Below are 111843 nucleotides of genomic sequence, written 5' to 3' on the forward strand. Positions count from 1 at the left end.
GCCGGCCGGAAGTCCTTCCAGCGTCGCGACGAGTGCGGGTCCGTGGGACTCCCCCGCGGTCAGCCAGCGCAACCTGCTCAACGGTGCTCCTCCTGCTCGCGCCAGTGATTCGGCGACGGCGCGCCCAGGTCCTGGCCAGGCCCGCCCTGCCCCGATCCTCCCATGCCGGGGCTCACGCCCTGCCCACCGGTCCACCGGTCGGACACGGCGTCCCACAGGAGGAGACCGCGCGGGCGGACGTCAGCGGGCGGCGAGCGCGCGTTCCCCGGCCTCGCGCATGGCGGCCAGCGGGCCCGGGGCGCGGCCCGTCATCTGCTCGACCTGGAGGACCGCCTGGTGGACCAGGAGGTCCAGGCCGCCGACGACCGGGCCGCCGGCCGCGGACCAGCGGGCGGCCAGCGCGGTGGGCCACGGCTCGTAAAGGACGTCGAAGAGGGTGCCGGGACGGGCAGGGACGGCCTCGGCGAGGGCGTCGGTGCTGCCGGCGGGGGTCGTGGCGATCACCAGCGGGGCGTGCAGCGCCTCGGCGGCGGCGTCCCAGGGGGCGATGCGGACGTCCGCCTTCAGGCGGGCGCCCCACTCGCGCATCTCGGCGGCACGGGCCTCGCTGCGGACGTACACCGTGATCCCGCCGTCGCAGATCCGGGTCAGCGCGGCCAGCGCGGAGGAGGCGGTGGCGCCGGCACCGAGGACGGCGGCCGTCTCCACCTTCTCGACGCCGCGCTCGCGCAGGGCGGCGACCATCCCCGGGATGTCGGTGTTGTCGCCGACGCGGCGGCCGTCCTCGGTGAACACGACCGTGTTGACCGCCTCCACGGAGGCGGCGGTCTCGGTCACCGAGTCGAGCAGCGGGATGACCGCCCGCTTGAGCGGCATGGTCAGCGAGAGCCCGGCCCACTCCGGGCCCAGGCCCTCCACGAAGCCGGGCAGGGCGGCCTCGTCGATCTCGAACCGGTCGTACGTCCAGCCGTCCAGGCCGAGGGCCGCGTAGGCGGCCCGGTGCAGCTCGGGCGAGAGGGAGTGGGCGATGGGCGAGCCGAGCACGGCGGCGCGGCGACCGTTACTGCTTCTGGCTCTCATTGAACTTTTCCTTCAGGACCAGGAAGTCGTCGTGGTTCTTGGCGAACTCGGTGTTGTTCATGCCGTCGGTGGCGACGAAGTAGATCCAGCCGTCACTGGTGGGCTTGAGCGCCGCGTCGAGCGCCTCCTGACCGGGGTTACCGATCGGCCCCGGCGGCAGGAACTTGTTCGTGTACGTGTTGTACGGGTCCCGGTTCGTCTGGATGTCCTGCTCGCTGATCTGGATCTGGCTCTGACCCATGGCGTAGTTGAACGTCGAGTCGAACTGCAGGTAGTTGTTCGTCTCGGTGTTGTCCGGGGCCAGCCGGTTGTAGACGACCTCGGCCATCTTCCGGAAGTCGTCGTGGGTCTTGCCCTCGGCCTGGACCAGGCTGGCCACCGTCAGGACGTCCATGGGGTTCTCAAGGTCCAGCTTCTTGGCGGCCGCCTCGAGATCCTGCTTCTCGTACATCTCGACGGCCTTGGACACCATCTCCTTGAGGAGATCCTCGGGCTTGGTGTCCTCCGAGGCGGGGTACGTCGCCGGGAACAGGAAGCCCTCGAGGGGATCCTTTATGTCCTCGTTGTCGTTGGCCCACTCGGGCAGGCCGAGCTTGTCGTGCTTGGCCTTGGCGATCTTCCGCGTGGTACCGGCGGCGAGCTTCAGCTTCTTGTCGATCGCCTTGTAGACGGCGACGTTCCGCATGCCCTCGGTGACGACGACGCCCTTCGCCCCGCTCTTCTTCGGGTCGAGGAGCCACTCCACGGCGGACTCGGCGGACATCTCCTCCTCCAGCTGGTACGCACCGGCCTGGAGGTCGCCGCCGTTCTCGGTGAGGGCGGCGACGAAGCCGTCGACGCTCTTGACGACGCCCTTCTTCTTGAGGATCTGTCCGACCTGGGCGCCGGAGGAGCCGGGCGGGATGGTGACGGACACGACCTGCCCGTTGCCGTCGCCCGAGAAGTCCGGGGCGGCGGCGAAACGTTCCTGGTAGAGGTAGTAGCCCCCGCCGGCGACCAGCGCGCCGACCACCACCAGGGCGATCAGGCAGCCGCCGCGGCCTCTGCGGCCCTCCTCGCGGTCGCCGCCGCGCCCGCGCCGCTCGGACCGGCCGCCACGCCCGCGGCCCTCACGGCGGTCGCGCGGGGCCTCGTAGTCGTCCTCGTCGTCACGGCCGGTGAAGAAGGGGTGCTGCTCCTCCTGCGGCTCGGCGTCCCACTCGGTGCGGCCCTGGTCGTGCCCCGGGCCCTGCTGCTGGGGCTGCTGAGACTGCGGAGGCTGCTGGGGGTAGCCGCTCTGCGCGTAGCCGTCGTCGTACTGCTGCTGGTGCTGCTGGTGCGCCTGCGGCTGGTGGTGCTGCTGTTGCTGCTGCTGCGCGTAGGGGTCGTGGCCCTGGCCGTACTGCTGCTGGCCGGTGCCCCAGTCGCCGCCGTACTGCTGCTGGTGCTGCTGCTGCCCGTAACCGTCGCCGTGCTGCTGCCCGTAACCGTCGCCGTACTGCTGCTCGTGCTGCTGCTGCCCGTACGGATCGTGCTGCGACTGGCCGTCGTAGGGGGCCTGCTGCCCCTGGGCGTGCTGCTGCCCCTGGGGGTACTGGCCCTCCCATCCGCCGTCCCCGTAGTACGGGTCACCCGGATGCCACGGTTCGGAGCCTTGGCCCCGGCCATACTCAGTCATCGATCCCCTAGAGCCGCGAAGCGGTGTCTCTGCCGGCGCCGGTCGGGCACGGAGCCGCGCCGCCTCTCGTCGTGCGACGGCATTCGAACGTGCGCCGCATCGCGCGGAACGTTACCGTACCGCGATCAGCCCGCCACCTCGACTGCTTCCCCTGGAGCAGCGCCGGACACCCGTTCGGACTCCAGCGCCTGCTGGAGGATGATCACGGCCGCGGCCTGGTCGATCACGGAGCGTCCCTTCTTGGACCGCACGCCCGAGGCGCGCAGCCCCTGGCTCGCCGTGACCGTGGTCATCCGCTCGTCGACCAGCCGCACCGGGACGGGGGCGATCCGCGCGGCGAACTCCTGCGTGAAGCCGCGCACCTTGACGGCCGCGGGGCCCTCCCCGCCCTTGAGGGAGCGGGGAAGGCCGACCACGACCTCGATCGGCTCGTACTCCTCGACGAGCTGCGCGAGGCGCCGCTGCGCCGCCGGGACGTCCCGTCCGGGCACGGTCTCCACCGGTGTGGCGAGAATCCCGTCGGGGTCGCACGAGGCGACCCCGATCCGGGCGTCCCCGACGTCGACGGCCAGCCGGCGTCCTCTGCGCATGTGATCGATTCCCTCTTCGGAGTTACTTGGCCGTGTCGGCCACGAGGCGCTCGACGGCGTCCACGGCCTCGCCGATGGCGGCCGGGTTCTGGCCGCCGCCCTGGGCGACGTCCGGCTTGCCGCCACCGCCGCCGCCGAGGGTCTTGGCGGCGACCCGGACCAGGTCACCGGCCTTGAGACCGCGGTCGCGGGCGGCGTCGTTGGTGGCGATCACCGTGAGCGGCTTGCCGTTCACCGTGGTGAACAGGGCCACCACGGCGGCCCGGCCGCCCTGGATGCGGCCGCGCACGTCGAGGACCAGCTTGCGCAGGTCGTCGGCTGTGGTGCCGTCGGGCACCTGGCCGGTGACCAGGGCCACGCCGCGGACGTCCTTGGCGGACTCGGCGAGACCGGCGGCGGCCTGGAGCACCTTCTCGGCGCGGAACTTCTCGATCTCCTTCTCGGCGTCCTTCAGCTTGCCGAGCATGGCGGCGACCTTCTCCGGCAGCTCCTCCGAGCGGCCCTTGAGCAGCTCGGTGAGCTGGTTGACCACCGTGTGCTCGCGGGCCAGGAAGTTGTACGCGTCGACGCCGACCAGGGCCTCGATGCGGCGCACGCCGGAGCCGATGGACGACTCGCCGAGCAGCTTCACCAGACCGAGCTGGGCGGTGCTGTGGACGTGGGTGCCGCCGCACAGCTCCTTGGAGAAGTCGCCGATGGTGACCACGCGGACCCGCTCGCCGTACTTCTCGCCGAACTCGGCGATGGCGCCCTGCTTCTTGGCCTCGTCGATGCTCATGACGTCGGCGCGCACGTCGAGGTCGCGGGAGAGCACCTCGTTGATCTTCTGCTCGACGTCGGTCATCACGGCCGACGGGACGGCGGCCGGGGAGCCGAAGTCGAAGCGGAAGCGGCCCGGCTGGTTCTCCGAGCCGGCCTGGGCGGCCGTCGGGCCGAGGGCGTCGCGCAGGGCCTGGTGGGTCAGGTGGGTGGCCGAGTGGGCGCGGGCGATGGCGGTGCGGCGGCGGTGGTCGATGGAGGCCTCGGCCTTGGAGCCGAGGGTCACCTCGCCGACCTGGACGACGCCCTTGTGGACGTAGACGCCCGGCACCGGCTTCTGGCAGTCGCGGATCTCGATCACGGCGCCGGAGTCGGCCTTGATCCGGCCGGTGTCGCCGATCTGGCCGCCGCCCTCGGCGTAGAACGGGGTGCGGTCCAGGACGATCTCGACCTCGTCGCCCTCGCGGGCGGCCGGGGAGGAGACGCCGTCGACCAGGATGCCGACGACGGTGGACTCGCCCTCGGTGTGGGAGTAGCCGATGAACTCGGTCTCGCCGGCGGTGTCGGCGATCTCGCGGTAGGCGCCGAGCGAGGCGTGGCCGGTCTTCTTGGCCTGGGCGTCGGCCTTGGCGCGCTCCCGCTGCTCCTTCATCAGGCGGCGGAAGCCGTCCTCGTCCACCGACAGGCCCTGTTCGGCGGCCATTTCGAGGGTGAGGTCGATCGGGAAGCCCCAGGTGTCGTGGAGCAGGAACGCCTTGTCGCCGGCGAGGATCTTGCCGCCGGCGGCCTTGGTCTCGGTGACGGCGGTGTCGAGGATGTTGGTGCCGGCCTTCAGCGTCTTGAGGAAGGCGTTCTCCTCGGCGACGGCGACCTTCTCGATGCGCTCGCGGTCGGTGACCAGCTCGGGGTACTGCTGCCCCATCATGGCGATGACGACGTCGATGAGGTCCTTGACCACCGGGCCGGTGGAACCCATCAGCCGCATGTTGCGGATGGCGCGGCGCATGATGCGGCGCAGCACGTAGCCGCGGCCCTCGTTGCCGGGGGTGACGCCGTCGCCGATGAGCATCACCGAGGTGCGCATGTGGTCGGTGACCACGCGCAGCGAGACGTCGGAGGAGGCGGCGTCGCCGTAGCGGACGCCGGTCAGCTCGGTGGCCTTCTCGATGACGGCCATCGAGGTGTCGATCTCGTACATGTTCTGCACGCCCTGCAGAATCATGGCGAGCCGCTCGAGGCCGAGACCGGTGTCGATGTTCTTGCTCGGCAGGTCCCCGAGGATCTCGAAGTCGTCCTTGCCGGTGCCCTCGCCCCGCTCGAACTGCATGAAGACCAGGTTCCAGATCTCCACGTAGCGCTCGTCGTTGACGGCGGGGCCGCCCTCGACGCCGAACTCGGGGCCGCGGTCGTAGTTGATCTCGGAGCACGGGCCGCAGGGGCCGGGGACGCCCATGGACCAGAAGTTGTCCTTCTTGCCCAGGCGCTGGATCCGCTCGGCGGGCACACCGACGACGTCGCGCCAGATCTGCTCGGCCTCGTCGTCGTCCTGGTAGACGGTGATCCAGAGCTTCTCGGGCTCCAGGCCGTAACCGCCCTTGTCCTGGGGGCTGGTGAGCAGCTCCCAGGCGAGCTTGATGGCGCCTTCCTTGAAGTAGTCGCCGAAGGAGAAGTTGCCGCACATCTGGAAGAACGTGCCGTGCCGGGTGGTCTTGCCGACCTCCTCGATGTCCGGCGTGCGCACGCACTTCTGCACGCTGGTGGCGCGCGGGTACGGCGGCTTGACCTCGCCCAGGAAGTAGGGCTTGAAGGGCACCATGCCGGCCGGGACGAGCAGCAGAGTCGGGTCGTCCGCGATGAGCGACGCCGAAGGGACGACGGTGTGCCCGCGCTCCTCGAAGAAGCTCAGCCAGCGGCGGCGGATCTCGGCCGACTCCATCAGTGGTCCTCATTCCGGTTGTACGAGTACGTGTCGACGTACTTCTCGTTGCTGCGGTGGGTGGTGCCGTGGCGGTGGTCCGCGGCGGCGATCGGCCGCGCGGTGGCGCGCCCCGGCTCCAGGGCGGCCGGGCGGGACCCGTCGTCGGCGGCGCGCAGTCCGAGCGCCTCGCCGAGTTCGGCCTCGCGCAGGGCCATGTTGTCGCGCACGTCGAGTGCGAAGTCCTTCAGCCGGTGGCCCGCCTCGAGTGCCTTGTTCGCCGCCTGCGCGGCGAGGCTCTCCGGGGTGAGCTGTTTCAGCTTGCGGTTGACCTTGGTGGTGGCCCACACGCCGGCGGCTGCGCCGGCGGAGAACCAGAAGGCTCGACGGAACATCGGTGGTTCAGTCCCTCTTCCGCTTCGTCCGGCTGGCCCGGCCCTCGGCCGGGAGGGTTCGGCCCACGATCACGGTGCGCCGGGGTTCGCGCGACGCCCCGGGTGCGGCGTCGCCCCGGCCGAGCGCGCGACGCACGCCGTAGCCGAACGCCGCGACCTTCACCAGAGGGCCGCCGAAGGTGGAGGCGACGGTCGTCGACAGCGCGGACGCGTTCGACGTGACCTCCTGGACGTCCGATGCGATGGCGTCGACCCGGTCGATCTGGGTCTGCGCGGAGCGGACGGCGTCGGAGGCGTCGGCGAGCAGCGGGACGGCCTGTTCGGTCACGTCCGCCACCAGCTTGGTCGTCGCCCTGAGCGTCTGGGCCAGTCTCGCCAGTGCGACGGCGAGGAAGGACACCAGGATGGCCCAGAAGACGGCCACCAGGATTCCGGCCACCTCTCCACCGGACACTGCGCACCCGCTCCCTGACATCGGAAAAGTCGTGCCCCGAGCCTATCGCGCCACGGGCCGCGCCCTGTACCGGATTCCTCGCGTCACGGCGGGGGCGGGGCCGGGCCCGCGCGGGCGGCCGCCCCCGGGTACGGCGACGGCCCGCCGGTCGTGCCGGGGAACGGCACGACCGGCGGGCCGAGGCGCGCGGTGTTGCTACGTCTGCCGAAGGATCAGCGGGCGTAGTACTCGACGACGAGCTGCTCGTCGCAGATCACCGGGATCTCCTTGCGGTTCGGCTCGCGGTCCAGGCGGAACGCCAGGGCCTTGAGGTTCACCTGCAGGTAACGCGGGGTCTCGCCGTCGGGGGCGAAGCCACCCTCGCGGGCGACCTGGAACAGCGTCTTGTCCTTGGAGCGGTCGCGGACCTGCACGACGTCGTCCGGACGGACACGGAAGGACGGCTTGTCGACCTTCTGGCCGTTGACCTGGATGTGGCCGTGGACGACCATCTGGCGGGCCTGGTAGATCGTGCGGGCGATGCCCGAACGCAGGACCAGCGCGTCGAGACGGCGCTCGAGCTCGATGATCAGGGCCTCACCGGTCTTGCCCTGCACCTTGGAGGCACGCTCGTAGGCGCGGACGAGCTGGCGCTCGGACACGTCGTACTGCGCGCGCAGACGCTGCTTCTCGAGCAGACGGACCTTGTAGTCCGAGTTCTGCTTGCGGCCGCGACCGTGCTCACCCGGCGGGTAGGGGCGGGCCTCGAAGTACTTGACGGCCTTCGGGGTCAGCGCGATGCCGAGGGCACGCGACTTCTTGACCTTGGGGCGGGACTGGTTCGCCATGAACCAAACACCTCATATTTCTGTGTGAATACGGCTCACCAGGGTTAGGGGAGGTCGCATCCGCAGCCCGGGAAACCCGTCCGGTTCCGAGGAACCCGGCGGGCAGCCGCTCCCAGGTCTGGGCACATACGTGCAGCACGCGCGTGGCCCACCGGCCGGTGACCCCGGGCGCGTGGACCGGGGGCGGTGGTGGGCTGCCCGCGACACCTTCGACGGTGCGCGACGCTCCTGGATCCCCGGGCCTCGCGGCTCGGGGTTCCGGCTGGATGTCCCGCCTGGTGCGGTCCGCCGGGGCGGACTACGGGACGCAGCACTTCGGGCAATAGTACAGCCATCGACAGGCCCGGATACCGCGGCTCAGGACCGCCGGCGGCCGAGGTTCTTGCGGGTCCACTCCACGGCGTCGGCGTACCGCGCCTCGGAGCCGTGCCGGGTGGGCGTGTAGTACTCGCGGTCCTTGATGGCGTCCGGCGCGTACTGCTGGGCGGCGATGCCCTCGGGCAGGTCGTGCGGGTAGACGTACCCCTTGGCGTGCCCCAGCTTGGCGGCGCCCTGGTAGTGCCCGTCCCGCAGGTGCGTGGGCACCGGGCCGGCCAGGCCCTTGCGGACGTCCTCCAGCGCGGCCCCGATCGCGGTCGTGGCGGCGTTGGACTTGGGGGCCAGGGCCAGCGCGATGGTGGCGTGGCTCAGGGTGAGGGCCGCCTCGGGGAAGCCGATCATGGCGACCGCCTGCGCGGCGGCGACCGCTACGGACAGGGCGTTGGGGTCGGCGAGGCCGATGTCCTCGCTGGCGGAGATCATCAGGCGGCGGGCGATGAAGCGGGGGTCCTCCCCCGCGTCGATCATGCGGGCCAGGTAGTGCAGCGCGGCGTCGACGTCGGAGCCGCGGATGGACTTGATCAGCGCGCTGGCCACGTCGTAGTGCTGGTCGCCGTCCTTGTCGTAGCGGACGGCGGCGCGGGCGACGGAGTCCTCGAGGGTCTCCAGCGTGATGGCGTCCTCGCCCTTGGCCAGCGCGGAGCCGGCGCCCGCCTCCAGGGCGGTCAGCGCGCGGCGGGCGTCGCCGCCGGCGATCCGCAGCAGGTGCTCCTCGGAGTCCTCCGGCAGTTCCACCGAGCCGCCGAGCCCGCGTTCGTCGCTCACCGCGCGGCGCAGCAGCCCGCGCAGGTCGTCGTCGGTGAGCGGCTCCAGGGTGAGCAGCAGGGAGCGCGAGAGCAGGGGCGAGATCACCGAGAAGTAGGGGTTCTCGGTGGTCGCGGCGATCAGGGTGACCCAGCGGTTCTCCACCGCGGGGAGCAGGGAGTCCTGCTGGGCCTTGCTGAAGCGGTGGATCTCGTCGAGGAAGAGGACGGTCTCCTTGCCGAAGCCTCCGGTGGCGCGGCGGGCGCCGTCGATGACCGCCCGGACCTCCTTGACGCCGGCGGTGATGGCGGAGAGCTCCACGAACCGCTTGTCGGTGGCCTTGGAGATGACGTAGGCCAGGGTGGTCTTGCCGGTGCCGGGCGGTCCCCAGAGGATCACCGAGGAGGGCCCGGCCGGCCCGGAGGCTCCCTCGCCGACGAGGCGGCGCAACGGGGAGCCGGGCTTCAGCAGATGCCGCTGGCCGAACACCTCGTCGACGGTACGCGGACGCATCCGCACCGCCAGCGGGCTGGCGGCCGGGTCCTTCTCCTGGCGTTCTTCGGCTGCGGCGGTGAACAGGTCGGGCTCCACACAAAAACCCTAAGCCACCGCTCGGACAGCGCGGGGCCCGGAGTCCGGGCCCAGGGCGTCAGGCCCAGAGGCTGGAGCCCCAGCGGGTGAGGATCAGGATCGCGATGAGGCCGAGGTGCACCACCGGAAGAGGCCAGGTGAACTCGGTCAGGAAGTTCCGCAGGGCCTTGGGGGCGGGCAGGAAGCCCTGCCGGACGTTGAACGAGGTCACGTACCAGAACATGAGGATCGTCACGGTCCAGGCGAGCATGCACCACAGGCAGAGCTTGTTGATCTCGTACAGCGACTGGATCATCAGCCAGGTGCAGAAGCCCACCCCGAAGAGGGTGCCGGCGTTGAAGGTGAGCCAGTACCAGCGGGGGAAGCGGGCGCCGGAGAGCACGCTCACGCCCACACAGACGACGATGCCGTAGGTGACCAGCCCCAGCAGCGGGTTGGGGAAGCCGAACGCCGCCGCCTGGTCGCTCGCCATGATGCTCTTGCAGGAGAAGATCGGGTTGATGCCACAGGCCGGCTCGTAGCCCGGGTCCTCGAGGATGCGGAACTTGTCCATCGTGATGATCCCGGAGGCGAAGACGCCGAGCAGACCGGTGATCACCAGCAGCAGCCCGAAGCCCCGGCTGCCGCCCTCGCGGCGCGGGCCGTCGTCGCCGGTCCTGGGCGCCGGTACGTCCACTCTCGTCATGCTGCTCATCACACCGATCCCTTGTTGTGGCAGGGGTTGAAGAAGAGGCTGGGGCACGGCCAATTGTGCCGCAGTCTGCCGCCTCCACCGTTCGACGGACATAAAAAGGTCCGCCCGGTGGTACCGACGGGCCCCCGGCACACGGGACGCTCGACCCATGAACGCACATATGGACGAACCCGCGGTCGAGGTGCGCGGGTTGCTCAAGCGTTACGGGGAGAACACGGCGGTCGACGGTCTGGACCTGATGGTCCGGCGGGGGGAGGTCTGCGGACTGCTGGGGCCCAACGGAGCCGGCAAGACCACCACGGTGGAGATCCTTCAGGGCTACCGCGACCGCGACGCGGGCGAGGTGCGGGTCCTCGGCGAGGATCCCGCCCGCGCCCCGCGGTCCTGGCGGGCGAAGGTGGGGATCGTCTGGCAGGACGAATCCGCTCCCGCGGAGTTGACGGTGCGCGAGACCGTGCGCCACTTCGCCCACTACTACCCGCGCCCCGCCGATCCGGACGAGGTGATGGAGCTGGTGGGCCTCGCGGGAAAGGCCGGCGCCCGGGTCAAGTCGCTCTCCGGCGGCCAGCGGCGCCGGCTGGACGTCGCCCTGGGCATCGTCGGCGGGCCGGAGCTGCTGCTGCTGGACGAGCCCACCACCGGTTTCGACCCGGCCGCCCGGCGGCAGTTCTGGGACATGATCCGCGCCCTGGCCGCCACCGGCACGACCATCCTGCTGACCACGCACTACATGGAGGAGGCCGAGGCGCTGGCCGACCGCCTCGCGGTGGTGCACTCCGGCCAGGTCGTCGCCGCGGGCACCCCCGAGGGGCTGCGCGCCGAGTACGGCTCCCAGGCCCTCGTCTCCTGGACCGACCCCGACGGCACGCCGCGCTCCGAACGCACCGACACGCCGACCCGTACCGTCGCCGCCCTGCTGCCGCGCTTCGACGACGAGATACCCGGCCTGACGATCACCCGCCCCACCCTCGAGGACGTCTACCTGCGGCTGACCGGACAGGAGCACGCGCGATGACCACGACCACGACCGCCCGCGCCGCGCGGGACGCCGTGAAGGCGGCCACGCCGCTGCCGGGAGCCTGGCGCGTCGGCCTGTCCCGGGGCGGCCTGGAGATCAAGCAGTTCTTCCGCGACCGGACGCAGGTGGCCTTCACCCTCGCCTTCCCGGTCGTCTTCCTGATCCTGCTGTCGTCGATCTTCGGGGAGGAGATCGAGGAGGCGAACATCAGCGTCGCCCAGCTGTTCGTGCCGTCGATGATGGGCTCGGGCCTGCTGGCCTCCAGCTTCCAGTCGCTGGGGACGTCCATCGCGCACGAACGGGAGAACCGGTCGCTGCGGCGGCTGCGCGGCACGCCGATGCCGCCGGCCGCGTACTTCCTCGGCAAGGTGTGGCTGGTGCTGGTCACCGGCGTGGTGGAGACCGCGCTGCTGCTCGTGGTGGGCGTCGTGGGCTACGAGCTGGAGATCCCCACCGATCCGGTGCGGCTGTTCCACCTGCTGTGGATCATGCTGCTCGGGATGAGCGCGGGCGCGCTGCTGGGTGTGGCCATCAGTTCCGTGCCGCGGACCGGGGCGGGCGCGAGCGCCGTCGTCATCCTGCCGTTCACGATCCTTCAGTTCGTCTCGGGCGTCTACATCCCGATCAGCTCGCTGCCCGACTGGATGATCCAGGTGGGCTCCCTCTTCCCGCTGAAATGGATGTGCCAGGGGCTGCGCGGGGTGTTCCTGCCCGACGCCGCCAAGGTCCTGGAGCCCGCGGGCGACTGGGAGTTCGGGCGGGTGGTCCTGGTCCTGACCGCCTGGTGCGTGGGCGGACTGCTGCTCTGCCTGACCACCTTCCGGTGGAAGTCCAGGACCGACGGGTGAGCGACGCGCTGCCGGCGGTACGGGGCGGCGTGCCCTGGGTGGGCAGCTCCCGCTTCTGGCGGGTCTACCACGCGGTGGTGTGGGCGGTCACGCTCGCCCTGGTGCTGGTCGGCGGTCCGCTGACCGGGGTGGCCCGGCCGCTCGCGGCCGGGCTGCTGGCCCTCGCCCTGCCCTGGTACCTGCTGCTGGGCCACCGGGTGCTGGAGGACGAGGGCGCCGACCGGCGGCGGTCCCTGGTCTACTTCGTCGGCCTGCTGGCGCTGTTCCTGCCGGCCGCCACCCTCAACGGCGAGGCGCGCACCCTGGCCTTCGCGCTGATCCCGCAGTGCTTCACCGCCCTGCCGCTGCCCCGGGCGGCGGTGGCGGCGGCCGTGATCAGCCTGGTGCCGGTGACGGGCTGGGCGCTGGCCTCCCGGCCCACCCCGTCCACGCTCTACCACAGCGGCGGGGCCGCCCTGGCGACCCTGGTCTTCTCGATCACGTTCGGGGCGTGGATCGTGCGGATCGTCACGCAGAGCAGGGAGCGGGCCGAGCTGATCGCGGAGCTGGAGGCGAGCCGGAGCGAGGCGGCCCGGCTGTCCGCCGCGCACGGGGCCCTCGCGGAGCGGGAACGTTTCGCCCGGGAGATCCACGACACCCTCGCCCAGGGCTTCACCAGCCTGCTGATGCTCACCCAGGCGGTGGAGGCGGAACTGGAGGACGACCCGGCCCAGGCCCGCCGCCACCTGGAGCTGATGGCCCGCACCGCGCGGGAGAACCTGGCCGAGGCCCGGGCGCTGGTCGCCGGGGGCACGCCGGCCGGACTGGACGGGGCCTCCCTGGCGGACGCGCTGCGCAGGCTCGCGGAGCGGCACGGCGCGGTGCTCGAACTCTCCGGCGCGGTGCGCGCGCTGCCCGCCGGTGTCGAGGTGGTGGCGCTGCGGGCCTGCCAGGAGGCGCTGGCCAACGCGGCCAAGCACGGCGGAGAGGGCACGCGGTGCTCGGTCACCGTCGACTACCGGGACAAGGAGGTCGTCCTGCGGGTCACCGACGACGGCCGGGGCTTCGACCCGCGGGAGCCCACCACCGGGTACGGTCTGGCCGGCATGCGGGCGCGGGCCGCGGAGGTGGGCGGGACCGTGCGGGTCGTCAGCGGCACCGGGCGGGGCACGGACGTCACGGTCCTGCTGCCCGCGCCCGACGAGGAAGGGGAGGACTGCCGGTGATCCGGATACTGCTCGCCGACGACCACCCGGTGGTCCGCGAGGGGCTGCGCGCCATGCTGAACGCGGAGCCGGGCCTGGAGGTGGTGGGCGACGCCTCCAGCGGTCCCCGGGCCGAGGCGCTGGCCGCGGAACTGTCGCCGGACATCGTGCTGATGGACCTGCGGATGCCCGGCGGGGACGGCGTGGAGTCCATCGAGCGGATGGCGGCCGCGGGGCTGTCGTGCCGGGTGGTGGTGCTCACTACCTACGAGACGGACCGGGACATCCTGCGGGCGGTGGAGGCGGGCGCGGCCGGCTACCTCCTCAAGGACCTCCCCCGCGGGGAGCTGGCCGAGGCGATCCGCCGGGCGGCGCGCGGGGAGACGGTGCTCGCGCCCTCGGTCGCGGCGCGGCTGGTGGACCGGCTGCGCGGTCAGCCGGCCCGGCCCCGGCTGTCCGCCCGCGAGACGGCGGTGCTGGCGCTGGTGGCCGAGGGGTGCACCAACGCGGAGATCGGGCGGCGGCTGCACATCGGCGAGTCCACGGTGAAGACGCATCTGCTGCGGGCCTTCGCCAAGCTCGAGGTGGACGACCGCACGGCGGCGGTCACCACGGCCCGGCGGTGGGGTCTCCTCCCGGACTGACGCCGCGCCCGCCCGGTACCGGCCGGGGGCGGACACGGAACCGGGGGCCCGCACACGTCCGTGCGGGCCCCCGGTCTCCGTCGACGCGGTCCGTGCCGGGTCAGCCGAGCCGCGACTGGAGCTCGGCGATGATCTCGCCGACGCCGACCGCGGTCTGCTCGCCGGACTCCATGTCCTTCAGCTGGACGACGCCCTCGGCGAGGTCCCGCTCGCCGGCGACGATCGTGAAGCGCGCGCCGGAGCGGTGGGCGCTCTTCATGGCGCTCTTGAGCCCCTTGCCGCCGAAGCAGAAGTCCGCCGCGACGCCCACCTTGCGCAGCTCGGTGACCTTGGCGAACAGCAGGCGCCGGGCCTCCTCGCCCATCGGCACGGCGAAGACGCTGGTGGTGGCGGGCAGGTCCAGCTCCACGCCCTCGGCCTCCAGGGCGAGCACCGTGCGGTCGACGCCGAGCGCCCAGCCCACGGACGGCAGCGCCGGGCCGCCGATCATCTCGGAGAGGCCGTCGTAGCGGCCGCCGCCGCCCACTGCGGACTGCGAGCCGAGGCCGTCGTGGACGAACTCGAAGGTGGTGCGGGTGTAGTAGTCCAGGCCGCGCACCAGCTTGGGGTCGTCCTCGAAGACGACGCCCGCGGCGGTGATCAGCTCGCGGACCTCCTCGTGGTAGGCCTTGCAGGCCTCGCACAGGTGGTCCTTGAGCAGCGGCGCGTCGACGAGCTGCTTCTGCACGTCGGCCCGCTTGTCGTCCAGGACGCGCAGCGGGTTGATCTCGGCGCGGCGCAGCGTCTCCTCGTCGAGGTCCAGGCCGCGCAGGAAGTCCTGGAGGGCGGCCCGGTAGGCGGGGCGGCACTCCTTGTCGCCGAGGCTGTTGAGCAGGATGCGGAAGTTCCGCAGGCCCAGCGAGCGGTACGCCTGGTCGGCGAGGATGATCAGCTCGGCGTCCAGCGCGGGGTCCTCCGCGCCGATCGCCTCGGCGCCGACCTGCGAGAAGTGGCGGTAGCGGCCCTTCTGGGGGCGCTCGTAGCGGTAGTAGGAACCCGAGTACCAGAGCTTCACCGGGAGGTTGCCGGCCTTGTGGAGGTTGGCCTCCAGCGCGGCGCGCAGCACCGAGGCGGTGCCCTCGGGGCGCAGCGCGAGCTCGCTGCCGCCCTTGGTGGTGAGGGTGTACATCTCCTTGGTGACGATGTCGGTGGACTCGCCGACGCCGCGGGCGAACAGTTCGACGTCCTCGAAGCCGGGCGTCTCGATGTAGCCGTAGCCGGAGTTGCGCAGCGGGGCGGAGATCGCGTCGCGGACCGCCAGGAAGCGGGCGGAGTTCGGCGGGATCAGGTCGTAGGTGCCCTTGGGGGCCTTGAAAGTGCTCACGGGTGTTCTCTCGTCACATTCCTCGTCGGGGGGCCTGGAGGCCCTCCGGGCCGGCGGCCACCTGCCGCAGGTAGGGGTTGGTGGCGCGCTCCTGGCCGATGGTCGTCTGGGGGCCGTGGCCGGACAGGACGACGGTGGTGTCGTCCAGCGGCAGGCACACGCGGGCCAGCGACGCGAGCATGTCGTCCATGTCGCCGCCCGGCAGGTCGGTCCGTCCGACGGAGCCGGCGAACAGCAGATCCCCGGAGAAGAACACGGACGGCACGTCCGCGCTCTCGGGCATCCGGAAGGTCACCGACCCCTTGGTATGGCCGGGTGCGTGCGCGACGGAGAACTCGAGGCCGGCGAGTTCCAGCGCGGAGCCGTCGGTCAGTTCCTTGACGTCGTCGGGCTCCCCGACGGTCAGCTCACCCATGAGCGGCATGCCGATGGACCGGCCGAGCGCCTTCTCGGGGTCGCTCAGCATGTACCGGTCCGCCGGATGGATCCAGGCGGGCACGTCGTGCGCGCCGCACACCGGGACGACCGAGGCGACGTGGTCGATGTGTCCATGGGTGAGGACGACCGCGACGGGCTTGAGCCGATGCTTCCTGAGCGTCTCCTCGACTCCCTGGGCGGCCTGGTGGCCGGGGTCGATGATCACGCATTCCTCGCCGGCTCCGGGGGCGACGAGATAACAGTTCGTCCCCCAGGCACCGGCCGGGAACCCGGCAATGAGCACGATCGTCCCTCGTTGTGTCGATACGGGCGGCGGCTATCCGGCCAACCCTGGCACCGGCAGCCTACCGGCGCTGCCGAATCATCGGCGAACCCATATACGGTACGGGGCACACGTACGCGGTCGGCTCAGGAGGCTCACGCGGCCCGGTCGACGCACGATTCGCACGAGGAGTGAGACCCGGTGGTCAGCCAGGAACAGCGGCGGCGTCAGCTCGCCCGGGAGAAGTTCTTGCGCCAGCAGCAGCGGCGCACCGAGACCCGCCGCAAGGCGCGCATTCGGAACGCGGTGGTCGCGTCGGTCCTCGGCGTGGTCCTGGTCGGCAGCGTCGCGCTGTACACCACGGGCACCCTGCGCGAGGACGGCGAGAACACGGCGGCGAGCGCGGACGCCTCGCCGAGCGCCGAGCCGAGCAAGGCACCCGACCCCTGCGAGAAGCCCGCGGCGGGCAAGGTCGAGGAGATGACCTTCAAGGAGGAGCCGAAGCTCGACCTCGACAAGTCGGCGAAGTACACGATGACGCTGGACACCACGTGCGGCGACATCCCGGTCGCGCTGGACGCCGCGGGCGCGCCGCACACCGTGAACTCCTTCAAGTTCCTGGCCGGCAAGGGCTACTTCGACCACACGAAGTGCCACCGCCTGACGACCCAGGGCATCTACGTGCTGCAGTGCGGCGACCCGACGGCCTCCGGCTCCGGCGGCCCGGGCTACGAACTCAAGGACGAGAACCTGAAGTCGGACGCCCTGAAGAAGAACACGTACCCGACGGGCACGGTCGCCATGGCCAACGCCGGTCCCAACACCAACGGCAGCCAGTTCTTCCTGGTCTACAAGGACAGCCCGCTGCCGCCGAACTACACCCCCTTCGGCAAGCTCGACGCGAAGGGCCTGGCCGTCCTGGACAAGATCGCCAAGGCCGGTGAGAGCACCGGTGCGGGGGACGGCGCCCCCAACGCGACGGTGGTCATCGAGAAGGCGACCGTCACCGCGTCCTGATGTCAGCGGCCTGTCTGCCGTGACCGCCTTGACCACCGCGTGGGCCGATATTCGGTCGCGCGGAATGCGGACAGGCCACCCGCCGGTCGCCTATGTTGACCGGTGACGAAACTGTGGAGGATGCCCGGGGCCATGAAACACCCCGCGGCATCATGTGGAGGAGGCGCTGTGAGCAGCGACCCGTGGGGCCGCGTCGACGAGACGGGGACCGTGTACGTGCGTACGGCCGACGGCGAGAAGGTGGTCGGCTCCTGGCAGGCCGGCTCTCCCGACGAGGCGTTGGCCTACTTCGAGCGCAAGTACGAGGGCCTGGTTGTCGAGATCGGCCTCCTCGAGCGGAGGGTGAGGACCACCGACCTCGCCGCGAAGGACGCCCTGGCCGCCGTGGAGCACCTGCGCGAGCAGGTCGACGCCCATCACGCGGTGGGCGACCTGGACGCGCTGCGGGCGCGTCTGGACAAGCTCGTGGCGACGGTCGACTCGCGTCGGGAGGAGCGCAAGGCTCAGCGGGCCAAGCAGTCCGAGGAGGCGCGTCAGGCCAAGGAGGCGCTGGTCGCCGAGGCCGAGGAGCTGGCGCAGTCCGAGCAGTGGCGGTCGGCCGGCGAGCGGCTGCGCGCGCTGGTGGACACCTGGAAGGGGCTGCCGCGGCTGGACCGCAAGTCCGACGACGAGCTGTGGCACCGCTTCTCGCACGCCCGCAGCGCGTTCTCCAAGCGCCGCAAGGCCCACTTCGCGCAGCTGGACGCGCAGCGTGAGGACGCCCGCAAGGTCAAGGAGCGCCTGGTCGCCGAGGCCGAGTCGCTGTCCGGTTCGACCGACTGGGGTCCGACGGCGGCGCGTTACCGCGAGCTGATGACCGAGTGGAAGGCCGCGGGCCGCGCCCAGCGCGAGCACGAGGACGAGCTGTGGAACCGCTTCCGCGGCGCCCAGGACGTCTTCTTCGCCGCCCGCGGCTCGGTCTTCGCCGAGCGGGACGCCGAGCAGGCGGAGAACCTGAAGCTGAAGGAGGAGCTGGCCGAGGAGGCCGAGCGGATCCTCCCGGTCACCGACCTCAAGTCGGCGCGTGCCGCCTTCCGTTCGGTCAACGAGCGGTGGGAGGCCATCGGTCACGTCCCGCGGGACGCCCGGCCGAAGGTCGAGGGCCGGATGCACGCGGTGGAGCGGGCGATCCAGGAGGCCGAGGAGGCCGAGTGGCGCCGCACCAACCCGGAGGCGCGGGCGCGTGCCGCGGGTCTGACCGGTCAGCTGCAGGCCGCCGTGGACAAGCTGGAGGGCCAGATCGAGCAGGCGCGCGCGCAGGGCAACACCGCGCGGGCGGAGAAGCTCGAGCGTGAGCTGGAGGGCCGTCGGGCCCTGCTGGACCAGGCCCTGAAGGGTCTCCAGGAGTTCGGCGGCTGACCGTCGTCCGAGTACTCCGAAGCCCCCGGCCGCCGAGCGGCCGGGGGCTTCGTCGTGCGGGCCCTCGGAGGAGGGCCCGCGGTGGGGTCAGCGGGTCTGCCGAGCCGAGGTGACGCGGTAGACGTCGTAGACGCCCTCCACGCCCCGTACGGCCTTCAGGACGTGGCCCAGGTGCTTGGGGTCGCCCATCTCAAAGGTGAACCGCGAGGTGGCCACCCGGTCGCGCGAGGTCTGCACCGCGGCCGACAGGATGTTGACGTGCTGGTCGGACAGGACGCGGGTCACGTCGGACAGGAGCCGGGAGCGGTCCAGTGCCTCGACCTGGATGGCGACCAGGAACACCGAGGACTGGGTGGGCGCCCACTCCACCTCGAGCATCCGCTCGGGCTCGCGGGAGAGCGAGTCGACGTTGACGCAGTCGGTGCGGTGCACCGAGACCCCGCTGCCACGGGTCACGAAGCCGATGATCGGGTCGCCGGGCACCGGCGTGCAGCACCGGGCCAGCTTGACCCACACGTCGTCGACGCCCTTGACGACCACGCCCGGGTCGGCGCTGGAGCGCCGCTTGCGGGTACGGGCCGGCGGGATGCTCTCGTCGACCTCCTCGCTGGCCGCCTCCTCGCCGCCCATCGCCTGGACCAGCTTCTGCACGACGTTCTGCGCGGCCACGTGGCCCTCGCCGATCGCGGCGTACAGCGAGGAGATGTCCGGGTAGCGCATCTCGTGCGCGATGGTGACCAGGGAGTCGCCGGTGAGGATCCGCTGGATCGGCAGGTTCTGCTTGCGCATGGCCCGCGCGATGGCGTCCTTGCCGTGCTCGATCGCCTCGTCGCGGCGCTCCTTGGAGAACCAGGCGCGGATCTTGTTGCGGGCGCGCGGCGACTTGACGAAGCCGAGCCAGTCCCGGGAGGGGCCGGCGTTGTCGGCCTTGGAGGTGAAGACCTCCACCGTGTCGCCGTTGTCCAGGGTCGACTCCAGCGGCACCAGGCGGCCGTTGACGCGGGCGCCGATGGTACGGTCGCCGACCTCGGTGTGGACGGCGTAGGCGAAGTCGACCGGCGTCGCGCCGGCGGGCAGCGCTATCACGTCGCCCTTGGGGGTGAAGACGAAGACCTCGTTGCGGGAGAGGTCGAAGCGCAGCGAGTCGAGGAACTCGCCGGGGTCCTCGGTCTCCTTCTGCCAGTCGAGGAGCTGGCGCAGCCACGCCATGTCGTTGACCGCGTCCTTGTCCTTGCCGGACCCGCCGGAGCGCGGGGCGTCGGTGCGGACCTTGGAGGCGCCGGCCACGGCCTCCTGCTTGTACTTCCAGTGCGCGGCGATGCCGTACTCGGCGCGGCGGTGCATGTCGAAGGTGCGGATCTGCAGCTCGACCGGCTTGCCGCCGGGGCCGATGACCGTCGTGTGCAGCGACTGGTACATGTTGAACTTGGGCATCGCGATGTAGTCCTTGAACCGGCCGGGGACCGGGTTCCATCGCGCGTGCACCGTGCCGAGGGCCGCGTAGCAGTCGCGGACCGTGTCCACCAGGACGCGGATGCCCACCAGGTCGTAGATCTCCGCGAAGTCACGGCCGCGGACGATCATCTTCTGGTAGACGCTGTAGTAGTGCTTGGGGCGCCCGGTGACGGTCGCCTTGATGCGGGCGGCCCGCAGGTCGGCCTGGACCTCGTCGATGACCGTGGCGAGGTACTCGTCGCGCTTGGGGGCGCGCTCGGCGACCAGGCGGACGATCTCGTCGTACATCTTGGGGTAGAGGATCGCGAAGGCGAGGTCCTCCAGCTCCCACTTGATGGTGTTCATGCCCAGCCGGTGGGCCAGCGGTGCGTAGATCTCGAGGGTCTCGCGGGCCTTCTTCTCCTGCTTCTCCCGCTTGAGGTAGCGCATGGTGCGCATGTTGTGCAGGCGGTCCGCGAGCTTGATCACCAGGACCCGGGGGTCCTTGGCCATCGCGACGACCATCTTGCGCACCGTCTCGGCCTGCGCCGCCTCGCCGAACTTGACCTTGTCCAGCTTGGTCACGCCGTCGACCAGCAGGGCCACGGTGTCGCCGAAGTCCTGGCGCAGCTGCTCCAGCCCGTACTCGGTGTCCTCGACGGTGTCGTGGAGCAGCCCGGCCATCAGCGTCGCCGGGTCCATGCCGAGCTCGGCGAGGATGGTGGTGACCGCGAGCGGGTGGGTGATGTACGGGTCGCCGCTCTTGCGCTTCTGGCCGCGGTGCCAGCGCTCGGCGACCTGGTAGGCCTTCTCGATCTGGCGGAGCGTGGACGACTCGATCTTCGGGTCGTTGCCGCGCACTATCCGCAGCAGGGGCTCCAGGACCGGGTTGTACGCGCTGGAGCGCTGCACGCCGAGGCGGGCGAGGCGGGCCCGGACGCGGCTGGAGGAGCCGGACCGCGCGGCGGCACCGCTCGCAACAGCGCCGGCCGGTCCGGTGGTGCGGGTCGAGGGCCGGGGGCGCGCCTCCTCGGCCGGCGCGGCGGCCGTCCGTTCCTGGGCTCGGGCGGGCACCGCCGGGGCGGCGGGCTCCTCGCGGATGTCCTGCGCGTCCGTGTCCGGCGCTGGGGTCGCCGCGTCGTCCTTCGCCCGCTCGGGCTGGGCGGCGGTCAGTGACTGGGCCTCGTCTGGCAAGAGGACTCCTCGGGCGCGGTCCGGGTCACCCGGTCGGGCCCCGGAGATCCCATGGTAGCGAGCGTTCCCCCTCCGACGCCCGTCAGCCTGCCCGGCGGCCGGTTTCCCGGGCCGGGGCGGCTCCGGGGAGGGGAAGAGCCGGACCCCGGGCACGAGGGCCCGGGGTCCGGCTGTGTGGAGCTGTGTGGAGCTGTATGACCGGCTGGAGGCCGAGAGGTCAGACGACGAGCAGCGCCGCGAGCGGAGCGCCGTCCAGGGCCGGCTCCACGCGGGCACGCCCGCGCAGGAAGGCGAGCTCCATGAGGACCGCGAGACCCGCGACCTCGGCTCCCGCCCTGCGGACCAGCTGAAGGGATGCCTCCGCCGTACCGCCCGTGGCGAGCACGTCGTCGACGACCAGCACCCGGTCCTCGGGGGCCAGGTCCTCGGCGTGCACCTCGATCTCCGCCGATCCGTACTCCAGGTCGTACGCCTGGCTCAGCGTCGCGCCGGGCAGCTTGCCGGCCTTGCGGACCGGGATGAACCCGATCCCGGCCCGCACCGCCGCCGGCGCGCCGAGGATGAAGCCGCGGGCCTCCAGGCCCACGATCTTCGTCGCCCCGGTGCGCACCGCGATGTCCGCCAGCGCGTCGGTGAGCGCGCCGAAGGCGGCGGGGTCCGCGAGCAGCGGCGTGATGTCCTTGAACCTCACGCCGGGCTCGGGGTAGTCCTCGACCTCGCGGATGCGGCTGAGCAGCAGCGCCTGGATGTCGGTCACGGCGTCATCGCCTCCTTCCGGAGGCCCGGCCGCTGCGGCCGGCCCGCGGGCCCACCACGGCGGGGCCGGAGCCCTCCGGGTCGTCCGTGGTCCCGGCGCCCACGCCGGTCACCGCGGTGGCGCCCTCGCCGGCCTGCGCCCGCTTGGCGAGCACCCGGCGGCGCAGCGCCTTCATCTGCGGCTCGGTCTCCTTGAGGTCGGCGACCAGCGGCGTGGCGATGAAGATCGACGAGTAGGCGCCGGCCGCGAGACCGACGAAGAGCGACAGCGAGATGTCGTTCAGCATGCCGGCGCCCAGGACGCCGCCACCGATGAACAGCAGGCCCGCCACCGGCAGCAGCGCCACCACGGTGGTGTTGATGGAGCGGACCAGGGTGCCGTTGATCGAGCGGTTGGCCACGTCCCGGTACGTCCAGCGGGTCTGCTTGGTGAGGTCCTTGGTCTGCTCCTTGAGGCTGTCGAAGACGACGACCGTGTCGTAGAGCGAGTAACCGAGGATGGTCAGCAGACCGATCACGGTGCCCGGGGTGACCTCGAAGCCCACCAGGGCGTAGACGCCGACCGTGATGGTGATGTCGTGGATCAGGGCCACCAGCGCGGCCACCGCCATCCGCCACTCGAAGGCGATGGCGAGGTAGATGACCACCAGGACCATGAAGATCGCCAGGCCCTGCCAGGCCTTGGCGGCGATCTGCTCACCCCAGCTGGGGCCGACCAGCTCGGCGTTGATCTGCTCGGGGTCGACCTTCAGCTTGTCGGCGAGCTCGGTCTTGATGGCGTCGGACTTCTGGGTGTCGATGCCCGCGACCTGGATGCGCATGCCGCCGGTGCCCAGACCCTGGACGATCGCGTCGTGGCCGGAGGCGTCCTCGGCGTACGACTCGGCCTGGGAGACCGAGACGCTCGTCTTCGGGGTCGTGAAGACGGCGCCGCCCTGGAATTCGATGCCCATGTGCAGACCGGGCTTGAACAGGCCGAAGACGGCGAGGACGGTGATCAGGATCGAGACGCCGTACCAGATCTTGCGCTTGCCGACGAAGTCGTAGCCGACCTCGCCGCGGTGGAGCCGGGCGCCGAGGGTGCCGAGTTTCGACATCTCAGGCCTCCTTGGGTTCGACGAGGGCGGAGGAGGAGGGACGGCGCGTGCGGCGCAGCGGGGGCTGCACGCCCAGGCGCTTCGGGTCCAGGCCGGACCAGCTGTTGCCGCTGGAGAAGAACTTGGTGCGGGCGAGCAGCGTCATCAGCGGCTTGGTGAAGAGGAACACCACGACCACGTCGAGCAGGGTGGTCAGACCGAGGGTGAACGCGAAGCCCTGGACCTTGCCGACGGTGACCACGAAGAGGACCGCGGCGGCGAGGAACGACACGAAGTCGGAGACCAGGATGGTGCGCCGGGCGCGCGGCCAGGCGCGCTCCACGGCCGGGCGCAGCGTGCGTCCGTCGCGGATCTCGTCGCGGATGCGCTCGAAGTACACGATGAACGAGTCCGCGGTGATGCCGATGGCCACGATGGCGCCGCAGACGGCCGGCAGGTTCAGCGCGAAGCCGATGCCGGGGCCGAGCAGCGACATGATCGAGTAGGTCAGCGCGGCCGAGACCAGCAGGGAGACGATCGCGATCAGCGACAGGCCGCGGTAGTAGACCAGCAGGTAGATCACGACCAGGGCGAGGCCGATGGCGCCGGCGATCAGACCGGCATCCAGCTGCTCGCCGCCGAGGGCCGGGGTCACCGTGGTGACGCTGTCCTCCTCGAAGGTCAGCGGGAGGGCGCCGTAGGACAGCATGTTCGCCAGCGCCTGGGCCTCCTCCTGGCCGAAGCTGCCGGAGATCTCGGCGTTGCCGCCGGTCAGCGCCTCGCTGACGCGCGGGTCGGAGACGACCTCGCCGTCGAGCACGATGGCGAACTGGTTCATCGGCGGGGCCTGGGTGGCGAGCTGGCCGGTGATGTCGCCGAACTTCTTGCGGCCCTCGGAGGTGAACTCCATGGTGACGGTCCAGCCGGCGCCGGTCTGGGTGTTCAGGACGGCCTGGGCGTCGTCGACGTCGGTGCCGTCGACCTCGGCGGGGCCGAGGATGTACTTCTGCCAGGGGCCGTCGCCGTTGCGGCCGCAGGCGACCGTGGAGTCCTCGGGCTTGCTGTCCTTGCCGGCGGTGGCGCGCTGCTTGGGGTCGCTGCAGTCGAGCTTGGCGTAGGCGGCCTGCACCTTCGGGTCGACCGGAGCGGTGGTCTGCGCGGGCGCGGGGGTCTCCGCCGGGGCCTCGGTGGCGCCGGTGGCGTCCGGGGAGGGGGTGGCGGTGGCGGCCTTGAGGCCCTCGGTCAGCGCACGGCCCTGGGGCGAGGCGGAGGCCTTCGCGGACGGGTCGGACGCCTCGGGGGCGGAGGGCGACGCGCTCTTCTTGCCCGCGGGGTCGGGCGACGGGGAGGCCCCGTCGACGGCGCCCGGCGTCGGGACCGCGGCCTCGCCGCCGGAGACGTCGAGCTGCACCACGGGACGGAAGTACAGCTTGGCGGTGGTGCCGACCTGGTCCCGGGCCTGCTGCGAGTTGGTGCCCTTGGGGACGTTGACGATGATGTTCTTGTCGCCCTGGGTCTGGACCTCGGCCTCGGAGACGCCCAGGCCGTTGACCCGGCGCTCCATGATGTCGACCGCCGTGGCCATGTTCGTCGGGTTGATCGCCGATTCCTGGCCCTTCTCGGCGACCGCGCGCAGCGTGATGCTGGTGCCGCCGGCCAGGTCGATGCCGAGACGCGGGGTGGTGTGGCCGGAGACGAACATGCCTCCGGTGAGCGCCACCAGGGCGATCAGGATCAGGGCGAGGGCGCGTCCCGGCTTGCCCGGCGCGTTCGCGCTGCGGCCCTTCTTAGGTGCTGCCACCTTCTCGTACTCCCTCTCGGGCCGCCGCGCGCACCTGTGCGGTCGGCGGACGGCCATGACAAGTTCGGACCCCGTACGGAACGCTGGTGTTCCCCCCCGGGGTGCGCGGGGTGCGACCGGTCACCCCCCACGCCGGTGCGTGCCTACTTGGCGTCGGACTGGCCGTCGGTCTTCTTCGGCTCGTCCTCGTCCTTCTTGCCCAGGTCCACGACCTGGTCGTCGGCGACGGCACGGGTGTCCGCGTCGGCGTCCTCGTCGGTGAGGGAGGAGGCGTCGTCGGGGACGACGTCGTCCTTCAGCTCGGCCTCGATGCCGTGCACGATGCGGTTGTACTCCTCATCGGTCAGGACGGCGCCGATGGAGTTCTTCGCGAAGAGCAGCTCCACGCCGGGACCCGCGTCGAGCAGGACCGTCTCGTCGCTGACCTCCTTGACCGTGGCGTACATGCCCCCGATCGTCCGGACGCCGGTACCGGGCTGCATCTGATTCCGCATGTCGGCGGCCTGCTGCTGCTTCTTCTTGGCCGAGCGGGTCATCAGGAACATGGCCCCGATAAGAATGATGAACGGGAAAAGGGTCAAGATATCCACGGGACGGAGATTTCCTTCGCACGACCGCGATCGTGAGCGGCCTGTTGACGGGGGTGGGGTGGGCGCCGCCCACAGGGGCGGCATCGGCGGAGTCTAAGCGAGCCCGCGCGCATGGAACAACGCCCAGCATGTCACCGGGGTTCCTTCCGTAGCGAGCTTTACCTCCCGTCACACAGCCCTCACGCCCCGAACAGGTCGCCTTGTCCGTTCCCTGCCGACCTGCCGGCGGCGCCGGGCGCGGAGACGCCCGGCGGGGTGAGCCCCAGGTGGGCCCAGGCCGCGGGGGTGGCGATCCGGCCGCGGGGCGTGCGGGCCAGCAGGCCCTCCCGCACCAGGAACGGCTCGGCGACCTCCTCGACCGTCTCCCGCTCCTCCCCCACCGCGACGGCCAGCGTCGACAGGCCCACCGGGCCGCCGCCGAACAGCTTGAGCAGCGCCTCGAGGACGCCCCGGTCCAGCCGGTCCAGGCCGCGGGTGTCCACCTCGTACACCTGGAGCGCCGCGGAAGCCACCTCACGGGTGATGACGCCGTCCGCCTTGACCTGTGCGTAGTCCCGCACCCGGCGCAGCAGCCGGTTGGCGATGCGGGGGGTGCCGCGGGAGCGGCCGGCGATCTCGGCGGCGCCCTCGGCGTCGATCTCCACGTCGAGCAGCCGGGCCGAGCGGTGGATCACGCGCTCCAGCTCGTCGGGGGCGTAGAACTCCATGTGCGCGGTGAAGCCGAAGCGGTCCCGCAGCGGCGGGGGCAGCAGACCGGCCCGGGTGGTGGCCCCGACCAGGGTGAACGGGGGCAGCTCCAGCGGGATGGCGGTGGCGCCGGGGCCCTTGCCGACGACCACGTCGACCCGGAAGTCCTCCATGGCCATGTACAGCATCTCCTCGGCGGGCCGCGACATGCGGTGGATCTCGTCGAGGAAGAGGACCTCGCCCTCCTGGAGCGAGGAGAGGATCGCGGCGAGGTCGCCCGCGTGCTGGATGGCCGGGCCGCTGGTGATGCGGATCGGGGCGCCCATCTCGGCCGCGATGATCATGGAGAGGGTGGTCTTGCCCAGGCCGGGCGCGCCGGAGAGCAGCACGTGGTCGGCGGTGGCGCCGCGGGCCCGGGCGGCCCGCAGCACCAGATCGAGCTGCTCGCGGACCTTCTCCTGGCCGATGAACTCGCCCAGGTCCTTGGGGCGCAGCGCGGCCTCGACGGCCTGGTCCTCGCCGTCCGCGGAGGCGCCGACCAGCCGCTCGGGGGCGGTGAGGTCGTCGGTGGTGTCGTCCCAGTTCACCCAGGTCTCCTAGCGGGCTCGGTTGAGGGTCTGCAGCGCGGCCTTCAGCAGGCGCCCGACCTGCGGGTCGGTCTCCGCCTCGGCCTGCGGGGCGACGGCCTCGACGGCCTCGTCCGCCTCGCGGGCCGCGTAGCCGAGGCCGACCAGGGCGGCGTGCAGCTGGTCGCGCCAGCCGGCCGGGCCGGGGGCGAGGCCGGCGGCGGGGCGGGCGGGCGAGCCGACGGGCGCGCCGAGCCGGTCCTTCAGCTCGAGGAGGAGCTTCTGGGCTCCCTTCTTGCCGATGCCGGGGACCGCGGTCAGCGCCTTCTCGTCGCCCGAGGCCACCGCGCGCCGCAGCGCGTCGGGGCTGTGCACGGCGAGCATCGCCTGGGCGAGCCGGGGGCCGACGCCGCTGGCGGTCTGCAGCAGCTCGAAGACCTGCCGCTCGTCGTCGTCGGCGAAGCCGTAGAGCGTCAGGGAGTCCTCACGCACCACCAGCGAGGTCGCCAGGCGGGCGTTCTCGCCCTGGCGGAGCCGGGAGAGGGTGTCGGGGGTGCACTGCACGGCGATGCCGATGCCGCCCACCTCGACCACGGCGGAGTCCGGGGCGAGGGCGGCGACCGGGCCGCTCACGAAGGCGATCATGACGGGCGGCGGCCTTTCGGTTGCGGGGCGTCGGCCCGTGAGGGGTCGACCGGGGAGGACGTGCGGGCGGGACGGGCGGGTGCAGGCGCTGCCTCGCCGCCCGGCGAGGACCCGGCGCTGGGGGAAGGCTCCGGACCGGATGAGGTCTCGGGACCGGCCGAGGCCCCGGGCCCGGGTGAGGCCTCGGGGGGCCGGGCCCTGGCCGGGCGGGGGCGGCCGAGGGTGCGGGTGGTGTGCTGGTTGCGCAGCGCCTGGCGGTCCACCGCCATCTGGAGGCGGTTCTGCGCCGGGGCCCGCCAGATGTGGCAGATGGCCAGCGCCAGCGCGTCCGCCGCGTCGGCCGGCTTGGGCGGCGCGTCCAGCCGCAGCAGGCGCGTGACCATGGCCCCGACCTGCGCCTTGTCCGCGCGGCCACTGCCGGTGACGGCGGCCTTGACCTCGCTGGGGGTGTGCAGCGCGACGGGGATGCCCCGCCGGGCCGCGCAGACCATGGCGACGGCGCTGGCCTGGGCGGTGCCCATCACCGTGCTCACGTTGTGCTGGGCGAAGACCCGCTCCACGGCGACGAACTCGGGCCGGTACTCGTCCAGCCACCGCTCGAGCCCCTGCTCCAGGGCGACCAGCCGGAGCGCGGGCTCGGCGTCCACGGGCGTGCGGACCACGCCGACGCCGCGCATGGTCAGCGGCCGCCCGGCGACCCCTTCGACCACGCCGACGCCGCACCGGGTCAGTCCCGGGTCCACCCCCAGTACCCGCACAGCGTTCGCCTCCTGGCTCGTTCCCGCGTTCGTTCACCTGTTCCCGCAGGCAGGAAGGCTATCGCGCCGCACCGACAGGAGGGCCGAAGCGAACGGCGGGCCGGGGGAACGTGTCCGTCCCGCCGGCCCGCCGCAGCGCCGTGCACCGGTGACGCCTCTCAGGCGTCGACCTTCTCCATGACCTCGTCGGAGACGTCGAAGTTGGCGTAGACGTTCTGCACGTCGTCGCTGTCCTCGAGCGCGTCGATCAGCTTGAAGATCTTGCGCGCGCCGTCCTCGTCCAGCTCGACCTGCATGGTCGGGACGAAGTTGGCGTCGGCCGAGTCGTAGTCGATGCCGGCCTCCTGGAGGGCGGTGCGGACCGCGACCAGGTCGGTGGCCTCGCTGATGACCTCGAAGGTCTCGCCGAGGTCGTTGACCTCCTCGGCTCCCGCGTCCAGGACCGCGCCGAGGACGTCGTCCTCGGACAGCTCGCCCTTGGGGACGATCACCACGCCCTTGCGGTTGAACAGGTACGACACCGAGCCGGGGTCGGCCATCGAGCCGCCGTTACGGGTCATGGCGACCCGCACGTCGGACGCGGCGCGGTTGCGGTTGTCGGTGAGGCACTCGATGAGCACCGCGACGCCGTTCGGGCCGTAGCCCTCGTACATGATCGTCTCGTAGTCGGCGCCGCCGGCCTCGAGGCCCGCGCCGCGCTTGACCGCGGAGTCGATGTTCTTGTTCGGGACCGACGACTTCTTCGCCTTCTGGATGGCGTCGAACAGCGTCGGGTTGCCGTCCGGGTCGGCGCCGCCGGTCCGCGCAGCGACCTCGATGTTCTTGATCAGCTTCGCGAAGAGCTTGCCGCGCTTGGCGTCGATGACGGCCTTCTTGTGCTTCGTCGTGGCCCATTTAGAGTGGCCGGACATCTGCCTGTCTCCTTCGCGTAACCCATCACCTACGAACGGCAGAGATCCTACAAGGCTCCCGCTGTCCGCTTCGCCCGCACCATCTCGGTGAAAAGCGCGTGCACCCGGAAGTCGCCGGTCAGCTCCGGGTGGAACGCGGTGGCCAGGGCGTCGCCCTGACGCACGGCGACCACGGCGCCCTCGTGCCGGGCGAGGACCTCCACGTCCTGTCCGACCTTCTCGGCCAGGGGCGCGCGGATGAACACCCCCGTCACCGGGTCGCCCGCCACGCCGGCCATCTCGAGCGGCGCCTCGAAGGACTCGTTCTGCCGTCCGAAGGCGTTGCGGCGCACCGTCATGTCGATGCCGCCGACGCTCTGCTGGCCCGAGCGCGGGTCGGCGATCCGGTCGGCGAGGAGGATCATCCCGGCGCAGGTCCCGTACACCGGCATCCCGGCCCGGACCCGCTCGCGCAGCGGCTCGAGCAGCCCGAACATCTCGGCCAGCTTGGAGATCACGGTCGACTCCCCGCCCGGCAGGACCAGGCCGTCGACGGCGGCCAGCTCCCGCGGGCGGCGGACCGCGACCGGCGCGGCGCCGGCCTGTTCCAGCGCCGCGAGGTGTTCCCTGACGTCGCCCTGCAGGGCCAGGACGCCGATCACGGGACGGTCGTGCTCCGTCGTCATCTGCGGTGTCACCAGCCGCGGTTGGCGTAGCGCTCCGACTCGGGGAGCACGTCGCAGTTGATGCCGACCATGGCCTCGCCCAGGTCGCGGGAGGCGTCCGCGATCACCTTGGGGTCGTCGTAGAAGGTGGTGGCCTTGACGATGGCCGCGGCCCGCTTGGCCGGGTCGCCCGACTTGAAGATGCCGGAGCCGACGAACACGCCCTCGGCGCCGAGCTGGCGCATCAGCGCCGCGTCCGCCGGGGTGGCGACGCCGCCCGCCGAGAACAGCACCACCGGCAGCTTGCCCAGCTGGGCGACCTCGCGGACCAGCTCGTAGGGGGCGCGCAGCTCCTTGGCGGCGGCGTACAGCTCGTGCTCGTCCAGGCCGCGCAGGCGGGAGATGTCGCCCTTGATCTGGCGCAGGTGGCGGACCGCCTCGACGACGTTGCCGGTGCCGGCCTCGCCCTTGGAGCGGATCATCGCGGCGCCCTCGGAGATCCGGCGCAGCGCCTCGCCCAGGTTGGTCGCGCCGCAGACGAAGGGGGTGGTGAAGCCCCACTTGTCGGAGTGGTTGACCTCGTCGGCCGGGGTCAGCACCTCGGACTCGTCGATGTAGTCGACGCCGAGCGCCTGGAGCACCTGCGCCTCGACGAAGTGGCCGATGCGGGACTTGGCCATGACGGGGATCGAGACGGCGCCGATGATGCCCTCGATCATGTCCGGGTCGGACATCCGGGCCACGCCGCCGTCCTTGCGGATGTCGGCCGGAACCCGCTCCAGCGCCATCACGGCGACCGCGCCGGCGTCCTCGGCGATCTTCGCCTGCTCAGGGGTGACGACGTCCATGATGACGCCGCCCTTGAGCTGCTCGGCCATGCCGCGCTTGACGCGGGCGGTGCCGGTGACGGGGGCGGACTCGGTGCCGTTGAGGGTGGACATGGTCAGGCCTCACAGGGGTGCGGAGGGGTGTTGTCCTTGTGAGGAAACGCCGCGGGGCGGGGGCGGGACAAGAGCCAATGTTCAGGTCGTGGCCTGCCCCGGGCGCCGGTGGGGCGGGACCGGGTCAGCTCACCCGCTCGACGAGGGCGGCGGGGGCCTCGTCGTCCATCTCGAACGCCATCGGGAACGGGGCGTGCCCGGCCAGGCGGAACCAGCGCACCTTGCGGTGGCGGCGCAGGGCGCGGGCGGCGCGGACGGCGTCGTTGTGGAAGCGTCGGGCCATCGGCACGCGGCGCACCGCCTCGGCGAGTTCGCGGACCGTCTCCTCGCCGCCGGGGGCCTCGCGGACGCCCTCGACCTGCTGCGTCTCGGCGAACACCGCGCGCAGTGCCTGGCTGAGCTCGCTCTCGGCGATCTCGCGGTGCTCCTCCTCGGCCTGGCGGGCGGCGTGGGCCGCCTCGTACAGCACGATCGAGGCGGCGGGGTCGAGCACGCCGGCGGTCGCCAGCTCTTGGGCCACGGAGGCGCGGCGGAGCAACTGCGCGTCCAGGGCGGCGCGGGCGGCGTCGATCCGGGCGTGCAGGCGGTCGAGGCGGCCGGCGGTCCAGCTCAGGTACAGCCCGATCGCGACGAGGGCGACGAGGATCCAGATCAGCGTTGCGTTCACGCCGCGCAGCGTATCCGCCCGCCCCGAGCCTTCGGCGCGGGCCGCCTTGCACGGGGCCTGCCATGCGCGAACCGTCACGTACGAGGGCGCCGTCTGCCCGGGCACGGTGGAGGGAACCGCTCGCCGCGGAGGCTCGGGCCTGCGCCCGCCCTCCCCCACGCTCGGCTTCGCTCGCGCGGGGGGACCCCCATCGCCCCCTGGGCGGCCCAGCCGCCCGCAGGGGGAAGGCCCCGATCCCGAGCGCCGGCAGCGGTCGCGCGGACACGCGGGACACGCGCCGGGCAGAAGTCCGGTTCACCCTGCGGGCAATCGTGCCGCTGGGCGATGGGGGTACCCCCTGCTCGAGCAAAGCCGAGAGCTTGGGGGAGGGTGGGCGCAGGCCGGTGCGCCCGCGCGAGGGTCAGTCGCGGGCGAGACCCCAGCGGCGGGGCCGCAGCCCCGTGGTGGCCTCGTCCGCGCCGACCGCCGCCGCCCCCGCCGTCACCGTCTCGTAGACGGACATGATGTCCGCCCCCACCGTCGACCAGTCGAACCGCCGGACGTGCGCACTGCCCCGCTCCCGCAGCTCCTCCCGCCGCGCGGGATCGCCGAGCAGCCGCACCGCCGCGTCCGCCAGCGCGTCCGCGTCCTCGTTGGCGTACAGCTCCCCCGCCACCCCGTGGTCCAGCACCTGCGCGAACGCGTCCAGGTCGGAGGCCAGCACCGGTGCCCCCGCGGACAGCGCCTCGACCAGGATGATCCCGAAGCTCTCGCCCCCGGTGTTGGGCGCCACGTACAGGTCGACCGACCGCAGCAGCCGCGCCTTGTCCTCGTCGCTGACCATGCCGAGGAACTCCACCCGGGAGCGCAGCTCCGCGGGGAGCGAGGCCACCGCCTCCTCCTCGTCGCCGCGCCCCGCGACCAGCAGCCGCGTCTCCGGCCGGGCGGCGAGGATCTTCGGCAGCGCCCGCATCAGTACCGGCAGGCCCTTGCGCGGCTCGTCGATGCGTCCTATGAAGCCGATCGTGCCGCCCTGCCAGTCGGGGTTGGGCTCGGCCTTGGCGAAGAAGTCGACGTCGACGCCGTTGGGGATGACCACCGCGTCGCCGCCCAGGTGCTCCACCAGCGTGCGCCGGGCGTACTCGCTGACCGCGATCCGCGCGCTGATCTTCTCCAGCGCGGCCTGAAGGATCGCGTACGCGGCGATCATCGCCCGCGAGCGCGGGTTGGAGGTGTGGAAGGTCGCCACGATCGGACCCGAGGCCGCCCAGCAGGCGAGCAGCCCGAGCGAGGGCGAGGCCGGCTCGTGGATGTGGATGACGTCGAACGCCCCGTCGTGCAGCCAGCGCCGCACCCGCGCCGCGGACAGGAACCCGAAGTTGAGCCGCGCCACCGAGCCGTTGTACGGCACCGGCACCGCGCGCCCGGCGGACACGACGTAGGGCGGCAGCGGGGTGTCGTCGTCGGCGGGGGCCAGCACGGACACCTCGTGGCCCTGCCGCACGAAGTACTCGGCGAGGTCCCGGATGTGGAACTGGACGCCGCCGGGCACGTCCCAGGAGTACGGGCAGACGATGCCGATCCTCACGCGACCGCCTCCTTGGCGTCCCGGTCGTCCGGGTCTTCCCGGTCCTCGAGGTCCGCGATCCACAGCCGCTGCAGCATGTGCCAGTCCTCGGGGTGCTCGGCGATGCCGGAGGCGAAGGCGTCGGCGACCCGCTGGGTCATGATCGCGCTCTTCTCGGCGCGCGTCCCGGTCTCCGGCACCTCCACCGGCGGGTGGATCCGCGCCTTCATCACCGGGGTGTCGTCGAACCACAGGGTCACCGGCAGCAGCAGCGCCCCGGTCTGCTGGGCGAGTATCGCCGGTCCGGCCGGCATCCGGGCCTTCTCGCCGAAGAAGTCGACCTCCACGCCGGAGGCCGAGAGGTCACGGTCGGCGACCAGGCAGACCAACCCGCCCTTGCGCAGCCGCCGGGCCAGGGTGCCGAACGCCGAGCCGCCGGTGTGCGGCAGCACCTCCATGCCCAGGCCCTCGCGGTAGGCGACGAACCGGTCGTACAGCGTTTCGGGCTTCAGGCGTTCGGCGACGGTGGTGAAGGGGACGCCCAGGCCGGTGGTGGCCCAGGCTCCGGCCAGGTCCCAGTTGGCCATGTGCGGCAGCGCCACGACCACGCCGCGGTCGCCGGCCAGCGCGTCGGTGAGCAGGTGGAGGTCCTTCGCCTCGACCCCGGCGGCGACACGTTCCTTGCTCCACGCGGGCAGCCGGAAGGACTCCATCCAGTACCGCAGGTAGGAGCGCATGCCGGCCTTCGACAGCTCGGCGAGCCGCTCGGGCGTGGCGTCCGGCACGACCCGGGCCAGGTTGCGCTCCAGGCGCAGCACGCCCGCGCCCCGGCGGCGCCATGCGGTGTCGGCGATGACGCGCCCCAGCCGCACGGCGGCCGGCTCGGGCAGCCGCTTCACGGTCGCCCAGCCCAGCCCGTACAGCGAGTCGGCCAGCTTCTCCCGCGCGCTCACCCGGCCCGCGTGCTTCTCCCCCGCGCTCACGTGGCGGCCCCCGTGGTTCCCGGGGTCCCGGCGTCCGCCTCGGCGGCCTCGCGGCGCACCGTGACCACGCGCTGGACCAGGGTCACCAGGCTGCCCACGGCGACGATCCACAGCGCGATCGGCAGCAGCACCTCGACGCCCGGCACCCCGAAGGCGTGCAGGCCGGCCAGGCCGGCCGCCACCAGGGTGACCACCAGTCGCTCCGCGCGCTCGACCAGGCCGTTCACCGCGACCGGCAGGCCGATCGACTCGCCGCGCGCCTTGGTGTACGACACCACCTGGCCGCTGGCCAGGCAGAAGATCGCCACCGCGCACAGCAGCACGCTGTTCCCGCCGCCCGCGTACCACAGGGCGATGCCGCCGAAGATCGCTCCGTCGGCGACGCGGTCCAGCGTGGAGTCCAGGAAGGCGCCCCAGCGGCTGGAGCGGCCCAGCTGGCGGGCCATGTTGCCGTCCACCAGGTCGGAGAACACGAACAGCGTGATCACGATCGTGCCCCAGAAGAACTCGCCCACCGGGAAGAAGGCCAGTGCTCCGGCGACCACTCCGGCGGTCCCCAGCACGGTGACCACGTCGGGGCTGACGCCCAGGCGGATGAGAAACGCGGCGAACGGCGTGAGAACACGCGTGAAGAATGCACGCGCGTACTTGTTCAGCATGGCCTTCCCGAGGGTCGTTGCGGCCGGCGCCCCTGCTGGCCACCGGCCCGGCCCATCGTAGCCACGCGCCCTGTGCGCCGAGGGCGGGGCACCCTCGGGGCGAGGTCACGTCCTGGCCACGGCCCCGCCTCGCCCAGGTCACGCCGGGCGGCCGTTCCCTCGTATGGACGAGTCCTGACGGCGGTGCAAAGCTCGAAGGGAACCGCGGGCGCGCGCCGGGCGCCGCCGCTGCGGCCCTCGGGACCGGGCGTCCGCTCCGGCCGGTGGCGCTCACTGTCGCCGGCAGCCACTCACCGTGCACGGGAGGGCAGGATCATGGGCGACAGGAACAGCCACCACCCCGGGGCCGCCGGCAGGGCGACGACGGCCGACCGGCCCGCCTCCATCCGCAACGTGGTGCTGGTCGGCCCCACCGGATCGGGCAAGACCACGCTGGTGGAGGCCCTCGCCCAGACCGCGGGGGCGGTCAACCGGGCGGGCCGGGTCGAGGACGGCGGCACCGTCTCCGACCACGACGAGATCGAGCAGCGCCGGCACCGCTCGGTGCAGCTCTCCCTGGTCCCGCTCGAATGGGACGGGATCAAGATCAACCTGCTGGACACCCCCGGATACGCCGACTTCGTCGGGGAGCTCAGGGCCGGTCTGCGCGCGGCGGACGCGGCCCTCTTCGTGGTCTCCGCCTCGGACGGCGTGGACGGCGCCACCCGGGCGATGTGGGACGAGTGCGCGGCCGTCAACATGCCGCGCGCCATCGTCGTCACCCACCTCGAGTCGGCGCGCACCGGGGTGGAGGAGATGACCCGGCTGTGCGCCGAGGCCTTCGGCGGCGACGACCCCGACGCCGTGCTTCCCCTCTACCTCCCGCTGCGCGGCCCCGCGGGCCCCGACGGCCAGGCCCCGGTGACCGGACTGGTGGGACTGCTCACCAAGAAGCTCTTCGACTACTCCTCCGGCGAGCGCGTCGAGCACGAACCCGACGCCGACCGGATCCCGCTGATCGACGAGGCCCGTGACCGGCTGATCGAGGGCATCATCGCCGAGAGCGAGGACGAGAACCTCATGGACCGCTACGTCGGCGGCGAGGCCCTCGACCCCGCCGCCCTGATCGCGGACCTGGAGAAGGCCGTCTCGCGCGCCTCCTTCCACCCCGTCCTGTGCGCCGCGCCCGCCCCGCCCGGCGTCCGCCAGGGCCTGGGCACCGTGGAACTCCTCGACCTGATCACCCGCGGCTGCCCCACCCCGCCCGAACGTCACGCCCCCGTCGTGACCGCCCTCGACGGCACGCCCCGCGAGGTGCGGCTCGGCGACCCCGACGGGCCCCTGGTCGCCGAGGTCGTCAAGACCGCCTCCGACCCCTACGTCGGCCGCATGTCCCTGGTGCGGGTCTTCTCCGGCACCCTGCGCCCCGACACCGTCGTCCATGTCTCCGGACACGGTCTGACCGACCGCGGGCACCTGGACCACGACGTCGACGAACGGGTCTCCGCGCTCACCAGCCCCTTCGGCAAGCAGCAGCGCCCGGTCACCCACGCCGTCGCCGGGGACCTGGTGTGCGTCGCCAAGCTCGCCCGCGCGGAGACCGGCGACACCCTGTCGGCCAAGGACGACCCGCTGCTGATGCGGCCCTGGGCGCTGCCCGACCCGCTGCTGCCCCTGGCCGTCGAGGCACATTCCAAGGCCGACGAGGACCGCCTCTCCGAGGGCCTGTCCCGCCTCGCCGCCGAGGACCCCACGATGCGGCTCGAGCAGAACCGCGACACCCACCAGGTCGTGCTGTGGTGCCTGGGCGAGGCCCACGCCGAGGTCGCGCTGGAGCGGCTGCGGACCCGCTACGGCGTCCAGGTCGACGTCGTCGCGCACCGGGTGGCGTTGCGCGAGACCTTCGCCGCTCCGGCCGCCGGGCGCGGACGGCACGTCAAACAGTCGGGCGGGCACGGGCAGTTCGCGATCTGCGAGATACAGGTGGAGCCGCTGCCCGCGGGCTCCGGCATCGAGTTCGCCGACCGGGTGGTCGGCGGCGCGGTGCCCCGGCAGTTCGTGCCCTCCGTGGAGAAGGGCGTGCGCGCCCAGGCCGCCAAGGGGCTCGGCTCCGGCCACCCGCTCACCGACGTGCGGGTCACCCTCCTCGACGGAAAGGCCCACTCGGTGGACTCCTCCGACGCCGCCTTCCAGACGGCGGGCGCCCTCGCCCTGCGGGAGGCCGCCGCCGGAGCACGGCTGCACGTCCTGGAACCGGTGGCCGAGGTGGACGTGCTGATCGGCGACGAGTACGTCGGCTCCGTGATGAGCGACCTGTCCACCCGTCGCGGCAGGGTGCTGGGCACCGAACAGGCCGAGCCGGGACGGATGCTGGTCCGCGCCGAGATCCCCGAGCTGGAGATCGACCACTACGCGGTGGAACTGCGCTCGCTCTCCCACGGCACCGCCGGCTTCACCCGCCGGTACCTGCGCCACGAACCCGTCCCCGAGCACGTGGTGAAGCGGCTGGGGGAGAAGGAGGCTGCCCCCGCCTGACCTCCCGCTACCGGACGGCTCCGCAACAGTGCGCCCCGGAACAAGGGTTGACCGGGCCCCCGTCCTGGGCAGTCTGTGTAGTGCGCGACCGCGGCCGGTCCGGCCGTCGCCCGACGGACGATTCCGCCGGGGACCGCCGGGCGACCGGTGCGGCCGCTAGGCTGACGAACCGATGGTCCGGTCGCGCGGGCAGGCCAGGACACACCGCCGCGGAGGAACCGCGGCAGGGGGGCGGAGACAACCGTGTCGAGCGACGCATTCGGACCGATGGTGCCGGCGGCCGGCGGCGAGGGGCAGAAGGCCACCTTCGCGCTGGCCTCCGCGGCCTACCGGGACGACCCGGTCGAGAAGATCCTCGACGCCGACAACGAGTGGCACCACTCCACGGTCAACCCCGGCAGGTCCTGGGCCAGGATCTTCCGCCCCAACCTCGGCGAGGCGTTCTCCCGCGCGGTGGTCGACCGCCTCCTCACCCCCGGCCGCAAGCCCGTCGTCCAGTCCTTCGGCATGGACCCGCAGACCGTCGTCGAGCACTGCCTGGCCGCCAACGGCCTGCGCCGCACCCGGGACATCCGCCTCACCGCCGTGATGCTGCTGTGCGGCGTGCTCTTCCTGCCGGGCCTGCTGGCCTGGCTGCTGGTCTTCACCATCCGGGCCACCCTCGCCAAGGTCGAGAACCGCCGGACCTCCGGCATGGGCAACGTCCTGCTGACCGCCTTCGGTCTGCTCGCCGTCGTCTTCCTCGTCCAGATGCCCTTCGGCGGCATCTGGGCCTGGTACTCACGCGGCGCGGTGATCGCCCCGGTGATCGGCTGGGTGATCGCCAAGCGGATCTGCGAGAGCACCGCCCGGGACCTGCGCGACCGCTGGGCCAGCCTGCTCTCCGGCTCCAGCATCGGCGCCAAGGTTCCCGAGGCCGTACCCTCCAACCCGGGCGAGACCGCCGCCGAGCAGCTGCGCCAGTCCCTCACCCGGCTCGGCGCCGAGCAGCGGTCCAACGTCGTCTTCTACGCCGGCCCCAAGGGCATCCTCGGCATGGGCACCCGCTGGGGCAGCTGGCAGCTCGCCGAGGACCTCGAGCCCGCCGAGGAGGACAAGGAGATCTACGCCTTCCGCAGCTGGGACGTGGTCCGCGCCATCCACGGCAAGCTCTCCCTGATGGACCGCACCCCGGTCCCCACCGAGGGCATCTCCAAGCCCGCGATAGAGCACTGGATCGTCTCCCCCGTCGGCGAGGGCGCCGACGCCGTCGCGCGGCCCGAGGGCTCGGACGTCGACGGCTTCCGCTACAAGTCGCACGCCATACAGCAGATCTGCAACCGCCAGCAGTTCGGCAGCGGCGACCGTCACTACCTGGGCGTCCAGTGGGTCACCTGGGAGGGCCAGCTGGTCCTCAGCATGCTGATCACGGTGACGGTGCTCTACCAGACCCTGCGCATCGAGGTCACCGGCCACGCCCTGGGCCCGGTGCACGGCCTGTTCAACTCCAAGCCGGCGGCCAAGGAGCGGACCGTCGAGAAGGCGTTCAAGCCCTGGGAGAAGCGGACCATCACCCTCCCGCTGGTCGACAGCGACGAGGTGGTGCGCCTCGCCGCCCGCGCGCCGATGACCTGGTTCCCCAAGCAGCTCAACTGGCTCGGCGGCAGCCTCACCCTGCCGGAGCCGTTCGGCCTGCGGCACGCCTGGGCCGAGCAGCCCTGGCGGCACCGCTTCATGGCCGACGACGCCATGCGGGTGGCCACGCCGGTGCTGCGGGCCGTCCACCAGGCGGTGATCGGCATGCTGCGCGAGCACGGGGTGAACACCGAGAAGTTCGGCGCGCGGTCCTCCGTCGTCAGCGGCGCGGTGCAGGACCCCACACCGCGCAAGGCGGACACCTACGACGCGTAGGGCACCGGCCCGTCGGGCAGGGCGCCCGTCGGGCCCGAGGTGGGACCTCGGTCAGACCTCGGTCAGACCTCGGGCCAGGCCGCGGCGATCATCGCCCGGGTGTCGGCCAGCAGCTGCGGCAGCACCTTGGTGTGGCCCACGACCGGCATGAAGTTGGTGTCCCCGCCCCAGCGGGGCACCACGTGCTGGTGCAGGTGGGCGGCGATCCCGGCACCGGCGACCGTCCCCTGGTTCATCCCGATGTTGAACCCGTGCGCACCGGAGCAGACCCGCAGCGCCGTCATCGCCTGCTTGGTGAGCTCCCCCAGCTCCGCCGTCTCCTCGGCGGTCAGCCCGGTGTAGTCGGCGACGTGCCGGTAGGGCACCACCATCAGGTGGCCCCCGTTGTACGGGTACAGGTTCAGCACCCCGTACACGTGGGCCCCGCGCCGGACGACCAGCCCGTCCTCGTCCGACTTGGCCGGGATCGCGCAGAACGGGCACCCGTCGCCGGCCTCGGGTCCGGTGGGCTTGTTCTCGCCCTGGACGTAGGCCATGCGGTGGGGGGTCCACAGCCGCTGGAAGGCGTCCGGCGAACCCACCCCGATCTGCAGCTCCGGCTCACTCGTCATACCACGCAGCATATGGCGTCGCCCGTACGGAACGTGTCGCCGGGGGCGTACCGCCCGGGGCGCCGCCAGGCTGGCGGGATGGACAACCGTGACCCCCGCGAGGAACGCGCCGAGATCCCGCTCGCCGTGGCCTCGCTGCTGTTCCTCGCCGCCTACGCCCTCCTCGTCCTGAGCAGCGGGCTGCCCGACGTCTGGCACGGCCTCGCCCTCGCGGTGATCACCGCGGTGTGGCTGCTCTTCGCCCTCGACTACGCCGCCCGCTGGCGCCGCAGCGGCCAGGGCGCCCGCTTCGTGCGCACCCACTGGCTGGACACCCTGGTCCTGCTCCTCCCTCTGCTCCGCCCGCTGCGGATCGTCCGGCTCTACGAGGCGGTGACGCGCCGGCGCGGGCGGCCGCGGCTCTCGCTCCAGGCACGGGTGATGTTCTACGCCGGGGTGTCCGTGCTGCTGATCGGCTTCGCCGGGGCGCTGGCCGTCTACCAGCAGGAGCGGGACGCGGCCGGCGCCACCATCCGCACCTTCGGCGACTCCGTGTGGTGGACCTGCGCCACCCTGGCCACCGTCGGCTACGGCGACGTGACCCCGGTGACCTTCATGGGGCGCACCATCGCGGTGGCCATGATGGCCTGCGGCCTCGCCCTGCTCGGCGCGGTCACCGGCTCCTTCGCCTCGTGGCTGATGACGGTCTTCGCCACCGACGAGGAACGCGAGAGGCCCCCGGGGAACTGAGCTCCCCGGGGGCCTCACGTCAGCACGTCACACCTGGACGCGGCGCTCCACGACGTCGACGAGCTTGGCGATCGCCTCGTCCCGCGCGATGCCGTTCTCCTGCGAGCCGTCGCGGTAGCGGAAGGAGACCGTGCCGGCGTTCATGTCGTCGTCACCGACGATGATCATGAACGGCACCTTCTGCTTCTGCGCGTTGCGGATCTTCTTCTGCATGCGGTCGGAGGAGGCGTCGACCTCCACGCGCAGGCCCTTCTTCTTCGCCTCGGCGGCGAAGTCCTGCAGGTACTCCACGTGCGCGTCGCCGATCGGGATGCCGACCGCCTGCACCGGGGCCAGCCAGGCCGGGAACGCGCCCGCGTAGTGCTCCAGCAGCACCGCGAAGAACCGCTCGATGGACCCGAACAGCGCGCGGTGGATCATCACCGGACGCTGCTTGGTGCCGTCGGCCGAGGTGTATTCGAGGTTGAAGCGCTCCGGCAGGTTGAAGTCCAGCTGCACGGTGGACATCTGCCAGGTGCGGCCGATCGCGTCCTTGGCCTGGACGGAGATCTTCGGGCCGTAGAACGCGGCGCCGCCCGGGTCCGGGACCAGCGGGAGGCCCTGCTTCTCGGCCACCTGCCGCAGCGTCTCGGTGGCCTCCTCCCACACCTCGTCGGAGCCGACGAACTTCTCCGGGTCCTTGGTGGAGAGCTCCAGGTAGAAGTCGGTGAGGCCGTAGTCGCGCAGCAGGTTCAGGACGAAGGTGAGCGTCTTGTCGAGCTCCTCCGCCATCTGCTCCCTGGTGCAGTAGATGTGCGCGTCGTCCTGGGTGAAGCCGCGGGCACGGGTCAGGCCGTGCACCACGCCGGACTTCTCGTACCGGTACACCGTCCCGAACTCGAAGAGACGCAGCGGCAGTTCGCGGTAGGAGCGGCCGCGCGCGTCGAAGATCAGGTTGTGCATCGGGCAGTTCATGGGCTTGAGGTAGTAGTCCACGCCCTCGTCGAGCTGCATGGGCGGGTACATGCCGTCGGCGTACCAGTCCAGGTGGCCCGAGGTCTCGAAGAGCTTCCCCTTCGTCGCGTGCGGGGTGTAGACGAACTCGTAGCCCTCCTCCTCGTGGCGGCGGCGCGAGTAGTCCTCCATCACCCGGCGGACGATGCCGCCCTTGGGGTGGAAGACGGCGAGGCCGGAGCCGATCTGCTCGGGGATCGAGAACAGGTCGAGCTCGTTGCCCAGCTTGCGGTGGTCGCGCTTCTCCGCCTCGGCGAGGAACTCCAGGTGCTGCTTCAGCTCGTCCTTGGACGGCCATGCGGTGCCGTAGATGCGCTGCAGCATCGGGTTCTTCTCGCTGCCCCGCCAGTACGCGGCCGCGTTGCGCATCAGCTTGAACGCCGGGATGAGACGGGTCGAGGGCAGGTGGGGACCGCGGCAGAGGTCCTTCCAGCACAGCTCGCCGGTCTTGGCGTCCAGGTTTTCGTAGATGGTCAGCTCGCCGGCGCCCACCTCGACGTCCGCGCCGTCGTCGGAGGAGGCCGAGCCCTTGAGGCCGATCAGCTCGAGCTTGTACGGCTCGTCCGCGAGCTCCTCGCGGGCGGCGTCGTCGCTCACCACGCGGCGGGAGAACTTCTGGCCGCGCTTCTGGATCTCCTGCATCTTCTTCTCGACGGCCTTGAGGTCCTCGGGCGTGAACGGCTTCTCGACGTCGAAGTCGTAGTAGAAGCCGTCCTTGACCGGCGGACCGATGCCCAGCTTGGCCTCCGGGAAGAGCTCCTGGACGGCCTGCGCCATGACGTGCGCGGTCGAGTGGCGCAGGATGTCGAGACCGTCCTCGGAGGAGATCTCGACGCCCTCGACGGCCTCGCCGTCCTTCAGCTCGTACGCCAGGTCCCGCAGCTCGCCGTCGACGCGGGCGGCCACGACGGAGCGCTCACCGGCGAAGAGGTCGGCGGCCGTAGTGCCCGTCGTCACCACGCGCTCTTCCCGCTCGGAATCGCGTTGGATGATCACACGGACGTCTGACACCGGTCTCTCCTGACTGAAGGCCTGCTGAGGTGATGATCTCGCCACGTCGCGGTCGACGTGTACCGGAATCCTACCGAGCCGGAGGTGCCCCTCGCGAAGCGGTTAGTCACCGCAGTCGTCGCCGCAGGCCTCCTCGAAGTAGTCGAGGTTCTCCTGGAGGGACTTCATCAGCCGCTCCCGCTCGGCCTCGTCCACGGTGACCGGGACGACGCCGCAGGCGTCGGTGAGGCGGCGGAAGCCGGCCTTGCTGTCGAGCCGGCCGTCCACCCGGACCGGCAGCCCGACCAGGTGCGCCTGCCCGGCGACGCGGTACGACTCCTCGTCCAGGGTGACGCGCACGTGCGGGACCTCCGCCCCGGCGAGCACCCGCAGCCGCACGGTGCCGGTGCCGTCGGCGCGGCTGCGGCGCAGCCGTTCCACGGTGCCGGTGAGCCGCACCGTGACGGAGGGCTCGGCGCGCTGGTAGCGGGCGCCGGCCTCGCGCAGGGCGGGCAGGTCGCCGGGCGAGAACTCCACCGGTTCGGCGTCGGGGCCGCACCCCCCAGGGACCCCCGCGGCGGGCGCCCAGGCGATGGTGACGCCCGCTCCCTCGGTCCCCCGCACCAGGGCGATCAGCGCCTCGGTCAGCTCGCGGCTCACCCCGGCCCCGACGGCGGCGTCGAAGGCGTCCATCCCTCCGGTGGCCCGCCGGTGGTCGACGGCTTCCCGGGCGGCGCAGAGCGCCTGGTGCAGCCGGACCGCCAGCGGGCGGGCCGGGGCGACCGGCGCGAAGGCGGTGAGCACGCGTCCGCCGGACGAGGCCCCCAGCAGCAGCACGTCCTCCAGGGCGGCCGCGGCGGCCCTGCGGTGGCGTGCCCCGTGGTAGCCGGTGCGGGCCCGTCCGGCCAGCGCAGCGGCGAGCAGGGTGTGGCGGGCGGCCGAGCGCAGGCTCTCCTCGGCCGTCCAGGGCGCCGCCGGGCTCCCCGCCGCGCGGCCCTCGGGGACGTCGCGCCGCCAGCGGATCTCGTCGCTGGGGACGGCGAGGGCGAGCAGGATCTCGCGGGCGGCGGCCTCCTCGGTGCGCGCGAGCGCCTCCAGCGCCTCGCCGAGCAGGTCGGCGCTGTCGGGGAAGGCGCGGCTCTCCGGGACGAGCAGGCTGGTGCGCTCGCCGCGCGGCCCGGGCGGCGTCCACCTGCCGTACCGGCCGGGCGCCCCCCCGCGTCGCCGCCAGCCGTGGCGGGCGAGCAGCGCGGCGAGGACGGCGGGGTCGGCCTGCGCGGCGTCGGGCAGGACGTCGGGGGGCCTCGGTACGGATGCCCGCCGGAGCCCGCGCGCGCTCGGCAGCAGGGGGCGGACCGTCTCCCCCGCCGGGTCGGCGGGGTGGGCGCGGGCCGGGCGTCCGCGCCGGGGGCCGGGCCCTGGTTCGTCGATCGGTCGGTGCGTCACGGTATGCCTCCCCTGCCGACCCGGTTCATGATCTCGCAGAGCGCCCGGTCGTCGAAGATGCGCGAGGTCGGCACCCGCACGGTGGTGCGGGTGCGGCCGGTGACCGGGTGGCCGGCGAGGTTGACCCAGTAGCAGCAGTGCCTGAGGTCGAGCCGGTCGTGCCCCGCGGAGAGCCACTGGTCGCGCGAGCGGGGCACCAGCATCACCACGAGGATCTTGTGGACGGTGACGGGGGTGCGGGCCAGCTTGGCCAGGTGGCTGTTGTCCAGCGTGAAGGAGAAGTGCCGTCCCGGCGGGCGGGGCGGTATCTGGTAGGTGGCCTTCAACTGGACCTTGACGGTGACCTCGTCGTCCACGGTGTGTCCGGGCGAGCTGTGACTGACGTGCCAGTCGATGCCGTTGTCGGGGAACGGCTGGGACAGCGAGCAGCCGGCCGCGGCCGCGACGGCGTGCAGATATCCCACCTGGAGGGTCTCCATGCAGGCGGTGGTGGCGAGTGTGCCGCGCTGGTGCGCCACGCGGTCGGGCAGCAGCCCCCCGCGATCGGGCTGCGCCGTGGCCATGCCCAACAGCCTCTCCGGCCGGACGGGTCGAGGTACGGGGCCGCTGAACTGCGCGGACCCGTATCTCTGTTGTCTCCGCGCGGCGTACGCCGCAAACGGTCCGGGTATCACCGCTGCACGGCGGACGATCCGTCTGCCGCCTTGCGTGTGCGGGGAGTTGAGCGAGAGGTTGCGGAGACATGACGTGCTGGTACGAGGGCCCACTGGCCTCCTTCGACACGGAGACGACCGGTGTGGACGTGGAGAGCGACCGCGTGGTGTCGGCCGCCCTGGTGGTGCAGGACGCGCCGGGGACCCGGCCTCGCGTGACGCGCTGGCTGGTGAACCCGGGCGTGCCGGTGCCCGAGGAGGCGACGGCGGTGCACGGGCTGACGCAGGACCACCTGGAGCGCAACGGCCGCTGGCCGGCGCCGGTGATGTACGAGATAGGCCGGGCGCTGGGTGAGCAGGCCGCGGCGGGGCGGCCGCTGGTGGTGATGAACGCGCCGTTCGACCTGACGCTGCTGGACCGGGAGCTGCGCCGACACCGGGCGTCCTCGCTGGAGCGCTGGTTCCGTTCGGCGCCGCTGCGGGTCCTCGATCCGCGGGTGCTGGACAAGCACTTCGACCGGTACCGCAAGGGGCGCCGGACCCTGGTCGACCTGTGCGAGTACTACGGCGTGGAGCTGGCCGAGGCGCACGACGCGGGGGCGGACGCGCTGGCGGCGCTTGAGGTGACGCGCGCGGTGGGGCGGCGTTTCGCCTCCCGGCTGGAGCGGCTGACCCCGGCGGAGCTGCACACGCTCCAGCAGACCTGGCACGCGGCACAGGCGAAGGGGCTGGAGGCGTGGTTCGCGCGCAGCGGTGTGCCGGAGGTGGTGGACCGGTCCTGGCCGCTGCGCCCGGGCCTGACCGCGGCCGCCTGACCGCGGCTGCCTGCACCAGGACGTCGGGGACGGAGACCTCCGGCCGACGACGTCAGGACGAACGACGGAGGCGACCCGGCCGCAGTACTGCGGACTCGGATCGCCTCCGGTGTTGTGGGCGATACTGGGTTCGAACCAGTGACCTCTTCGGTGTGAACGAAGCGCTCTCCCGCTGAGCTAATCGCCCGGGAACGCACTGAACAATACAGGTCCGACGGCCCTTCGTTCAAACCGCTTCCCCGCCGCCCGCCAGGAACGCCGCCAGGCCGCGGCGGCCGCCGCGCATCATCAGGGCGTGGTTGGCCCGCAGCAGCGGGCGGCCGGGCACGCCGAGCAGACGCAGCAGGGGTTTGGCGAGGTCGGTGTCCTGCTCGTGGAGGACCAGGGTCCCGGCGCCGGCCGGGCGGACGGTCCAGCGCATCCAGCCCTCCAGGTCGCCGGAGAGCGCGGCCTCCAGCACGCCGTTCTCCGGTTCGTGACGGACGGCCCTGATGTCCATGCGCAGGTCGTACGGGAGGAGCGAGCGGACGAGCACCTGCCCGGACGCCTCCCCGGTCCGCTCCGCCCGCCGCACCTGCGGCCACCAGCGGGGGTAGTCGTCGACGCGTTCCAGGACGCCGTAGACCTCCGCGGGCGGCGCGGACAGGCGCCAGCGGCCCTCGAAGCGGTACCGGGTGAGCTCGCTCGGTCTCATGGGCCCAGTGTCCACGAGCCGTTCGGCGCCCCTGCGCGGGGCGGCCGGCGAACGGGCTGCGGCCCCCGTCGAGTTGCGGCCGCCCCCGGTGGAGGGCCTGCCCTCTTTTCCGCGCATTCGCTGCGGGCCGGTGAATTACCGGCCTTCGGAAGACACTTGACGGACCGCCGGATAAACGGAGGAAGAGGGTCCGCGAACACCGTGGGAATTACCCGGCGTTCCGTGAAAAAGAATCATCGAATTCCGGACCGAATTAATCGGCCCGGTCACGGCCCCGCGTCGCGGGGAGACAAAGCGAGGAGGGTCCGGTTCCGCGTTTCCACGGAACCGGACCCTCCTCGTCGGTGGGCGATACTGGGTTCGAACCAGTGACCTCTTCGGTGTGAACGAAGCGCTCTCCCGCTGAGCTAATCGCCCGGGTGCAGGAAGAACATTACCCCATGTCACGCGGTGCTCCGCACCACCCCGGTCAGTGCCGCCCGGCGTTCCAGGGCATGACGAGACCGAACTTCCAGAGGTACAGGCCCCCCAGGGTGCAGACGATCACCAGCGCGACGGCCGTGAGGATCAGGTTGCGGCGCCGCACCCTGGGGTCCAGCGCCTTCTGCGCGGCCTCGGTGACCTTGCGCTTCGTCCAGCGGAGCACCAGCTGGGCCCAGACGAACTCGGTGGCCCAGATCGCCATGCCGGCGAAGATGATCACCCAGCCGGGGCCGGGCAGGGGCAGCAGCAGGACGCCGCCGCCGACCACCGCGAGGCCGATCAGGAAGACGCCGACCTGCCAGCTCAGGTGGAGCGGCCTGCTCCGGCGGACGAACTGCGGGGCGCGCGAGCCCAGGCCCCGCCCGTGCCCGTGATCCGCCCCTTCGGAGCCCTCCGTGTCCGCCACCTCGCTCATGGTGGCGCCGGCGCCCGGCGCGCCGCCTTCCGTGCCGTCGGCCGGGGTTCCACGATCGTCCTGTGTCACGTCGGATTCCACCTCGCCCGCTGTCGTGCGCATCCCCCGCGTCCCCCCAGGTTCGTCACTCCCCGTATTCATCAGCGAAACCCTACCCGAGGGAAAGTGATCACCGGAATGGTCGCTTCAAAGGAAGTACCCTCGGCCAGAAGAGGTACATAAACGCACGCAAAACCCTCAGAGGGGTTTACAACGGCATCGTGTGTGGCATGTCGATTTCGCCGACGTGCGAATCCCCGAGCGCACACTGAGCGAAAGGCCCTGGCGCTTATGAACACCACGGTCAGCTGCGAGCTGCACCTGCGCCTCGTTGTATCGAGCGAGTCCTCACTGCCTGTCCCCGCAGGCCTGCGGTACGACACGGCCGATCCCTATGCCGTGCACGCCACCTTCCACACCGGAGCCGAGGAGACGGTCGAATGGGTGTTCGCCCGTGACCTCCTCGCCGAAGGGCTGCACCGGCCGACCGGCACGGGCGACGTCCGTGTCTGGCCGTCCCGCAGTCACGGTCAGGGGGTCGTCTGCATCGCCCTCAGCTCCCCCGAGGGCGAGGCCCTGCTCGAGGCCCCGGCGCGGGCCCTGGAGTCCTTCCTGAAGCGTACGGACGCCGCCGTGCCACCCGGCACGGAGCACCGGCACTTCGATCTCGACCAGGAACTCTCGCACATCCTGGCGGAGAGCTAGGGCGGGAGACCCCCGGGGCGCCTCCGGCCCCGGTCCCCACCACCACTCCAGCACCTCGGCCGTCCACTCGGGGAGACGGCCGGGGCCGGCGCAAGCACCACGCGAGCCGGCGCGACTCCACACATACCGGCGCCGTCGCCGCGGTCACCCTCCGCGGCGGCGGCGCCGGTGCGTCCGGGGGCGTGCGAGGTGGGCGACCGGGGTGGACGACCGGGGGCGGGCGGGGACGGACAGCCGGGGCGGGCGTTCGCTCCCGGCGTGCGGACCGGCCCTTCCCCCCGCCCGAAAAGCCATTACGATCGGCCACCATCGGCGGGCGGCCCACGCATGCCAGGCAGGGAGCGACACGTGCTGATCACCCACGACACCCGGTGCGCCCTCGACGCGGTGGTGGATCTGGTGAACACCGCGCCGGAGGACGGCGTGGCGGAGGGACTGCCGGACCTCGGCGCGCTCGAGCGGTTCGTGGCGGGGCACCGGATCAGCGACGTGGGAACCCTCTCCGAGCTGGACCTCTCCGCGGTGAAGCGGCTGCGGGCACGGTTCGCGGCGGTGTTCGCGGCCCCGGACGCCCGGATCGCCGCCGGGCTGATCAACGAACTGGTCGCCGCGGCGGGCACCACGCCCCGGCTGACCGACCACGACGGCTACGACTGGCACGTCCACTACTTCGCGCCCGGGGCCTCCGTCGCCGACCACCTGGCCGCGGACTGCGGGATGGCGCTGGCCTTCTTCGTGGTCGCCGGGGAGGAGGAGAGACTGCGGCGCTGCGAGGCGCCGGACTGCCGCCGCGCCTTCGTGGACCTCTCGCGCAACCGTTCGCGGCGCTACTGCGACAGCCGCACCTGCGGGAACCGGCTGCACGTCGCGGCCTACCGGGCCCGGCGCAAGGAAGCGGCGGGCTGAGCCGCCCCCTGGGGCCCGGTGGGGCGTGCGGGGGTCTGAGAACGCCGCCCCCGACGGGTGTCGCCGGGGACGCGCGCGGCCGGCTCACAGCAGCAGCAGGTCGTGCAGCGCTGCCATGAGGAACAGGCTCCCGATCACCGCCAGGAAGATCATCAGCGGTGGCTGGGAGAGGGCGAAGAGGCACCCGCGTGGCTCGTGCTCGTCTCCTTCCGGAGACGACGTGGCGGCCTCGCTCCGAGTCGTGTCCAGCATCTCGGGAGCATCATGGGCCGACGCGCGCCCCCCGGGCGAACGGGAGCCGCGTCGTGCCAGGTTCTGCGCCCGGCGGGCCTCCGCGAGGCCGGTTCGCGACCGGAACGGACCGCTCATGGGACGCAGCATGATCGCCGACCGAAAAGGTCAGATCATATGCCTCTCGAACTGTCCCTGGCTGTCCCCGACTGTCCCCGACCGTCCCCCGCTGTCTCGGATGCCGTGCTTCTTCAGATGCCGTGCTTCTTCAGGATCGCCTCGATGTCGCTGAAGTCGTCCTGGTCGCCGGACCCGGCCGCCGGTCCACGACGACCGCCCTCCGGGGCCGGAGGCACGGCACGGCGCGAGGCGGCCGGGCCGGCGGCGGGCCGTCCGCTCTCGCCCGGGGTCTCCGGCGTCGCCCTGCGCAGGCGGCGGCGCTCCACGGCGCGGCTCAGCAGGAAGAGCAGCCAGGCGGCGCCGAGCAGGCCGAAGCCGACCCAGGCCATGGGGTCGAAGGCGGTGTCGGCGGCCCAGGCGACCGCGCCGGTCAGCACCAGGCCGAGCGGGATCAGGGCGTACGCGGCGATCCGGGCGGCGGTCAGGAAACGGCGCCGGAAGGCGGTGATCGCGGCGATGCCCAGGCCTGCGGCGGACACCGCGCTGCAGATGGTCTCGGCGAGCATCGGGCCTCCTGACGGACGGGACGGACGGTGACGCTCCCTCCATCGTGCCCCCGCGGCACGCCGGGGCGCCACGGATCCGGGCCGAAATCAGGGACATCCCCCAGGCGGCCCCTGAGGAGCGGGGGGCGCGGCGCGGCTGGGAGACTGGTCCCATGAGCGACACCTCCTCCAGCACCCCCGCCCCCGCCCCCGTCGTGCTCGACGTCTGGTGCGAGCTGCAGTGCCCCGACTGCCGCACCGCCCTGGACGACGTCCGCGCCCTGCGCGCCCGTTACGGCGACCGGCTGGAGGTGCGGCTGCGCCACTTCCCGCTGGAGAGGCACAAGCACGCCTTCGCCGCGGCGCAGGCCGCCGAGGAGGCGCTGGAGCAGGGCAAGGGCTGGGAGTACGTGGAGGCGGTCCTCGGCCGGGTCGAGGAGCTGGACCGCCGGGGGGAGGCGCTGCTGGTCGACGTCGCGCGGGAGCTCGGGCTCGACGCGGAGGAGGTCGACACGGCGCTGGTCGACGGCCGGCACATCCTGATCGTCGACGCCGACCAGGCGGAGGGCAAGGCGATCGGCGTCACGGGGACACCGACGTACGTCATCGACGGCGAGCGCCTCGACGGCGGCAAGTCCCAGGAGGGCCTCCGCGCCCGCATCGAGGCCACCGCCGACCGCCTCCTGGCCTGAGCCTGGGACGCCCCTGCGCCGTCGAGCGCTGCCCCGTCGAGCGCTACAACAGAGGCTTGTGCAGGTGGTGGTGGGTGGGGCGGTAGCCGAGGGAGGCGTAGAGACGTTCGGCGGGCACGTTGCCGGCGAAGACGCTGAGCCCCACCGCCCGCCGCCCCGCCACCGCGGCCCGCTCCTCCGCGAGCCTCATCAGCGCCCGTCCGAACCCGCGCCCCCGCACCGCCTCCTCGGTCGCGACCTCGTAGACGTACACGGCCTCGGACTCCGACGCGCCCAGCCGAATCCACAGCAGCCCCGCCCGCGCCCCCTCGTGCTCCAGCACCCAGAACTCCATGCCCGGGGTGGCGAGTCCGTCCGGCAGGAGCCGCGACTGGTCCCGGCGGGCCTTGGCCGAGGCCTCCTCCCGGGGCACACCGCGGACGGCCCAGTCGCGGGCGTACTGCTCGACCCCGGTCGCACGCCAGGCCCGGAACTCCTCGGGCGTCATGGTCCGCACCCGGCTGCCGTCCGGCAGCGGGGCGGACGCGGGCGCCGCGTCCAGCCGCTTCTCCATGGTCCGGTTGCGCTCGGTGTACCCCAGCGCGACCGCCAGCCGCAGCCCGGCCTCGGCCTCCGCGGGCACCGTGACCTCGATCCGCCGGCAGCCCCAGATCCGGGCGACCTCCTCGGCGGCCAGCGCGGCCACCGTGGCCCGGCCGCGCCGGCGGTCCGCCTCGTCGATCCACAGGTCCGACACACGGGCGACCGTGTCGCCGAACACCGGCGAGGTGCCCAGGCGTAGGCCGCCGACGGGCCTGCTGTTCACGCACACCTGGAAGCGGCGCGAGCGGGTCCCGTCGGCCTCCTGCTGCAACGGCTCGGTGGGCCGCAGGGTGGTGGTCATGCCGTGTTCCTACCCCACGGGGAGCCCCGCGGCCACCTGGTTCACGGGCCGGTTCCCGCACCGGTTCACGGGTCGAGGTCGTCGCCCGACCGCTCCGCGAAGAGCCGCATCGCCTTCGCCGTCAACGGACCCTCGACGCCGGGCAGTTCACGGTCGTCCACGCGGTGCACCGCCTGCACGTCGCGGAGCGAGGAGGTCAGGAACACCTCGTCGGCGCGCTCCAGGACGTCCAGCGGCAGGTCGGTCTCCCGCGCGCCGGTCCACTCGGCCACCAGCTCGCGGGTGATGCCCGCCAGGCAGCCGGAGGCGAGCGGCGGGGTGAGGATCTCGCCGTCCAGGACGACGAAGACGTTGGAGCCGGTGCCCTCGCAGAGCTGCCCGACGGTGTTGCCGAACAGGGCTTCGGAGGCGCCCTGTTCGTGGGCGCGGGCGAGCGCGACGACGTTCTCCGCGTAGGAGGTGGTCTTCAGCCCGGTGAGGGCGCCGCGCTCGTTGCGGGTCCACGGCACGGTGATCACCGCGGTGGAGTCCGGGCGGGCCTTGGCCTCGCCGAGCGCCACCACCAGTGTGGTGCCCCGGTCGCCGCGGTCGGAGCCGAGCGGGCCGTGGCCACCGGTGTAGGTGATCCGCAGCCGGCCCAGCGGCAGGCCCGGGTTGGCGTCGATCACGGCCGCGCAGGCGCGGCGGACCTCGTCGGCGTCCGGGGCGGGCAGGCCGAGCCCCTGGGCGGACCGGGCGAGCCGGTCCAGGTGGCGGGTGAGGGCGAAGGGCTTCCCGTCGACCGTCTTCACCGTCTCGAAGATGCCGTCCCCCACGGTCAGTCCGTGGTCGAGGACGGAGACGCGGGCGGACTCGATGTCCTTGAGCCCGCCGTCGAGCCATATCTTCACGAAAGGGTCCCTCCACTGGTGTCGTACGTTCCCGACGCTACCGCGAGCAGCCGGGACGCCTTGAGCTCGGTCTCCGCCCACTCCCGCTCCGGGTCGGAGTCCCAGGTGATCCCGGCGCCGGTGCCGAAACGCAGCACGGCGGAGCCCGGACCGTCCCGGTCGATCCAGAAGGTGCGGATGCCGACGGCCAGCTCGGCGCGCCCACGGTCGGCGTCGACCCAGCCGATGCCCCCGCAGTAGGGGCCGCGCGGCCCCCGCTCGAGCGCGGCGAGGATCGCCAGGGCGCTCTCCTTGGGCGCGCCGGTCACCGAGCCGGGCGGGAAGGCGGCGGCCAGCAGCTCGGGCCAGCCGGCCCCGGGCAGCAGCTCGCCGCGCACCGTGGAGACCAGGTGGACCAGGCCGGGGTGCTTCTCCACCACGCACAGGTCGGGCACGGTGACGCTGCCGGTGCGGCAGACCCGGCCCAGGTCGTTGCGGACCAGGTCGACGATCATCACGTTCTCGGCCGTGTCCTTGGGCAGCAGGTCGGCCTCGGTCCGTCCGGTGCCCTTGATCGGGCCGGACTCCACGGTCCGCCCGTCGCGGCTGAGGAAGAGCTCCGGGGAGGCGGTGGCGATCTCCACCCCGTGCTCCGGCAGACGGATCGTTCCTGCATACGGCGCCGGGTTGCCGCGCGCCAGCAGCGCCGTCAGGTCGTCGACGTCGGCGTGCGGGGCGACGGGCGCGGCGAGGACGCGGCAGAGGTTGGCCTGGTAGACCTCGCCGGCCGCGATGTGCCGGTGGATGCGGCGCACGCCTTCGGTGTACGCGGCGCGGTCGAGCGAGGACGTCCAGTCGCCGGGGGCGGGCGCGGGCCACCGTCCGGGGACCGGCGCGGGAACCGGCTCGGCGCGGACGTCGGCGAAGCGGGCGCAGGTCAGACGGCCTTCGTAGTCGGCGGCGACAGCCCAGAAGCCGCTGGAGTCGAGCGCTGCCGGGTCGTCGGTGACGTCGAGCAGGCCGGTGGCGACGAGGCCGCCGAACCGGGCGAGGGGTGGGAGGTGCTGCACTCCGCCGAGTGTAGGTCGCAACGGGACGAAGCTTTCCGGGCCGGTCGGGCCGGGCGCCGCGGGCGCAGGCGGGTGGACCTGCCGGAACGCGCTCCGTCGAGGTCCGCCGCGGCATGCTGGGCAAACGCGTTTTTGTACTGGCCCGGGAATGGGCTAAAGTTCAACACGTCGCCGGGACGCGGAAGCGGACCGAAACGACAGGCGGACGTAGCTCAGTTGGTAGAGCGCAACCTTGCCAAGGTTGAGGTCGCGAGTTCGAGCCTCGTCGTCCGCTCGCATGAAGAGCAGGGGATCTTCCCGAAACCCTGTGCTCCTGGTGGAGTGGCCGAGAGGCGAGGCAACGGCCTGCAAAGCCGTCTACACGGGTTCAAATCCCGTCTCCACCTCCAAGGACGATTAGCTCAGCGGGAGAGCGCTTCCCTGACACGGAAGAGGTCACTGGTTCAATCCCAGTATCGTCCACCGGTCCGCAAGGACCTGATCCGCAAGGATCCCCGCGCGATTAGCTCAGCGGGAGAGCGCTTCCCTGACACGGAAGAGGTCACTGGTTCAATCCCAGTATCGCGCACGCGGTAGGCACGGCCCCTGGGCCGCGCACCTGTCCCGAGGACGATTAGCTCAGCGGGAGAGCGCTTCCCTGACACGGAAGAGGTCACTGGTTCAATCCCAGTATCGTCCACACCTGCGCGAAGCCCCCGTCCACCTCGGTGGACGGGGGCTTCCGCGTTTCCGCCGTCCCCGCGCGTGCCGGCGGCCCTGTGGCAGGGGCCGCCGGGGCGACGTCGGGACGAGAGACGTCAGGACGAGAAGAGCATCCGGCCGAAGCTGTTCGGGCGGTGGTGCCCGCCGTGGCCGTGGTGGCCGGCGTGCGGAGCGCCCCAGGCCGGGGCACCCGGGGCCGCGGGCGGGGCGGGCTGGGCCCACTGGGCCTCCAGCCGGGTCAGCGTCTCCAGCTCGCCGTAGTCGAGGAAGATCCCCCGGCAGCCCGAGCACTGCTCGATCTGGACCCCGTTGCGGTTGTAGGTGTGCATCGGCGCGTGACACTTCGGGCAGTGCATCGACGGATCAACTCCTCGTATCGCGGTGCGTGTTCTCCGGTACTACGGTTCTCGCCCTCACAGACTCTCCCCCGGACGCGGCCGGTTGCACCTCGGTCGGACGGATCCGTCACACCGGACCGACCGGACCGCCCCCGGAGGCCGCCATGCGCCCGCAGGCGTCGACCAGCGCCTCCTCCGCCTCGTCCAGCGCCCGTCCGGCGAGGGCGGCCTTGGTGACGGACCGGGCGGCGGTCTGCACGGTCAGGGCGCGGGCGGGCACGTCCAGCGCCGGCCAGGGGTCGCCCTCGGCGGGCACGGCGGGGCCGCGGGCGGCTCGGTAGGCGTGCAGGAAGCGCTGCCACGCCTCGGCGGGCAGCAGGCCGCAGGCGTACCAGGAGGCGGGCCGGGCGAGGTCCCAGGCGGGCACGCCGACGCCGAGGTCGTCGACGTCTATCAGCCGCCACGGCCCGTGGGGCGCGGGGTGGCGGACCAGCTGCCCCAGGTGCAGGTCTCCGTGGCAGAGCGTGCCCGCGGCGCCGGGCGGGGCGGGTTCCTCGTCGCGGGCCCAGGGCGGCAGGGCCCGCCAGGCGCGCGACAGCACCGGGACGGCCGGATGGCCCGGTGCGTCGGCGGCGAGGCCGGCGACCGCCAGGGCCGCCTTGGCGGGGCCGCGCATGGCGGGCAGGCCGGGCGGCGGCGGGATGCGGTGCAGGCGGGCGGTCAGGGCGGCGGCGTCCTCCCAGGGGGCCGCGTCCGGGTCGTCGGGGTCGACGGGCAGGCCCAGCGGCCAGCGGGTCACCAGACGCCCGTCCAGGGGGACGGGGGACGGGTCCAGGGGCGGCAGCAGGATCTCCGGCAGGGCGGCGGCCACCGCGACGCGGGCGCCCAGCGCGGCCGGGTCGGTGCCGGGGGCGTGGGCCTTGGCGACGGTGCGGTGGTGGCGGACGACGGTGGCGTCCGGGCGGTCGGCCAGGGTGCCGGTGACGCACCCCGGGCAGGGCTCGGCGGCGGGGTGGGCCGCGGCGCGGGCGTGTGCGTGGAGGTCTGCCGGCATGGCGGTGAGCGTACGCGGGCAGTGGATCACGGTGTGGACGAGGACGATGCGGCCCGAGGATGCCTGTGAAAACCCCACGCCGACGCGGCGAACGCGCCGCGCCGGCGTGGTGGTGCCGTCCGTCGTACCCCCGTCCCCACGGGGTTCGTTCGGGCCGATGTCCCCACCCGGACCGCTCTTCCGGGCCCGGGGCGCGCTCGGCGCCCCGGCACCACGCCCTCGGACGACGTCTGCGTGGCCACATGAGGAATCCTCGCGCGGATTCGGGTCCGCGGCGTCATGCCCCCGGATGAACCGGGCCGCTGCGGCTACTTCCCAGGGTGGAGAAGCGGAGGCCGGAGCTTCGCCCCGCGCGCGGCGGCGAGTGACGTGGCTCACGCGGCGGTACCGTCGCCAAACCCCGTACGGAGGCGGCATCTTGGCAGCCGCGAGCCCGCAAACGCGTTCGCGGAGGGGTGAGCGGGCGCGGCCTGAACGCGCGGCGCGGCCGGGAAACGTAAGCTGTTGGCTCGTCAGACGGACCGGGCAGCGGGGATGAACATGGCGATGATGCGCCTCAGGCGCGAGGACCCGCGCGTCGTCGGCTCGTTCAGGCTGCACCGGCGGCTCGGCGCGGGCGGGATGGGCGTGGTCTACCTGGGCTCCGACCGGCGGGGCCAGCGGGTCGCGCTCAAGGTGATCCGGCCTGACCTGGCCGAGGACCAGGAGTTCCGGTCGCGTTTCGCCCGCGAGGTGTCGGCGGCGCGGCGGATCCGGGGCGGCTGCACGGCGCGGCTGGTGGCGGCGGACCTGGAGGCCGAGCGGCCGTGGTTCGCCACGCAGTACGTGCCGGGGCCTTCGCTGCACGACCGGGTCGCCGAGGAGGGTCCGCTGCCGGCGGCGGAGGTCGCGGCGGTCGGCGCGGCGCTCTCCGAGGGGCTGGTCGCGGTGCACGAGGCGGGGGTGGTCCACCGGGACCTCAAGCCGTCCAACATCCTGCTGTCCCCCAAGGGCCCCCGGATCATCGACTTCGGCATCGCCTGGGCGACCGGGGCGTCCACGCTCACCCACGTCGGCACGGCGGTGGGCTCCCCCGGCTTCCTCGCTCCCGAGCAGGTGCGGGGGGCGGCGGTGACGCCGGCCACCGACGTGTTCGCGCTGGGCGCGACGCTGGCGTACGCGTCGACGGGTGACTCGCCGTTCGGCCACGGCAGCTCCGAGGTGATGCTGTACCGCGTGGTCCACGAGGAGCCGCAGCTGCGGGGTGTGCCGGGGGCGCTGGCCCCGCTGGTGCGGGCCTGTCTGGCCAAGGACCCCGAGCAGCGGCCGACGACGCTTCAGCTGTCGCTGCGGCTGAAGGAGATCGCGGCGCGGGAGGCGCAGGGGCTGGGACTGGGCGAGGCGCGGTCCGCCGGGCGGGACGACGGCGCGGGCGGCTCGGCCGCGGCCGCGACGGTGCGGACGCCGGTGCCGCGGGGGTCGGCGCCGTCCGCCCCTGGGGGACGGACGCCGGTGCGGTCCTCCGGGGGCGCGGCTTCGCCCTACCCGGCCGCGGCGCGGCGGTCCGCCTCCCCCACGCCGGCACGGCGGCGTCCTCCCTCCACCGGGGGGAGCCGGCCGGGCCGCAAGGGCGCCGCCCCCTCATCGCGGGGCGGCCGCACGGCGTCCGGGACGGGCACGGGCACGGCCGGCTCGCGCAGCGGTACGAAGCTGCGGCCGGCCAATCCACGCCTGCTGCGGCAGCGGCTGACCGTGTTCGTGGTGGTGACGCTGCTGGCGGCGCTGGGCATCGCGACGGTGCAGGGGTGCCAGGGGCCGTCGGACGACTCGGGCGCCGCCGCTCCGCCTTCCGCCACGGCCGCCCCGGCGACTCCCCCCGCGGACCCGCCGGCTCAGCGGACCGACCCCGCCCCCACGGGCTGACCGCCGGTCCGCAGGCCCGACCCGCGCCCCACGGACCCACGCGCTTCCCAGCTCCCGGTCCCGCCCCGCCGTCCCGCCGCCACATGGCCCCGGGCCCGGTCGTCCTGCTCCACGGGGGGGGAATGACGGCGGCCCTGCCAACCGGCCCCGCCCGTCGCGGACCGACACGCTCCCCGGAGCGCCCCAGCCCCACGGACCGCCCGGGGCCCCCAGACCGGGCATCGCCCGCATCAGCGGAGCGCCCGCGCCCGGCGGCCCCATGCTGGGCGGGCCCACGGACCGGGCAGGGCCCTCCGGCGACCCACCTCGCGGACCTGTCCGACGACGCGCGCCACCCGGCCGAACGAACCCGTCACGGTCTCGCCGACCGCCTGCGGCATGCTGTCCGGCCCGCTTCGACGAGTCGGCGGTCCCGACCGGCCCAGGGACCGATCCGGGCCCACGGGCCGGCCAGGGCCCTTCCATCAGCACCCCGCCCACCCCCGGTGCCGCCCCGCCGCCGTGCCGCAACGGCCCGCGCCCCTCCGTCAAGACCCACCGGCCCGCTCCCCTGGGCAGCACCCTGGTTGCGGTCGCGTGCGGTGCGGAACTCCGCCGGCCCCCGCCGCCCGCCCGGACGCGAAGCCGGACACCACCCCCGGGGGACGCGTTGACCTAGACCTCACTCGAGCACCTAGCGTCGCCGGCATGACGACACCGCAGCGCACAACCGGTTCCCGCTTCGGCGCCCGCAGTACCGCGGACGAGGTCCTGGACGGCATCGACCTCGCCGGCACCACCGCTCTCGTCACCGGCGGCTACTCGGGGCTCGGGCTGGAGACGACTCGCGCCCTGGCACGGGCCGGAGCCCGGGTGGTCGTGCCCGCGCGGCGGCGGGAGGCTGCCGAGAAGGCGGTCGGAGGCATCGACGGCGTGGAGACCGCCGACCTCGACCTGTCCGACCTCGACAGCGTCCGCCGGTTCGCCGAGCGGTTCCTGGACTCGGGGCGCGAGATCGGCATCGTGATCAACAGCGCGGGGATCATGGCCTGTCCCGAGACCCGGGTGGGTCCCGGCTGGGAGGCGCAGTTCGCCGTCAACCACCTCGGCCACTTCGCGCTGGTCAACCGTCTCTGGCCGGCGATCGCGAGGGGCGGCGGACGTGTGGTCTCCGTGTCCTCCGGGGCCCACGGCATGGGCATGCGCTGGGACGACGTGCAGTTCGAGCGCGGCTACGACCGGTGGCAGGCGTACGGCCAGGCGAAGGCGGCGAACGTGCTGTTCGCGGTGGGGCTCGACGCGCGGGGACGAGGCGCCGGTGTCAGGGCGTTCGCGGTGCACCCGGGCAGCATCCTCACCCCGCTGCAACGGCACCTCAGCACCACGGAGATGGTGGACGCGGGCTGGATCGACGAGAGCGGCGGTCTCGCCGATCCCACCTTCAAGACGCCCGCGCAGGGCGCCGCGACGCAGGTGTGGGCGGCGACCTCCCCCGGCCTGGCGGGCCTGGGCGGCGTGTACTGCGAGGACTGCGACATCGCAGGACCGGCCGCCGACGGGGTGGAGGGCGGGGTCCACCCGCACGCGACCGACCCCCGGGAGGCCACGCGCCTGTGGGAGCTGTCGGCCCGCCTCACCGGCGTCGACGCCTTCGCCGGCGTGGCCCGGTGACGCCCCGGTACGGTCCGCCGCCGCGCGGCTCAGGCCAGGCGGCTCGGGCCGGGCGCGGTTCAGGCCGGGCGGCGGGGCCGGGTGGCGTAGAAGGCGACCGCTGAGGCCGCGGCGACGTTGAGGGAGTCGACGCCCTCGGCCATGGGGATGGTGACGTGGACGTCCGCCTCGGCCAGGACGCGCGGGCTGAGGCCGTCGCCCTCGGTGCCGAAGACGAGGGCCAGGCGCTCGTCGTCGCGCGCGGCCAGCTCGTCCAGCGTGACGGCCTGCTCGCTCAGGCAGAACGCGGCCACCGTGAAGCCCGCGTCCCGCAGCCGCCCGACGTCCGCGGGCCAGGTCTCCAGCCGGGTCCACGGCACCTGGAACACCGTGCCCATCGACACCTTCACCGCCCGCCGGTACAACGGGTCCGCGCAGCGCGGGGTGAGCAGCACCGCGTCGACGCCCAGCGCGGCGGCGTTGCGGAACGCGGCGCCGATGTTGGCGTGGTCGACGATGTCCTCGAAGACGGCCACCCTCCGCGCCCCGGGCAGGAGTTCGGCGACGTCGCGCAGCGGCTCGCGCGCCATGGAGGCGAGCGCGCCGCGGTGCACGTGGTAGCCGGTGACCTGTTCGGCGACCTCGGGCGTCACCAGGAGGACGGGGGCGTCGGTCGCCTCGACGACGTCGGCCATCACCCACGCCCACTTGGGCGTGAGCATCATGGACCGCATGGCGTGGCCGCCGTCGACGGCCCGCCGGATCACCTTCTCGCCCTCGGCGATGAACAGGCCTTCGGCGGGTTCCCGGCGGCGGCGCAGTTCGACGTCGGTGAGGTCGGTGTAGTCGGCGAGCCGGGGGTCGGCGGGGTCGTCGACGAGGACGGGTTCGGCCATGGGGTGCGGTGCCTTACGTGAGCGTGGCGGCGCCGACGGAGACCACCGGGCCGATGACGATGACGGCGGGCGGCCGCACGTCCTCGGCGCGGACGACCTCGCCGACGGTGGCCAGGGTGGCGTCCACCCGCCGCTGGGCGCTGGTGGTGCCCTCCTGGACGAGGGCGACGGGGGTGTCGGGAGCCTTGCCGTGGGCGACCAGCGTCTCGGCGATGCGGCCGATCTTGTCGACGCCCATCAGGATGACGAGGGTGCCGGTGAGCTTGGCCATGGCCGCCCAGTCGACCAGGGAGCGCTCGTCGTCGGGGGCGACGTGGCCGCTGAGGACGGTGAACTCGTGGGCGACGCCCCGGTGGGTGACGGGGATGCCGGCGGCGGCCGGGACGGAGATGGACGAGGAGATGCCGGGGACGACGGTGCAGGCGATGCCGGCCTCGGCGAGCGCCTGGGCCTCCTCCATGCCGCGGCCGAAGACGAACGGGTCGCCGCCCTTGAGGCGGACCACGGCCTTGCCCTGCTTCGCGTGCTCGATCAGGGCGTTGTTGATGGCCTCCTGGGCCATGTAGCGCCCGTAGGGGATCTTCGCGGCGTCGATGACCTCGACGTGCGGGGGGAGTTCGTCGAGCAGGTCGCGCGGGCCGAGCCGGTCGGCGATGACGACGTCGGCCTCGGCGAGCAGCCGGCGGCCGCGCACGGTGATCAGGTCGGGGTCGCCGGGGCCGCCGCCGACCAGGGCGACGCCGGGGGTCTTGGTGCGGTGCTGCGGGGCGACCAGGGTGTTGTCGCGCAGGCCCTCGACGACGGCGTCACGGATGGCGGCGGTGTGGCGCGGGTCGCGGTCCTTGGCCTCGGTGGTGAGGACGGCGACGGTGACGCCTCCGGCGCGGCCGGTGGCGGGGGTCCAGGCGGTGGCGGCGTCGGCGTCGTCGGAGCGGACGCACCAGACGCGGCCGCGCTCGGCCTCGGCGGAGGCCGCGGTGTTGGCCTCGGGGTCGCTGGTGGCGACGACGGCGTACCAGGCGCCCACCAGGTCGCCGTCGGCGTAGCGGCGGCGTTCCCAGGCGATCTCGCCGGCGTCGGCCATCGCCTCGACGGACGGGGTGGCGGACGGGGAGACCAGGGTGACGTCGGCGCCGGCCGCGACCAGGGCGGGGAGGCGGCGCTGGGCGACCTGTCCGCCGCCGAGCACGACCACTCGGCGGCCGGTCAGGCGCAGGCCCACGGGGTAGGCGGGGTGTTCGGCCATGGGGCGGCTCCCTGGGAACGGGCTGCTGGGGACGCTGCCGGGCCGCTTCGGGCATGCCCGGCAGGGGTGGGAGCTGCGCCGTCGGAGCTGCCCTGACAGGGGGAGTTTATGGCGTGCGGTGGGCCCGGACCGGGGCAGGGCGGTGTGATCTTCGCACGATCTCCCGCCCCGCCCGGGTCCTGGCGGTACTACTTCTCGGTGACGCCGGCCGAGTCGAAGGTGGCCACCTCGTGCATGGCACGGGCGGTGGACTGCACCAGCGGCAGCGCGAGCAGCGCGCCGGTGCCCTCGCCGAGGCGGAGGTCCAGGTCGACCAGCGGGCGCAGGCCCAGCTTGTTGAGCGCGGCGACGTGTCCGGGCTCGGCGCTGCGGTGGCCGGCGATGCAGGCGGCCAGCACCTCGGGGGCGATGGCGCGGGCCACCAGGGCGGCGGCGCCGGCGCTGACGCCGTCCAGGATGACCGGCGTGCGCAGGCAGGCGCCGCCGAGCAGCAGGCCGACCATGGCGGCGTGCTCCAGGCCGCCGACGGCGGCGAGAACGCCGATCGGGTCGGCCGGGTCGGGCCGGTGCACCTCGAGGGCGCGGCGGACCACGTCGGTCTTGCGGGCCAGCGTCTCGTCGTCGATGCCGGTGCCCCGGCCGGTGACCTCGGCCGGGTCGGTGTCGGTGAAGACCGAGATGAGGGCGGCGGAGGCGGTGGTGTTGGCGATGCCCATCTCACCGGTGAGCAGCGCCTTGTTGCCGGCCGCGACCAGGTCGCGGGCGGTCTCGATGCCCACCTCGATGGCGGCCTTGACCTCCTCGCGGGTCATCGCGGGCCCCTGCGTCATGTCGGCGGTGCCGGGCCGCACCTTGCGGGGCAGCAGGCCCTGCTGGGGCGGCAGTTCGGCGGCCACGCCGACGTCCACCACGCACAGTTCGGCGCCGACCTGGGTGGCGAAGGCGTTGCTGACCGCGCCGCCGCCCAGCATGTTGGCCACCATCTGGGCGGTGACCTCCTGCGGCCACGGGGTCACGCCCTGGGCGTGGACGCCGTGGTCGCCGGCGAACACCGCGACGGCGGCGGGCTCGGGGATCGGCGGCGGGCACTGCCGGGACAGTCCGCACAGCTGGGCGGAGATGATCTCCAGCATGCCGAGCGCGCCGGCCGGCTTGGTCATCCGCTTCTGCCGCTCCCACGCCTCGCCGAGCGCCTTGGCGTCCAGCGGGCGGATCCCGGCGATGGTCTCGGCGAGCAGGTCGTGCGGCTCCTCGCCGGGCAGCGCGCGGCGGCCGTAGGCCTCCTCGTGCACCGCCCAGGACAGCGGGCGCCGCTTGGACCAGCCGGCCTGCACCAGTTCGGGCTCGTCCGGGAACTCGTCGACGTAGCCCACGCAGAGGTAGGCGACGACCTCGAGGTACTCGGGCAGGCCGAGGGCGCGGACCATCTCCCGCTCGTCGAAGAAGCTCACCCAGCCGACGCCGAGGCCCTCGGCGCGCGCGGCGAGCCAGAGGTTCTCGACGGCCAGGGCCGCGGAGTAGGGGGCCATCTGCGGCTGGGTGTACCGGCCGAGGGTGTGCTGTCCGCCGCGGGTCGGGTCGGCGGTGACGACGATGTTCACCGGAGTGTCGAGGATGGCCTCGATCTTCATCTCCTTGAACTTCTTCGCCCGGCCCTTGGGCAGCGACTTGGCGTACGCCTCGCGCTGGGCCATGGCCAGTTCGTGCATCTGCTGCCGGGTCTCCTCGGAGCGGATGACGACGAAGTCCCAGGGCTGGGAGTGCCCGACGGACGGCGCGTGGTGCGCGGCCTCCAGGACGCGGCGCAGCACCTCGTGCGGGATCGGGTCGGGGCGGAAGCCCTGGCGGATGTCGCGGCGCTCGCGCATCACCCGGAGCACGGCCTCGCGTTCGGCCTCGGCGTAGCCGGGGGCGGCGGGCTGGGGCTCGGTGTCCTGGCCGGCGGCGGCCGGCTCGGCGAGTTCCTCCACCACGGCGGGGGTGTCCTCGCCGACGGGGGCGGGCTCGACGGAGCCCGTGTCCACGGCCGGGGCCTCGGGGCGTGCCACCGGCTCCGCGGCCCGGGGCGCCTCCGCGTCCTCGACGGCGTCCGCCGCGGCGACGGGTGCGGCCTCGTCGGCGTCCGGCTGCGGGGTCACGAGGTCCTGGGGCTCGACGGGCGCCGGCTCGGGGGTGATGCTCTCGCCCTCGCGGGGGGCGGGGACGAGCGCGACGGGAACCTCGGGGGTCTGCGGGTGCTCGGCGGCCGCGGACTCGGCGGCCGCTTCCGCGGGCTGCTCGGGGGCGGGCTGCGCCTCGTGCTCGGCGGCGGCGTCGGCGACCGGGGCCACCTCGAACTGCCCGGACCGCTCGGCCTGTCCGTCCACATCCGCCTGCTCGGCGGCGGCCCGCTGCGCGGCAGCCTGCTCGGCGGCGATCTGCTCGGCCGCGGCCGTGGCAGCGGCGTGCTCGGCGGCAGCCTGCTCGGCAGCGGCCTGTTCGGCGGCGACCTGCTCGGCGTGGGCCGTGGCGGCAGCCTGCTCTGCGGCGGCGTGCTCTGCGGCGGCGTGCTCGGCGGCGGCGTGCTCGGCGGCAGCCTGCTCTGCGGCGGCGTGCTCGGCGGCAGCCTGCTCTGCGGCGGCGTGCTCGGCGGCAGCCTGGTCGGCGGAGGGCTGCTCGGCGACGGCCCGCTCCACCGCCTGGGCGGCGGCGTCGGCGGGGTCGGCGGTCTCCGCGCCCGGGGCCTGGGCGGCCCATGCCTCCCCCGCGGCAGCCGCGGGGTGGCCGGGGGCCGGGGCCAGGTGCGGCGGGGCGGGGACGGTGCCGGGGACCGGCACGAACTCGCCCAGCGGCTGCTCGGCGAGGGCGAACTGCCCGGAGGCGTCCTGCCCGTGGGCCGCGGCCTGCTGCGCGGCGGCGAGGTCGTGGGCCGCGATGCCCTGGCGGCCGCCGAGCGTGCCGTGCCCGGAGAGGGTGTCGTTGGGGAAGCTCTGCCGCAGGGCGGCGGCGTCCTGCCCGGCGTACGTGTCCTGCGCGCCGTGGTAGGTGTCCTGAGCGCCGTTGAGGGCGTTCTGCGGGGCGTCGAGGGCGTCCTGCGGGGCGGTGGCGAACGCCTCCTGCCCGCCGAACGTGTCCTGCGCGGCGGTCTCCTGACCGGCGTACGCCTGCTGCTGCGGGGCGACGGAGTACTGGCCGGTGGAGCCCTCGGCCGGGGTGGCGTAGGCCGTGCCCGCGCCGAGCGAGGCGTCGGCGGCCGGGTAGGCCTCCCCGGCCATGGCGTAGGCGTCACCGGCGGGGGCCTGCCCGTTGTGGGCGGCGGTCTGCTCGGGGTAACTCTGGGCCGCCTCCTGCCCGGTGGGCGTGCCGCCCCAGGGGGCGGGGTGCTGGGTGGCGGGGCCGACGCCCTGGGACTCGAGGTACTCCGGGGCCGCGCCCTGCTGCCCCAACTGGCGGACGACGGTGGCCGGTCCGCGGTCGGCGAGGGACCGCACGGGGCTCATCGAGGCGTCGGGGGTCGGCGGGCCGAGGTGTAGCGGGCGGCGCGGGCCGCCGCGTCCGGACGCCTGGGCGGCGGCGCCGAGGTCGTAACTTCCGCTGTCGTGGACGCCGGTGGCGTGGGACGTCGCTCCGGCGCCCTGCTGCTCCTGGCCGCCGCGCTCCGGCCCGCCCTGCGCCGCGGCGCCGGCCTGGTCCGCCCCCGCGGGCTGCTCGGCATAGGCCGGGTACCCGGCCGCGCCCTGCTGCTCCGCGTAGGCCTGCTGCTCGGGGTACGCCTGCTCCGCGTACGCCTGCTGACCGTGGGCCTGCTGCCCGTGACCGTGCTGACCGTGCTGGTCCCCGTAGGTGCCCTCCGGGTAGCCGCCTTCGGCGTAGCCGCCCTCCGGGTACGCGCCTTCCTGCCCCGGCGGCACCTCGTTGCCCCAGGCGCCCTGGGCGCCCGGGAGCAGGAGCTGGTCTTCCTCGGCGGTCGGCTCGGAGAGGTAGGTGTAGGAACCCGGCGCGGGGACGCCCGGCTGTTCCACCGTGCCTGCGCTCTCCGGCAGTCCCTCGCCCGGGACCTGGCCGGTGTCGGTCATGCGTACCCCTCGCCCATCGGTTGGTGCTTCTGACAACCTGCTCGTCCGGAGCGGCGCGCGGACCGCCCGTCCTGTTGAACGAGCGGGCCCGCCGAGCGGCACGAGAGACCCGCCCACTCGGACGAGGAGCCGACAACTCGCATTGTCGCCGTCCCCCGCCCTCCGACGCAGGCCGATCCGGCAAGGTCCGTGGTGGAACTCGCCCTCTCGTGCGCCTCCGGCGCCGTCGTACCGCACCCGTCCTTCCGGCCGGCGGTCTTGTCCGGACATGGTCCGACGAGAACCGAAATCCAGGCGTGGTACAACGATCGGCCAGCCTACCCCGCGCCCCGACACCGTTCGATCACGGGGCGCTACTGACGGCGGGCGGCGGCGTGCGCGCCGGGGGTCAGCGGGTCCGCTCGCGGGGACGTTCGCCGCAGAGGAGGAATCCGACGCTGCGGCCGTTCTCGGTCCACTGCTCGGCGTCGAGGGTGACGGACTGCAGGAGCGAGCAGTCGACCGCGAAACCGCGCTCGGCCAGGCGGCGGCCCGCGAGTTCGGCGACGTCCCGGGTGGGGACGTGGGCGACGATCCGCTCGGGCCGGCGGTCGGCGACGGCGGCGATCACCTCCGCTCCCCCGTCGGCGATCCGCACCACGTCGGGCTCGGGCAGGTCCTCCAGGACGTGCGGGGCAGCGCCCCGGACGGTCTGCAGCTGCACACCGGCCCGGCGGGCGGCGCGCTCGGTGCGGGCGCAGGCCTCCGGGTCGCGGTCGACGGCGATGACGGCGGCCCCGGCGCGGGCGGCCTCGACGGAGAACGCGCCGCTGCCGCAGCCGATGTCCCAGACCAGGTCGCCCAGGCGCGGGCCCAGCCGGGACAGTTGGGCGGCCCGCAGGGGTTCCGCCTCCGCCTCGCCCAGGGGCCCGTCGTAGCAGTCGGCGGGCAGGACCCAGCCGCGGGGACCGGTGGGCGCGCGTCCGGCGATCCAGGGTGCGGACTCGGCGAGGGTCGGGGCGCCGATGGCGATCACCACGTTCGGGTCGCGCCAGCTGTGGTCGGCGGCGCGGTCGGAGGTGACGATGCTCACCTGCTCGCGGTCGGTGCCGAGTTCCTCGCACACCACGAAGGTGCGGGGCGCGCCCTCGAGGAGCAGTCCGAGCTCGGCGGGTCCGGCGCCCGGGGCGGTGAGGACGGCGACCTTGGTGTGGGCGCGGCAGACGTTGACGGCGCGGCGCAGGGTGCGCGGCTGGGCGACGACGACCAGGGCGTCGTCCCAGGGCATTCCGGCGCGGGCGAAGGCGGCGGCGACCGAGGAGACGGCCGGGACCACCTCGACCTCGAGCCCGAACTCCGGTGCGCGCAGCGTGCGCACGACGCCGAAGAAGCCGGGGTCCCCGTCGGCGAGGACCACGGCGGTGCCGCGGTGGCCGGCGATCCGGCGGGCGGCGAGCGGGAGACTGCCGAGGGTGACGCGTTCGGCGGTGGGCGGCACCTCGGGCAGTGCCAGGTGGTGGGGGGCTCCGGCCACCAGGGTGGCGGCGCCGAGCGCGGAGAGTCCCGCGGCGGTCAGAGGCGAGCCGTCCCAGCCGATCACCGTGACGCGGTCGGCCATCGTCGTCAGTCTCCAGGGGGGTGGTGTGCGGTGCTGTCCGCGGGCGGTCGGGCGGGCCCGGTCGGGGGCGCGCTGTGAGGTTACCCCGCGGACGGCGGAGCAAGGGTCAGTCCCAGTCCGCGTACTCGCCGACGCCCTCGAAGTCCTCCGGGAGCAGGCTCCAGACGATGAGGTCGGTGCGCACGTCGCTCCACACGCCGGTGTCGTCCTTGGCCCGGGCTATGAAGGCGCCGCGCAGCACGCCCTCGCTGATGCAGCCGATCTTCTGCGCGACCTGCTGGGAGGCGGCGTTGTCGGCGGCGGTGCGCAGTTCCATGCGCTCGAACTTCTGGTCGCGGAAGAGCCACTGGGCGGCGGCCACGGTGGCCTCGGTGGCGTAGCCCTCGCCGCGGGCCCAGGGGGCGATCACGTAGGCGACCTCGGCGGAGCGGATCCGCCAGTCGGTGTGGTGCAGGCGCAGTGTGCCGACCAGGCGCTGGGTGAGGAACTCGGTGACGGCCAGGACGATGCCGCGGCCCTCGGTGCGCTCGGCGGGGGCGCCCTCGGCGATCCACCGGCGGGCGTGGTCCTCGGTGTAGGGGTGCGGGACGGAGGTCCAGGCGACGACCTGCTCGTCGTTCAGCATCTCGGTGTAGGCGGGGACGTCCGCCTCCTCGAGCGGACGCAGGACCAACCGCTCCGTGCTGATGGAGATGTCGGGGAAGGTGCCGTTCATGCGCCGCTCCGGGTGTCGGGGAACCGTTCGGACCTGCTGAACTCTTCAGCATGCAGCATGAAATCACCGATCAGGACGGCGGGGTCCACTCCGGCGGCCGGAGTGGACCCCGCTTGCCTGACGGGGCGTCGGTCAGGACGTGGCGTCGCCTCAGAAGGAGGCGATGACGGAGCCGGCGTACTTGTCCTCGATGAACTTCTTCACCTCGGGGGAGGTGAGCAGCTTGACGAGCTTCTTGACGCGCGGGTCGTTCTCGGAGCCCTCCTTGACGACGAGGAGGTTGCCGAAGGGGCTGTTCTCGGCGGACTCGAGCACCAGGGCGTCCTGGGCGGGCTTGAGGCCGGCCTCGATGGCGTAGTTGCCGTTGACCACGGCGGCGTCGACGTCGTCGAGGGCGCGCGGGGTCTGGGCCGCCTCGAGCTCCTTGAACTGGAGCTTCTTGGGGTTCTTGGTGATGTCGGCCGGGGTGGCCTCGCTCTCCGAACCCTTCTTCAGCTCGATCAGGCCCTTGTCGGCGAGGAGCTGGAGGGCGCGGGCCTCGTTGGCCGTGTCGTTCGGGACGGCGACGGTGGCGCCGCTCTTCAGCTCGTCGGCCTTCTCGAACTTGTTCGAGTAGAGGCCGAGGGGCTCGAGGTGGACCGCGACGACGGGCACGAGGTGGGTGCCGTTCTTCTTGTTGAAGTCGTCGAGGTACGGCTTGGTCTGGAAGTAGTTGGCGCCGACGGAGCCGTCCTCGGTGGCGGTGTTGGGAGTCACGTAGTCGGTGAACTCCTTGACCTGCAGGTCGAGTCCGGCCTTCTTCGCCAGGTTGTCCTTGACGTAGGTGAGGACCTCGGCGTGCGGCACGGGGGTCGCGGCGACGACGAGGGGGCCGTCGGTGGCGGCGGCCTTGTCGTCGGAGCCGCCGCAGGCGGTCAGGCCGAGGGAGAGGGCTCCGGCGGTCAGGAGGGCGGTGGCGACCTTGCCGTTGAGAAGCTTGGCGGTGTTACGCACGAAAAGTGCCTTTCCGTTGCGGCACGCGGGGCGTGCCTGGTGGTGCTCCCCCGCGTCGGGTGCGGGGAGGTCTGGGGGTGGGCCGCCGGGGGGCGGTCCGGAGGTGGGCGGACGGGGGCCTAGGCGGCCTTGCCGACCCCGGCGGCGTCGGAGGCGGCGGCGCCGTCGGCGGCGGCCTCGGGCTCCTTGGCCTTCAGCAGGCGCAGCCGGGGAGCGGGGCCGCCGCGTCCGCCGCGGCGGTGCAGGGCGCGGGCCCCGGCGTCGCCGGCGAACTGGATGAGGGCGATGACCACGGCGAGGACCGCCACGGTGACCCACATCAGCCCGGTCTCGAACCGCTGGTAGCCGTAGCGGATGGCGATGTCGCCGAGTCCGCCGGCGCCGACCGTGCCGGCCATCGCGGAGTAGCCGATGAGGGCGACGACGGTGGTGGTCGCGGAGGAGATCAGTGAGGGCAGCGCCTCGGGGACGAGGACCTTGCGGACGACCGTCCAGGTGTTGCCGCCCATCGCCTGCACGGCCTCGACCAGTCCGTGGTCGACCTCGCGGACGGCGGTCTCGACGAGGCGGGCGAAGAACGGGATGGCGCCGATGGCCAGCGGCACGATGGCGGCGTCGCGGCCGATGGTGGTGCCGGTGATCAGGCGGGTGAAGCTCATCAGCGCGACCATCAGGATGATGAACGGCAGCGAGCGGGCGATGTTGACGACCTGGCCGATCACCTTGTTGGCGACGACGTTCTGGAGCAGGCCGCCGCGGTCGGTGAGGACCAGCAGGACGCCCAGCGGCAGGCCGCCGACGATCGCGATGAGGGTGGACCAGCCGACCATGTACAGGGTGTCCCAGCTGGCCTGGCTGAGCAGCGGCTGCATTTCGGACCAGGTCACTTGGTCACTTCCTTCGCGTTGACGCCGGCCTTCGCGTTGACGCCGGCCTTCTCGTCGAGGGCGGCCTTCTCGTCGGAGGTGACGAGCTCCACCTGGAGGCCCTGCTCGCGCAGGAGGCCGACCGGGACGACGTTGTCGTCGTAGCGGCCGGGCAGTTCGATGCGCATCCGGCCGATCTGCGCGCCGCCGACGGTGTCGACCGCGGCGCCCAGGATGGAGACGTCCACGTTGTAGGTACGGGCGAGCTGGGAGATGACCGGGCGGCCGGTGGACTCGCCGTGGAAGGTGATGTCCAGGACGGTGCTGCCCGGGCCGGAGGCGCCGCCGCCGACCGGGAAGAGCGCGGCGGCGAGCTGGGAGCCGGGGGTGGCGAGCAGCTCGCCGACGGTGCCGGACTCGACGACGCGGCCGCGCTCCATCAGGGCGGCGGAGTCGCAGACCGTCTTGACGACGTCCATCTCGTGGGTGATCAGCAGCACGGTCAGGCCGAGCTGCTGGTTGAGGTCGCGCAACAGCTGGAGGATCGAGCGGGTGGTCTCCGGGTCGAGGGCACTGGTCGCCTCGTCGGACAGGAGGACCTTGGGGTCGCCGGCCAGGGCGCGGGCGATGCCGACGCGCTGCTTCTGGCCGCCGGAGAGCTGGGCCGGGTAGGCCTTGGCCTTGTCGGCGAGGCCGACCAGGTCGAGCAGTTCGAGGGCCTTGGCGGAGCGGTCGCGGCCGGAGCGGCCGAGGATCTCCAGGGGCAGCTCGACGTTCTCCTGCACGGTGCGCGAGGAGAGCAGGTTGAAGTGCTGGAAGACCATGCCGATGCGGCTGCGGGCCTGGCGCAGCGCCTTGGAGGCGCGCGGGCCGCGCCCCGCGAGGGCGGTGAGGTCCTGCCCGGCGACGGTGACCGTGCCGGAGGTGGGGCGCTCCAGGAGGTTGACGCAGCGGATGAGGGAGGACTTGCCGGCGCCGGACTGGCCGATGACGCCGAAGACCTCCCCCTCGCGGACGTGGAGGTCGACGCCGTCGATGGCGGTGACCTCACGGCCGCCGGAGCGGTAGATCTTGGTCAGACCCGAGGTGGTGATCACAGGGGTTTCCGTCACTGTCGAGTGCCGGGGGCGGGGTGGCGCCCCGGTCACGGGTGCATTCGGTCGGACCGCGGCACGGCGCGCCGCTCCGGCTCCGGCCACGGCGGTGCGGCGGAGGGAGGACGGGGGATCCGTGGTGCGCGGGCGGCACGGTGAGGCCGCGGGGCTCGCTTCGGGGCGCGAGGCCTAACGTCTTGCAGGGGCCCTCTAACAGGCGCGCATTCGACACATGCGACGAGCACCGGGCGTCGGGTTCGCCTCGGTCGCAGGGGTGGTGCGGCTCGTCGTGGTCATGGGCGTAAGTAAATCAGACGATCACAGGCAAGAGGGACAGGGTGTCCGGCATGCGGACACCCTGTCCGGTCAGCGGCTGGTTCGGCGTCCGGTTCGACCTGGTTCAGGCGAGGCGGGAGACCGCGATGCCGTCCGGAGTGACCTGCGCCGACAGGGCGGACAGGTCCGGGACCACCAGGTCGGCCTCCAGCTCGTGCGCCGGGTGGGTTGTGGCCAACGCCACCGTGCGCATGCCGGCCGCGCGGCCGGAGCGCAGGCCGGCGGGGGCGTCCTCGAACACGAGGCAGCGGGAGGGGTCGACGCCGAGCGCCTTGGCGGCCAGCAGGTAGGGCTCCGGGTCCGGCTTGCCGCAGGTGATGTCGTCGGCGGCGACCAGGGTCGTGGTGGTGAGGCCGACCCAGGCGAGGCGCGCCTCGGCGAGCCGACGGGAGGCGGAGGTGACGACGGCCCACCGGTCGGCGGGCAGGCCGTGCAGGAACTCCCGGGTGCCGGGGAGCGCGGTCACTCCTCCGTACGGCACGTCCTCCACCTCGATCTCCTCGATGCGGGCGACGGCGGCGGGCACCCGGTCCGCGGGCAGCAGGTCGGCGACTATCTCGGCCGCGGGGCGGCCGTGGAGCTCGATCGCGCCGAACTGCTCGCGGGTGACGCCGTGCTCGTGGGCCCAGGCCGTCCAGGACCGGGTGACCGAGTCCAGGGAGGACAGGAGCGTGCCGTCGTTGTCGAACAGCAGGGCGTCGGCGTGGAGGATCGTCATACTTCGACCCTAACCAAGGCCCCGGTCGAAGCCCCGGCCGAGGCTTCGACCCTGGCCGAGGCTCCGTCCCAGGCCCCCGGGGGCGGTCGCGGCCCCTCGCGCGCGGGCCCGGAGGGCGGGGGCGGCCGACGGGGGGACAATCCCCCCGTAATACAGTCTCCGCATGCTCGTAGCCCTGACCGTGGCGACCGCCGTGGCCGCACTCCTCCTCGCCGCCTGGTGCGGCTGGGCCGCCTGGCGCGACCAGCCGACCAAGGACTGGCACTTCATCGGCATGGCCGTGGTCGCGCTGCTGGCCACGGTGCAGCTGGTGGTAGGTGTGGTGCAGCTGGCCCGTGGCGAGAAGCCCGAGCAGGGCACGGTGATCTTCGTGTCCTACCTGCTCGGCGCCTTCGCCTGCGTGCCGGCGGCGGGGTTCATGTCGCTGGCCGAGCGCACCCGCTGGGGTTCGCTCACGGTCGCCGCGGGCGGTTTCGTCCTGGCCGTGCTGCAGGTGCGGCTCTACGACATCTGGGGAGCCTGAGATGACGCCGGAGCAGACGACGCCGCCCCGCCGGAGGCTGATCTCCGGGCCGGGCATCCTCCTGGTGTGGCTGTACGGCGTGATGGTGGTCGGCGCGGTCTCCCGCTCGGCCTACCAGATCTCCACCGAGTTCGACCGGGCTCCGCTGGCGTACTCGCTGTCGGCGCTGGCCGGGGTGGTCTACGGCTTCATCACCTACACGCTGGTGCGCGGAGGTGAGCGGGCCCGGCGGGCGGCGGTGGTGTGCTGCGCCGCCGAGCTGCTCGGCGTCCTGGTGGTCGGCGCCTGGACGCTGGCCGACCCCGGGGCCTTCCCGGACGCGACGGTCTGGTCGGACTTCGGGATGGGCTACCTCTTCATCCCGGTGCTCCTGCCGGTGACCGCCCTGTACTGGCTGGTCCGGGGCTCCGCCGGGGACCGTCGGGCCGTGGCCGCGTAGGACGGCGCCGGGGACCGTCGGGCCGTGGCCGCGTAGGCCGCCGCCGGACCGTCCCCGCGTAGGCCCGCCGTCAGGCCGTGGCCGCGTAGACCGCCGTCCCGGCGTCCGGTTCCTGGCCGACCGCCGTCGTCCGCTCGAGGACGATCCGCGGGATGCCGTCCGGCCCCTCGGCGCGGCCGGTGGCCCGGTACCCGAGGCGGCGGTAGAGCCGCAGTCCGGGCTCGCTGCGGTTGCCGGCGCTCAGCCGGAAGGCCGCCACCTGGGAGCTCTCGGTCACCGCGGCCTCGGCGGCGCGCAGCAGCCGGGCTCCGATGCCGTGCCCCTGCAGGCGGGGGTGGACGCACAGTCCGTCGATCTCGCCCGCGTCGTCGGCGGTCACCCGGCCGTAGACGGCGCCGATCACCTCCTCGCCCAGGCGGGCCACGCAGACGATGCCGGAGGCGATCTCCGCGCGGACGTCGGCGAGGGACTCCGTCAGCGGGCCCAGGCGGTGGTCGCCGTAGATCACGGCCTCGCTCTGGAAGCACAGATACCTGAGCCGGAAGATCTGCTCGGCGTCCTGCTCGGTCGCCCTGGAGATGGTCACGCTCATGCCCATGTGTGCATGCCTCCCGCTCACTTGCTCACCAGTGGTCCTTCACACCTATCCCCGCCCCGGACGCGGCGCAACCTCCGGACCGAGCAGCCGCCGCAGACATCCCAGACATCGGGAGCGTTCCGGGCCGAGACTGCCCTGTGAGATACCCAACTCCCGGGCGATCTCCCGGTAGGTGAGGTCGTGCGGCGAGAAGAGCGCGGTGAGCAGCCGGGGGCAGCGGCCGGGCAGCCGCCGGACGGCTTCCTGGAGGGCGCGGCGGCGGGCCGAGGCCAGGGCCAGCTGTTCGGGGCCGGGCCAGGTCTCGTCGGCCGGGTCGCGGCGCAGGGCGCGTTCCCGGCGGGCGGCGCGACGCGCGGCGCGGGCCTCGGCGCGCACCGCCCCGCGCAGCCAGCGGGCCGGGTCGCCCGGCGGGTCGGCCCGCTGGAGGCGCTCCAGGAGCCGGAGCCACACGGCCTGCTCCAGGTCCCCTGCCTCGGCTCCGGCGGCGACGGCCTCGGCCGCCGCCTCGGCGGCCAGCAGGGGGCGCAGCCGGTCCACCATGTCGTGCGGCTTCATACGCTCACAGGACGGCGGTCCGGAGCCGGCGGTTGCCTCCCTCGGGCCGATGTCACCCTGACGAAGGCCCCCGCGTGCGCCCGGTTGACGCCGGTCGCACGCAGGGGCCTCCTGCTCCGTGGGCCGGAGCCCGACGGGGACCGGCCGGGCGGATCAGCGTGCCGCGCGCCAGAGCTCGCGGGCCAGCAGCCCGGTGTCGGGCTGGTCGGTGAAGACGCCGTCGATGCCGGTGTCGAAGTAGGCGCTGAACGCCGCGAACGCGTCGCCGTAGGCGTCGGGCTCGGCGCCGCGGCGGAAGTTCGCCGGCAGGAACGGGTTCTCGTTGCGCATGGTGTACGGGTGGAGGATCAGTCCCGCCTTGTGCGCGTCGGCGACCAGGGTGGTCGGCGAGGTCAGGTTCCCGGCCGCGTCGCGCGGGACGATCAGGTCGAGGGTGGGCCCGATGCCGTCCGCGAAGGAGGCGATCCAGGCGAGGCCCTGCGGGGTGATCAGGTCGGAGACCTTGCGGGGGTCTCCCTGCTGCTGGAGGTCCCAGGGGCGGGTTCCCGCCGAGGAGAGCAGCACGGCGAGCGGGTTGTCGACCAGTTCGCGCATCCTGCGGATGCTGGTCGGCTCGAAGGACTGAAGGAGCACGGGCGAGGTGCGGCGGTGTTTGCCGTGCCGGCGCAGCACCTTGGCGAGACGTTCCTCCAGCGGCAGGCCCTGCTCGCGGAAGTAGCTGGGGTGCTTGAGCTCGGGGTAGATGAAGACCTGCTTGCCGCGCCTGCGGGCCTGCTCGTCCTGCCAGCGCAGTACCTCCTCGAAGGTGGGGATCTCCCAGACGCCGTCGTAGAGGGTGTTGTGCGGGCGGTTGGCCGGCACCCGCTCCTTGGCGCGGAGGGTCTTCAGCTCGGCCAGCGTGAAGTCCTCGGCGAACCAGCCGGTGGTGGCGACGCCGTCCAGCGACTTGGTGGTGCGGCGGCCGGCGAACTCGGGGTGGGCGGCGACGTCGGTGGTGCCGCCGATCTCGGGCTCGTGACGGCAGACCAGGTGGCCGTCCTTGGTGATCACCAGGTCGCCGGCCTCGACGATGTCCGCGCCCATGTCCAGGGCGAGCTGGTACGCGCCGAGGGTGTGCTCGGGGCGGTGGCCGCTGGCGCCGCGGTGGGCGATCACCGCTGGTTTGGGAAGCCCGGCGAGACCCCGGCCGCGTCCCGCGTCACCCTCGGCGGCCACGGCCGCGCCGCCCGTCCCCAGCGCGGCCGCGGAGGCGCCCAGCAGTGCGGCTCCCAGCACGGCCCGCCGTCCGGCGCCCCGGGCGCCTTCCCCCAAGGCCGCTGGGCCCTCGGCCCGCGCCGGTCCTGCGGGTCCTGCGGTTCCTTCGCTTCTCGCCATCGGTGCTCCCTCGTGAGATCACGACAACAGGTCGGCCGGATCGTAGGTGCGCGTCCATGACGGTTGAAGGTCCCCGGAACGACGGGGCGGAAAACAGCGGGTGTCCGCTCGGACTCGTGCCGTGTTCCACCCGTGTGACGTACCGATGTCGTTGCGGGCCGGGCAGGTGACACGAGGTCAACAGTGTGCAACGGGTCCGTCAACCGGATGTGCGTCCTGGGCATCCGCGCGAGTATCGTCCTCACCTGCACGGACTCGTCCGTTTCCGTCGGACCCCTTGACATGGGAGGGCTCGTTGTCCCGCTTCGCGCTCATCAAGGCAGTGCTCGGACCGATCATGCGCCTGATGTTCCGCCCACGCGTCGAAGGCGCGGAGAACATTCCCGGGACGGGGGCGGTGATCCTGGCCGGAAACCACCTGACCTTCATCGACTCCATCGTGCTGCCCCTGGTCACCGACCGGCAGGTCCTCTTCATCGGCAAGGACGAGTACGTCACCGGCACGGGGATCAAGGGCCGCCTGATGGCCTGGTTCTTCACCGGCGTCGGCATGATCCCGGTCGACCGTGACGGCGCGAACGGCGGTGTGGCGGCGCTGATGACGGGGCGGCGGGTGCTGGAGGAGGGCAAGGTCTTCGGCATCTACCCGGAGGGCACCCGCTCCCCCGACGGCCGTCTCTACCGGGGCCGCACCGGCATCGCGCGGCTGACCCTGATGACCGGGGCGCCGGTGGTGCCGTTCGCCATGATCGGCACGGACAAGCTGCAGCCCGGCGGCAACGGCATGCCGCGGCCCGGCCGGGTCACGGTGCGGTTCGGCGAGCCGATGGAGTTCTCCCGCTACGAGGGCATGGACCGCGACCGGTACGTGCTGCGGGCGGTCACCGACTCGGTCATGACCGAGGTCATGCGGCTCTCGGGCCAGGAGTACGTCGACATGTACGCCACCAAGGCCAAGGCGGCCTGACCTCGGGGGCGGCACGCCGCGGGTCCGCCCGCCCCCGGCGCGGGGCGGACGTCAGGCCGGCGGCGGGGCGAGCTTGGCGGCCACCGCGTCGAGGACCCAGTCCAGGCCGGTCGCGAAGGACGTCTCGGCGTCCACGTCCGTGCCGTCGTACACGGCCTTGGCCAGCGCGGGAAAGCGGCCCGTGTCCAGCATCCGGGTCAGCCGCGGCCCGGAGGCGCGCTGCCAGTCGTGCTTCGACATGCCGGTGGCGCGCTCGGCCCGCACGTGGGCGATCTCGCGTCTGATCGCGCCGGTGACGTAGGCGTTGACCGTCTCCACCGCGCGCAGTGCGGTGTCGATGCCGGCCCGCCCGTCCAGGGCGGCCAGCGAGGCCTCGCCCACCGCGAGGGCGTTCGGGCCGAGAGTCGCCCGGCCGCCCAGCAGGTCGGCCGGCCATTCGTGCCGGAGGGCGGCGGCCCTGGTGCGGTGGGCGAGGATGCTCAGCGCCTCACGCCAGTCACCGGACTGTTCCTCGGGCAGGATCTCGGCGTACACCTCGTCCAGCATGAGGTCGAGCAGTTCCTGCTTGGTGGAGATGAAGCCGTAGAGCCGCATCGGGCCCGCGCCGAGCCGGGCGGCGACCTTGCGCAACGACACCTCGCCCAGACCGCCCTCGTCGGCCAGCGCGACGGCGGCGGCGACGATCCGCTCCCGGTCGAGCGGTACGGGGCGGTTCGGCGGCTCCGGCCGGTCCCACACACTCATGAAGTCCACCGCTTCCCTGTGATACACCGTATCGAGGCAATACAGTGTATCGCCATGAGACATCGTATCGCTGTTGTGGGCAGTGGCCCGGGAGGCCTCACCTTCGCCCGTGTCCTGCACCGCCACGGCTGCCGCGTCACCGTCCTGGAGCGCGATCCCGCCCCCGACGCCCGCCCGCCGGGCGGCGCACTGGACCTTCACGAGGGGCTGGGCCAGACCGCGCTGGACAAGGCGGGCCTGCTGAAGGAGTTCCAGGCGCTGTCCCGTCCGGAGGGACAGGCCATGCGCATCCTCGCCCCGGACGGCACCGTCCTGCGCGACTGGCGACCCGGTCCGGACGACCGGGCCAACCCGGAGATCGACCGCGGGCAGCTCCGCGACCTGCTGCTCGGACCTCTCGACGTCCGGTGGGGGCGGAAGGTGACGCGGGTGGAGCCGGGGACGCCGGAGGGCGCCGTGATCCATTTCGCGGACGGGCGGCAGGAGGCGTTCGACCTCGTGGTCGGCGCGGACGGCGCCTGGTCCCGGACGCGCGCGGCCCTCTCGCCGGTGACGCCCCACTACACCGGCGTCACGTACGTCGAATCCTCCGTCGACGACGTGGACACCCGCCACCCCGAACTCGCCCGGCTGATCGGCGACGGTTCGGTGGCCGTCTACGGGGTGAACCGGGGTCTGGTGGCGCAGCGCAACAGCGGCGGCCACGTCAAGGTGTACGCCCAGTTCCGGGCGCCGCTGGACCGGTACGCGGATCTGGACCCGGCCGACGTGGAGGCGGTGCGGTCGAGCCTGCTGGCCCTGTTCGACGGCTGGGCCGCCTCTGTCCTCGACCTGCTCGCCCCCGCCACCGCCTTCGTCCACCGCCCCCTGTACGTCCTGCCGGCGGCCCACACCTGGCCGCACGTCCCCGGGGTGACGCTCCTGGGCGACGCCGCCCATCTGATGCCCCCGCTGGGGGTGGGCGCGAACCTCGCGATGCTGGAGGGCGCCGAACTCGCCGAGGCCCTGGCCGGCGGCTCCGATCCGGACGAGGCCGTCCGCGCCTTCGAGGAACGGATGTGGGCGCGGGCGGGCAGGTGGGCGGAGATGACGGCGGCCGGACTGGAACGCCTGGTGAGCCCGGACCCGGCCGGAGCCCTCGCGCTCTTCGACGAGGTCCAGCCGTCGTAGCCGTCCTGACCGGCGGACGGCGGAGCCGGGGCACACGGTGTCGGCCCCGCCCCGCGCGAACGGGACGGGGCCGAAACCGCGTGTCAGGGCCGTGCGGCCGGAGCGGGGCTCAGGCGCGGGCGGTGGACCAGGCGTGCTGGGCGGCGACGTCCTGCTTGACCTCGGCGAGCTGGACGGCGACCGCGCTCGGGGCGGTGCCGCCGCGGCCGTCGCGCGAAGCCAGGGCGCCGGGAACGTTCAGCACGCTCCGCACCTCCGGCGTGAGGTGCTCGCTGATCTTCGCGAACTGCTCGTCCGTCAGCTCGTCCAGTTCCTTGCCCTCCGCCTCCGCGGCCTTCACGCACTCGCCGGCCACCTCGTGCGCCACCCGGAACGGCACGCCCTGCTTGACCAGCCACTCCGCGATGTCGGTGGCCAGCGAGAACCCGGCCGGGGCCAGCTCCTCCATGCGCTCGCGGTGCACCGTGAGGGTGGCCATCATGCCCGTGAAGGCGGGGAGCAGGACCTCGAGCTGGTCGATGGAGTCGAAGACCGGCTCCTTGTCCTCCTGCAGGTCGCGGTTGTACGCGAGCGGGAGGGCCTTGAGGGTGGCCATCAGTCCGGTGAGGTTGCCGATCAGACGCCCGGACTTGCCGCGCGCCAGCTCGGCGATGTCCGGGTTCTTCTTCTGCGGCATGATCGAGGAGCCGGTGGAGAAGGCGTCGTGCAGGGTGACGAAGGAGAACTCCTTCGTGTTCCAGATGATGATCTCCTCGGCGATCCGGGAGAGGTTGACGCCGATCATCGCGGTGATGAACGCGAACTCCGCGACGAAGTCGCGCGACGCGGTGCCGTCGATGGAGTTGGCGGCCGAGCCGTGCTCGAAGCCGAGGTCCTTGGCGACCGCCTCCGGGTCGAGGCCGAGCGAGGAGCCGGCCAGCGCCCCCGAGCCGTAGGGGGAGACGGCGGTGCGCTCGTCCCACTGCCGCAGTCGCTCGGCGTCCCGGGTGAACGCCTGGACGTGGGCCAGGACGTGGTGGGCGAAGAGCACCGGCTGGGCGTGCTGGAGGTGGGTGCGGCCGGGCATGGCGACGTCCGGGTGCGCCTCGGCGAGGCCGATCAGCGCGTCCTGGAGGTCGGCGATGAGCCCGCCGACGATTCGCGCGTGGTCGCGCAGGTACATCCGGAACAGCGTGGCGACCTGGTCGTTGCGGGACCGGCCGGCGCGCAGCTTGCCGCCGAGGTCCGGGCCGAGCCGCTCCAGCAGTCCGCGCTCGAGGGCGGTGTGGACGTCCTCGTCGGCGATGGTGCCCACGAAGGAGCCGGAGGCGACGTCCTGCTCCAGCTGGTCAAGGCCGGCGATCATGCGCTCGAGCTCGTCGGCGGTGAGCAGACCTGCCTGGTGGAGCACCCGGGCGTGGGCGCGGGAACCCGCGATGTCGTAGGGCGCCAGCCGCCAGTCGAAGTGGACCGACGCCGACAGCTTCGCCAGCGCCTCGGCGGGGCCGTCCGCGAACCGGCCGCCCCAGAGGCGGACGTCACCGCTGTTGCTGCTCACTTGCTGTGCTCCTCGTTGCCGAAGGCCGATGGGGTGCGACCGGGTGGTGCGCCGTCGCCGCTATGCATGATTATGCAGTGCTCCGCATGAATCGTCAATTCACTCCCGGCCGGTCCGGCGCGGCAGCCGCCCGGCTACATTGAACATGTTCAAATAACTCGGGGGTGGGTCATGACGGTTGTACAGGACGGGAGCGCGGACCTGGGCGTGCACCGGCGCCAGCGTGTCCTGCTGGCGGGAGCGTGGGCCTGCGTGGTGTTGGGGACGGCGTGCGCGACCTACCTGGCCGCGGGCCTCGTCCCCGTGTTCGTGGTGGTGGCCGCGCCCCTGGGCGTCACGCTCCGGCGCGGCCTGACCCACCGGTCGTTCGCGCGCCGCTGCGCGATCCTGAGCGGCTACCTGACCGTGATGTCGGTGCTCGGCGCCTTCTTCGCCCTCTTCCTGTTCCTCCCGGCCGCGCTCCTGCTCGCGGCGGCGGCCGCGGCGGGCCCACGCCGGGGCAGGATCGGCGCGGCGGCCCTGACCGGCCTCGGCAGGCTGGTCGTGACGGCCGCCGTCGCCGGCGTGCTCTGGGGCGCGTGGGAGCTGGAGATCGGCCCCCGGCTGGCCGAGCCGCACACCTTCCGGGCGACGATCACCGCCACCGACGACGAGCTCGAGGAGATGGAGCCCCCGGCCGGTCAGCTGGAACACCTCGGGGCCACCGACGTGTTCATGCTGGGCAACGACTCGGGCTGGACTCTCCAGGTCCGCTTCCCGGACGACCTCCCCGAGGACCGCCGGGACCAGCTGCGCGCGGCGATCGTCTCCCTGGAGGACGTGTCGGACGACGTCGAGCTCTGCCCGGTCCGCGAGTGCGGCTGAGTCCACTCCTCGGAATTGCCGCACGCCTCAGGCGAGTTCGCAGGAGGATTGCCGCATGGGTAAGTCATACGACCGGATCGACGACCGGCTCCGCGCGTTCATCGAGGCTCAGCCCGTCTTCTTCACCGCCACCGCTCCCCTCGCCGCCGACGGCACGGTGAACCTCTCCCCCAAGGGCCTCAAGGGCTCCCTGGCGGTCCTGGACGACCACACCGTCGCGTACCTGGACTTCGCCGGCTCGAACGCCGAGACCGTGGCGCACCTGCGCGAGAACGGGCGGATCACCCTGATGTGGTGCGCCTGGCAGGGCCCGCCGACGGTGCTGCGGGTGCACGGCACCGGTGAGGCCGTCTTCCGCGACGACCCGCGCTTCCCGGAACTGTTCGCGCACTTCCCGGACATCGAGTCCGGGAACCACGGGCTGCGGGCGATCGTGGTCGTCACGGCCCGGCTGATCCGCGACGCCTGCGGGTTCGCGGTGCCGCACATGACGTACGAGGAGGACCGCGACCTGCACGCGAAGCGGTTCGCCCGCGAGGACGACGAGTCGCTGAGCGCGTACTTCGCCAAGAAGGACCACATCGCCACCAGCATCGACGGCCTGCCCGGCGTGCCGCTCCCGCTGCCTCCGGTGGCTCCCTGACGATGGGCGCATGCGCCTGCGCCCCGGTGTCGCCATCGCCCTGTGCCTGCCCCTGCTCGCCGCCTGGACCGCCCCGGACGCTCCCCCGCCGCCGCTGCCGCTGCCCGCGCGGATGGCGGACACCGGCGGCGGCTCGCAGCTGATCACCGCGGAGGCGGCGGCCACCGGCAGCACGACCGGCACGGTCACCTGGTGGGACCGCACCCCGGCCGGCTGGGCGCGGGCCGGGTCGGCGCCCGCCTGGTTCGGGGCGAACGGGCCGGCCGACGGCGCGACCCGCCGGCAGGGCACCTCCACGACGCCCACCGGCCTGTACGACCTGCCGTTCGCCTTCGGTGTCGAGCCGGCGCCCGCGGACGTCCGCGTCCGGTACCGGCGGGTGGGGCCGGACTCCTGGTGGTGCCAGGACAACGACAGCCGCGCCTACAACCGCTGGAGCGAGCCGCTGGCCGCGGACTGCCGGCCCGGCGAGGCCGAGCACCTGGTCGCCTACCGCGCGCAGTACGCGCACGCGCTGGTGATCGGCTTCAACTACCGCAGGCCGGTGCGCGAACGTGGCGCGGGCATCTTCCTGCACGTCGACGGCCGTGGCGCGACGGCCGGCTGCGTGTCCGTACCGGCCGGAGCGATGCGCCGCGTCCTGCGCTGGGCCGACCCGGCCCGCGCCCCGCACACGCGATCGGCACGGCGGACGGGCCGACGGCGATCACGCGTTACTGACCGGCCGTCGGGCGCGCCCGACGGCCGGTCAGGGGGTGGTCCGCCGGCTGTTCTGCGCCAGCGACAGCAGGTGGTCGGCGAGCGCCTGGCCGCCGGACGGGTCCCGGCTGATCAGCAGCAGGGTGTCGTCACCGGCGATGGTGCCCAGGATGTCCTGAAGCTCCGCCTGGTCGATGGCGGAGGCGAGGAACTGGGCGGCCCCGGGCGGGGTGCGCAGGACCACGAGGTTGGCGGAAGCCTCCGCGGAGATCAGCAGCTCCCCGGAGAGCCGCCGCATCCGCTCCTCCTTGGCGGACTCCCCCAGCGGCGCACGCGGGGTGCGGAAGCCGCCCTCGCTGGGCACCGCGTAGATCAGCTCGCCGTCGGTGTTGCGGATCTTCACCGCGTTCAGCTCGTCGAGGTCCCGGGAGAGCGTCGCCTGGGTGACGCTCAGCCCGTCGTCGGCGAGCAGCTTGGCCAGCTGGCTCTGCGACCGCACCGGCTGCCGGTTGAGGATGTCGACGATCCGGCGGTGCCGGGCGGTGCGGGTCTGCGGCACGGCGGGCCCGCCGTGCTGCTCGTGGTCCTGCGCCTGACTCATCGTGTGTTTCGTCTCCGGATCCGGTTCGTCCGTCCTCGGCGGTTCTTCCGCCTAGCGGGTCGTGGCGTCGGCCGTCGCCGTGACCGTGTCGGCGGCCGTGGCGAGGATGCCGGGGAACGCCTGGAGGAAGGCGTCCGTCTCCGCGTCGGTCAGGGTCAGCGGGGGCATCAGCCGGACCACGTCGGGGGCGGGCGCGTTCACCAGGAACCCGGCCTCCTGGGCCGCCTGTTGCACGCGGGGTGCGAGCGGCCCGGTGAGCACGATACCCAGCAGCAGTCCCTCGCCCCTGACGTGGGAGATCGTATCGGCGCCCAGGGCCTCGATTCCGGTGACGAGGCGCTCGCTCTGCCGCTTGACGTTGTCGAGCAGTCCGTCGGCGGCGATGGTGTCCAGGACGGCGAGGCCGGCCGCGCAGGCGACCGGGTTGCCGCCGAACGTGGTGCCGTGGTGACCAGGCTGGAACAGCTCGGCCGCCCGCCCGAAGGCGACGACGGCGCCGAGCGGGAGACCGCCGCCGATGCCCTTGGCCAGGGTGACCACGTCGGGCAGCACACCCTCGTGGGCCTGGTAGGCGAACCAGTGGCCGGTGCGGCCGATGCCGGTCTGCACCTCGTCGAGGACCAGCAGCGCGCCGCTCGCGGCGGTGATGGCCCGGGCGGCCTTGAGGTAGCCGGCCGGGGGCACGACCACGCCGTTCTCGCCCTGCACCGGCTCGATGATCACCATGGCGGTGTCCTCGGTGACGGCGGCCGCCAGGGCCTGCGCGTCGCCGTAGGGGACGTGGGTGACGTCGCCGGGCAGCGGGCGGAAGGGTTCCTGCTTGCCGGGCTGGCCGGTGAGGGCCAGCGCGCCCATGGTGCGGCCGTGGAAGCCGCCCTGGGTGGCCACCACGTGGCCGCGGCCGGTGAGCCGGCCGAGCTTGAAGGCGGCCTCGTTGGCCTCGGTGCCGGAGTTGCAGAAGAAGACCCGGCCGCTCCGCCCGAACAGCTCGATCAGCCGCTCGGCGAGCGCCACGGTGGGTTCGGCGGCGAAGAAGTTGGAGATGTGGCCCAGCGAGGCGATCTGCCGGGACACCGCCTCGACGATCGCCGGGTGGGCGTGGCCGAGGGCGTTGACGGCGATGCCTCCGACGAAGTCGAGGTACTCCTTGCCGTCGGCGTCCCAGACCTTGGCGCCCTCGCCGCGGGCGAGCGCCAGCCGGGGGGTGCCGTAGTTGTTCATCAGGGCGCCGCTCCAGCGCTCCTTCAGTTCGGTGTCGCTCACGACTGCCCCTCCTCGTCGGCGACGACGGGCCCGTCCGGCACGACCATCGTGCCGATGCCCTCGTCGGTGAAGATCTCCAGCAGGATCGAGTGCTGGACCCGGCCGTCGATGACACGGGCGTTGCCGACGCCGTTGCGCACGGCGTGCAGGCAGCCCTCCATCTTCGGCACCATGCCGGCGGAAAGCTCCGGCAGGAGTTTCTCGAGCTCGCTCGCGGTGAGGCGGCTGATCACCTCGTCGCTGTTCGGCCAGTCCTCGTAGAGGCCCTCGACGTCGGTGAGGACCATGAGGGTTTCCGCGTCGAGCGCCGCAGCGAGTGCCGCAGCCGCCGTATCAGCATTGACGTTGTAGACATGTCCGTCGTCCTGGGAACGGGCGATCGAGGAGACGACCGGGATCCGGCCGTCCGCCAGCAGCGCCTCGACGGCGCCGGTGTCGATCGCGGTGATCTCTCCGACCCGGCCGATGTCGACGAGCTCGCCGTCGATCTCGGCCAGGTGCTTGGTCGCGGTCAGGGTGTGGGCGTCCTCGCCGGTGAGGCCGACGGCGAGCGGGCCGTGCTGGTTGAGCAGCCCGACCAGTTCGCGCTGGACCTGCCCGGCGAGCACCATCCGGACCACGTCCATGGCCTCCTCGGTGGTGACCCGCAGCCCGGCCTTGAACTCGCTGACGATGCCGTGCCGGTCGAGCGCGGCGCTGATCTGCGGGCCGCCGCCGTGCACCACGACCGGCTTGAGGCCGGCGTGGTGGAGGAAGACGACGTCCTGGGCGAAGGCGGCCTTGAGCTGCTCGTCGACCATGGCGTTGCCGCCGAACTTGATGACGACGGTCTTCCCGCGGTGGCGGGTCAGCCAGGGCAGCGCCTCGATGAGGATCTGCGCCTTGGGCAGGGCGGTGTGCCGGCGGGTGGGGCCGCTGCTGTTCTTGCTGCTCTTGTTCCCGGCTGTCGTCATGAGGAGTACGCGCTGTTCTCGTGGACGTAGTCGGCGGTGAGGTCGTTGGTCCAGATGGTGGCGGTCTCGTCGCCGGCCGCGAGGTCGGCGACGATGTGCACCTCGCGGTAGCGCATGTCGACCAGTTCGCGGTCCTCGCCGACGCCGCCGCTTTTGCAGACCCAGACGCCGTTGATGGCGACGTTGAGCCGGTCGGGCTCGAAGGCGGCGCCCGTGGTGCCGATGGCGGAGAGCACGCGGCCCCAGTTGGGGTCCTCGCCGTGGATGGCGCACTTGAGGAGGTTGTTGCGGGCGATGGAGCGCCCGACCTCGACGGCGTCGGCCTCGGTGGCGGCGTTGACGACCTCCACCTTGATGTCCTTGCTGGCGCCCTCGGCGTCGCGGATCAGCTGCTGGCCGAGGTCGTCGCAGACGGCGCGGACGGCGGCCGCGAACTCCTGCTCGCCGGGCGTGATCCCGGAGGCGCCGGAGGCGAGCAGCAGCACGGTGTCGTTGGTGGACATGCAGCCGTCGGAGTCGACGCGGTCGAAGGTGACGCGGGTGGCGTCGCGCAGCGCCTTGTCCAGGACGGCGGAGTCCAGGTCGGCGTCGGTGGTGATCACCACGAGCATGGTGGCCAGGCCCGGGGCGAGCATGCCCGCGCCCTTGGCCATGCCGCCGACCGTCCAGCCGTCGCCGCCGGCCACCGCGGTCTTGTGCACCGTGTCGGTGGTCTTGATGGCGATGGCGGCCTTCTCGCCGCCGTGCTCCGAGAGCTGCGCCGCGGCCGCGGGGATGCCGGGCAGCAGCTTGTCCATCGGGAGCAGCACGCCGATCAGTCCGGTCGAGGCGACCGCGACCTGGGCGGCGTTCAGTCCGAGGACCTCGGCGGCCTTCTCCGCGGTGGCGTGCGTGTCCTGGAAGCCCTTCGGACCCGTACAGGCGTTGGCGCCACCGGAGTTGAGGACCACGGCGGACACCTCGCCGCCCTTGAGGACCTGCTCGGACCACAGCACCGGCGCGGCCTTGACGCGGTTGGAGGTGAAGACGCCCGCGGCGGCCAGACGGGGGCCGTTGTTGACGACCAGGGCGAGGTCGGGGTTGCCGTTCTCCTTGATGCCGGCGGCGATGCCCGCCGCCGTGAATCCCTTGGCTGCCGTGACGCTCACGGTGCGACTCCGATCGTGGAAAGTCCGGTGGTCTCGTCCAGACCCAGTGCGATGTTCATGCTCTGCACGGCGCCGCCGGCGGTGCCCTTGGTGAGGTTGTCGACGGCGGCGACGGCGATCACGCGGCCGGTGGCCTCGTCGTACGCGACCTGCACCTGGACCGCGTTGGAGCCGACGACCGAGCCGGTGGCCGGCCACTGCCCTTCGGGGAGCAGGTGGACGAACGGCTCGTCCGCGTACGCCTTCGCGTAGGCGTCGCGCACGGTCCCGGGGGTGACGCCGGGCTTGGCCTTGGCGCTGCAGGTGGCGAGGATGCCCCGCGGCATGGGCGCGAGCATCGGCGTGAACGACACGCTCACCCGCTCCCCGGCGGCGGCGCTGAGGTTCTGGATCATCTCCGGCGTGTGCCGGTGGCCGCCGCCGACGCCGTAGGGCGACATGGAGCCCATGACCTCGCTGCCCAGCAGGTGCGGCTTGGCGGCCTTGCCGGCGCCGGAGGTGCCGGAGGCGGCGACGATCACGGCCTCCGGCTCGGCCAGGTCGGCGGCGTAGGCCGGGAACATGGCCAGCGACACGGCGGTCGGGTAGCAACCGGGCACCGCGACACGCTTGGACCCCTCCAGCGCGGCGCGGGCGCCCGGCAGTTCGGGCAGGCCGTAGGGCCAGGTACCGGCGTGGGCGCTGCCGTAGAACTTCTCCCAGTCGGCGGCGTCCTTCAGCCGGAAGTCCGCTCCGACATCGATCACCAGCACGTCGGGGCCGAGCTGTTCGGCGACGGGGGCGGACTGGCCGTGCGGCAGCGCGAGGAAGACCACATCGTGCCGTCGGCCCTGCCCGGCGAGCACCTCGGGGGTGGTCGCCTCCAGCACCCGGTCCGCCAGCGGCAGCAGGTGCGGCTGCAGCGCGCCGAGCCGCTGCCCCGCGTTGGAGTTCCCGGTCAGTGCGCCGATCTCCACCTCGGGGTGCGCGATCAGCAGCCGCAGCAGCTCTCCGCCCGCGTATCCACTCGCTCCGGCAACCGCCGCTCGTACCGTCATGGGTCCTCCCTATCGATGGCACGACTATACGGTGGCGCGCATTTTTATGCAATGAGGTGATCAGGGAGCGGACACGGACCCTGCGCGGGCCGGAGCGACGGCCGAGCTGACCGACCCGGGGCACCAGCCGTACGAGGCGCTCGGGCGGCTCGACGGCCATGCCGCCGCCGCTGTCGGCTGGGATCCGGAGCGGCGAACGGATCTTGCCGAGCTCCGGGCGGAATGGTCACGGGACCTCGCCGACGACAGCCTGAGCGGGGTCGTGCTGCGGGAAGGTCTGCGCGACGAGCTGCGCCTGGGCGACGCATAAGCCCCGTTTGAGCCCCGTTCCGGCCCGGCCACCTCTGGGTTCTCCACCGCGGGGAGACTCACGGGAAGCACCCCTGACCGGTCGGGTTCACCCGTGCAGGTCCTCCGGGCGGAGGGGGATGCCGCGCAGGTGGCGGCCGCGTTCGCGCATGGTGACGAGGAGGCGGTGGCCCTCGGCGGCGGGGACGAGGCCGCGGGCGACGGCCTCACGCATCACGCCGACGGTGTCGAGCACCCGGATGCCGCGACGGTGGGCGTAGCGGCCCGCGTCGGCGTCGTCGGTGATCCACACGGCGGTGCGGAACTCGCGCCGGGTCTCGATGACGGCCAGCGTCTCGGCCTCGCCGAGGTGCTGCAGCGGCCGGTGGGCGAGGCCGCCGAAGACGACGCGCCGCAGCCGCTCGACGAGGGCCTGTTCGACCTCGCCGTCGACCTCGATCGGCTCGCCCAGCCAGCCCGCCCCGTCGGCCAGTCCGCCGAGGGCAGGGAGGTGGACGGCCGACCGCTGCGCCTCGTAGGCGACCGCCTGGGTCCAGCGGCCCCGGTCGTCCAGGACCTTCTCCAGTAACGCGAGCCGGTCCACCGCCGCGAAGCTGCACAGGACCGTGTTGTCGGGGAACCACCAAGGTCTGCTCATGGCTGGAAGACGAGGTCGCCCTTCTCCTCGGCGGGCAGGGCCGCGGCCGACGCCTCGGGGGCCAGCTGCTCACGCAGGACGTCGGCCTCCCGGTCCAGGTAGGCGGCGAGCGGTCGCAGCGTGGTCTCGGCCGCCTCGTACGCGTCGTAGAGGCCACGGGCCGGGCCGGACGGGACGCGCTCGGCGACGGCGGAGGCCGTGCGGTCCTGCAGCCGGCCGGCCTCGCCGACGAGCAGGTGACACTGCTCGGTCGTCATGCCGCGCAGGGTCTTCCTCGCCTCGCCGGAGATCACGCCGAGCTGGTGGAGGCGGGCGGCCAGCGCGCTGGGCGAGACCTGGAACCGTACGACCAGCGCGGCCTGGGTCGCCTCGGGGAGATCGGCGAGGTCGGCGAGGTCGGCCGTGCCGGCGGCCCTGGGCAGGTGCCCCGCCTTCTCCACCGCGAGCGCCACCTCCCGTTCCGGCATCAGGAACCCGGCCGCGAAGACGTTGGCGCGGACCTCGTCGTAGTTCTTCTGGTGGCCCGGCGCCAGGTGCCGCTCGGCCAGCGGCTGTTGGGCGTCGCGGGCGAGCACGTGGCCCAGCTCGTGGGCGAGGGTGAAGCGCTGGCGCGTCCACCGGTCGGTGCGGGCCAGGAGGACGAGGCGGAACGCGTCGGTGTGCCAGGCGACGCCGTCCACCCCCGCGGGCAGGCCGACCTGGGCGACGTCGACCCCGAAGACCTGGTCGACGACGTCGACCAACTGGGGGGTGTCCAGCTCTGCCACCGAGGCCACCCCGTGGGACTCCAGCAGCGCCAGGGCTTCCCGGGCCAGCGCCTCGCCCTGGTCGACGAACCTTTCCACGCCCTCCGGCGGAGCGGGCAGTTCGGGGAGAGGGCGAGCGCGCCCGAGGGCTTCGAGCACCTCGTACGCGCCGGTGAAGCGCCGCAGCAAGGACTCGAGCGAGGCGTCCGAGGGACCTCCGGCTCCCGGCGCCCCGCCGGTCCGCACGTCCGGGGGTGCGGCTGGGCTGTTCCTCCCCGCCCCCGCCGTCCTCGCGGCGAAGCTCGGCCGGAGCGGTTCGCGGCCGCTGAGCAGCCAGTCGACCGTCGTGTCGCCGAACTCCGCGACGCGGGCGAGGTCCAGCGAGGTGAAGCGGCGGACGCCGTTGAGGGACTTGGACAGCTTGTCCGCGGTCAGCCCGACCCGCTCCGCGAACGCCGCCTGGCTGAGGGACGCCGCGTCCATGACCTTGCGTACCCGGTCGTGCACAGACTCGTCCATACAGTGACGTTAGCCCCGCGTTGCGAAAATCGCAATGCCCCGTCCGGGTGGCCTTCCGCTCCGAGTCGTCTGCGGTCAGGATGGGGGCGTGATCGCTGCGCCTCCCGAGGAACCCGTCGAACTCCCGCCCGCCGTCGCCGCGCTGGCCGCCGGACGGCCGGTCCGGGCGGTGTGGCGCAACCTGCTCGGCGGCCTCACCTTCCGCATCGGCGACGAGGCCGGTACGGACCCCGACGACCCTCCGCACTTCGCCAAGTGGGCGCCCGCGGGGAGCGGGTCGGACCTCCCGGCCGAGGCCGTCCGGCTGCGCTGGGCCGCCTCGTACACGGCCGTGCCGCCCGTACTGGCAGAGGGCGGCGACGCGACGGGAACCTGGCTCGTCACCCGGGGCCTGCCGGGCGCCTCCGCCGTGGACGAGCGGTGGAAGGCGGACCCGGCGACCGCGGTCCGCGCCGTCGGCGCCGGGCTGCGCGCCCTGCACGACGCCCTCCCGGTCGCGGACTGCCCGTTCGACTGGTCGGTGGAACGGCGGCTGGCCAAGGCCCGGTCGCGGGTCGCGTCGGGCGCCGTCGACCCCGCCGCATGGCCGCCGGAACTGCGCCCGCTGGGCACTGTGGAGCGCGCGATGCGCCTGCTGGATGACCCGCCCCCGGTCGACCGCCTGGTCGTCTGCCACGGCGACGCCTGTGCCCCCAACACCCTGGTGGGCGACGACGGCGAACCCACCGGCCACGTCGACCTCGGCACCCTGGGCGTGGCGGACCGTTGGGCCGACCTGGCCGTCGCCACGTGGAGCACCCACTGGAACTACGGCCCGGGGTGGGAGGAAGCCCTGCTCGACGCCTACGGCGTCGAGGCGGACCCGGCGCGGATCACCTACTACCGGGTGCTGTGGGAGCTCACCGGCTGACGACGGAGCCGCCCCGCCCACCCGAGCCGTCCCACAACCGCCGCGACCGGGCCTCCGCCAGGCCGCCCCCTGCCCGGTGCGAGCACGCCGGCAGGAGTCGAGCCATGAGCGGGCGGGGCGGCCGACCAGGGATCGAAAGGCGGCCCGCTCGTGGCCGACCACGGCTCCTTCCACCTGTACTACGGAGCCGCGCCGGACCAGGCCACGGCGCTGGAGGCGCTCACCGCGGTGAACGCCCCCGTGTACGCCCTCGCCAAACCCGACGGCGGCGGTCCTGGCAGCGGGGCCGCCAACATGTTCGTCCTCGGCTACCGCCCGGTCAGCTACGTCGCGGGGCCCCGGCCCGACGGCACCCGCCGCCCCGCCCTGGTTCTCCGGGGCGGGGCGGCGGGGACGCAGCCTTCGCCCGCATGGTCGTGGGCGTAGCGCGAATCACCGGACGACGGGTCGATCGTGAACATCTCGCCGAGCAGGCCCTGCCGGAGACGGAGACCGGTTCAGAACCGCCGGAGCCAGGCCGCCGCCCCGTGCCCGACGAGGAGGTACACCCCGGCCGGCAGCGCGTAGTTGAGGAAGGTCCGGAAGACCTCGGCGTCCATGCTGAAGATGTCCTGCGACCACCAGGCGAGGCCGTCGGCGGCGCCCTTCACGAAGTCGACGAACACGTTGCCCTGGTTGGCGTCGAACAGGTACAGCACGATCCACAGGCCGAGGAAGGCGGCCGCGATGTCGGCGATCGTGTGGATGACCAGGGCGGCACGCAGCTGCCCGGTGTCGTCACCGCGCGGCCTGACCACCGGAGCCGGGGCCGGAGCGGGCGGGACCGCCAGGTGAGCGGGCTCGGCAGGCACGTGTCGCGGGGTGGTCCGGCGCAGGTCGCGGCCGTATCCGTGCCGCTCCGGCGGCAGTTGCCCGTAGTCACTCATGGCGGTCCCCATCCGGCGCGGTCACGGCGCCTGCGTCTTGGTCCTGCTCTTCGTCTGCCTCGAACCGATTTCTCGGCTCCGCATCGTTCAGCAGAAGCCGGACGCGCTGGCCGAGACCGGGTCGAGGAACGGGAAGGATCCGGTGCAGGGCCTGTGACCGTCGGAAGGAAACGCGCGGCCGCGCAGGCTAGGCGAGGGGGATGGCCACCCCGTGCTCCGCCTCGGGACGGGGGCCGTGGATGCGCCGGTCGGCCTCCGTGATGGCGACGTCGTTGATGCTCGCCTCGCGCCGCCGCATGAGGCCGCGCTCGTCGAACTCCCAGAGCTCGTTGCCGTAACTGCGCCACCACCGGCCCTCCTCGTCGTGCCACTCGTACTGGAAGCGCACCGCGATCCGGTCGCCGTCGAAGGCCCACAGGCTCTTGCGCAGCGCGTAGTCCAGCTCGCGCTCCCACTTGCACGTCAGGAACGCGACGATCTCTGCCCTGCCGTGGACGAAAACGTCGCGGTTGCGCCAGACCGAGTCGGGTGTGTACGCCGACGCCACGCGCCGCGGATCACGGGTGTTCCACGCGTCCTCGGCGGCCTGGACCTTCCGCCGGGCGGTCTCCCGGGTGAACGGCGGGTAGGGCGGTCGGTCGTCGGTCACGTCAGCCTCCTCAAAGTGGAGAACGCGCGTTCTCCACGCTTCGTCGACTAAGGTAGAGAACGATCGTTCTCAACGCAAGGAGCCCCGATGCCCGCCCCGCTCACCGAGGAGCAGAATCGTCGCGCCCGCGAGGACCTGCTGGACGCTGCGGAGAAGTTGTTCTACGAGCGGGGCGTCCAGACCGTGGGCATGGACCAGGTCCGGGCGGCATCCGATCTCCCCCTGAAGCGGATCTACCGCCTCTTCCCCACCAAGGAGGACCTGGTGGTGGCGATGCTGCGGCGTCGCGACCTGCGCTGGCGCGCGAGCCTGGCCGCCCGCGTGGAGCAGGTCACCGACCCCCGGGAACGCGTCCTGACGGTCTTCGACTGGCTGGCCGACTGGTTCGCCGAGCCCGGCTTCCGGGGCTGCGCCTGGATCAACGCCCATGGCGAGCTCGGTTCCTCCTCCCCCGCCGTACTGGCCGAAGTCCTGTCCCACAAGCGGGCGTTCCGGGCGCAGCTCGCCGAGTGGGTGCGCGCCGCGGGGGCGCCGGACGCCGCCGACGCGGTCTTCCTGCTGGCCGAGGGCGCCGTCGTCACCGCGGGCATCACCGGGGATCCGGCGTCGGCCCGGCAGGCGCGGTCGGCCGTGGCGGCGCTGCTGGCTCAGCAGGGCGGCGAGACGACGGACCCGTCCGGTTCCGCTCCAGCCTCGATCTCGTAGAGCTGCCCCGACGGGATGTCGGGCCCCAGGTCACGGCCGTACGTGCGGCGGAGTTCCTCCGCGCTGGTGAAGTACAGCGTGACGACCCGCGCGCTCCCGTCGCCGCCCTTGGTGAAGCACACGTCCTGATGCCGGCCGGCGAAGCCGGGCGGGGGCGACGGAGGTTTCATCGGTGGCGGGGCGTCGGACGGTTCGGGATGCGCGAAGTACCTCCACCCGTCCGCGCGCGCCACCCGGCGATAGTGGGCGGTCACCTCTTCCGCCGTACCGGGGTGGACGAGCAGCCGCCGCGCCGAGAGCCACGCGTCACCGCTGTCGTCCGAGCACGAGGAGGACGCCGCGGCCTCTCCCCCGACCGCCTTCGCGCCGGGTGGCGGGGAGGCCAGCAGGGGCGTGTCCTCCAGTTCCCGCATCAGGCTTTCCGTCCCCTCGCATCCCTCGAACGGGGACAGTGCGGAACACCCGACCGGTCCGCCGGCGAGCAGGACCACGGACAGCAGCAGGCCGGCGACACGGCCGGCCCCTGCGGGAGGTCGGCGCCAGCGCCGCACGTCGTCGGCGGTGCGGACGAGGAGATGCGCATGCGCGGAGTCACACCCGGGCGTCCTTGCCTCGCCCTCGCTGCGAACGGTCGTGACGAGGCCCATGCTTCGTGACTCCCTTGCTCACCTGATCACCGGGGACAGGTCGGCGCACGGAATCCGGACCTCGGTCGTCGAGCAACTGGCCGACCTATGCGGGCCCTTCAGGTCAGGTCGAGAAGTCAGGGGACCCCCGGGGATCATCGGACGCCCCGCCGGTCGCTCCAGACCGCCGCTGCTTCTTGCTGTTATCACTGACGAAATGGTCAGACTCCACCGTCGCGAACGCTCGGCGACTCGTCATGCCGGAGAGGTCGTGAAGTCGCTGAACGGCGCCCCGAGAGGTGCGGCAGTTCCGTCTCCCGTCGTACCCGCGGTGCGCTTCCTCCCGGGCACGGCCGGCGAGGACGAGCCCCGGTTCGCCCTGCGTCCCGCCCTCGGTGGGGGGACCTCCTCGACCGTCGGGTGTCACACGCACCAACTCGTTTAACATGAGACCACGTCATATGCGGCCCGACGGGCTTCCGGTCCATGAATACGGACCAACGGACATGCCCCCACCCGCACGAGTCTTCTTCGTGCTGCCTGGGGGCATTTCTTGTTGTTCCGCGAGTCCGCCGCGTCCGTGGCCGCCCGCATCATGGACGGATCGCTGCCTCTGCAACTGACGGACAACTTCGTGCACCAGCACAACCGTCGCCCCGGCACCTCGGAGGTCCGGTCGTGGGAACGCAGCCTCCCCGCCCTTACGAACGCCCTGCTCGAGGCGGGGCTCGGCGACGTCGAGATGATCATTGAGTACAGCCTGCCGCTGACCAGTCGGCGGATTGACGCGATACTCGCCGGCCACCATCCGAGGACGGGTGAGCCCTCCTACGTCGTCGTCGAGTTGAAGCAGTGGAGCAGCGCGTACCCGGAGGAGGACGAACCGCTCCTCTGCCGCATCGACGCCTACCCGCGTCCCGTGCTCAACCCGATCGAGCAGGTCCGCGGATACTGCGAGTACCTCCTCGCCTTCAACGGCGCCCTGGAGAAGACGCCCGAGGCGCTGGTCGGCGTGGCCTACCTGCACAACGCCACCGAGTTCGGCGTGGCGGGACTCCGGGACGTGCCCGAGGGGCCGCACGGCCGCCTGTACACCGGTGAGCAGCGGGGCGCCTTCCTCGACCTGCTGCGCAGCCGACTCGCACCCACCCCTGGGGCCGACGCCGCCGACGCACTGCTGAGCGGCAGGATCCGCCCGTCGAAGCAGTTGCTGTCCGTCGCGGCGGCCGAGATCCGTGACCGCGAGCAGTTCGTCCTGGTCGCCGAGCAACGGTTGGCCTATGAGCTGGTGATGAAGGCCGTCCGCACGGCGCAGCGATCGAACCACAAGGAGGTGGTGGTGGTCGCCGGCGGTCCCGGCTCCGGCAAGAGCGTGATCGCCCTGTCCCTCCTGGGTGAGCTGTACCGACGCGGCGACGCGGCCCTGCACGCCACCGGCTCGCAGTCGTTCACCAAAACCATGCGCAAGGTGGCGGGTACTCGCAAGCCCGAGGTGCAGGGGCTGTTCAAGTACTTCAACAGCTTCATGGAAGCGGAACCCAACGACCTCGACGTGCTGATCTGCGACGAGGCACACCGCCTCCGACGGACGTCCGCCAACCGCTACACCAGGGCGTCGCTGCGCACCAATCGCCCTCAGATCGACGAACTGATCGACGCGGCCCGGGTGCCGGTGTTCCTGCTCGACCAGCATCAGGTCGTCCGTCCCGGCGAGATGGGCACCGTTGACGAGATCAAGGCCGCGGCCGCCGCGCAGGGGTTGCAGTGCACGGTGGTCGAGTTGGACAGCCAGTCCGTTGCGGCGGCAGCGACGCCTATGTGGCGTGGGTCGCCTCGCTCCTCGGCCTGGACGGCGACGGCCCGGTCGCCTGGGAACCGGACGGCAAGGTGGAACTGCTCACCGCGGAGACGCCCCAGGAGATGGAGGCGTTCCTCTCCTCCCGTCGGGAGGGCGGCTACACGGCCCGGATGACCGCCGGTTACTGCTGGCCGTGGACGAAGAAGGTCGCCCCCGATATGACGGCGCTGCCCGCGGACGTCGTCATCGGCGACTGGGCCCGGCCCTGGAACGTCTACGGTGACCGCTCCGTCCTGGGCGCCCCGCCCGCCGCGCTCTGGGCCACGGACCCGGCCGGCTTCGGCCAGGTGGGCTGCGTCTACACCGCTCAGGGCTTCGAGTACGACTGGTCGGGCGTCGTCATCGGCCCCGACCTGGTCTGGCGTACGGATCGCTGGGTCGTCGACCGCTCCGCGTCCAAGGACCCTGTCTTCACCAAGGCGACCTCGGACGACGACTTCGGACGCCTTGTCCGCAACACCTACAAGGTGCTCCTGACCCGCGGAATGATCGGCACGGTTGTGTACTCGACGGACCCCGAGACCAGGGAGAAGCTCAGGTCCCTCGTCCCCGTGTCCGTCGGTACCGACTGCTCTCTGCGCGTCTAGGCCTCCCGCCCGCCGACGGAGCCTCGGGCTACCGCCCTGGGATTACTCGGGGCGGTTGGCGACGACCAACCACGAGGTGCTGAGCAGCCGCACTGTGCCGTCCTCCGCCTCGTGGCCCCGCAGATGGTCCGCCAGGACCTCGTGAGCCCGCGCCTTTCCGGCCCGGTCGGTCTGCGCCAGCAGGTGACGGCCGGGCCCCGATCCCAGCATGAACCCCGCAGCGTCCTCCGCGCCGTGCCCCCATCTGCCGTACGCCTGGGTCCGCTCGACCGCGACGTCGGTGAACCCGGCCGCGCCGAGGACGTCGCGGACGCGATCCGGGGCGGCCAGGGAGAACATCCCGGGGAGGCCCGGCCTGCCGAGGTCGCCGACCGGCAGGACGTCACGCAGCGAGGCGAGGGCCGTCAACCACTCGTTGAGCGGCGGGTCGGCCGGGCAGACGAAGGCCATCCTCCCGCCGGGGCGCAGGGCACGGGCGACATTGCCGAAGGCCGCCACGGGATCGGCGAAGAACATCACCCCGTACCGGCTGATCGCCGTGTCGAAGGCGCCGGGCTCGAAAGCGTGCACCTGGGCGTCGCCCTGGATGAACGAGGTGTTGGCGACGCCCTCCCGTTCCGCCCGGTACCGGGCCTCCGCCAGCATGGCGGCGGAGAGGTCCAGTCCCAGCGCGTTCCCCGCGGACGCCCGGAGGGCGGCGAGGCGGGTGGTCTGCCCCGAGCCGCAGCCGAGGTCCAGCACCCGATGGCTCGCCGAAATGTCCGCCAAGTCGAGCAGCGGCTCGTTGAAGCCCTCGTTCACGGCGTTCCAGCGGTCCTGGTGGCGGGCCCAGTGGTCACCCTCCGGACCGTTCCATGCCTGCGCCTGTTCGGTGTTGACGACTTCTAACACGAGTCCCCCCTGATATCGGAAAGGCAGAGCGTGAGGTTTGGGCGCTCGCCCATACAGTATGGGCGAGCGCCCATACTCACAACCCCGATTAGAATCGGCCCTGTTGAGGTCAGCAAGCGACAGAGAACCCGGGAGGTCGATCCATGGCACCGCGCGGAGTGGCCACGCCGAACGTGCGCGAGAGGCTGTTCACGGCCGCCGAGCGCGTCGTCGGGAGGGACGGCCCGGGCGCGCTCACCAGCCGGGCGGTCACCACCGAGGCCGGCTGCGCCAAGGGCCTGCTGCATACGCACTTCGCGGGGCTCGACGAATTCGTCGCCGAGCTCTGCCTTGACCGCCTGGCGCGGACGGCGGCGAAGGCGCGGGAGCTGTCCGGCCTCGTGGGCCGGAACACGGTCGAGGAGAACCTCGGCACCGTCGTCTTCGTCATGTTCGACTCGGGAGGACCCGCCCTGGCGAGCCTCGCCATGGTCCGCCCCGCGGCCGCACAGCGCTTCCGTGAGGCCCTGGCGGCAGGGGCCCCCGGCTTCACCGCGATCGAGGGGGCCGTCGTCCGCTACCTGGATGAGGAACGGGAGCTCGGGCGGGTACCGCAGCGCCTCCACCCGCACACCGCCGCCCTGGCCGTTGTCGGGGCGGCCCACCATCTGCTGATGACCGCCTGGCCGGGCAGCCCTGATCCCCGGCCACGGATGGAGCGCCTGGTGGCGGAACTGATGAAGGGGTAGCCAAGCCGGAGACCTTCCGCGCAGTCACCCGGACGGACGGCCGGAGGACGCGTCCGACTCGGCCGGCGGTTCTCGCCGCGGGCCTCCCATGCTTCGGGACGAGACCGGCGACGCCCCGGACCCGTCAGGCCAAGTTGCCGAAGAGGTCGTTGAACGCCTCGGTCATCGACGGGTGGGTGTAGATCCCGTCGCGCAGCACGCTCCCGGTGGCACCGAGTCGGAGCGCGACCGCGAGCGTGTTCACCGTCTCGTGCGCGTCGTGGGCGAGCAGCGCCACGCCCAGCACCTCGTCGGTCTCGGCGTCCACGATCGCCTTCATCACGCCGCGCGCATCACCGACGATCTTGGCGCGCGGCACGGTCGCCATCTCGGCGACCTTCCGTACCGCGGTCTTCAGCGGCCGACCGGTGGCACGGGCCTCCGCCTCGGTCATGCCCACCCGCGCGAGCGGCGGGGTCGTGAACACGACGTGAGGCACGAAGGCGCGATCCGCGATCGACCGCTCACCGGCTCCGGTGAGCTGGTCGCGCACGATGCGGAAGTCGTCCAACGAGACGTAGGTGAACTGTGGCCCGCCGTTGACGTCGCCGACGGCGTACACGTGGGGCAGTGTCGTGCGCAGGTGCTCGTCGACCACGACCTCGCCTCGCCGGCCGACCTCGATGCCGACCTCCGCCAGCCCCAGCCCGTCGGTCATCGGACGCCGGCCCAACGCGGCGAGCACGAGTTCCCCCGCCGCCGTGCGGCTCGCCCCGTCGGCCGCGCGGTAGGTCACCACGGCCCGGTCACCGTCGTCGGTGACCGCCTCGGCGGTCGCGTCGGTGCGGACCGTGACGCCCGCCGCCGTCAGCAGTGCCTGCACCTCGGCGGCGATGTCGGGGTCCTCGGCGGGCAGCAACTGCGCGCCACGCTGAATCACGGTGACCTTGGCGCCGAAGGCGGCGTACATCGAGGCGAATTCCACTCCGACGTAACCGCCACCGAGGATGACCAGTTCACGCGGCCGCTCGGTCAGCGCCAGCAGCCCGGTACTGGTCACCACCCGCTTCGAGTCGGCGAGGCCGGGGATGGGCGGCAGTCGCGAGACCGAGCCGGTGTTGATCACGATGGTGGCGGCCTTGACCGTCAGTTGGTCCCCGCCCGCGGCGACGACGAGGGTGTACGGGTCGACGAAACGGGCCCGGCCGGTGATCACGGTCGATGTCTCGGGTGAGTCGAAGAGCTGGAAGTTCTTCGCCCGCATCGCCTCGACGAGGGTCGTCTTCTTCTCGGCCGCCTGCTGGAACCAGGTCGCCGCGTCGACCCGAGGGTCGGGGTGCTCGGTCTGGAAGATCATGGCCTTGGTCGGGACACAGCCGGTGTTGATGCAGGTCCCGCCGTACATCTGATCGGACTGTTCGATCAGCATCACCCGCTTGCCCGCCTTGGCCAGCGCCCCGACGAGCGTCTTGCCGCCCTTGCCGAAACCGATGACAGCAAGATCCACCTCGATGGCGCCCATGGGGCTCAGGCTAAACGGGGCCCTCCTCGAGCCCGGGCATTGAACCCCGCGTGAACGGGTCCCATGTCGCGTCAACCGGTCACCGCCTCCCCCGGCGAACGGATTGCCCGATGAGGAGGACGCGGAGGAGTTCGCCCGGTATCTGTTCCGCCGGGCGAGCCGCGCGGCTGGAGACCAGCACGGTGCCCCGGCCCGCGTCAGTGCGCCCAGGGCAGGCGCACCGCCTCGAGGTCGGGGTCGTTCAGCACCGCCTCGACGAGGCCGGGCGGACCGGCGACCTTGGTGCCCCAGAGGTCGTAGTCGGTGCACAGGACCCAGGAGCGGTCGGCCGCCCAGAGGTTGGACGGGCTGAAGTCGGCCTCTGAGCAGTCGTACAGGGCCTCGGCGTCGCCGAGTCGGCCGACGCGGACGTCAAGGGCGTCGACGTCGTCGAAGGAGCCGAGCGTCGGAGGGCTGTAGTAGGCGAGGCACCGGGTGTCCGGGCCGGCGGAGCCGTGGTCGGTGAGGACGGCGATCAGCCGGGTCCAGGTCTCGCGGTCCAGGCTCCCCTCGGTGGGCGGGACGACGCCGAGGGGCCAACTGCCGTCCCTCTTGGCCGAGGGGAAGCAGCGGAAGCACGGCAGCAGCCCGTCGGGCACGACCGGGTCGCCGGTCCGCCGCGCGAGTTCGGTCCAGCGCAGCCGTCGCCAGCCGGGGCCCGGGTGCTGGGCGCGGCCCAGGCCTCCGCCCGTGGCGACGCCCACGGCGTCGAGGTCGATGTCCCCGACGACGTGCCGCTGCAGGGTCCCGTCCGCCACGCTCGCCCGGTGGTGATCGTGGTACGAGACCTCGCCAGGCCCGCTCTCGTGCTCGTACATGGCGTTGAGCACCCACACCGCGTCAGGCATAGCCGGGGGCATGAAGCCGGTGATCCCGTCGCCGCACAGTTCGCGCAGCCAGTCGGCGGCCCCGGACGGCGCGGGCGGCCACCGGCCCGACCTGGGGCTCGCTTCGTCGGACATGCGGATCATCGTCGCAGGTCACTCCCCCTCTGGAACAGGCATAAACCGTGGGCGTCCGCTCGTCAGCGTCTCGTGCGGTGGTCGGGTGAGGGGAACGTGCCGAAGGGCGTAGCGTCCGGGCGGGTGGTCATGGTCGGTTGGGGCTCCGCGGGTTGCGGTCTCCACACCGCCGGGCCGGTCCCCCTCCGCACGGCAGGCCGCACGGCAGCGGGAGTCGCGCAGCAGCCGCAGGTGTCCGCCCGGTTCAAGCGGTGCCATTCGAGGAGGTCCCGCACCCGGGCACGCACGCCCTCGTGCCGGTTGTGGAGTTGGCCGCGCAGGAGTGGGGCGCTGTCCCGCATGCCGGTGAGGGCGGTCGCGCGCACGCGGGGGTCGGGGTCGCCGGCGAACGGTTGCAGCGCCTCGTCGGGGAGGGCGCGGAGCAGCCGCAGCGCCGACAGGGCCCGGGCACGGATCGCGGCGTCCGAGTGGCGGGTGAAGGTGCGCAGCAGGACCGCGTCCTCCGCGTGCCCCTGCTCGGCGAGGCCGATCACCGCGGCGGGGCACACGGCGTCGAGGTCGGTGCACAGGGCCAGGTAGTGGGTGCGGGGGTCCTCGCCCAGGGCGCGGAGGCCGCGGCACGCCGCCGCGCGGACGCCGCCGGAGGGGTCGGTCAGGTACCGCGACAGCTCGCCGCCCCGGTCCGCCCGGCCGTCGTCGCTCAGCCGCGTCACAGCGGCGGACCGCACGTAGGTGTCCTGTGCGGACAGCAGTTGACCGAGGACGGTGTCCGCCTCGGGGTGGGCGAGGACGGCGTCGCACGCGTGCCGTCGGATCTTCCGGTACCCGTGTGCGACGGCGAGTCCGGCCAGGTCCTGGGCGCCGAGCAGCTCTGCTTCCACCGCCGAGGCGAGCACGTCGAGGTGTGGGCCGTACGCGCGGTCGGCGTTCAGACGGGCGAGGACCCGGGTGCGGGCGTCGACGACGTCGGCAGGGCTGCCGGACGCGAGGGCGAGGCGTATCGCGGTGCGAACGGCGTGTACCCGCACGCTCTCCACGGGATCGTTCGCCGCCACCTCCCAGGCCCGTGCCAGGCCGAGCCGTCCGTGAGCGGCACCCGCGTTCAGGCCGGCCAGGCGGGTCTCCTGTGCACTGCCGGTCAGGAGTTGGGTCAGCGCCTGTCCGGGCAGCCCGCCCGGACGGCCCAGCACCGCGTCCCGCACCCAGGCGCCGTGGCGCCACTGCCCCACCAGCACCGCCAGGGCGGCCAGGGTGGCAGGTTGCCGTCGGGCGACGAGGTCCACGGCGGTGAGGGCTTGGCGGGCGACGCCGCGGGCGAGCCCCCGAACCTGCGGATGGGTGTCCGCGGTGTGGATCAGGACGAGCGGCAGGAGGGACTCGGGCAGCGTCCCGGACGCGGCAAGGCCGAGCGCCGCCATCCGGACGCGCGGATCGACGTGGCTGAGGCACAGGGTGATCTCCGACGAGGTGGGCGGCGAACTCCAGGAGGGAGCGCCGGCAGCACCTGGGCCGTCCTGCCAGTACGGTGCCCGGCTCCAGTCCGCGATCTCCCGTTCGTCGAACCACCCGAAGCCGATCCGTCGCCTTCCCTCACATCTCCAGGGGCCGAACTCCCCCGCGGTGCTCACGTGCACGCTCCTGTCGAGGTCGACCCACTCCTCCGCGGTCCATGCCTCGGCCGACGACGTCACGCCCTTGCCGTGCAACAGCCGTTCGGCCGGGGTGCAGAGCTGGGTGGGGCCGAGTCCGTACGCCGTCATGGGCGGACTGTAACGCGGGCTACCGTCCTCTCCACCAGCGGTTTTCCGTGCGGCGGACGCACGCGGGGCGCCACCGGGCCCGCCGCCCCCGCTTGGTAGATTCGGCACCCGGGTGGCCTGGAGATCTGTGGCCCTTGCGCTCGGGGAGGGCGGGATGTCGGTGCAGTTGGCGTACCGGAACCTGGGCATGCCGGACCTGTACCGCCGTGGACTCCGACCCTGGACGGCAGGTTCTGAGGTGCTCCTCGTGGACATCGAGGCCGACCTGTTCGTCCAGGACGGCAGCCGGGTCGTGTGCGGGGACGTGTGTTTTCCCGTGGCCGAGTTGGCGCGAGAGCTGGTGCACTGGCTTCGCCGGCCGGACGGTGAGCGGGGTGACTTCGCCTTCGACTCGCAGTCCTACCCGGACGTGGGCGAAGTTCTGATCACGGCGTCTGCCGAGGGATGGCGGATCGGGTCGGTCTCCGAACCGGACGTCTGGACCTCGCCGGTCGCCTGGGAAGTTCTCGCGACGGAGGTCGGCCGGTTCGTGACGGCCGTGCGCGACGACGTGACAGGGATGGGCGTGCGGCCCGGGCTGATTCCCGACCTGTGACGATCAGGCCGCCCAGCGCGGTCCAGCCGGGTGGGCTGTAGGGACGGGACCGGTGCTAGGCCGTGTATCGAAAATGGATTTCGGGGTGTGGATGATCACGTCTCATGGGTCGGGGAGATCTCACGGATGAGCAGTGGGCGGTCTTGGAGCCGTTGTTGCCGAAGGGAGCCAGGGCGGGGCGGCCGCCCGTCTGGCCGCGGCGGCGACTGATCGATGGCATACGGTTCCGGGTCCGTACCGGTGTGCCGTGGCGGGACCTGCCCATCGAGTACGGGCCATGGGGCCGGGTTTACGATCTGTTCCGTCGATGGCAGCGGAACGGCACGTGGCATCGGATCCTCACCCATCTCCAGTCTCTGGCCGACGTGAAGGGTTCGATCACATGGGAGTTGAGCGTCGACTCCACGATCTGCCGCGCCCATCAGCGTGCGGCTGGCGCCCGGAAGCGGGGCGACCTGCAGAAGGAACCGCCAGGTGGGGTGTTCGCCGAGCCTCGTGACCACGGACTGGGAAGATCGCGTTGCGGGTTCACCACCAAGCTGCACCTGGCTGTTGAGCATGGCCAGAAGTCCATGTCGATTGTGGTGACGGCAGGACAGCGTGGAGACTCTCCGCAGTTCGAACCCGTGCTGGAGAAAGTCCGCGTGCCTCGTATGGGTCCGGGCCGTCCACGAGTCCGTCCTGATCGTGTGCGGGCCGACAAGGCGTACGCTTCCCGGAGAAACCGCGCTTACCTGCGCAGACGTGGAATCCGCTGCACCATCCCCGACAAGGTCGACCAGGCCCGCAACCGAAGAAAGCTCGGCTCCCGCGGTGGCCGTCCACCGAAGTTCGACCCGGAGGACTACAAAGCCCGGCACGCCGTCGAGTGCAGCATCAACAGGCTGAAGCGGCACCGAGCCGTCGCCACTCGATACGACAAACTTGCTGTCCGCTACGAAGCGACAGTGCTGGTCGCCACCATTAACGAATGGCTGTGACCAGCACGCGACGACACCTCAAGCCCATTTCTTGACCACGGCATGGCCTGCCGCAGCCGCCCGTCCGTAGAACCCCTGAAGGTCCCTGTGATATCCGAGGAACTCCTGCCTGACCTGTTCCCCGTCCCCGCGGGACCAGCTGATCTCGGCACCGGCGACCTTCCACAGCTCGTCGAACGAAACACGTGCGAGGAAACCTGCGGCCTGCGACACACCAGCCGGCTCCAGAATCCCTAGGGGCGGGTCATTGGGATCGGCATCGGCGCTGAGCGCCGGCGACCGCCCGCCGTAGATCGGCAGCTCCCACGAGTCGTCGGCGTCCGCATCGAGAACACGGACAGCGGCATACAGGTCGTTGAGGCAGTACCAGGCCTTGTTGATCGCCTCGGCGATGCCCGCAGCGCACTCGTCGGGGAGGTTCTCCCATGACTCAAACATGAAGCCTGCAAGCCAGGTGTGGTCGTCCCGGATCTCAGATTCCGCGACGGCGCGCATGTGCAGGTAGATGCTCACGGCGACGAGTCCTTCCAGCCCGTTCGATCCGCCCGTCGGGTCGAACGGAGAGAACCTAGTCGGCGGCACCGACAGCGCGCTGCCCGGTTGTGTCAGAACGCACTTCCGCGACAGGCCCTAGACGCGCTCCAGCGGACGGTGCGGGAACGGTGGGAGCTCCACCTGCACGGCGTCGCCCGGGCGGACGGTTCCGGTCTGTCGCACAACGGCCATGACACCCGCCTTGAAGGTGAAGTCACCGGAGGACGGGTCGATCGTGAACATCTCGCCCAGCAGCCCCTGACGGAAGTCGTTGATCTTCGCGCACGGGTTGCGCAGGCCGGTGACCTCGATCACCGCGTCCTGTCCGAGGTGGAGCAGGGTGCCCGTCGGAAGGCCGAGAAGGTCCACGTCGCGGGTGGTGATGTTCTCGCCGAGCTGGCCGGCGGAGACGTCGAAGCCCTTCAGGGCGAGCTCCGCGAAGAGTTCCTCGTGCATCAGGTGGACCTGGCGGAGGTTGGGCACCTCGGGCTCGTACGTCATGCGGAACTGGTGCCGGATGGTCCTCCCCGCGTGGACGTCGCCCTCCACGCCGAGGCCTTCCAGCAGCGTGACGGACGACTGGTTGGGCTTGCTGAACGAGTACTCCGCGTTGCGGCTCACCGCGGTGATCCTGCCGTCGGCCATCGTGTGCTCCCCCGTCTCTCGTCCGTCTGCGGCGGCCGATCCTAGAGGGCGTTCGAGGAGGGCGTTCGTCGGGGGCGTTCGTAGAGGGTGTCGCGATCACGTCCGTCCGGGGGGACTGCGGGGCACGGCGGTGGCATGATGACCGGCGGGCGGACGGGGGCCGTCGACGTGTCGCGTCTCAGCGGCCCCGGCAGTGGCGGCAGTGCCGGGCAGTGCCGGCAGGCCGATCCGCGTCCATCAGGAGGGACCGCAGTCATGGCCGAAGCAGTCACGGAGCAGGGCCGGGACGGCCGCGCCGTCGTGCGAGGCGCCGGCACGCGGCACCGCCGTCTGCTGCTCGCGACGGGCGTCTTGACGGCCCTGACGACGCTCATGGGCTGCGCGGACTCCGGGGACGACGTCATGTGCACGAAGAGGGGCATGGACTCCGGTGTCTCCGTGGTGTGGCGTCCCGCCGATTTCACCGAGGGCGACACGACCCTACGGGTGTGTGTGAACGGCAAGTGCAGGGAGAGGCCGTCCGGTGACAGGGACGATCCCGTCCTGCGCGTCTCGACGCCGCTCCGGCAGGACATCGGCGCGGCGACGGTCACCGTGCGGTTGACGGTGACCGTGGGGAAGGACAAGCGTGTCGTCACGACGGACACGCGGCGGGTGAAGCTCAGGGAGCAGCACCCCAACGGCGCCTCCTGCCCGCCCACGGCGTGGACGGCCACCCTTCGCGCCCACCCGTCGAAGGGGCTCATCTCCGCCAAGGGCCTCTCATTGCGGTGACGTTGGGAGGGGCGTGGCCGGAGGTCCAGCGGGGATCGGCAGCACCTACGGCGAACTCCCGTCCGGACGCTACCCGTCGACGACGTCGAGGGCGGTGCCGTAGAGCCGGTCCGCCTTCAGCCGGATCACCACGCGCCGCTCGGCGACGAGTTGCTCGAAGAACCCGCGCTCGTCCTCCGGCTTCCCGCTCTCCGGGACCATCGCGAGGAGTTCGCGACCGACTTCGTCACCCGGTTCCGTCGTGACATCGGAGACCTCTGCCTCGCCCTCCGCCACGGCGAACGACCAGACGTCGCCGCCCTGGACGTGGAGCGACGCCCGCGGGTCGTGCCGCAGGTGACGGAGCTTGACCCGGTCGGCGGTGGTCGAGAAGCGGGCGACGCGGGTCTCGGGATCCCAGTGGTACAGCATGGTGGTGAGGTGGGGGTGACCGCTGCGCTTGACGGTGGCCAGCGTGCCGAACCGCTGACCGCCGAGCAGATCGGAGAGAGCGTCGTCGGACAGTGCGCGGGGTGCGGGTCCTTGAGTCATGACGGCACCAACTTCCGGCTTCTGCCTGCTATTTCCATCAGTCGGCATGGACCCTCGGACCTACGCGGATCCGCGCGGTCAGGGTCAGCGCCCGTCGAGTGCCCAGAGGTGGAGCGCCGACCGGTCCTCGGACACCGTGCACCACTGGCCGGGCCCCGCGCCGAGCGGGCTTCCGTGAACGGGGAACGGGTAGGAGACCGGGCCGCGCACCGTCATGGCGGAAGGGTCGAGGAGCCAGTGCCGCGGGGCCGTCGCCTCTCCGTGCACCTCGCTGCCCACCACCGCCACGTCCTCGTGGGGGAAGGCCGCTTCGAAGCCCCACCAGACCTGATCCTCACCCGGCACCGGCGGCACAGGCGGCACAGGCGCCACAGGCGATACGGCACCGGCACCACCGGCATCGGCATCGGCACCGCCCAGGCGCCGCAGATCCCCGCCGTCCTCCGCCCGGAGGAGGGAGAGGGACCACTGTCCCGGGTCGGTGGCCAGGACGTGCCGGCCGTCGGGGCTCGCGGCGAGCAGCACCGTCTCGTCCAGTCGGCGGAAGGTGAGGGTCCGGCCGTCCCAGTGCCCCCACAGCGCGGGTGACTCCTCGTCGCCCTCGCCGACGGTCAGGCCCATGCGCGCGGGGTCGGGGTGCGGTGTGTGGAAGCTGGAGCCGACGGTGCCGGTCCGCGCGCTCCCCAGGAGGGTGCCGTCGGCTGCGTCCAGGACGACCCACTCCTCTTCGTGGTCCGCGTCCGGTCCGCGGCAGACGTGGGCCCACACCAGCTTGCCGTCGGACGAGAACGCGGCGGAGGCCCGGCTCGCGTGGGCGTGGTACCAGTCGTTCGCGTACTCGTCGAAGGAGAGGTGCGCCGCCTCGCACACTCTTTCCGACCAACAGCCGTGCCGCAGCTCCCAGCGCACGGCGCCCGTGGGGTCGACGGCGCGGACGGCGTGCACGCCGGAGAAGACGGCCAGGTCCCCCATGGGGGACACGGTCACGGTGCCGTAGCCGCTGGGCCAAGGGGCCGGTATGCGGATCTCCGGAGCGCCCTGGGCGTCGAGTTCCACGACGGCGACCTCCGCGTCGCCCCGCTGCACCAGCAGCCTCCGCCCGCCACCGGGCGGACACAGCACCCTCAGGTGCTCGAGCCGGTCCGAACTGCCCAACGGGGCGGGGACGGTGGCGAGGTGCCGGGCGCTGACTGTCATGGGCGGGGCCCCCACGGACGTTACGGACGATGCGTGTGGGATCGTGCCACAGCCGTCAAGGCGCTTCGCGGGGAGGGGATTTCGGGATGACGGACGGACAGGGCGAGGACGGGTACACACCCGGGTGGCTGCGGGCCGCCCACTGGGGCGCGGAGGGTCTGCGTGGCCTTCCTCCGACGGACACGGCGGAGGTGGCCGCCTGGCCGGCACCGGTGCGCCGGGCGCTGGAGGTGGCGCACCGGTACGGGCTGCCGACCGAGGCGGATCACTGCTGGCCGGGGACGGCGGACCATCCTCCCTTCTCCCGGGTGGACGACCGCTTCTGGCGACTGGCCGTGGACGAGGCGCTGCACACCCCCGAGTTCGTCCTCGACGGGCACGGCCGTGTGTGGGCGCTCGCCCCGGGCGTCGATCCGGCGGAGCGCTTCGTCAACTCCTCACTGCTCGCCTATCTGGACGCTCTCGCGGCCTGGGAGCACCGCTGCGAGCATCTCGACGACTTCGACGACCTGGAACCGGACGACCCCGACTCGGACGACGACCCCGCCGGGGAGGCGCGGGTCGCCTTCGGCCTCGCCGTGCGGGACCGCCTGCGCGAGCTGGACCCGCCGGCGTTCGATCCGGACACCTGGTGGGACCGGGTGGACGAGGAGGTGGAGTTCGACGCCATCTGACGACGGCACCGGGGCTCGGAGCGGCTGGGCGGCCCCGCACGGATCGTGAGCCGTGATCCGCGCCAGACCCAGCACACGAGCGCAGGCGGACCAGGGCAGCCGACGGCGGACGCCGTCGGCTGCCCTGGTCCGGTTCCACAGGGTCGGTCCCGACCGGTCGGCTACTCGGTGTGCAGCACCGAGGCGATGGTCGTCCGGGCCGCCGACCGGGCCGGGACCAGGGCGCCGAGGACGGCGATCGCCACACCTGCCAGGAACATCGCGGCCAGCTGCGGCGTGTGCCACACGTCCTTCATGTACGCGGGGAAGTCGACCACCCCGACGTTGTCCACGACGAGACGGTGCGCCACGATCCCGAGCGGGATGCCGAGCAGCCCGCCGACCGCACCGAGTCCGGTGACCGAGGTCACCGTCATCACGACCACCTGTCGGGGGGTCATCCCGATCGACTTGAGCATGCCCAGGTCACGCCGCCGCTCACGGGTGTTCAGGAGGACGGTGTTGAAGACGCCGAGCGAGGCGACGAGGGACAGCACCACCGTGAACACCACCGAGAAGGTCACGACGGTGGCGGTGCCGGCGTTGCCGGAGTCCGTCACCGACGCGCGCAGGTCCGGGTCGAGCGCCGCGACCGCCTCGGTGTAGGCGCGCGCGTCGGCGCCCGGGGTGAGCCGCACCGTGTACTCGGTGGCGTGGGCGTCCGGTGCGAGTCGGGTGAGGCTGGCCCAGTCGGCCTCCAGGGCCCGGGCATCGCCCTCCATGAGCCGGCCCACGACGGTGGCGGTGATCTTCCTGCCGTTCAGCCCCAGGGTGACCCGGTCGCCGAGCGTCAGACCACGCTGGGACAGGAAAGCGGGCCCGGCCACGATCTCGCCCGCCGCGGCCGGCGCCCGGCCTTCGACGATGGTGTGCTCGTACAAGGAATCGTCGCCGCGGTAGAAGTCGGCGAACACGGGCTCGGTCTGCCCGGTCATGTTCGCCTGGGACAACGCGCGGGCCCGTACGCCCTCGGCGCCCGGCAGGGACCGCAGGTGCTCCTCGATCTCCAGGTCGCTGAGCCCGGACGGAGTCCGGTCTCTGCCCGGGGCCTCGGTCGTCACGTGGATCCGGGCGCCTCCGTCCTCCCTTCCGACGTTGCCGTACGCCACCATGGTGCTGGTCAGTCCGGTCGACAGGGTCACCGTGGTGACCCCGAGGACGATGGCCGCCATGGTCAGCAGGGTGCGGCCGGGACGGGCGAACGGCTGGCCCAGGCCCAGACTGACCGGGCGCGGCAGCCGGGTGGCGCCGAGCATCCGCTGGACGCGCAGCCCGTGCCCGGTGCGCGGCGCGCCGCCCGCGCTGATCGCCCGTGCCGCGGGCAGGCGGTGGGCCCGCAGGGCGGGGACCAGCGCGGCCAGCAGGACGAGGGCGGGCATGCCCACGAGGCAGGCCACGGACGGCCACGGGCTGACGTCGCCGATCGCGGCGCGGCCCACCTCGATGCCGGAGAACGCGACCTTAAGGATCGGCCCGGCGAGCGCGTTGCCGGCCAGCGTACCCAGCACACAGCCCACCACGGCCGGTACGGAGAGCATCGTCAGGTAGACGGCGACGACCTGGTTCGGTGTGAAGCCCAGGGCCTTGAGCACTCCGATGTGCCGGTACCCGGAGACGACCGCGCCGCTGACCACGTTGCCGACGATCAGGGTGGAGACGAGCAGGCCGAGTACGCCGAAGAACGTCATGAACGGGAGGTAGGAGTCGGCCAGTGCGGAGAACGCCTGCTTGAGGGTGAGGTACGTCTGCGCGCCGGTCAGCGCCTCCTCGGGCAGTCCCGCGGTGGCCCGCGTCAGCCCGGTGCTCAGCTGTGTCTCCGTCGAGTGTTTCGTGAAGCGGTAGAGCATCTGGGCGGAGGCCGGGTGCAGCGCCGTCATCTGCTCGGGCGAAACCCAGGCGCTCGCCGACCTGCTCATGCTGGTGGCGAATCCGACGACGGTCAGCGTCGCTCTGCCGGGGATCTCCAGCTCGGTGCCGAGGAGGTCCGTGCCGGGGGAGCCCTGGGCGGGCCAGTTGACGACGATCTCGCCGGGCGCGGTGGCCCAGTGGCCCTCGAGGACCTCGATCCGGTCCACGGGGCCCGCCGGATCGGGCCGGCCCACCACGGTGAGGGTGCCGCCCGCCATCCACAGCCAGTCCTTGGGGATGTCGACGACGGTCTGTCCGAACGGTCCGGCCGCAGCCGCCACCCCGGGCTGTCGGGCGGTCCGCGCCAGCTGCCCCGGGGAGACCTGCGTGGCGTCGAAGGCCGCCACCGTGTGGGCGCCCCGCTGTGCGGCGTAGGCCTTGTCGAAGGGGCTCGAGGCGGCGCTCAGCAGCGCCAGGGCGAGCAGGAGCGTCGTGGTGGAGCAGAGCACGACGAGTCCGATGACGTAGGTCTGGAGCCGACGGCGCTTCACGGCCGCGCGGGAGGCTGTCCACACGGCGCTCACGCGGTCGCCTCCAGCCTGCTCTCGCGGGCGACCCTGCCGTCGCCGACCTCGATCAGCCGACTGGCGCAGCGGGTGGCCAGCTGCGGGTCGTGGGTGACGATCAAGAGGGTCTGGCCTATTTGGTTGAGATCGATCAGCAGGTCCATCACCTGCTCGCCCGACCGGCTGTCGAGGGCGCCGGTCGGCTCGTCGGCCAGGAGCAGGGCCGGGCGGTTCATCAAGGCCCGTGCGACGGCGACGCGTTGGCGCTCCCCACCGCTGAGCGTCACCGGATGGTTGTTCCGGCGCTCGGCGACGCCGAGTTCGTCGAGGAGCTCCAGCGCCCGGCGGCGCGCCTGCCTGACGGTCGTGCCGGTCAGCTGGGCGGCCAGCGCCACGTTGTCCAGGACGGGGAGATCGTCGATGAGGTTGAAGAACTGGAAGATCATGCCGACGTTCCGCCGTCGGAACAGGGCCAGTCCCGTCTCGTTCAGCTTCCCGAGGTCGTGTCCCTGTACCTCGACGGTGCCCGAGGTCGGCCGGTCGAGGCCGGCCACCATGTTGAGCAGGGTGGACTTGCCGGAGCCGGAGGGGCCCATCACGGCGACCGCGTCGCCCGCCCGGATCTCCAACGACAGGCCGTCCAGGGCCTTCGCGTCGCCGTACTCCTTGTGCACGCCGTCCAGCCGCACCACCGTGCGCCGGGCACTGTCGTGATCAGTTGTCATGGCTCGAACTTAGGGCGGCGTCCCCTGACGGAGCGTCGGCTCCCGGATGTATCCGTCCGGACAGGTCATCCTGGGGATGTACGGAGCTGCATCCCCGGGCCGATGTGGGGCGCGTCGTACGGCTGCGAAGATGGGCCGGTGTGGGGATCCGGGATGCTCGTACTGGTCGTCGCCCTTGCCGCGGCAGTGGGCGCCGCCGGGTATCTGTACGGGGCGGTGGCCAGGGCGCGGCGACTGCACCGGGCGGCCGTCGAGGAGCGCGGCTGGCTGCTGGAGCGGGAGCGGGAGAGCGCGACGCGTGTCGCGGTCGACGCCGAGCGGGCCAGGATCGCCACCGAGCTCCACGACATCGTCAGCCACAACGTGAGCCTCATGGTGGTCCAGGCGGCGGCCGCCCGCGAGGTGCTGGCCACCATGCCGGACGAGGCCGCGACGGCCTTGAGCGCCGTCGAGACCGCCGGGCGGAACACGATGACCGAACTGCGGCACCTGCTCGGCCTGCTCGCACCCGCGCAGAACGGCGAGGACGAGCCGCACGGAACGGACCTGTCACCGCAGCCGAGCTTGACCCGTCTCAGTCCGCTGATCGACCGGATCGCCTTCGCCGGCCTGCCCGTGGAGATGCGGATCTCCGGCGAGCCCCGCCCACTGCCCACCGGGATCGACGTCACCGCCTACCGGATCGTCCAGGAGGCCCTGGTCAATGCCCTCAAACACGGAGACGGAGCATCAGCCGAGGTGACGGTGCGATACGCGGACCACTACCTGCGGGTCGAGGTGCTGAACAGCGGACCGAGCGCCCTGTCGGGCAGCCGGCCCACGCCGAGTGGGCCGCGCCCGGTCCGGCCGGACGGGACGGGACGGGGGCTGATCGGTCTGCGGGAGCGGGTCGCCCTCTACGGCGGCGACCTGGACGCCCGCCGCCGTCTCGGCGGCGGCTACCGCGTCCGCGCACGGATCCCGCTGGACCGGCCATGACGACCGGACCGGCCAGGACGACGCGTCCCGGATCCACCCCTCGCGTCGTGATCGCCGACGACCAAGAGCTGGTCCGCACCGGCTTCCGCCTGATCCTGACCGCCCGCGGCATCGACGTGGTGGGCGAAGCAGGCGACGGAGCCGAGGCCGTGGCCGCCGTGCGGAGGCTGCGGCCCGACGTCGTGCTGATGGACATCCGCATGCCCACCATGAACGGCCTGGAGGCCGCCCGCCGGATACTCGCGCAGTCTCCGGACTGCCGGGTGATCATGCTGACCACCTTCGACCTCGACCACTACGTCTACGCCGCCCTCGCCGCCGGAGCCAGTGGTTTCCTGCTCAAGGACGTCACCCCCGCGCATCTGGCCGCCGCCGTGCGCCTGGTCGACACCGGTGACGCGCTGCTCGCGCCCTCGATCACCCGCCGCCTGGTGGAGCGCTTCGCCTCCGGCGCCCGCGGAGCCGAAGCGGATCTCGCGGCACCGGCCGTCCACCGGGACCTGGCCGCGCTGACACCGCGCGAGCTCGAGGTGCTGACGCTCATGGGGCGGGGGCTGTCCAATGCCGAGCTGGCGCGGCGGCTGACGCTCAGTGAGGCGACGGTGAAGACCCATGTGGCCCGGATCTTCGCCAAGCTGACCCTGCGCGACCGGGCCCAGGCCGTCGTCCTCGCCTACGAGACAGGACTCGTCTCGCCAGGAGAGTTCGCCGACACCTCCACCGAGGAGTCCGGCCCGACCGAGCCATGAGTCCACGCAGCCGCCACCGGCGACGACTCGCCACCGGGATGCACAGGGCGGCCGACCGGGGAGAGCTCGCCCGCCGTGACGCGGAGGCCCGTGACGCGGTGGAGGCGTTCGTCGCCCGGGCCGCCGGTGCCGCGCCCTCTCCGGTTACCCGGGGATCGGTCCCCGGGCGACCATCCCGGTGACGCCCGCCCCCGGCCCGGCGCGGCTGAGCGTCCACCGGGTCGGGCGGTCCTCATCGTGGAGGGACGGCCGACGGCGGCGCCCGAGGGCCGCACGACGCCGAGGAAGCCTGAACCTGGAGGGTGGGACACCGCATGACGAACCCGAACGCCGAGGACGCGGCCACGGCGGACCACGCGCTGAAGGCCAAGCACCGGGCGATGTGGGCGCAGGGCGACTACCCCTCGATCGCCGCCGACCTGATCGCCCGCCTGGGCCCCCTGCTGGTGCAGCAGAGCGGGGTGGGCCCCGGGCAGCGGGTGCTGGACGTCGCGGCGGGTACCGGCAACGCCTCGATCCCGGCCGCGCTGACCGGCGCGCAGGTCGTCGCGAGCGACCTGACGCCCGAGCTGCTGGAGGTCGGGCGCGCCCTGGCGGCCGAGCGCGGCGTGGAGATCGAGTGGCGCGAGGCGGACGCGGAGCGACTGCCGTTCGGGGACGCCGAGTTCGACGTCGTGCTCTCCGTGGTGGGCATCATGTTCGCACCGCACCACCAGGCCGCCGCCGACGAACTGCTCCGCGTCTGCCGCCCGGGCGGCACGATCGGGCTGATCGCCTGGACCCCGGAGGGCTTCCTGGGCAAGATGCTGGCGGTGATGAAGCCGTTCATGCCGCCGCTGCCGCCCGGTGCTCAGCCGCCCCCGCTCTGGGGTAAGGAGGAGCACGTCCGCGAGCTCATCGGCGACCGGGTCGGCGGGCTGAGCGCCGAACGCCGCGAGCTGGTGGTGGACGCGTTCGCGTCCCCCGAGGAGTTCCGGGACTACTTCAAGCAG

The 111843-nt window shown here is 72.8% G+C and carries 105 protein-coding genes, 7 tRNA genes and 3 pseudogenes (1 of these 115 only partly in view); 39 read left to right on the forward strand and 76 right to left on the reverse strand.

Translation table 11 applies throughout. The features are described from left to right. The 10 genes from ABT026_RS04875 to ABT026_RS04920 form a co-directional block, all read right to left on the reverse strand. A partial coding sequence (locus tag ABT026_RS04875) for a chorismate synthase (RefSeq protein ID WP_225098434.1) occupies window positions 1-81 on the reverse strand: 81 nt, incomplete at its 3' end. A 159-nt stretch (window positions 82-240) separates the two neighbouring features. Beyond that, window positions 241-1080, reverse strand: coding sequence for a shikimate dehydrogenase (locus ABT026_RS04880; protein ID WP_351112215.1), 840 nt, complete (start codon window positions 1078-1080; stop codon window positions 241-243). Continuing rightward, a complete protein-coding gene (mltG, locus tag ABT026_RS04885; RefSeq protein ID WP_351112217.1) occupies window positions 1061-2737 on the reverse strand; it encodes an endolytic transglycosylase MltG in 1677 nt (558 codons plus the stop codon). The genes ABT026_RS04880 and mltG overlap by 20 nt, the downstream gene beginning before the upstream one ends. A gap of 125 nt (window positions 2738-2862) precedes the next feature. Then, complete coding sequence (ruvX, locus tag ABT026_RS04890; RefSeq protein WP_351112219.1) at window positions 2863-3327, reverse strand: Holliday junction resolvase RuvX; 465 nt, start codon at window positions 3325-3327, stop codon at window positions 2863-2865. A gap of 22 nt (window positions 3328-3349) precedes the next feature. Further along, complete coding sequence (gene alaS / locus ABT026_RS04895) at window positions 3350-6022, reverse strand: alanine--tRNA ligase (protein ID WP_351112221.1); 2673 nt, start codon at window positions 6020-6022, stop codon at window positions 3350-3352. Continuing rightward, a complete protein-coding gene (locus ABT026_RS04900; protein WP_351112223.1) occupies window positions 6022-6396 on the reverse strand; it encodes a hypothetical protein in 375 nt (124 codons plus the stop codon). Before ABT026_RS04900 ends, alaS begins: the two co-directional genes overlap by 1 nt. A gap of 7 nt (window positions 6397-6403) precedes the next feature. Further along, window positions 6404-6850: a DUF948 domain-containing protein gene (locus tag ABT026_RS04905; protein WP_351112225.1), complete on the reverse strand. Its 447-nt coding sequence runs from the start codon at window positions 6848-6850 to the stop codon at window positions 6404-6406. Between the two features lie 212 nt (window positions 6851-7062). Continuing rightward, entirely contained in the window at window positions 7063-7677 is a 615-nt protein-coding gene (gene rpsD / locus ABT026_RS04910; protein ID WP_108957064.1) for a 30S ribosomal protein S4, read from the reverse strand. A 357-nt stretch (window positions 7678-8034) separates the two neighbouring features. Continuing rightward, a complete protein-coding gene (locus ABT026_RS04915) occupies window positions 8035-9390 on the reverse strand; it encodes a replication-associated recombination protein A (protein ID WP_351112229.1) in 1356 nt (451 codons plus the stop codon). Between the two features lie 58 nt (window positions 9391-9448). Beyond that, window positions 9449-10084, reverse strand: a complete 636-nt coding sequence (locus ABT026_RS04920; protein ID WP_351112231.1) for a vitamin K epoxide reductase family protein — start codon at window positions 10082-10084, stop codon at window positions 9449-9451. Between the two features lie 148 nt (window positions 10085-10232). Here ABT026_RS04920 and ABT026_RS04925 point away from each other — a divergent pair, with 148 nt between their 5' ends. The 4 genes from ABT026_RS04925 to ABT026_RS04940 are packed head-to-tail and all read left to right on the forward strand — an operon-like array spanning window position 10233 to window position 13778. Continuing rightward, window positions 10233-11099, forward strand: a complete 867-nt coding sequence (locus ABT026_RS04925) for an ABC transporter ATP-binding protein (protein WP_351112233.1) — start codon at window positions 10233-10235, stop codon at window positions 11097-11099. After that, window positions 11096-11950 (forward strand): ABC transporter permease, encoded by an 855-nt coding sequence (locus ABT026_RS04930; protein WP_351112235.1) that lies wholly within the window; start codon window positions 11096-11098, stop codon window positions 11948-11950. The genes ABT026_RS04925 and ABT026_RS04930 overlap by 4 nt, the downstream gene beginning before the upstream one ends. Beyond that, window positions 11947-13155 (forward strand): sensor histidine kinase, encoded by a 1209-nt coding sequence (locus tag ABT026_RS04935; protein WP_351112237.1) that lies wholly within the window; start codon window positions 11947-11949, stop codon window positions 13153-13155. Before ABT026_RS04930 ends, ABT026_RS04935 begins: the two co-directional genes overlap by 4 nt. Next, window positions 13152-13778, forward strand: a complete 627-nt coding sequence (locus ABT026_RS04940; protein ID WP_351112239.1) for a response regulator — start codon at window positions 13152-13154, stop codon at window positions 13776-13778. Before ABT026_RS04935 ends, ABT026_RS04940 begins: the two co-directional genes overlap by 4 nt. Before the next feature lie 100 nt (window positions 13779-13878). Here ABT026_RS04940 and hisS read toward each other — a convergent pair whose 3' ends face one another. Both hisS and ABT026_RS04950 read right to left on the reverse strand, forming a co-directional pair. Next, on the reverse strand, window positions 13879-15141 hold the full coding sequence (hisS, locus tag ABT026_RS04945; protein ID WP_351112241.1) for a histidine--tRNA ligase: 1263 nt from the start codon (window positions 15139-15141) through the stop codon (window positions 13879-13881). Window positions 15142-15154: 13 nt separating this feature from the next. After that, window positions 15155-15862: an MBL fold metallo-hydrolase gene (locus ABT026_RS04950; protein WP_351112243.1), complete on the reverse strand. Its 708-nt coding sequence runs from the start codon at window positions 15860-15862 to the stop codon at window positions 15155-15157. A 180-nt stretch (window positions 15863-16042) separates the two neighbouring features. Between ABT026_RS04950 and ABT026_RS04955 the strand changes: the two genes are divergently transcribed. Both ABT026_RS04955 and ABT026_RS04960 read left to right on the forward strand, forming a co-directional pair. Next, window positions 16043-16858: a peptidylprolyl isomerase gene (locus tag ABT026_RS04955; protein ID WP_351112245.1), complete on the forward strand. Its 816-nt coding sequence runs from the start codon at window positions 16043-16045 to the stop codon at window positions 16856-16858. Between the two features lie 168 nt (window positions 16859-17026). Then, window positions 17027-18256: a DUF349 domain-containing protein gene (locus ABT026_RS04960; RefSeq protein WP_351112247.1), complete on the forward strand. Its 1230-nt coding sequence runs from the start codon at window positions 17027-17029 to the stop codon at window positions 18254-18256. 87 nt (window positions 18257-18343) lie between these two features. Here the strand turns inward: ABT026_RS04960 and ABT026_RS04965 are convergent, their stop codons facing one another. From ABT026_RS04965 to pgsA, 15 genes and pseudogenes are all read right to left on the reverse strand, one after another. After that, window positions 18344-20884: a RelA/SpoT family protein gene (locus ABT026_RS04965; RefSeq protein WP_351112249.1), complete on the reverse strand. Its 2541-nt coding sequence runs from the start codon at window positions 20882-20884 to the stop codon at window positions 18344-18346. A gap of 217 nt (window positions 20885-21101) precedes the next feature. After that, complete coding sequence (locus ABT026_RS04970; protein ID WP_351112251.1) at window positions 21102-21641, reverse strand: adenine phosphoribosyltransferase; 540 nt, start codon at window positions 21639-21641, stop codon at window positions 21102-21104. A 4-nt stretch (window positions 21642-21645) separates the two neighbouring features. Next, entirely contained in the window at window positions 21646-22737 is a 1092-nt protein-coding gene (gene secF, locus ABT026_RS04975) for a protein translocase subunit SecF (RefSeq protein ID WP_351112253.1), read from the reverse strand. Window position 22738: 1 nt separating this feature from the next. Beyond that, entirely contained in the window at window positions 22739-24517 is a 1779-nt protein-coding gene (gene secD / locus ABT026_RS04980) for a protein translocase subunit SecD (RefSeq protein WP_351112255.1), read from the reverse strand. A gap of 143 nt (window positions 24518-24660) precedes the next feature. Then, window positions 24661-25107, reverse strand: coding sequence for a preprotein translocase subunit YajC (yajC, locus tag ABT026_RS04985; protein WP_351112257.1), 447 nt, complete (start codon window positions 25105-25107; stop codon window positions 24661-24663). A 179-nt stretch (window positions 25108-25286) separates the two neighbouring features. Then, window positions 25287-26381 (reverse strand): Holliday junction branch migration DNA helicase RuvB, encoded by a 1095-nt coding sequence (ruvB, locus tag ABT026_RS04990; protein WP_351112259.1) that lies wholly within the window; start codon window positions 26379-26381, stop codon window positions 25287-25289. 9 nt (window positions 26382-26390) lie between these two features. Next, window positions 26391-27005, reverse strand: coding sequence for a Holliday junction branch migration protein RuvA (ruvA, locus tag ABT026_RS04995; protein ID WP_351112261.1), 615 nt, complete (start codon window positions 27003-27005; stop codon window positions 26391-26393). A gap of 236 nt (window positions 27006-27241) precedes the next feature. Beyond that, window positions 27242-27763: pseudogene (gene ruvC, locus ABT026_RS05000) on the reverse strand (crossover junction endodeoxyribonuclease RuvC); the annotation flags it as partial. Between the two features lie 158 nt (window positions 27764-27921). Then, window positions 27922-28674, reverse strand: a complete 753-nt coding sequence (locus ABT026_RS05005) for a YebC/PmpR family DNA-binding transcriptional regulator (RefSeq protein ID WP_351112263.1) — start codon at window positions 28672-28674, stop codon at window positions 27922-27924. 47 nt (window positions 28675-28721) lie between these two features. Further along, complete coding sequence (gene pdxT, locus ABT026_RS05010; protein ID WP_351112265.1) at window positions 28722-29339, reverse strand: pyridoxal 5'-phosphate synthase glutaminase subunit PdxT; 618 nt, start codon at window positions 29337-29339, stop codon at window positions 28722-28724. Window positions 29340-29347: 8 nt separating this feature from the next. After that, on the reverse strand, window positions 29348-30259 hold the full coding sequence (gene pdxS / locus ABT026_RS05015) for a pyridoxal 5'-phosphate synthase lyase subunit PdxS (RefSeq protein ID WP_351112268.1): 912 nt from the start codon (window positions 30257-30259) through the stop codon (window positions 29348-29350). Window positions 30260-30383: 124 nt separating this feature from the next. After that, a complete protein-coding gene (locus ABT026_RS05020) occupies window positions 30384-30926 on the reverse strand; it encodes a LemA family protein (RefSeq protein ID WP_351112270.1) in 543 nt (180 codons plus the stop codon). 400 nt (window positions 30927-31326) lie between these two features. Next, a complete protein-coding gene (locus tag ABT026_RS05025; protein WP_351112272.1) occupies window positions 31327-32493 on the reverse strand; it encodes a glycosyltransferase family 4 protein in 1167 nt (388 codons plus the stop codon). Further along, window positions 32490-33425: a phosphatidylinositol mannoside acyltransferase gene (locus ABT026_RS05030; protein ID WP_351112752.1), complete on the reverse strand. Its 936-nt coding sequence runs from the start codon at window positions 33423-33425 to the stop codon at window positions 32490-32492. Before ABT026_RS05030 ends, ABT026_RS05025 begins: the two co-directional genes overlap by 4 nt. A gap of 26 nt (window positions 33426-33451) precedes the next feature. Next, entirely contained in the window at window positions 33452-34114 is a 663-nt protein-coding gene (gene pgsA / locus ABT026_RS05035) for a phosphatidylinositol phosphate synthase (RefSeq protein WP_351112274.1), read from the reverse strand. A 315-nt stretch (window positions 34115-34429) separates the two neighbouring features. On the opposite strand from pgsA, the gene ABT026_RS05040 reads away from it, so the two are divergent. Both ABT026_RS05040 and ABT026_RS05045 read left to right on the forward strand, forming a co-directional pair. Further along, complete coding sequence (locus ABT026_RS05040) at window positions 34430-36628, forward strand: elongation factor G-like protein EF-G2 (protein ID WP_351112276.1); 2199 nt, start codon at window positions 34430-34432, stop codon at window positions 36626-36628. A gap of 267 nt (window positions 36629-36895) precedes the next feature. Further along, a complete protein-coding gene (locus ABT026_RS05045; RefSeq protein WP_351112754.1) occupies window positions 36896-38518 on the forward strand; it encodes an AbeC-like domain-containing protein in 1623 nt (540 codons plus the stop codon). A gap of 62 nt (window positions 38519-38580) precedes the next feature. Here the strand turns inward: ABT026_RS05045 and ABT026_RS05050 are convergent, their stop codons facing one another. After that, window positions 38581-39141, reverse strand: coding sequence for an HIT family protein (locus tag ABT026_RS05050; protein WP_351112278.1), 561 nt, complete (start codon window positions 39139-39141; stop codon window positions 38581-38583). 66 nt (window positions 39142-39207) lie between these two features. Here ABT026_RS05050 and ABT026_RS05055 point away from each other — a divergent pair, with 66 nt between their 5' ends. Further along, the gene (locus ABT026_RS05055; protein ID WP_351112280.1) at window positions 39208-39858 is read left to right on the forward strand and encodes a potassium channel family protein; all 651 of its coding nucleotides are present in this window, start codon (window positions 39208-39210) and stop codon (window positions 39856-39858) included. A gap of 27 nt (window positions 39859-39885) precedes the next feature. Here the strand turns inward: ABT026_RS05055 and thrS are convergent, their stop codons facing one another. From thrS to ABT026_RS05070, 3 genes are all read right to left on the reverse strand, one after another. Further along, a complete protein-coding gene (gene thrS / locus ABT026_RS05060; RefSeq protein ID WP_351112282.1) occupies window positions 39886-41862 on the reverse strand; it encodes a threonine--tRNA ligase in 1977 nt (658 codons plus the stop codon). A gap of 102 nt (window positions 41863-41964) precedes the next feature. Continuing rightward, a complete protein-coding gene (locus tag ABT026_RS05065; RefSeq protein ID WP_502967903.1) occupies window positions 41965-43287 on the reverse strand; it encodes a hypothetical protein in 1323 nt (440 codons plus the stop codon). Next, window positions 43284-43850, reverse strand: coding sequence for a DUF4365 domain-containing protein (locus tag ABT026_RS05070; RefSeq protein WP_351112284.1), 567 nt, complete (start codon window positions 43848-43850; stop codon window positions 43284-43286). Before ABT026_RS05070 ends, ABT026_RS05065 begins: the two co-directional genes overlap by 4 nt. A 179-nt stretch (window positions 43851-44029) precedes the next feature. On the opposite strand from ABT026_RS05070, the gene ABT026_RS05075 reads away from it, so the two are divergent. Then, on the forward strand, window positions 44030-44755 hold the full coding sequence (locus ABT026_RS05075; RefSeq protein ID WP_351112286.1) for a 3'-5' exonuclease: 726 nt from the start codon (window positions 44030-44032) through the stop codon (window positions 44753-44755). Window positions 44756-44870: 115 nt separating this feature from the next. Here the strand turns inward: ABT026_RS05075 and ABT026_RS05080 are convergent. The 4 genes from ABT026_RS05080 to ABT026_RS05095 all read right to left on the reverse strand — a co-directional run bounded on the left by ABT026_RS05080 (window position 44871) and on the right by ABT026_RS05095 (window position 46347). After that, window positions 44871-44942: transfer RNA gene (locus ABT026_RS05080), tRNA-Val, on the reverse strand. Between the two features lie 39 nt (window positions 44943-44981). After that, on the reverse strand, window positions 44982-45449 hold the full coding sequence (locus tag ABT026_RS05085; protein ID WP_351112288.1) for an SRPBCC family protein: 468 nt from the start codon (window positions 45447-45449) through the stop codon (window positions 44982-44984). A 345-nt stretch (window positions 45450-45794) separates the two neighbouring features. Continuing rightward, window positions 45795-45866, reverse strand: a tRNA-Val gene (locus tag ABT026_RS05090). Between the two features lie 52 nt (window positions 45867-45918). Then, on the reverse strand, window positions 45919-46347 hold the full coding sequence (locus ABT026_RS05095; protein ID WP_351112758.1) for a TIGR02611 family protein: 429 nt from the start codon (window positions 46345-46347) through the stop codon (window positions 45919-45921). A gap of 330 nt (window positions 46348-46677) precedes the next feature. Between ABT026_RS05095 and ABT026_RS05100 the strand changes: the two genes are divergently transcribed. Then, window positions 46678-47091, forward strand: coding sequence for an SsgA family sporulation/cell division regulator (locus ABT026_RS05100; protein WP_004002642.1), 414 nt, complete (start codon window positions 46678-46680; stop codon window positions 47089-47091). A 348-nt stretch (window positions 47092-47439) separates the two neighbouring features. Next, entirely contained in the window at window positions 47440-47997 is a 558-nt protein-coding gene (locus tag ABT026_RS05105) for a CGNR zinc finger domain-containing protein (protein ID WP_351112290.1), read from the forward strand. 84 nt (window positions 47998-48081) lie between these two features. Here ABT026_RS05105 and ABT026_RS05110 read toward each other — a convergent pair whose 3' ends face one another. Both ABT026_RS05110 and ABT026_RS05115 read right to left on the reverse strand, forming a co-directional pair. Then, on the reverse strand, window positions 48082-48249 hold the full coding sequence (locus tag ABT026_RS05110; protein ID WP_351112292.1) for a hypothetical protein: 168 nt from the start codon (window positions 48247-48249) through the stop codon (window positions 48082-48084). A 230-nt stretch (window positions 48250-48479) separates the two neighbouring features. Next, window positions 48480-48914, reverse strand: coding sequence for a hypothetical protein (locus ABT026_RS05115; RefSeq protein WP_351112294.1), 435 nt, complete (start codon window positions 48912-48914; stop codon window positions 48480-48482). Window positions 48915-49066: 152 nt separating this feature from the next. Between ABT026_RS05115 and ABT026_RS05120 the strand changes: the two genes are divergently transcribed. Further along, window positions 49067-49585 carry a DsbA family protein gene (locus tag ABT026_RS05120; RefSeq protein ID WP_351112297.1) on the forward strand — a complete coding sequence of 173 codons (519 nt, stop codon included), beginning with the start codon at window positions 49067-49069 and terminating at the stop codon, window positions 49583-49585. A 43-nt stretch (window positions 49586-49628) separates the two neighbouring features. Here the strand turns inward: ABT026_RS05120 and ABT026_RS05125 are convergent, their stop codons facing one another. The 3 genes from ABT026_RS05125 to ABT026_RS05135 form a co-directional block, all read right to left on the reverse strand. After that, the gene (locus tag ABT026_RS05125; protein ID WP_351112299.1) at window positions 49629-50468 is read right to left on the reverse strand and encodes a GNAT family N-acetyltransferase; all 840 of its coding nucleotides are present in this window, start codon (window positions 50466-50468) and stop codon (window positions 49629-49631) included. 65 nt (window positions 50469-50533) lie between these two features. Next, complete coding sequence (locus tag ABT026_RS05130; protein ID WP_351112301.1) at window positions 50534-51358, reverse strand: aminotransferase class IV; 825 nt, start codon at window positions 51356-51358, stop codon at window positions 50534-50536. Beyond that, complete coding sequence (locus tag ABT026_RS05135; protein ID WP_351112303.1) at window positions 51355-52407, reverse strand: chorismate-binding protein; 1053 nt, start codon at window positions 52405-52407, stop codon at window positions 51355-51357. Before ABT026_RS05135 ends, ABT026_RS05130 begins: the two co-directional genes overlap by 4 nt. 201 nt (window positions 52408-52608) lie before the next feature. On the opposite strand from ABT026_RS05135, the gene ABT026_RS05140 reads away from it, so the two are divergent. The 5 genes from ABT026_RS05140 (at window position 52609) to ABT026_RS05160 (ending at window position 53086) form a co-directional block, all read left to right on the forward strand. Further along, window positions 52609-52681 (forward strand) — tRNA-Gly (locus ABT026_RS05140). A 41-nt stretch (window positions 52682-52722) separates the two neighbouring features. Continuing rightward, window positions 52723-52796: transfer RNA gene (locus tag ABT026_RS05145), tRNA-Cys, on the forward strand. Window position 52797: 1 nt separating this feature from the next. Beyond that, window positions 52798-52869, forward strand: a tRNA-Val gene (locus ABT026_RS05150). 34 nt (window positions 52870-52903) lie between these two features. Then, window positions 52904-52975: transfer RNA gene (locus tag ABT026_RS05155), tRNA-Val, on the forward strand. A gap of 39 nt (window positions 52976-53014) precedes the next feature. After that, window positions 53015-53086: transfer RNA gene (locus ABT026_RS05160), tRNA-Val, on the forward strand. Window positions 53087-53204: 118 nt separating this feature from the next. Here the strand turns inward: ABT026_RS05160 and ABT026_RS05165 are convergent. After that, entirely contained in the window at window positions 53205-53465 is a 261-nt protein-coding gene (locus ABT026_RS05165) for a TFIIB-type zinc ribbon-containing protein (RefSeq protein ID WP_351112305.1), read from the reverse strand. 109 nt (window positions 53466-53574) lie between these two features. Further along, a complete protein-coding gene (locus tag ABT026_RS05170; protein ID WP_351112307.1) occupies window positions 53575-54501 on the reverse strand; it encodes an aminoglycoside phosphotransferase family protein in 927 nt (308 codons plus the stop codon). 534 nt (window positions 54502-55035) lie between these two features. Between ABT026_RS05170 and ABT026_RS05175 the strand changes: the two genes are divergently transcribed. Together ABT026_RS05175 and ABT026_RS05180 are read left to right on the forward strand one after the other, a co-directional pair. Next, a complete protein-coding gene (locus ABT026_RS05175) occupies window positions 55036-56403 on the forward strand; it encodes a protein kinase domain-containing protein (RefSeq protein WP_351112760.1) in 1368 nt (455 codons plus the stop codon). 687 nt (window positions 56404-57090) lie between these two features. Next, on the forward strand, window positions 57091-58053 hold the full coding sequence (locus ABT026_RS05180; RefSeq protein ID WP_351112309.1) for an SDR family NAD(P)-dependent oxidoreductase: 963 nt from the start codon (window positions 57091-57093) through the stop codon (window positions 58051-58053). Between the two features lie 59 nt (window positions 58054-58112). Here ABT026_RS05180 and ABT026_RS05185 read toward each other — a convergent pair whose 3' ends face one another. The 9 genes from ABT026_RS05185 to ABT026_RS05225 form a co-directional block, all read right to left on the reverse strand. Beyond that, window positions 58113-58928 (reverse strand): TrmH family RNA methyltransferase, encoded by an 816-nt coding sequence (locus ABT026_RS05185; RefSeq protein ID WP_351112311.1) that lies wholly within the window; start codon window positions 58926-58928, stop codon window positions 58113-58115. 13 nt (window positions 58929-58941) lie between these two features. Then, window positions 58942-60174 (reverse strand): uroporphyrinogen-III C-methyltransferase, encoded by a 1233-nt coding sequence (cobA, locus tag ABT026_RS05190; protein ID WP_351112313.1) that lies wholly within the window; start codon window positions 60172-60174, stop codon window positions 58942-58944. A gap of 188 nt (window positions 60175-60362) precedes the next feature. After that, window positions 60363-64229, reverse strand: coding sequence for a nicotinate-nucleotide--dimethylbenzimidazole phosphoribosyltransferase (gene cobT, locus ABT026_RS05195; RefSeq protein WP_351112315.1), 3867 nt, complete (start codon window positions 64227-64229; stop codon window positions 60363-60365). 388 nt (window positions 64230-64617) lie between these two features. Then, window positions 64618-65826 (reverse strand): precorrin-6y C5,15-methyltransferase (decarboxylating) subunit CbiE, encoded by a 1209-nt coding sequence (gene cbiE / locus ABT026_RS05200; protein WP_351112317.1) that lies wholly within the window; start codon window positions 65824-65826, stop codon window positions 64618-64620. A gap of 106 nt (window positions 65827-65932) precedes the next feature. After that, entirely contained in the window at window positions 65933-66541 is a 609-nt protein-coding gene (locus tag ABT026_RS05205) for a GNAT family N-acetyltransferase (RefSeq protein ID WP_351112319.1), read from the reverse strand. A gap of 150 nt (window positions 66542-66691) precedes the next feature. Continuing rightward, window positions 66692-67534 (reverse strand): MetQ/NlpA family ABC transporter substrate-binding protein, encoded by an 843-nt coding sequence (locus ABT026_RS05210; protein ID WP_351112322.1) that lies wholly within the window; start codon window positions 67532-67534, stop codon window positions 66692-66694. 119 nt (window positions 67535-67653) lie between these two features. Then, window positions 67654-68421: a methionine ABC transporter permease gene (locus ABT026_RS05215; RefSeq protein WP_351112325.1), complete on the reverse strand. Its 768-nt coding sequence runs from the start codon at window positions 68419-68421 to the stop codon at window positions 67654-67656. After that, window positions 68418-69497 carry a methionine ABC transporter ATP-binding protein gene (locus ABT026_RS05220; protein WP_351112327.1) on the reverse strand — a complete coding sequence of 360 codons (1080 nt, stop codon included), beginning with the start codon at window positions 69495-69497 and terminating at the stop codon, window positions 68418-68420. The genes ABT026_RS05215 and ABT026_RS05220 overlap by 4 nt, the downstream gene beginning before the upstream one ends. 397 nt (window positions 69498-69894) lie before the next feature. Next, the gene (locus ABT026_RS05225) at window positions 69895-70548 is read right to left on the reverse strand and encodes an HAD family hydrolase (protein WP_351112329.1); all 654 of its coding nucleotides are present in this window, start codon (window positions 70546-70548) and stop codon (window positions 69895-69897) included. Window positions 70549-70711: 163 nt separating this feature from the next. Between ABT026_RS05225 and ABT026_RS05230 the strand changes: the two genes are divergently transcribed. After that, on the forward strand, window positions 70712-71071 hold the full coding sequence (locus ABT026_RS05230; RefSeq protein WP_351112330.1) for a hypothetical protein: 360 nt from the start codon (window positions 70712-70714) through the stop codon (window positions 71069-71071). Between the two features lies 1 nt (window position 71072). Further along, window positions 71073-71510: a hypothetical protein gene (locus ABT026_RS05235; protein WP_351112332.1), complete on the forward strand. Its 438-nt coding sequence runs from the start codon at window positions 71073-71075 to the stop codon at window positions 71508-71510. A 70-nt stretch (window positions 71511-71580) separates the two neighbouring features. On the opposite strand, the gene ABT026_RS05240 is transcribed toward ABT026_RS05235, so the two are convergent. The 3 genes from ABT026_RS05240 to ABT026_RS05250 form a co-directional block, all read right to left on the reverse strand. Next, window positions 71581-72108 (reverse strand): GNAT family N-acetyltransferase, encoded by a 528-nt coding sequence (locus ABT026_RS05240; RefSeq protein WP_351112334.1) that lies wholly within the window; start codon window positions 72106-72108, stop codon window positions 71581-71583. A gap of 45 nt (window positions 72109-72153) precedes the next feature. Further along, complete coding sequence (locus ABT026_RS05245; RefSeq protein WP_351112337.1) at window positions 72154-72663, reverse strand: sigma-70 family RNA polymerase sigma factor; 510 nt, start codon at window positions 72661-72663, stop codon at window positions 72154-72156. A 153-nt stretch (window positions 72664-72816) separates the two neighbouring features. Continuing rightward, window positions 72817-73938: a glycerophosphodiester phosphodiesterase gene (locus tag ABT026_RS05250; protein WP_351112340.1), complete on the reverse strand. Its 1122-nt coding sequence runs from the start codon at window positions 73936-73938 to the stop codon at window positions 72817-72819. 376 nt (window positions 73939-74314) lie between these two features. Between ABT026_RS05250 and ABT026_RS05255 the strand changes: the two genes are divergently transcribed. Next, a complete protein-coding gene (locus ABT026_RS05255; RefSeq protein ID WP_502967904.1) occupies window positions 74315-75004 on the forward strand; it encodes a lysophospholipid acyltransferase family protein in 690 nt (229 codons plus the stop codon). A gap of 51 nt (window positions 75005-75055) precedes the next feature. Here the strand turns inward: ABT026_RS05255 and ABT026_RS05260 are convergent, their stop codons facing one another. Continuing rightward, window positions 75056-75748, reverse strand: a complete 693-nt coding sequence (locus ABT026_RS05260) for a TetR/AcrR family transcriptional regulator (RefSeq protein ID WP_351112342.1) — start codon at window positions 75746-75748, stop codon at window positions 75056-75058. 30 nt (window positions 75749-75778) lie between these two features. Here ABT026_RS05260 and ABT026_RS05265 point away from each other — a divergent pair, with 30 nt between their 5' ends. Further along, window positions 75779-76918, forward strand: a complete 1140-nt coding sequence (locus ABT026_RS05265; protein WP_351112764.1) for an FAD-dependent oxidoreductase — start codon at window positions 75779-75781, stop codon at window positions 76916-76918. Window positions 76919-77027: 109 nt separating this feature from the next. Here the strand turns inward: ABT026_RS05265 and argH are convergent, their stop codons facing one another. Next, window positions 77028-78455 (reverse strand): argininosuccinate lyase, encoded by a 1428-nt coding sequence (argH, locus tag ABT026_RS05270; RefSeq protein WP_351112344.1) that lies wholly within the window; start codon window positions 78453-78455, stop codon window positions 77028-77030. 171 nt (window positions 78456-78626) lie between these two features. Between argH and ABT026_RS05275 the strand changes: the two genes are divergently transcribed. The 3 genes and pseudogenes from ABT026_RS05275 (at window position 78627) to ABT026_RS05285 (ending at window position 80682) form a co-directional block, all read left to right on the forward strand. Continuing rightward, window positions 78627-79319, forward strand: a complete 693-nt coding sequence (locus ABT026_RS05275; RefSeq protein ID WP_351112347.1) for a hypothetical protein — start codon at window positions 78627-78629, stop codon at window positions 79317-79319. Window positions 79320-79374: 55 nt separating this feature from the next. Beyond that, window positions 79375-79962, forward strand: coding sequence for a pyridoxamine 5'-phosphate oxidase family protein (locus ABT026_RS05280; RefSeq protein ID WP_351112349.1), 588 nt, complete (start codon window positions 79375-79377; stop codon window positions 79960-79962). A 10-nt stretch (window positions 79963-79972) separates the two neighbouring features. Next, window positions 79973-80682, forward strand: a pseudogene (locus tag ABT026_RS05285) (hypothetical protein). A 28-nt stretch (window positions 80683-80710) separates the two neighbouring features. On the opposite strand, the gene ABT026_RS05290 reads toward ABT026_RS05285, so the two are convergent. The 7 genes from ABT026_RS05290 to ABT026_RS05320 form a co-directional block, all read right to left on the reverse strand. Further along, window positions 80711-81262 (reverse strand): arginine repressor, encoded by a 552-nt coding sequence (locus ABT026_RS05290; protein WP_351112351.1) that lies wholly within the window; start codon window positions 81260-81262, stop codon window positions 80711-80713. A 51-nt stretch (window positions 81263-81313) separates the two neighbouring features. Next, window positions 81314-82483 (reverse strand): acetylornithine transaminase, encoded by a 1170-nt coding sequence (locus ABT026_RS05295; protein WP_351112767.1) that lies wholly within the window; start codon window positions 82481-82483, stop codon window positions 81314-81316. A 38-nt stretch (window positions 82484-82521) separates the two neighbouring features. Beyond that, on the reverse strand, window positions 82522-83478 hold the full coding sequence (gene argB / locus ABT026_RS05300; RefSeq protein ID WP_351112353.1) for an acetylglutamate kinase: 957 nt from the start codon (window positions 83476-83478) through the stop codon (window positions 82522-82524). Then, window positions 83475-84626, reverse strand: a complete 1152-nt coding sequence (gene argJ, locus ABT026_RS05305; protein ID WP_351112356.1) for a bifunctional glutamate N-acetyltransferase/amino-acid acetyltransferase ArgJ — start codon at window positions 84624-84626, stop codon at window positions 83475-83477. Before argJ ends, argB begins: the two co-directional genes overlap by 4 nt. Beyond that, window positions 84623-85663: an N-acetyl-gamma-glutamyl-phosphate reductase gene (gene argC / locus ABT026_RS05310; protein WP_351112358.1), complete on the reverse strand. Its 1041-nt coding sequence runs from the start codon at window positions 85661-85663 to the stop codon at window positions 84623-84625. The genes argJ and argC overlap by 4 nt, the downstream gene beginning before the upstream one ends. A 397-nt stretch (window positions 85664-86060) precedes the next feature. Next, window positions 86061-86609, reverse strand: coding sequence for a PIN domain-containing protein (locus ABT026_RS05315; RefSeq protein WP_351112360.1), 549 nt, complete (start codon window positions 86607-86609; stop codon window positions 86061-86063). Beyond that, the gene (locus ABT026_RS05320; protein WP_351112362.1) at window positions 86606-87874 is read right to left on the reverse strand and encodes a helix-turn-helix domain-containing protein; all 1269 of its coding nucleotides are present in this window, start codon (window positions 87872-87874) and stop codon (window positions 86606-86608) included. The genes ABT026_RS05315 and ABT026_RS05320 overlap by 4 nt, the downstream gene beginning before the upstream one ends. Before the next feature lie 88 nt (window positions 87875-87962). Here ABT026_RS05320 and ABT026_RS05325 point away from each other — a divergent pair, with 88 nt between their 5' ends. Together ABT026_RS05325 and ABT026_RS05330 are read left to right on the forward strand one after the other, a co-directional pair. Further along, complete coding sequence (locus ABT026_RS05325; RefSeq protein ID WP_351112364.1) at window positions 87963-88784, forward strand: aminoglycoside 3'-phosphotransferase; 822 nt, start codon at window positions 87963-87965, stop codon at window positions 88782-88784. A gap of 150 nt (window positions 88785-88934) precedes the next feature. After that, the gene (locus ABT026_RS05330) at window positions 88935-89210 is read left to right on the forward strand and encodes a hypothetical protein (protein WP_351112366.1); all 276 of its coding nucleotides are present in this window, start codon (window positions 88935-88937) and stop codon (window positions 89208-89210) included. A 71-nt stretch (window positions 89211-89281) separates the two neighbouring features. On the opposite strand, the gene ABT026_RS05335 is transcribed toward ABT026_RS05330, so the two are convergent. Continuing rightward, window positions 89282-89710, reverse strand: coding sequence for a hypothetical protein (locus tag ABT026_RS05335; protein WP_351112368.1), 429 nt, complete (start codon window positions 89708-89710; stop codon window positions 89282-89284). Between the two features lie 187 nt (window positions 89711-89897). Next, complete coding sequence (locus ABT026_RS05340; protein WP_351112369.1) at window positions 89898-90359, reverse strand: nuclear transport factor 2 family protein; 462 nt, start codon at window positions 90357-90359, stop codon at window positions 89898-89900. Between the two features lie 87 nt (window positions 90360-90446). On the opposite strand from ABT026_RS05340, the gene ABT026_RS05345 reads away from it, so the two are divergent. After that, complete coding sequence (locus ABT026_RS05345) at window positions 90447-91064, forward strand: TetR/AcrR family transcriptional regulator (RefSeq protein WP_351112371.1); 618 nt, start codon at window positions 90447-90449, stop codon at window positions 91062-91064. Here ABT026_RS05345 and ABT026_RS05350 read toward each other — a convergent pair. Next, complete coding sequence (locus tag ABT026_RS05350) at window positions 91007-91711, reverse strand: hypothetical protein (RefSeq protein WP_351112373.1); 705 nt, start codon at window positions 91709-91711, stop codon at window positions 91007-91009. The genes ABT026_RS05345 and ABT026_RS05350 overlap by 58 nt on opposite strands. 532 nt (window positions 91712-92243) lie before the next feature. On the opposite strand from ABT026_RS05350, the pseudogene ABT026_RS05355 reads away from it, so the two are divergent. Beyond that, window positions 92244-94135: pseudogene (locus tag ABT026_RS05355) on the forward strand (DNA/RNA helicase domain-containing protein). Between the two features lie 42 nt (window positions 94136-94177). Here ABT026_RS05355 and ABT026_RS05360 read toward each other — a convergent pair. Next, window positions 94178-95026: a class I SAM-dependent methyltransferase gene (locus ABT026_RS05360; protein WP_351112375.1), complete on the reverse strand. Its 849-nt coding sequence runs from the start codon at window positions 95024-95026 to the stop codon at window positions 94178-94180. Between the two features lie 143 nt (window positions 95027-95169). Here ABT026_RS05360 and ABT026_RS05365 point away from each other — a divergent pair, with 143 nt between their 5' ends. After that, complete coding sequence (locus tag ABT026_RS05365) at window positions 95170-95754, forward strand: TetR/AcrR family transcriptional regulator (protein ID WP_351112377.1); 585 nt, start codon at window positions 95170-95172, stop codon at window positions 95752-95754. Between the two features lie 124 nt (window positions 95755-95878). On the opposite strand, the gene ABT026_RS05370 is transcribed toward ABT026_RS05365, so the two are convergent. The 3 genes from ABT026_RS05370 to ABT026_RS05380 form a co-directional block, all read right to left on the reverse strand. Continuing rightward, entirely contained in the window at window positions 95879-97255 is a 1377-nt protein-coding gene (locus ABT026_RS05370; protein ID WP_351112379.1) for an FAD-dependent oxidoreductase, read from the reverse strand. A 197-nt stretch (window positions 97256-97452) separates the two neighbouring features. Further along, entirely contained in the window at window positions 97453-98256 is an 804-nt protein-coding gene (locus tag ABT026_RS05375; RefSeq protein WP_351112381.1) for a hypothetical protein, read from the reverse strand. Between the two features lie 62 nt (window positions 98257-98318). After that, the gene (locus ABT026_RS05380) at window positions 98319-100016 is read right to left on the reverse strand and encodes a HEAT repeat domain-containing protein (RefSeq protein WP_351112384.1); all 1698 of its coding nucleotides are present in this window, start codon (window positions 100014-100016) and stop codon (window positions 98319-98321) included. A gap of 154 nt (window positions 100017-100170) precedes the next feature. Between ABT026_RS05380 and ABT026_RS05385 the strand changes: the two genes are divergently transcribed. Beyond that, window positions 100171-100611 carry a DUF7878 domain-containing protein gene (locus tag ABT026_RS05385; protein ID WP_351112386.1) on the forward strand — a complete coding sequence of 147 codons (441 nt, stop codon included), beginning with the start codon at window positions 100171-100173 and terminating at the stop codon, window positions 100609-100611. A 104-nt stretch (window positions 100612-100715) separates the two neighbouring features. Continuing rightward, a complete protein-coding gene (locus ABT026_RS05390) occupies window positions 100716-101591 on the forward strand; it encodes an IS5 family transposase (protein WP_351112388.1) in 876 nt (291 codons plus the stop codon). An 18-nt stretch (window positions 101592-101609) separates the two neighbouring features. Here ABT026_RS05390 and ABT026_RS05395 read toward each other — a convergent pair whose 3' ends face one another. Together ABT026_RS05395 and ABT026_RS05400 are read right to left on the reverse strand one after the other, a co-directional pair. Next, window positions 101610-102104, reverse strand: a complete 495-nt coding sequence (locus ABT026_RS05395; protein WP_351112390.1) for a DUF1877 family protein — start codon at window positions 102102-102104, stop codon at window positions 101610-101612. A gap of 117 nt (window positions 102105-102221) precedes the next feature. Further along, window positions 102222-102770 (reverse strand): MOSC domain-containing protein, encoded by a 549-nt coding sequence (locus tag ABT026_RS05400; protein WP_351112392.1) that lies wholly within the window; start codon window positions 102768-102770, stop codon window positions 102222-102224. Window positions 102771-103025: 255 nt separating this feature from the next. Between ABT026_RS05400 and ABT026_RS05405 the strand changes: the two genes are divergently transcribed. After that, entirely contained in the window at window positions 103026-103544 is a 519-nt protein-coding gene (locus ABT026_RS05405) for a hypothetical protein (RefSeq protein ID WP_351112394.1), read from the forward strand. A 69-nt stretch (window positions 103545-103613) separates the two neighbouring features. Here ABT026_RS05405 and ABT026_RS05410 read toward each other — a convergent pair whose 3' ends face one another. Then, entirely contained in the window at window positions 103614-104075 is a 462-nt protein-coding gene (locus tag ABT026_RS05410; protein ID WP_351112396.1) for a PPOX class F420-dependent oxidoreductase, read from the reverse strand. 84 nt (window positions 104076-104159) lie between these two features. Next, complete coding sequence (locus tag ABT026_RS05415; RefSeq protein WP_351112399.1) at window positions 104160-105272, reverse strand: hypothetical protein; 1113 nt, start codon at window positions 105270-105272, stop codon at window positions 104160-104162. Window positions 105273-105358: 86 nt separating this feature from the next. On the opposite strand from ABT026_RS05415, the gene ABT026_RS05420 reads away from it, so the two are divergent. Then, complete coding sequence (locus ABT026_RS05420; protein ID WP_351112401.1) at window positions 105359-105946, forward strand: SUKH-4 family immunity protein; 588 nt, start codon at window positions 105359-105361, stop codon at window positions 105944-105946. Between the two features lie 161 nt (window positions 105947-106107). Here ABT026_RS05420 and ABT026_RS05425 read toward each other — a convergent pair whose 3' ends face one another. Then, entirely contained in the window at window positions 106108-108417 is a 2310-nt protein-coding gene (locus ABT026_RS05425; protein ID WP_351112403.1) for an FtsX-like permease family protein, read from the reverse strand. Next, complete coding sequence (locus ABT026_RS05430) at window positions 108414-109124, reverse strand: ABC transporter ATP-binding protein (RefSeq protein ID WP_351112405.1); 711 nt, start codon at window positions 109122-109124, stop codon at window positions 108414-108416. The genes ABT026_RS05425 and ABT026_RS05430 overlap by 4 nt, the downstream gene beginning before the upstream one ends. Before the next feature lie 153 nt (window positions 109125-109277). On the opposite strand from ABT026_RS05430, the gene ABT026_RS05435 reads away from it, so the two are divergent. The 3 genes from ABT026_RS05435 to ABT026_RS05445 form a co-directional block, all read left to right on the forward strand. Beyond that, window positions 109278-110102, forward strand: coding sequence for a sensor histidine kinase (locus tag ABT026_RS05435; RefSeq protein WP_351112407.1), 825 nt, complete (start codon window positions 109278-109280; stop codon window positions 110100-110102). After that, entirely contained in the window at window positions 110099-110851 is a 753-nt protein-coding gene (locus ABT026_RS05440) for a response regulator (protein ID WP_351112409.1), read from the forward strand. The genes ABT026_RS05435 and ABT026_RS05440 overlap by 4 nt, the downstream gene beginning before the upstream one ends. Before the next feature lie 314 nt (window positions 110852-111165). Beyond that, window positions 111166-111843 carry the 5' portion of a class I SAM-dependent methyltransferase gene (locus tag ABT026_RS05445; protein WP_351112411.1) on the forward strand. The gene runs 195 nt beyond the window's last position, so only the first 678 of its 873 coding nucleotides appear in the window; the start codon lies at window positions 111166-111168; its stop codon lies off the right edge, out of view.

The sequence above is a fragment of the Streptomyces sp. NPDC002734 genome (assembly GCF_040295685.1).
Lineage (GTDB): Bacteria > Actinomycetota > Actinomycetes > Streptomycetales > Streptomycetaceae > Streptomyces.

Bases quoted from the DNA above. Each gene is read 5' to 3' on its own strand.
- ABT026_RS05005 (WP_351112263.1), bottom strand. From the start codon at position 28,674: ATGTCCGGCCACTCTAAATGGGCCACGACGAAGCACAAGAAGGCCGTC.
- ABT026_RS05370 (WP_351112379.1), bottom strand. From the start codon at position 97,255: ATGGGCGCCATCGAGGTGGATCTTGCTGTCATCGGTTTCGGCAAGGGC.
- ABT026_RS05070 (WP_351112284.1), bottom strand. From the start codon at position 43,850: ATGGCCACGGCGCAGCCCGATCGCGGGGGGCTGCTGCCCGACCGCGTG.
- ABT026_RS05385 (WP_351112386.1), top strand. From the start codon at position 100,171: ATGTCGGTGCAGTTGGCGTACCGGAACCTGGGCATGCCGGACCTGTAC.
- ABT026_RS05240 (WP_351112334.1), bottom strand. From the start codon at position 72,108: ATGGGCATGAGCGTGACCATCTCCAGGGCGACCGAGCAGGACGCCGAG.
- ABT026_RS05410 (WP_351112396.1), bottom strand. From the start codon at position 104,075: ATGACTCAAGGACCCGCACCCCGCGCACTGTCCGACGACGCTCTCTCC.
- ABT026_RS05235 (WP_351112332.1), top strand. From the start codon at position 71,073: ATGACGCCGGAGCAGACGACGCCGCCCCGCCGGAGGCTGATCTCCGGG.
- ABT026_RS05405 (WP_351112394.1), top strand. From the start codon at position 103,026: ATGGCCGAAGCAGTCACGGAGCAGGGCCGGGACGGCCGCGCCGTCGTG.
- ABT026_RS05365 (WP_351112377.1), top strand. From the start codon at position 95,170: ATGGCACCGCGCGGAGTGGCCACGCCGAACGTGCGCGAGAGGCTGTTC.
- ABT026_RS05110 (WP_351112292.1), bottom strand. From the start codon at position 48,249: ATGCTGGACACGACTCGGAGCGAGGCCGCCACGTCGTCTCCGGAAGGA.
- ABT026_RS05085 (WP_351112288.1), bottom strand. From the start codon at position 45,449: ATGAGACCGAGCGAGCTCACCCGGTACCGCTTCGAGGGCCGCTGGCGC.
- cobT (WP_351112315.1), bottom strand. From the start codon at position 64,229: ATGACCGACACCGGCCAGGTCCCGGGCGAGGGACTGCCGGAGAGCGCA.
- ABT026_RS05440 (WP_351112409.1), top strand. From the start codon at position 110,099: ATGACGACCGGACCGGCCAGGACGACGCGTCCCGGATCCACCCCTCGC.
- ABT026_RS05055 (WP_351112280.1), top strand. From the start codon at position 39,208: ATGGACAACCGTGACCCCCGCGAGGAACGCGCCGAGATCCCGCTCGCC.
- ABT026_RS05100 (WP_004002642.1), top strand. From the start codon at position 46,678: ATGAACACCACGGTCAGCTGCGAGCTGCACCTGCGCCTCGTTGTATCG.
- ABT026_RS05400 (WP_351112392.1), bottom strand. From the start codon at position 102,770: ATGGCCGACGGCAGGATCACCGCGGTGAGCCGCAACGCGGAGTACTCG.
- ABT026_RS05245 (WP_351112337.1), bottom strand. From the start codon at position 72,663: ATGAAGCCGCACGACATGGTGGACCGGCTGCGCCCCCTGCTGGCCGCC.
- mltG (WP_351112217.1), bottom strand. From the start codon at position 2,737: ATGACTGAGTATGGCCGGGGCCAAGGCTCCGAACCGTGGCATCCGGGT.
- ABT026_RS05280 (WP_351112349.1), top strand. From the start codon at position 79,375: ATGGGTAAGTCATACGACCGGATCGACGACCGGCTCCGCGCGTTCATC.
- ABT026_RS05180 (WP_351112309.1), top strand. From the start codon at position 57,091: ATGACGACACCGCAGCGCACAACCGGTTCCCGCTTCGGCGCCCGCAGT.
- ABT026_RS05230 (WP_351112330.1), top strand. From the start codon at position 70,712: ATGCTCGTAGCCCTGACCGTGGCGACCGCCGTGGCCGCACTCCTCCTC.
- alaS (WP_351112221.1), bottom strand. From the start codon at position 6,022: ATGGAGTCGGCCGAGATCCGCCGCCGCTGGCTGAGCTTCTTCGAGGAG.
- ABT026_RS05375 (WP_351112381.1), bottom strand. From the start codon at position 98,256: ATGTCCGACGAAGCGAGCCCCAGGTCGGGCCGGTGGCCGCCCGCGCCG.
- ABT026_RS05430 (WP_351112405.1), bottom strand. From the start codon at position 109,124: ATGACAACTGATCACGACAGTGCCCGGCGCACGGTGGTGCGGCTGGAC.
- ABT026_RS05345 (WP_351112371.1), top strand. From the start codon at position 90,447: ATGCCCGCCCCGCTCACCGAGGAGCAGAATCGTCGCGCCCGCGAGGAC.
- ABT026_RS04900 (WP_351112223.1), bottom strand. From the start codon at position 6,396: ATGTTCCGTCGAGCCTTCTGGTTCTCCGCCGGCGCAGCCGCCGGCGTG.
- ABT026_RS05290 (WP_351112351.1), bottom strand. From the start codon at position 81,262: ATGAGTCAGGCGCAGGACCACGAGCAGCACGGCGGGCCCGCCGTGCCG.
- secF (WP_351112253.1), bottom strand. From the start codon at position 22,737: ATGTCGAAACTCGGCACCCTCGGCGCCCGGCTCCACCGCGGCGAGGTC.
- ABT026_RS05115 (WP_351112294.1), bottom strand. From the start codon at position 48,914: ATGCTCGCCGAGACCATCTGCAGCGCGGTGTCCGCCGCAGGCCTGGGC.
- cobA (WP_351112313.1), bottom strand. From the start codon at position 60,174: ATGGCCGAACACCCCGCCTACCCCGTGGGCCTGCGCCTGACCGGCCGC.
- ABT026_RS05335 (WP_351112368.1), bottom strand. From the start codon at position 89,710: ATGAGTGACTACGGGCAACTGCCGCCGGAGCGGCACGGATACGGCCGC.
- argC (WP_351112358.1), bottom strand. From the start codon at position 85,663: ATGACGGTACGAGCGGCGGTTGCCGGAGCGAGTGGATACGCGGGCGGA.
- ABT026_RS04880 (WP_351112215.1), bottom strand. From the start codon at position 1,080: ATGAGAGCCAGAAGCAGTAACGGTCGCCGCGCCGCCGTGCTCGGCTCG.
- ABT026_RS05295 (WP_351112767.1), bottom strand. From the start codon at position 82,483: ATGAACAACTACGGCACCCCCCGGCTGGCGCTCGCCCGCGGCGAGGGC.
- pdxT (WP_351112265.1), bottom strand. From the start codon at position 29,339: ATGACGACGGAGCACGACCGTCCCGTGATCGGCGTCCTGGCCCTGCAG.
- ABT026_RS05045 (WP_351112754.1), top strand. From the start codon at position 36,896: ATGGTGCCGGCGGCCGGCGGCGAGGGGCAGAAGGCCACCTTCGCGCTG.
- ABT026_RS05075 (WP_351112286.1), top strand. From the start codon at position 44,030: ATGACGTGCTGGTACGAGGGCCCACTGGCCTCCTTCGACACGGAGACG.
- pdxS (WP_351112268.1), bottom strand. From the start codon at position 30,259: ATGTCCACCCTCAACGGCACCGAGTCCGCCCCCGTCACCGGCACCGCC.
- ABT026_RS05120 (WP_351112297.1), top strand. From the start codon at position 49,067: ATGAGCGACACCTCCTCCAGCACCCCCGCCCCCGCCCCCGTCGTGCTC.
- ABT026_RS05390 (WP_351112388.1), top strand. From the start codon at position 100,716: ATGGGTCGGGGAGATCTCACGGATGAGCAGTGGGCGGTCTTGGAGCCG.
- ABT026_RS04920 (WP_351112231.1), bottom strand. From the start codon at position 10,084: ATGAGCAGCATGACGAGAGTGGACGTACCGGCGCCCAGGACCGGCGAC.
- ABT026_RS05095 (WP_351112758.1), bottom strand. From the start codon at position 46,347: ATGAGCGAGGTGGCGGACACGGAGGGCTCCGAAGGGGCGGATCACGGG.
- ruvA (WP_351112261.1), bottom strand. From the start codon at position 27,005: ATGATCGCCTTCGTGAGCGGCCCGGTCGCCGCCCTCGCCCCGGACTCC.
- ABT026_RS05185 (WP_351112311.1), bottom strand. From the start codon at position 58,928: ATGGCCGAACCCGTCCTCGTCGACGACCCCGCCGACCCCCGGCTCGCC.
- rpsD (WP_108957064.1), bottom strand. From the start codon at position 7,677: ATGGCGAACCAGTCCCGCCCCAAGGTCAAGAAGTCGCGTGCCCTCGGC.
- ABT026_RS05260 (WP_351112342.1), bottom strand. From the start codon at position 75,748: ATGAGTGTGTGGGACCGGCCGGAGCCGCCGAACCGCCCCGTACCGCTC.
- ABT026_RS05170 (WP_351112307.1), bottom strand. From the start codon at position 54,501: ATGCCGGCAGACCTCCACGCACACGCCCGCGCCGCGGCCCACCCCGCC.
- ABT026_RS05415 (WP_351112399.1), bottom strand. From the start codon at position 105,272: ATGACAGTCAGCGCCCGGCACCTCGCCACCGTCCCCGCCCCGTTGGGC.
- ABT026_RS05165 (WP_351112305.1), bottom strand. From the start codon at position 53,465: ATGCACTGCCCGAAGTGTCACGCGCCGATGCACACCTACAACCGCAAC.
- ABT026_RS05125 (WP_351112299.1), bottom strand. From the start codon at position 50,468: ATGACCACCACCCTGCGGCCCACCGAGCCGTTGCAGCAGGAGGCCGAC.
- ABT026_RS05205 (WP_351112319.1), bottom strand. From the start codon at position 66,541: ATGAACGGCACCTTCCCCGACATCTCCATCAGCACGGAGCGGTTGGTC.
- ABT026_RS05435 (WP_351112407.1), top strand. From the start codon at position 109,278: ATGCTCGTACTGGTCGTCGCCCTTGCCGCGGCAGTGGGCGCCGCCGGG.
- ABT026_RS05420 (WP_351112401.1), top strand. From the start codon at position 105,359: ATGACGGACGGACAGGGCGAGGACGGGTACACACCCGGGTGGCTGCGG.
- ABT026_RS05050 (WP_351112278.1), bottom strand. From the start codon at position 39,141: ATGCTGCGTGGTATGACGAGTGAGCCGGAGCTGCAGATCGGGGTGGGT.
- ABT026_RS05350 (WP_351112373.1), bottom strand. From the start codon at position 91,711: ATGGGCCTCGTCACGACCGTTCGCAGCGAGGGCGAGGCAAGGACGCCC.
- pgsA (WP_351112274.1), bottom strand. From the start codon at position 34,114: ATGCTGAACAAGTACGCGCGTGCATTCTTCACGCGTGTTCTCACGCCG.
- ABT026_RS05320 (WP_351112362.1), bottom strand. From the start codon at position 87,874: ATGGACGAGTCTGTGCACGACCGGGTACGCAAGGTCATGGACGCGGCG.
- ABT026_RS05380 (WP_351112384.1), bottom strand. From the start codon at position 100,016: ATGACGGCGTACGGACTCGGCCCCACCCAGCTCTGCACCCCGGCCGAA.
- ABT026_RS05275 (WP_351112347.1), top strand. From the start codon at position 78,627: ATGACGGTTGTACAGGACGGGAGCGCGGACCTGGGCGTGCACCGGCGC.
- ABT026_RS04930 (WP_351112235.1), top strand. From the start codon at position 11,096: ATGACCACGACCACGACCGCCCGCGCCGCGCGGGACGCCGTGAAGGCG.
- argB (WP_351112353.1), bottom strand. From the start codon at position 83,478: ATGACGACAGCCGGGAACAAGAGCAGCAAGAACAGCAGCGGCCCCACC.
- ABT026_RS05175 (WP_351112760.1), top strand. From the start codon at position 55,036: ATGAACATGGCGATGATGCGCCTCAGGCGCGAGGACCCGCGCGTCGTC.
- ABT026_RS04925 (WP_351112233.1), top strand. From the start codon at position 10,233: ATGAACGCACATATGGACGAACCCGCGGTCGAGGTGCGCGGGTTGCTC.
- ruvX (WP_351112219.1), bottom strand. From the start codon at position 3,327: ATGCGCAGAGGACGCCGGCTGGCCGTCGACGTCGGGGACGCCCGGATC.
- ABT026_RS05315 (WP_351112360.1), bottom strand. From the start codon at position 86,609: ATGAGCAGACCTTGGTGGTTCCCCGACAACACGGTCCTGTGCAGCTTC.
- ABT026_RS05040 (WP_351112276.1), top strand. From the start codon at position 34,430: ATGGGCGACAGGAACAGCCACCACCCCGGGGCCGCCGGCAGGGCGACG.
- ABT026_RS05225 (WP_351112329.1), bottom strand. From the start codon at position 70,548: ATGACGATCCTCCACGCCGACGCCCTGCTGTTCGACAACGACGGCACG.
- cbiE (WP_351112317.1), bottom strand. From the start codon at position 65,826: ATGGCCGACCGCGTCACGGTGATCGGCTGGGACGGCTCGCCTCTGACC.